Below are 112,389 nucleotides of genomic sequence, written 5' to 3'. Positions count from 1 at the left end.
TGTTTGGGTCCGCCCTCGATGGCGGTGGCCAGGTCGATGGCCTGCCCGCCCGCCCGTGCCGCCTCGGCGGCCAGGTTCTCGGCCCGCTGGAGGGTACGCAGTTGCCCTGCGCCGTCGAACGCCATGCCGATGATGGCGAGCACCCCGACGAGGGCGATGGCGAGGAAGATGCTCACCCGCCCGGCGTCGCCCCGGCCGGCGGTCATCCTCGACTCCGGTAGCGGTCCAGCGGCGAGGTGAAGGAGGCGGTGATCCGGCTGCCCGCCGGCATGTTCTTCAGCACGGGAAGCCTGATGTCCTGGTAGGACACCGTGCAGGCGAGTTCCACGGTGACCGAGGCGTCCTGCCCGACGCGGCTGCGGAACGCCGCGTTGAAGGTGGTGGAGCGGCCGCCGACCGTACCTCGGAAGGTGATCTGTGGGGCGCCGGTGCAGGCCACGCCGCGCCAGTCGAGCTGCTGCCGGGCCGCCTCCCGGGCCTCCTGGCGGGCGGTGGTGGCGTCCCGGGAGATCGAGGCCGCGCGGGCGGCGTCGTGGGCGGCGGCCTCCAGCGCCTCATTGGCCACCGCGGTACGACCGGCGACCCCGGCCAGCACCATCAGCGCCACGAAGGCCGGTGCCAGCACCGCCACCTCGATCGACACCGAGCCCCGGCTCATGGTGCGGTCCATCGTTCCACCGTTCCGTGTGCGGTCTGCCGCACCGAGAAGTTGACGCCCGGCACGACCGACAGGGCGCGACCGGTCACCGTGCAGGTCACATCGGTGTTCGCGGTGACACAGTCGGGCCCCGGCTTCTCCCAGTCGACCAGCCAGTCGCCCGCCTGCTTGAGGAACTTCGTCGCCCGCTCGGCGCCGGCGTTCGGGGCGGCCTCGTACAGCCGTTGGGCGTTGACGCCGCTCTGTGCGGCGTTGAGCGCGGTCGAGCGGGCCACGAATACCGCGGCGACCTGGATCGAGGCGAAGAGCATCAGCAGGATCGCCGGCAGCGTCACGGCCAACTCGACCGGGTTGCCGCCCCGTTCACCGTCGCCGGGTAGCCGGTGGTGCCGGTGCGTCACGGCCCACCGGCACCACCTCTCGAACCGGAAACGGCGCATCGTCAGTTGGCCGGTGGGCCGGGGATGGCGTCCATCCAGTTCTCGGCGGCGAGAAGGGCGGCGGCGGTAACCGCGAGGGCCACCGTCACCAGACCAAAGATGATCACGGCGGTGGGCACCGGGCTGTCACCACGATCACCGGCCAGTTCGGCCAGCCGCGCGCGTAGCGCGGCCTGCAGGTAGGTGAGGACGGACATCGAACTGCTCCTTTGCTGACGGGGGTTGGCCTAGAGGCGGGCCAGGAACGGGTAGATGGCGAAGCCGAGCAGGACGAAGACCAGCAGCGCGCCGGGGATGTCGAGCCGACTGGTCACCCCCTCGGCGCGGGCCAGGTTGTCGGTACGGATCTGGTCGCGTAGCGAGTCGGCGCGGCTGCGCAGCGTCTCGTGCACCTGGGCGCCCTCGCTGCCGGAGGACTGCATGATCGCGCCGACATCGCCCAGCTCGGGGATGCCGATCCGATCGGCGAGGTCACGCAACTCGTCCCACGGGGAGTGCATCTGCATCTGGGCCATCCGCAGCGCCTCGGAGATCCGCTCGAAGACCCAGCCCTCGCAGATCGCCGCCGCCCGCTCCAGCGACTGCACCGGCCCGTGCGCGGCGGAGAGCTGCAACGCCACCAGGTCCAGGTAGGTGCAGACCGCCTGGCGGAACTCCTCCCGGGCGGCTTCGGCGCGGGTCACCACCGCCCGATGCGCCACCAGGGCACAGAGCGCCGCCAGACCGAGGCTGCCCAGCACCGGTACGACGAGCGGCAGCGAGATGCCGACGGCGAACAGCGTGAAGCTGAGCAGGGCCGGCGCGGCGAGGCCGATCAGCGCCGAGAGCAGCAGGGAGAGCGTGTACTGCTCGGGGGTGCGGTCGAGCAGAGCGAGCTGTCGGTGTGGTGGGCGCAGCCAGCGGGCCAGACCGGTGAGCCACTCCAGCTGACGGTCGGCGGGACTGGGCCGGGCGACTCCGGCCGGCGGATGCAGTCGGCGCAACGCCGGGCCGAGCGCGGGGGTGGCCGGCACCAGTTCGCGTACCACCAGGAAGACGCCCAGCCCGACCGCTGCCCCGGCGACCACGGCGATGAAGAGATGCAGGTTCACGCCACCACCTCGTCGGGATCGGGGGCGGGCAGGAAGCGGGCCGGTCGCGGCGGTTGGCTCATCGAGCGCACCCAGGCCAGCAGGCCGACGAAGGCGGCACCGAGCAGCGCCATCACCAGCTGACCGAACGGCGTGCCGTACGGCTGCACGTACTCGGCGTTGAACAGCCCGTACGCGATGGTGGCCAGGGTCATCCCGGTGAGGAACCGGACCGCGAACCGGGGCTGGGTGCGTTTGGCCTCGATCTCCCGCCGGGTGGTGACCTCGGCCGCCGCCGCCGAGGCGATCGAGCCGAGCACGTCGCCGAGCCGCTCACCCCGGTCGGTCAGGTGCAGGATGAGCGCCGCCACCACCTGGTCGCAGACCGGGTCGCCGATCTCGTCGGCGAAGGCCAGCAGGGCGGAGCGGGCCAGCCAACCGGCCTGGAGTCGGGCGGCGAGCAGCCGTACCTCGTCCTGGATCTCCTCGGGTGCGGTGCCGACGGTGCCGATGATCGCCTGCTGGAGTCCCTGCCCGGTGGCGGAGACGTCCTTGAGTCGGCGGGTCCACTCGCCGACGGCCTCGATCCGGGCGATGGCCCGCTGTTCGGCCCGGCCGACCGAGAACAGCCACGGGGTGCCCGGTACCGCGACCGCGACCAGCAGGCCGACCACCGGCAGCCCGGTCAGCAGGAAGGCCAACGCGCCCGCGACCACCGCGCCGATCAGCAGCGCCTGGTGGGCCTGCTGTTCGCGGACGGTGGTGCCGGAGCCGCGCCACAGCCGGCTGACCCCGGGGCCGGCGCCCGGTGCCGGGCCGGGCGGGCGGCGGGTGCCGACCAGTGCGACGACCGTCAACACCAGTCCGGCCACGCAGGCCGCCCCGGAGACCACGGCGAGAAGTTCGATGTTGTCGAGCACCACTCACCGCCGACCGAGTCGGGTCTGCTTGGGGCGGCGCCAGGCACCCTGCCCGGCCTCGATCCAGCGACTCAACAGCCGGGCGTCGTAGCCCACCCGCAGTAACTGGTCCCGCACCCGTTCGGGCAGGTGTCGGGGCACCGCCCGGCCGTCCGGGCCGGGCGCGAACACCTTGGTGGTGGTGATCCGGTTGCTGTCACCGACACCGATCACCTCCTCGACGTGCGAGACGAACCGGTGCTTGCGCCCGCCGATGCCGGTCTCGTCCTCGACGGTGACGTAGACGATCAGGTCCAGGGCGTTGCCGGCCATCCGGCGGGCCTGGTCGACGGTCATCTCCCGGCCGTGGGCCAGCGCCAACTCGATGATCCGCTCGCTGACCCCGCCCGGGGTACGGGCGTGGATCGTGCACATCGAACCCCGGCTGGTGGTCATCGCCTGGAGCATCGGCACGATCTCCCGGGACCGCACCTCACCGACGATGATCCGCAGTACGCCCATCCGCAGCGACACCGGGATCAGGTCGGCGATGCTGACCTCACCGGCCGGTCGACCGTCGGGCCCGCGCTCACCGTGGCCTTCGCGGGCCTCGAAGCTCATCACCGCCCGGTGCCGGTCGGTCCGGCGGGCCGGCAGCAACTCCCGGCTCTCCTCCAGCAGCACGTACGGCTCGTCGGGCGGGATCTCGCTCATCAGCGCCCGGATGACTGTGGTCTTACCGGCCCCCGCCAGCCCGGCGACCATGATGTTCAGCCCGGCACGCATCGACGCGCGGAGGAAGTCGCGCAGCAGCGGGTCGATCATCTCGTCCAGGTCGCCACGGGTGCCGGCGAGGTCGTCGAGGGTCACGTCGAGGGTGTTGTGCTTACGGATCACCGCGTACGGGCGGTGGCTGACCAGGAACACCGCCGCCAACCGGCTGCCGTCGGGCAGTTGCAGATCCAGGGTCGGCTTCGAGGTGGACAGCGAGCGTTCGGTGGCGCCGGCCCGGCGGGCCGCCGCCTGGAGGATCTCCACCAACTCGTCGTCGCTGTCGGCGATCGGCTCGACCCAGTCGACGCCACCGCCGTGCCGGGTGATCCGCACCTGGTCGCAGCCGAGGATGTGGACCTCCTCGATGGTGTCGTCGACGAGCAGGGTCTGCAGTCGACCGAGGCCGGCCAGTTCGGCGGTGACCTGGTCGAGCAGCAGCCGTTCCTCACCGGCGGCCATCGGGGTGCCGGCCCGGCGCACCGAATCGGCGTACTCGGCGACGAGGAGCACCGCGAGCCGGGCCCGCTCGGTGTCCTCCTCGTCGACGCTGAACTCCCGACCCCGCTGCCACCGGGTGAGTTGCTCGCTCAACTGGCGGCGCAGTTCCCGTACCACCTGGAAGTCCACCCGTGGCCGGGGTGGCGGTTCGGCTGTCGCCGGCGCGGCCGACACCGGCACCGGCATGGAGGCGTAGTGCCGACCGTTGGCCACGGGCAGCGGCGGCGCGGTGGAGGTGGCGCCGGGCGGCTGCCGCCGGGGATCCGAGGAGACCGGCTCAAAGCGCATCGGGCACCCCCTGCGAGACCGGCCAGGCCAGGCGGGCTCGTCGCCGGTCCAGCAGGGCGCCGACCGGCACCTCCAGTTCGCGGGCCGCGCGCAGCAACGGCCGTCCGGCGCGCACCGTGCCGCCCAGGCTCAACACCCCGGCGGTACGCGGATCGTGCGGCAGCCGGGCGATCACCGGCAGCTGAAGGGCTTTGCTGATCTCGCCCTTGCCGTGGCCGTCGCCGACCAGCAGCAGCCGCAGCGTGCCGGGCTCCACCCGATGCTCGGCGAAGTCCCGTTCGAGCGTCTTGAGCATGGCGCGGGTGCCGGACAGGTCGGGCAGCTGCGCCCGGGTCACCACCAGCACCACCGACGCGGCCCGCAGCAGCGGCCACGGCGTGCCGACCACGTGCAGCCGTCCACAGTCGACGATCACGTCGTACGGCGGGTCGCCGCCTTCCAGCCCGGTGAAGAAGTCCGCGAACCGCTGCCACAGCGGGATGACACTGCCGGCCTGGGCCGGGTCGACGACACCGGGCAGCAGCAGGCGTTCCCGGCGCGGCGCGTCCAGGTCGACCAGCTGCGACCAGAACGCGCTGTCCAGGTTGCCGTCGCGCAGTTCCCCGACGGCCAGTTCCCCGAGGCCGCGTGGGCCGTCCAGCGCGCCGCCCAGGTAGCCGGCGAGGATCGAGCCGCCGGCCGGATCGCATTCGGCGAGGACCACCCGGCGGTGCCAGCTCAGCGCGCAGGCCAGCGCGGTGGTGGTCACCCCCGGCGAGCCCTTGGCCGAGACCAGCGCGATGATCGCCATCAGGCCGCCTTGGTGAGCACGACCGCGATCCGGTCCTGCGCGGCCATCGCCACCACTGCCGGCACGTCCCGTACGGCCAGGGCCAGGTAGACCACCACCTCGTCGCGGCCGTCCGTGCTGACCGCGTCGGTGACGGTCGCGGTGAACCGGGTCACTCCGGAGGACGAGCTGCTGCTGTCGTCGCGGGGGGTGCTGACCAGCAGAACCTGGTCGCCCGGGCGAAGCTTGGGTGCCGGCACCTGGGCCGTACGCAGTCCCAGGGCGATCTGCTGCTGCCCCGGGCCGAGCAGGGGTTCGTCGGTGAGCTGCGACATGGTCAGCAACGTGCCGGGGGCGAGCGAGACGGCGGCGCGCATGCCGACCACGTCGGCGAGCCGTCCGGCCGGCACCGGGTCGAGGCCCTGCCCGCCGGCCACCTGCACCGAGACCAGGTCACTGGCGCTGACCACGCTGCCCACCTCGACCGTCCGGGCGACCGCCAGGTAACTGCCGGTCGCCCGCACCGAGGTGACCGCGAACGCCGAGCCCAACCCACCGAGGGCGATCAGCAGTACGGCCAGCCCGAGCAGTCCGGGGCGGACCCGGCGTTGCCGGACCACCTTGGGTGGGGCGACCGGCGCGTCCACCGGAGAGGGTCCGTTACGGGTCGCCACGCTCATCGGGTCACCACCTGAAGCTCGTCGATCTGGATTCGCACCGGGCCGGTGGTGCGGGTGACGCCACCGATGCTCCCGGTCACGCCGCTGCTGCTGGTCCAGGTGACACTCCAGTGCGTCGTCGCCTGCACCAGGTACGTGTCGGCCGTGCTGTAGCCGTTGTGGTACCCGCAGTCGGGGGAGCGCTTCCCGGCGTGTTGACCCTGCCGGTCGTACGGCGTACCGGGACCGTCGCAGGTGACCCGGTCGCCGTTGCCCATGTCCCAGACGATCCGGTCGACCTCGGCCCGGATGGTGACGGTCAGGCCCCGTTCGGAGGCGGAGGCGCTCTGCGGGCCGAAGTAGGTGGGGCCCCGGCTGGCCCACATCCAGACCGGCAGCCCGACCAGACCGGGGCCGATGTCCTTGCGGGGTGCGACCGCCGCTCGGGGTGCCAGCAGGGTGATCGAGGCGAACGCCCGGCGGGCCAGTTCCTCCGGATCCGGCGGAGCACCGAAGCCCGGCGGTGGCTCCTCCAGCAGTCTGTTCTGCACGCTGCCCAGGGAGACCGCGTCACAGGTGACCGTGTACCACCGCCACCCCGGAGGTGCCTCCTCCTGTGGCTGCGCGAGTTGGTAGTAGCAGCCGTCCTGGCTGTTGAACCAGCCCATGCCCTCGCGGTAGCAGGGGACGGTCTGCCCCCGCCACTGGCAGACGCCGCTGCCGCCCCCGCCACCACCGTTGTCGCCACCGTTGTCACCGCCGTTGCCCCCACCACCGGGGGTGCCCGGGGCGTCGTCCCAGACGTTGCAGTTGGGCTGGGCCGGTGGGCACTCGGCACCGGGGTCGGCGGCACCGGCCGGTACCGCCGGACCGGTGACCAGCAGCAGCGCCAGCGCGGTGCCGAGCAGCAGCCGGCGGACGGCCGTCGGGTGGCGGCGCAGCAGGCGCGGATCGGCCGAGGCCCGGTCGAGGTGGTTCGCCGCCCGGGTCAGCACGGCTGGTCCCGGTGGGCCGAGCCACCGCTGATCAGCCAGCGACCGTCGGGGTAGCGGGTGGCGATGGCGGTGGCGAGGTGCCGCGTACCGCGGGTGCCCGGCACCACCTTCTTGTCGGCGACGTAGACCAGCCGGTAGCCGGTGGCGTCGAGGCAGTCCTGTATCTCCACGGTGGGTGGCTTGCCGTCCAGGTCGACGGAGATCACCGTGGGGTCGGAGCGCAGCGTGCCGGTGCTGACCGCGCCGTTGGCGCGGGCCTTTATCAAGCCCACCCGGACCCGGGTGAGCAGCGGGTCGGCGAGGAACCGGGTCAGCTCCGGGTGCTGCGGGTCGCTGTGCCGGCTCGCCGACCGGGAAGCGGTCAGATATCCGGCGTACGCCTTCAGGGCCGCCTCCTCGGCGGCCTTCTCCTCGGCGACCCGTTCGTTGCCGACCGGCCGGCTCCGGTCCGTCGAGGTGGTGCCGGCTGTCGTCGGCGGGTTGCCGCAGGCGGTGGTCGTGCCGACCGTGGCCACCGCGACCAGACCGGCCGTCCAGCGACTCAGCTGCCGTGCTCGCACCCTCGTGCCCTCCTCGGTACCGACCCGGCGACCGGCGTCGCCGCCGTTTTCGGGCGTGCGGCAGCGCGACCGGATGGTCCTTTGCGGGCCGGTCCAATACGCAGTCGCATTTGCCCTAACGGATCTTCTACAAATGCACTGTCCTGGGTGGTTATGGCCGTCGGACGTGGGTTGCGTCACATCCAAGGGGCGAGCATAAGCTGACGCCGGCCGATGCAACAGAGGCAATTCATGTGACTACTCTGAGTCATGAACGGTGGTGGTGCTCGATGGTTACCGGAGGGTTGCCGAGGCCTGCCGAGGTCGTGTCGACGCCGGATCGGTGCGGTCCGCGCCCCGATGGGATCGCCCGTCGGGCGGGTGGCGCCGAGGCGGGTGCCGGTGGGGTGGGAAATGGCTTGTTGCCCGATCCGTCCCCCGGTTTCGCCGCTCAAGGAGTTCGCCAATTGCGTTCCATGGGAATTCCATCTATGCGCGCCGCGTATTTCGGCCGAGTCTCCGCCGACCACCAGGGTTCCGTTTCGCAACGATCGGATCACCAGCGGATCCGAGCAGGCAGATTACGTACCGTATTCACCTTGCCGGGGAGGTCGGCGTGAGCCGGCCGGCCGCCACCGAGTCGGCACGGCCCGACGACCTCCCACCCCCCGCCCGCCGCCGGCTGCCGATGGCCGTGCTGGCGCTCACCCCGCTGCTGCGGTACGCCGTCGCCCGGCACGCCGTGCCGGCGGGGACCGACCACCGCAGCGGATGCGACGCCTGCGGCACCCCGATCGGCCTCGACCGGCCCTGGCCGGCGCTCGGCCCGACCGCCCGCTGCGGCACCTGCCGAGCTCGGATCGGCGCGCCGCCGTTCACCGTCGAACTGGTCACCGTCGCCGCCCTCGCCATGCTGCTGCTGGCCGGTCCGCCCGCAGGCGAACTGCTCGCCGCGGCCTGGTGGCTGATCTTCGCGGTGCCGCTGATCTTCGTCGACCTCGCCGTGCACCGGCTGCCCGACCGGCTCACCCTGCCGGCCGCCGCCGGCACCTGGCTGCTGCTCGGACTGACCGCCCTCGTCGACGCCGGGCCGGCACCCTGGCTGCGCGCCACCGCCGCCGCGCTCGGCCTGGCCGGCTTCTTCGCCGCCACCACGCTGCTGTTCGGCGCCCGAGGCTTCGGCATCGGCGACGCCAAACTCGCCCTGGGAGCGGGTGCGCTGCTCGGCTGGTACGGCTGGGCGACCCCGGTGCTGGGGCTGCTGCTCGCGGTGATGCTGTCGGGTCTGGTGGCCGTCGGACTGCTGGTCACCCGGCGGGCCCGCTGGTCGTCCCACCTGCCGTTCGGGCCGTACCTGGTGCTCGGCACCCTGGGGGCGCTGCTGCTGGTGTGGTGAGCGGGTCGGCGGGGAATTGTTGATGCTCCCCGTTCGAACCGCGTCAGGAGGCGTAGTTGCAGCGCACCCCCGAACGCTTGTCGGAAGCCGACGAGCGCTGGCGGATCCGGCGTACCCACGACGACCTGGACCGGCTCGGCGAGACCGAGTCGGTGTTCGCGTTGAGCAACGGCTGGCTGGGCTGGCGCGGCACCCTCGACGAGGGCCGGCCGTGCGACATGCCGGGCAGCTACCTCAACGGCCTCCACGAGCGGCGCAAGCTGAACTACCCCGAAGACGGTCACGGCTTCCCACAGCTGTCCGACACGGTGATCAGCGCACCGAACGCCACCCTCGTCCGGCTCTGGGTCGACGGCGAGCCACTGGACGTCCGCACCGGGACGCTGCACCACCACGAGCAGGTCCTCGACCTGCGCGTCGGGGTGCTGGAACGACTCACCGAGTGGACCTCGCCCGGCGGGCACACGGTGCGGGTCCGCAGCACCCGACTGGTGTCGCTGCCGCGCCGCCGGGTGGGTGCCGTCGAGTGGACTGTGGAAGCCCCGCACGGGCCGGTCGAGCTGAGGATCTGCGCCGACCTGCTGGCCAACGAGCGGGTGGAGGACCGCGCCGACGACCCACGAGCCGCCGCCGTCATCGACGATCCACTGGTCGGCGAGGTGCGGCACCTCGACGGCAGCGCCGGGGCGCTGGTGCACCGCACCGAGCACAGCGACCAGCGGGTCGCCGCCGCCGTCGCACACCACCCGACAGCCCCGGATCACTTCACCAGCAGCGCGGACGCGACCGAGGACCGGATCCGGTTCAGCCTCACCGGCGTCCTGCAGCCCGGTGAGCGGGTCACGCTTGCCAAGTTCGCGGCGTACGAGTGGCAGCCGGTCGACGGCGCCTCGCCGGACGACCTCGCCGAGGAGGTGATGACCGACGCGCTGGCGGCTCGCGCCGACGGCTTCGCCGCGCTGTGCGCCGAACAACGCGCGGCCCTGGACGCCGCCTGGCGTACCGCCGACGTGCTCCTCGACGGTGACGACAAGTTGCAGGTGGCGATCCGGTTCGCGATGTTCCACCTGATCCAGGCGGGCCGCCCCGACGGCGACCGGACCATCCCCGCCAAGGGGCTGACCGGCAACGGCTACGACGGCCACGTGCTCTGGGACACCGAAGGCTACGTCCTGCCGGTGCTCACCTACGTCGCGCCGGAGGTGGCCCGATCGGCGTTGCGCTGGCGGCACGCGCACCTGCCGCAGGCCCTCGACCGCGCGGCGGAGCTGCGGCTGACCGGCGCGATCTTCCCGTGGCGCACCATCGGGGGCGAGGAGTGCTCCGGCTACTGGCCCGCCGGTACAGCCGGATTGCACGTCAACGCCGACATCGCCGACGCGGTGCTGCGCTACGTCTCCGCCACCGGCGACGACGACTTCCTCGCCGGTCCCGGACTGGACCTGCTGGTGTCCACCGCCCGACTGTGGGCCGGGTACGGGCACTACACCGACGACGGCCGCTTCCACATCACCGGGGTCACCGGCCCGGACGAGTACTCGGCTCTGGTCGACGACAACCTGTTCACCAACCTGATGGCCCGGCGGAACCTGCGCGGTGCCGCCGACGCGGTGCGCCGCCACCCCGAGGCGGCGACCCGGTTGGGCGTCGACCCGGCGGAGGTGACCGCCTGGCGGGCCGCGGCCGACGCGATGACCGTGCCATACGACGCCAAACGCGGGGTGCACCAGCAGTCCGCCGGCTTCACCGAGCAGCCCGAGTGGGACTTCGCCGGCACCAGCGAGGACGACTACCCGCTCCTGCTGCACTTCCCCTACCTGGAGCTGTACCGACACCAGGTGGTCAAGCAGGCCGACCTGGTGCTGGCCATGCAGCGCTTCCCGAGCGAGTTCAGCGCCGAGGAGAAGGCCGCCAACTTCGCCTACTACCAGACCCGCACGGTCCGCGACTCGTCGCTGTCGGCCAGTCCGCAGGGGGTGCTCGCCGCCGAACTGGGTCACCTCGATCTGGCGTACGACCTGTTCACCGAGTCGGTGTTGCAGGATCTGGAGGATCTCGGCGACAAGACCGGCGACGGCCTGCATCTGGCGTCGCTGGGCGGCGCCTGGCTGGCCCTGGTGCAGGGCTTCGGCGGGATGCGCGACGACCGGGAGCTGCTCTCCTTCGACCCCCGACTGCCCGACCGGATCGAGCGGCTGGCGTTCAGCCTGTGCTGGCACGGCCAGCGGCTGCTGGTCACACTCACCGCCGACCAGGCCCGCTACGAACTGCCCGACGCCCCCACCGACACCAGCATCGAGCTGTGGCACCACGGCGAACGGCTACAGGTCACCGCCGACGAGCCGGTGACCCGCCCGATGCCCCCGGTGCCCGACTTCGGCCCCGAACCGCCCTCCCCGGACGGCCGCCGCCCCAAGGGTCAGTGAGGCTGTCGCTGCTCGCCGAGGGCTGAGTCGCCCGCCATCCGTTCCCGTACGGCGGTCAGTTCCTCGAAGGCGTACGCCCAGTTGTGGCACTTGAAGCTGCGCAGGCCCTCGATCGGGGTGCGGCAGTCGGCGCAGCGGACACCGGCGATGGCGTCGGGGAGCCCGGTGTTGACGTAGCGGCGCTCGCCGAGGATCACCGTCGCGATCATCATCGGGTCGTGCACGCCCTTCAGCGCTGAGGAGACGATGTCGTACCAGGTGATCCGGCGATCGCACTTCGGGCAGTCCGGCTGGTCGCCGCTGACCCACAGTGGAGCGCCGATGGTGCGCGGCGGCATGCCGAGCAGCTTCTCGATCCGGCGTACGTCCGTCTCGGGGGTGGTCCAGCGGTGTCGGCCCGGCAGCGACGCGGGCGAGTCGTAGACGGCCTGGAACAGGGCGGGTTCGACCTCGACGGTCTCGCGTTCGCTGGTCACGGCGTACCTCCCGGTTGGTCGACGCTCCCACCGTGGTCACCGGCGGGCAACGGGCACAACCGGATCAACGACACGGCGCCTCGGCCGGCGTCGGCAGCGCCGACCTGCGGACACCCAGGATGATCAGGTACCCGAGAATCCAGAACTCGCCGACGGTCGCCGGGACCACCAGCAGGTCCGCGAGCATCCCCGCGCCGGGGGCGAGGTACGTGACGAACGTGTTGAGCAGGTAGCCGACGCCCCCGACGACGAGAACCCAGCCGAGCGCGCGGGGCAGCCACCCGGACCGCAGCACACACCAGCCCATCGGTACGAGCCAGAGGCCGAAGAAGAGCCCACCCACGACCCACAGGTTCCCGCTGACCAGATACAGCAGTTGGACGGTGTCGGCGGCGTCGCCGAACGGCTGGGCAGCCACCTCGGTGGCGGTCGCGAGGAGCGCGGCGCTGCCGAGGACCGCGATGGCGTTGACCATGCCGAAGGCCGCGATACAGCCGGCGGCGGTGGCGTCGACGGTGCGGAACAGCCGGTAGAACCAGACGGCGGTGCCGGTCTGGGCGAGCACGACAAGGAGTTCGAGCGCGATCGCGACGCGGGCCAGGGACTCGTTCTGCACCAGGTGGGCGAGGGTCGCCTCGGGGTCACCGGCGGCGAAGATCCGGGGCCGGATGGTCAGGAAGCCCAGTGCGCCGGCGACGGCCAGGCCGAGGTAGAGCAACCCGGTCGTACGGGCGGTGCGGATCAGCGGAGGCATGGCGGCTCCTTCGGTGTGCGCTGTCGGGGTAGCGCGGCGAGACATCCGAGCCTTACGGTGTAAGGCAACCATACGATGTAAGGTCAAGGGAGGATGGGAGCTGGATTGGGTGCGAGGAGAATTCGAGAGCCGCTGAGTCGGGAGCGGGCCCTGTCCGCCGCGATCGCCCTGGTGGACGCCGAAGGGCTGGGCGCGTTGACCATGCGCCGCCTCGCTGCCGAGGTCGGTGTGGAGGCGATGTCCCTCTACCACCATCTGCCCGGCAAGGAAGGTCTGCTCGACGGGCTCGCCGAGGCGGTCGTCGCCGAGATCCAGGCAGCCGTCGACACCACACTGGACGACGGGCACTGGCGTGCTCGCCTGCGGCAACGGTTCCTGGCCGCCCGTACGGTGATGCTGCGTCATCCCTGGGCGCCCGCGCTACTCGGCTCCCGCCCCACCATCCCCGCCGGCCTGTACGGCTACTACGACGGCATCATCGCCACGCTGCGCGACGGCGGCTTCTCCTACCGGATCGCCCACCGGGCACTACACGCGTTCGGCAGCCTGGCGCTCGGCTTCGCCCAGGAGGTCTTCCGGCCCGCGTCGGCGGGCGGTGAGACCGACGTCGAGGCCGCCGAGGAGGAGTTGGCCGCGATGGCCGCCCAACTGCCCCACCTGACCGCGATGGTGGCCGCCGAGGCGCACGCCGCCGACGACCCGACGCTCGGCTGGTGCGACAGCCAGGTCGAGTTCGAGTTCACTCTCGACCTGCTCTTCGACGGCCTGGAGAAGGCCCGCGACTGAGTCCGGGTCAGGCGAAGTGGTGCCCGGAACGCCAGTCCTCGGCGTTCTGCCGCCACACCGACCGGGTACGCCAGAGCAGCACGCCGCCGCCGACCCCGAACAGCACCGTCACGGCGATGACGACCACGGACTCCAGGTGGCCGGCACCGATCCGTACGTCGCGGACGTTGCGTCGTGGATCTTCGGGGTCGTACCGCACGGTGGCGACGTCACCGACCTGCGGTTCCGGGCGCCACCTGTAGTCGGTGACCTCCGCGACGACCTGGCGGCCGTCGGCGGTGGTGAAGGCGAGCAGCACGTACGAGTTCCGGCCCTGCGCATGCACCTCGCGTACGGTCGCCTCGGTCTGCACGCCGTAGTTGTCCAGCCGATGGGTCCGGTGAATCGACCGAACCTCAAGCGGCACGATCACCGCCAGCAACGCGACAAGCAGCACGAGCGTGGTCAGCGGGTGGCGCAGCCAGTAGCCGGGCAGCCAGCGGCTGCGCAGCCTGCGCGGCTTCCGCCGCTCCCGCCAACCCACACTGCAATCCTGCCTGCCCTCGACAACCGGACGCGTCAGCCGTTCTGCCGTTCGACCGCGCGCCGCAGCACACCACGTACGCCGGGCAGGGTGATCGCGCGCATCGTGACGTCGTTCAGCCACACGTGGACACGGCTCGGTGGGGCGTACTGGTGCATGCCGCGACGGGCGAGTGCCTGTCGCTTGACGACCTCCGGTCGTAGCGACGCTTCCCAACCGGCGAGGGCGGCCGGGATGTCCTGGTCGGGCCGGTTCAGGGCGGTGCCGAGCCGGTCCGCGCCGGCCAGGGCGAGGGCAGCACCGTGCCCGGCGAAGAGGGTGACACACCAGGCCGCGTCGCCGAGCAACACCACCCGGCCGTCGCTCCACTTGGGCATGACCACCTGGCTGACCTGGTCGAAGTAGGCGCCGGTCGGATCTTCGGCCAGCTGCCGCAGCGCCTCGGGTATGCCCCCGCCGAGGTCGGCGAAGGCCGCCCTCAGGGCGTCGAGGGCACCCCGCGCCACCTCCCGCCCCGGGTCCTCGCAGCGGTAGGTGAAGAACGCCGAGGATCTGCCGGGCCCGAGGCTGATGACCGCGGCCGTACGGCCGGGTCCGATGAAGGTCGTCGCCGACGACTCGGGCACTTCCGCCACCGGCTCGGCGAGCGGAACCGCTGCCACCACGTACGGCAGGTCGACCCGGTACTGCGCGCCGAACACGGAGGCACGGGTGGCGGAGTGCACCCCGTCGGCACCGACGAGCAGGTCGGCCTCCTCGGTGCTGCCGTCGCTGAGCGTGACCCGTACCCGGTCGACGTCCTGGTCGATCGCGGTGACGGTGGTGCCGAAGCGGAACTCGGTGTGCTCGCGGGCCGCGTCGTACAGCGCGGCTTCCAGGTCGCCCCGGAACACCGTCATGGCGCGCGGGCCGAGGGTGGCCTCGGCGAGGGCCGCCGGCACGGTGAACTTCGGCCGGCCGTCCGCGTGAACCAGCACGGTGGAGAAGGAGCCCAGCGCGCGGTCGGAGAGTGCGGGGAGCAGGCCGAGTCGCTCGGCGGCGTCGTACCCCGACCCGAGCAGGTTCACCAGGTAGCCGCTGCTGCGCCGGCCCGGGGCCCGCTCCACCACGGTCGTGCGCCAGCCGTCGCGGCCGAGCCGCGTAGCCGCGGCCAGACCGGCGATGCCCGCGCCGACGATCACCGCTCGCTTCATGCGGTATCCCTTCCCAAGAATGAGCGTACGCTCAAATAGTATGAGCACTTGCTCATGCGAGGCAACTGAAGCCGCCCGGCCTGGGCCTAAGATCAGAGGTATGCCGCGCGGAGTCGCCACCCCCGAACCTCGGCAGCACCTCTTCGCCGCCGTGGAGCGCGTCATCGTCGGCGAAGGGCCGAGCCGGCTCACCAGCCGGGCCGTGACCCGCGAGGCCGGCGTCGCCACCGGGCTGCTGTTCAGCCACTTCACGAACTTCGACGAGTTCCTCGTCGGCTACGCCGTCGACCGCAGCTTCCAACTCGCAAGCGCAGTGGCCGGGCTCCCGACCCGCGCCGGCAGCGCGACGGTCACCGAGAACCTCAGCGAGATCGGCCAGGCGCTCCCGCTGGACACGCTGGTGACGATGACCCGGCTGATGGCGTACCGACCCGGCATCACCGCCGGCGTCGAGTCGGTGCTGGGCGACGGCAACGCCGGGCTGCAACCGGTCGAACGGGCGATCGCCCGCTACCTCACCACCGAGCAGCAGTTGGGCCGGCTGCCCGCGAGCGCCGACCCGGAGGCGCTGGCCCTGGTCGTGACCGGAGTGCTGCACCACCTGGCGTTGACCGACGGCACCAGCCCGGTGGCCGCCGGCCGACTCCACCGCGCCATCGCGGCGCTCACCGACGGGTTCCCCACCGTCGCTCAGTGACCACGGCGCGATGACGCTCAGGGTTTGACCGCTCGCACTAACTTCACCGTCATGCGCCCCCGCATCTATCCGGCAGTGCCCGTCGCGGGGTTGTTCGCCTCCCTGTGGATCCTGGCGGCCGGGATCTTCGCCGACCTGGGGCCGCCCTCGCCGACCGGGGAGTTGCGCCCGGCCACCGTGATCTCCATCGAACAGGACAGCATCGGTCGACCGTTCGTCGCCCTGGTCAGAGTCGACACCCCGGACGGGGCGGTCGTCTGCGGCCTCAGGAGTTCGCAGTTCGATGGCAGCCGGCTGCCCCGACTACACAGCGACCTGACGGTGGACTACTGGCCGACCGGCTGCGCCCCGGCACCGGTGTCGCGCGAGTTGCCCCGCGAGGGGATTCTCGCGATCGGCGTGGTTGGCACGGCACTTATGGCGTTCTGGCTTTGGGCAGGCCGCAGGGCTGGCCTCTGAGTGTGTGGTGGATCCGCCACGTCGAAATCCACCGGAGCGGGCACACATCCGCCTTGTCCGTACCGTCTGGCGTCTGTCAATATCACCCTGCCCGGGTGATCATCGCCCGGTCGGTACATGGGGGACGGATGCGCATCGGCTCGCGCTCAGCTCGACGGATCGTGGCACTGCTGACGGTGACGGCACTCGCCGGCTCCGGTGGTGCCGTAGCGGTGGTCACACCCGCCTCGGCAGCCGGGACCACACTGCAATCCGAGCAGGCCGTACGCCCACCGGCGGTGTCGTCGGACGAGTATCCGATGTATCCCAACTCGCCCAACCTCGACTACACCATCGGGGTGGCGGGCACCTTCCGTTTCCTGACGTACGGCACCGACACGGTGGCCTTCGCCTGGCGGCTCGGCGACGACGGCCCCTCCGGCACTGTCCCGGCCGTCGATCGCCTGGGCTACGTGTCGGTCGCCCCAACTCAGGCGGGTCTGCAGACGCTCTACGTCCGGGACGTGACCCCCGAGGCTCCGCAACCGAGCGAAACGGCCTACACGTTCAAGGTGGACGACGGCCCACGGCTGGTCGATCGCGGCGAGGACGGCGCGAAGGTGGTGGTCGGCGAGTCGCGGACGGTACGCCTGCGGCCGGGTCGACCGGACGTCGTCTCCTACACCTACAGCCTGCGCGACCGGGTGCACAAGACGTACAACACCGGCACGGTGGCCGCGCGCCCGGACGGGACCGCGGACCTCACCTGGACAGCCGTCCACCATGAGATCGACAACCTCCTGGTGCACAGTGTCAGCGCCGACGGCACCGTCTCCGCCAGCCGGTACGTCTCCTATTCCGTCGACGGTGCGGCGCCTACCGTGTCGCGCATCCCCGGTGTGGGCTGGGTGACACCGACCACCTTCATCGCCCGTACCCGCATGGCGAACCCCGTCGAGTACGTGGTCACCGTCAACTCCGACGAGAACAGCCGACAGATCCTGACGCCGGCGGCCGACGGCAGCGCCACGTTCCAACTCATGCCCACCGTCAGGGGCACCCACTACATCAACATCTTCGCCCGCGACGCCGCCGGGGTGCAGACGAACAGCGCCATCATCCTCTGGTCGGTCTCCAACCGTCCGGTGGTCACCTCGACCGACTTCCCGTCGAACGGTGTCGGCCGGGTATGGCCCGGCACCTTCACCTTCACCGCCGGCATGCCCGGCACGACGGAGTTCCGGTACCGGATCAACGGCGCACCGTCGATCGCCGTTCCCGCCGGCCCGGACGGAACGGCGACCGTGTCCTGGACGCCGCCGACGGACGGCGCCCACGAGGTGCTCCTCTGGAGTGTGACGGCCACCGGCAGCACCTCCGATGTCACCGAACACCGCTTCCAGCTCAAACGCCGCCTGATCGCCCTCGACCACGTCACCCCGGGTTCGGTGACCACCGGCGAGGTGCACCTGCTGGAGCTGACCGGCTACGGCATGCACAGGCAGGACCTCATCGAGGTCATCCCCTCCGACGGCAAGCCGGTACCCGCGCAGCTCTACCACCTGACCGGCGGCGGCTCGATGGTGCAGGTGTACGTCGACCTGACTGGCGTGGCGACCGGTCCGGCGACAGTCCGGCTCACCCCGCACGACGAACTCGGCCGCACGGTGAAGTGGGGCAGCAGATTCCAGATCGTCGCACCGCCCGCCCCGAAGGCCACGAAGCTGCCGACGATCACCGGCACGGTCGCCGTCGGCAGCACCGTGAAGGCCAGCACCGGGACCTGGACGCCCAGCGCCACCTCGTACAAGTACCAGTGGGCGGCGAACGGCACCGCGATCAAGGGCGCCACCGGCGCATCACTCAAGATTCCGGCCGCGCTGCTCGGCAAGAAGCTCACGGTCACCGTGACCGCCATCCGGACCGGTCACCCGAACGGCAAGGCCACCTCGAAGGCCACCGCCGCGGTCGCCAAGGGCAAGGCCCCCAAGGCGACGAAGAAGCCCAAGATCAGCGGTACGCCCAAGGTCGGCCGAAAGGTCAAGGCCTTGGTCGGCACCTGGTCGCCGAAGGTGGACTCCTACAAGTACGAGTGGCGGCTCAACGGAAAGCTGATCAAGGGAGCGACCGGCAAGACGCTGAAGCTGACCTCGAAGATGCGCGGCAAGAAGCTCACCGTCACGGTGATCGCCCGCAAGCCCGGCCACGCGAACGGCAAGGCCACCAGCGCAAAGGTCACCGTACGCCGCTGACGCGGCTCGTGTCGCCCATTGCTGTACTTCGCCGCTGTACTTCCGCAGGCTGTCTGGCCCAGCCGATGAACCGTCGGTGCAGCGCGCCAGCCGGTGCCCAGGGCATGTCCTCGGCGGCCTGCACGAGACAGACGCCGAGGTAGAGCGCCAGCGACACCGGAGCGCCCGCGTACTCCGCGCGTAGCTCTCGCCTCCGGGTGGGGCAGGGCCAGGGAAGGTCGCAGCCGCCGCAGCTCCAGATCGGCATTACCGGGCCGTGGGTGGTCACCGTACACCGCTCAGGAATCGGGCGACGCTCGCGCGGGCCTGCCGGCTGGTGGCCCAGTCCACCTGCCAGCACGGGTACGGGGCCAGCCGCGACCACCACGCCCGGCAGCCGACGCACATGCCGTCGAGCCCTCGGACGTGTACGGCCAGGATCACATGCTCCTGGTCGTCTTTCACTGCGCCTCCTCTCCCGGCCAGTGGCCACGGTTGATGGGGATGCGGTGCCGGGCGTGGCAGGGCAGATCGGCTCCGCAGCGGCAGATCCGCCGCCACTTCTGCCAGGACCAGACCGGCCGATGCCGCCGCGCGAACGTCAACGCCGTGGCGGAGAGGTACTCGTCGTACGAGACACGCTGGCCTCTGGGAGTTGACCGGCCGGCTGAACCGGCCACGTTTCTGCTCACGGAAGTTCCACCGACCCAGGCCCATGGTGTCGATCGGTCGGCATGTCCCATGTCGGCCTGGGGTTGCCGTGGGAGCGCAGGCGTGCGGCCTGGTCGAGCAGCCGTCGCTGAGCCGCCGCCTGCTCGGCGTCTTGGTACCGCTGTCCGGTCCCCGGCGGCGGTGGTGGCTCGGGCTGCCGCAGTAGCCACCGGATCAGCACGTACAGGTTCGGTCGGAGCGTCACGATCCCGCCTCCTCGCCCTGTGTCGGCAGGGCGGACCCGACGGAGGCTGCTGAGTCGCGGCGAGTGTCTGCCCACGCCAGCACCAGCGCGTTGTCGGCATCGAAGAACATGTCCGAGACGATTCCGCCGGACCAGGCGCGGCGGCCATGTCGGCTGGTCATGTCACGGTGACATGAGTGGCCTCGACCTGCCCGGACAACATCCCTAGGCTCCAGATCGAGCACCATGAGTAGTCGTCCGACGACGCTTGGAGCCGCTGTGCCGCTCGATCATTTACGGGTTCCCGAAGACCTCTGGTCGCGCCAGGACATACGCGCGGCTCTTGCTGCCCGCGACATCGGTGCCCTGTTCCGGCTGTTTACTCGGCATACGGGCGCGAGTCAGACCCGCATCGGGGCCGCCGTCGGCTTGGAGCAGGGCTACGTCAGTCGGATCATCGCCGGCCGGAAGGTGACCTCCATTGACGTGCTGGAACGCATCGCCGACGGCTGCGCCATGCCCGACGAGGCACGGATGACGCTCGGCCTCGCGCCTCGCCAGCGGTCATATCGCGCGGACATGGCCGACCACCGGAACACCCGACACAGTGATCTACCGGCCAACCGCTCCTGGCACGAGGACGTCCGCGCTGCCGCACAGTTATGGGAAGGCGACGTGAACCGTCGAGAACTGCTTCGCCAAACCGTATTCAGCTCCGCCGCGTACACCCTGCCCGCCCTGCGCTGGTTCACCGCAACCAGCACCCAACCCGTCACACAAGAAGGTCGCCGAAAGGTCGGTCAGCCCGACATCGACACCATCCGCGAGATGACCGCCACCTACCGGCGACTCGACAACCAGCACGGCGGCGGCCACGCCCGCGCCAACGTCACCCGCTACCTCCACCACGAGGTCACGCCCCTGATGACCGAAGGCCGATACGATCCAGCAACCGGCCGCAAGCTGCTCACCGCCGTCGCCGAGCTGACGCAACTCGCCGGCTGGCAGGCGTACGACATGGCCGAACACGGCCTCGCCCAGCGCTACCTCACCCATGCCCTCGACCTAGCCCGAAACGCCGACGACGCCGGCCTGGGTGCCGAGATCCTCGCCGCGATGAGCCACCAAGCCACCTACCTCGGCCACACCGCCACCGCCGTCGACCTCGCCCGCGCCGCCCGACAGACCGCACACCGCGCCGGAATCACCGTGCTGACCGCCGAAGCGCTGGTCATGGAAGCCCACGCCCACGCCGCCGCCCGCGACGAACAAGCCTGCGCCACCGCACTACACCAGGCGGAACACGCCCTCGACCGAGCCGACCGCAGCGGCGACCCGCAGTGGCTCGGCTACTTCGACGAGGCATACCTGTCCGCCAAGTTCGGCCACTGCTTCAACGCCCTCGGCCAACACCGCCAAGCCGAACGCTTCGCCGCCCGATCCCTGCACATGGACGAACGCTACGTACGCGGCAAAGCCTTCAACCTCGCACTCCTGGCCACCACCCAAGCCCGCCACGGCGAACCCGACCGCGCCAGCGTCATCGGCGGCCAAGCCCTCACCCTGACCACCCAACTGAAGTCCGCACGCGCCGTCCGCTACATACGCGACCTGCAAACGGACCTCATGCCACACCGCCGCCGACCAGCCGTACGACACTTCATCACCCGGATCGATGCGACCCTCGGCCAACGCCGCTGACTACAACTCACCCCGGGCCTCACGCGCGACCAGCTCCAACACCGCGATCACCGTACCGGCACCCACGATCTCGCCCTGGGAGACGAGCTGCCGTGCCTCCTCCAACGGAATCCAGGCAACCTGCTCAGCCTCGTTGACATCCACCGGAGTACCCATGTGCTCGGCACTTCTGGCTAGAAACAGCAGGTTCTCCGCGTCGGCGGTCGCCACCCACGGCTGGAACGCCAGCAGCGGCTCCACCGCACCCGGACGCCAACCGGTCTCCTCCTCAACCTCCCGGACCGCACACGCCGCCGGCTCTTCACCCTCATCCACGTAACCGCCCGGCAGCTCCCACACCCAGCGGTCGAATACGAACCGGTGCCGCCGCATCAGCAACAACCGCCCCTGACCGTCAAGCACCGCAACCATCGCCGACCGAGGCGCCCGAATCACGTACTGCTCGAACCGCACCCCATCCGGCAACTCGACATCTGCGATGCTCAACTGCGCCCGCCGACTACCATCCACCACCCGCTCACCGTGGATCGTCCATCGCGTCAACCCGACGATCTGCTCCTCCGCCATCCGGCCAGTATCCGACCAAGAGTCCCAGCGGCGGCAACCGCGCTCGATGCCTGCTCGCGAGGCGTCTCGATCTGCGGTCGTTGGTGGCGGGTTGACGGAGCTTCACAGCGTCTTATGACCCCTGTGTGCCCCACTCCGGGTACGACAGGCGGCCGAGAGAGCGGCCAACCGGCCTGCCGGATCATGCAGGACGCTATGGCCGTCACTGATGACCCGGTGGGTGCCGGGGTCGACCGGGTCGGTGTCTGCCCAGCTCATCGGGACAACGCCAATTTCGACCACAAATCCTGACCGACGCCGTACCCGAACTTCCCTGAGTGGCCCCCATTGCTGCAACCGGACGACTTCGCCATCGAGCAGGTATTTCCAGACGCTCGCCTCCGCGTAACGCGGGTTGTCAGTGAGGACGACGATGTCGATATCCGAGTCCATGCGCGCGGCCTGGCGCGCCCAGGAGCCGACGACCACCACTCCACCCACGTCCTCGCGCTCAGCCACCCACGCGGTGACCAGGTCGACCACTGAACGGGCTTGCTGCGACCGCTCCGCTGACACCACGCGGCCGAGTCTGACACGGGCACTGGCCGCCAACCTGCGGATCACGTTGGATACCTACGTCCATTGAATGCCGAAGAAGGCTCATCCCGTGGCCTGGTCGGCGGCCTTCTGTGGCAGGCAGGCAGCGAGTGGCGGGAAGCCTTCACCGGTCAAGATCGGATCTGAGTTGCGCCCTCGTTGTGCCCGACGATCTTCGCTTGTCCTTATCGCAGCTCATCGGCGGTGTGTGGTGGGCCGCCAGGGACTCGAACCCTGAACCTATGGATTAAAAGTCCACAGCTCTGCCATTGAGCTAGCGGCCCGCGGCCCACAGGCTACCTGACCCCCACGGCCCGGCGCGCGATGCTCAGGCCCCCAGGCGCGCACCCGACAGCTGCATCAGGTCGAACGGGAGCCACCCCCAGAAGGGCGACGCGACAGGCGATTCGCATCCGGCTGGCAGGATCGGGCCGGTCGGCACTGCGACACGGGGAGGGTGAGCATGCCGGAGTCGATCCGCATCGTCGTACTGGCTGGGGCGACGTTCAGTACCGGGCTTGTGGCGGGGCTGTTCTTCGCGTACGCCTGCTCGGTGATGCCGGGTCTGGGGGCGACCGACGATCGGACCTTGATCGGTGCCATGCAGTCGATCAACCGCAAGATCCTCAACGGCTGGTTCCTGTCGGTGTTCCTCGGTGGGCCGGTGTTGGTGGTGGTGGCTGTGCTCGGTCACCTCAGTGTCGGCGGCGCGGTGCTGGGTTGGTTGGTTGTGGCACTGGTCTGCCATTCGATCACCTTCGCTGTAACGATGCGGTCGAACGTGCCGCTCAACGATCAGTTGGACGCCGCCAGGTCGGTCGACGGGACCACCGACCTGGCGGCGATCCGACGTCGGTTCGAGAGACCCTGGGTGCGGTGGAACCTGATCCGGGCGGTCAGTTCGGTCGCCGCCTTCGTCTGCCTGATCGGTGCCCTGCTCGCCCGGTGAGGTGCCTCCGGAAGGCGCCGACACGTCGCGTGGTTGGAAAGCCACTTATCGGGTACGGACCGGGCATGCGCATCGTGGTGGTGGGGGCGAGCGGGAACATGGGTACGGCGCTGCTGCGCCGGTTGCGGCGCGAGCGCGACATCCAGGTGGTCGGGGTGGCACGGCGGCTGCCCCATGCGGGGGCCGGTGAGCCGTACGACGGGGTGCGGTGGCACTCGTGTGACATCGGTCTGCCGGGTGCAGCGGACGAGTTGACCGGCGTCTTCGCCGGGGCCGATGCGGTGGTGCACCTGGCCTGGCAGATCCAACCCAGCCACGACCAGCACGTGTTACGCCGGACCAACGTGGACGGCAGCCGGGCGGTGGTCGACGCGGTGTTGCGCGCCGGGGTGCCGGCGCTGGTGTACGCCTCGTCGGTCGGCGCGTACGCGCCGGGGCCGAAGAACGCGCCGGTGAGCGAGCGCTGGCCGGCGACCGGGGTGGTCGAGTCGTCGTACAGCCGGGACAAGGCGGCGGTCGAGGAGATGCTCGACGGGATCGAGCGGACCCATCCGGGGTTACGTGTGGTGCGGCTGCGGCCCGGGCTGATCTTTCAGCGGGAGGCGGGCACCGAGATCGCGCGGTACTTCCTCGGGCCGCTGGTGCCGGTGCGGCTGCTGCGGTACGGACGGCTGCCGCTGGTGCCGGCCAACCGGCGGCTGCGGATGCAGGCGGTGCACGCCGACGACGTGGCTGACGCGTACGCCCGGGCGATTCTGGGTGATGCGCGCGGTGCCTTCAACGTCGCCGCGGACCCGGTGCTGACCCCGGAGCTGGTGGCCCGGCACTTCCACGGCTGGACGGTGCCGGTGGCCGCCCCGGTGCTGCGTGCCGCCGCGGCGCTGACCTGGCGGGCCCGGCTGCAACCGATCGACGCCGGCTGGGTGGAGCTGGCGTTGAACGTACCCCTGATGTCCAGCCACCGGGCCGAGACCGAGCTGGGCTGGCGACCCCGGGTCAACGCGGTCGACGCCCTCAAGGAACTCGTCGCCGGCATGGCCGATCGTGCCCACACCGACAGCCCGCCGCTGTCCGCCACACCCACCCTGCCCGGTCGCCCGGCCGGGCTCGTCCGGGCCCGCCCGGCCGGCCACAGCAACCCCTACTAGCGCAGGGTGGAGCGGGTGAAGGTGGGCTTGCCGGAGCCCAGGTAGAAGATGCCCGGGTAGGTCTCGAAGCCGTGGCTGGGGTTGCGGCGCAGGGTCGAGTCCTCGATGCGGAGCGTGCCGGTGCGGTCGTTGCTGACGAAGAAGATCGCGCCGCCGCCCTCCTTGGCGTCGTTGTCCTCGATGGTGGTGCCGGCGATGCGTACCGAGAACTCGTTGCCGTCGCAGTAGATCGCGCCGCCGCTGCCGCCGCCCGGGGTGCCGGAACGGGCCGGGTTGGCTCCCTCGCCGACGGCCGCGTTGTCGCGCAGCGTGCTGTTGAGCACCACCCAGGAGACGCCGATGCTGCTCAGCGCGCCGCCGTTGGCGCAGGAGCCGCCGACGAAGGTGCTGCCGACCACGTACACCGGCTGGTTGTCGTGCTGGTCGAGGACCCGGATGGCGGCACCGCCGAGGTCCGGGCCGGTCCGGTCGCAGCGGTTGTCGACGAAGCGCGAGTTGACCACCTTGAACCGGCCGCCCCGGACGAAGATCGCCCCACCGCCGCCGCCGTCGGTGCGTTGGCCGGTGGCGTCGCCGTCGGCGAAGGTCAGGTTCTGCACGGTCAGCCGGGGATGGTCCTGGTTCTGGCAGTGCGAGGTGGTCCAGCCCTGCAACGCGTCGCAGGTGTTCATGTAGAGGATGCGGCGTTGGCCCTGACCGCTGAGGGTGACCTTGCCGCCGCCGTCGAGGACCACCTGCGGGCCGTTGGCGTTGCGCACCTTGGCCGTCGCCGTCATCTTGATGGTCACCGGGTCGGGGCCGCAGTCGAAGGTGATGATGCCGCCGGCCGCCACCGCCCGGACCACCGCCGCCGAGGTGCAGCTGGCCGGGGTGCCGGTGCCGACCGTACGGGTCGGTCGCGAGGTGTCCACCGCCTGTCCCGCCGCCGGCACGGCCACCGCACCGCCGGACGGTTTGCGGCCACCCCCGGTGGGGGTCGCCGAGGGCACCGCGCTGGCGCTGGCGGAAGGGCTGGCGCTGGCCGCCTGCGGCACGGCTTGCCCGCTCTGCTCGGCGGCGGCTGCGCTCGATGCGGGTGCCGCGTCGACCGCCGGTGGTTGGCCGCTGCGCGGATCGGCGCGGGGCACGGACGGCCCACAGGCGGACAGGACGGTGACTGTGACGCCGAGTACGACCACGGCGGGGGATCTCAGACGCACTTTGGTGATGTTAGGCGGTGAATGGCGACAAATCTGCCCCCGGACGTCGCTCAGGTAAGCGGTACGTGGTGCAGATGCCGGCGACGCCGCAGCCGGACGCCGAACACACCCGCCACCGTCACGATCAGCAGCGTGGTGACCACGACGGCGTGCAGCAGACCCCGGGTCAGGTAGCCGCCGTCGGTGTGGTCCACCGCCCAGGTGGCGATCTCCCGGCTGGACCAGAACGGGGTCAGCTTCGACCCGGGACTGGCCGGATCGAGCAGCATCTGCATGGCCACGACGGTGAGCAGCAGCAGGGTGCCTTCCAGCTCGCGGGGGAGCAGGGCACCGATCAGCATGCCGAACGGCGCCGCCACGGCCACGCAGCAGAGCATCGCCACCGCGATCCCGGCGTACCGCAGGTTGTTCGCGTCGACAACGGTGAGCAGGAAGAACGGTACCGAGACGGCCAACCCGAGCAGCCACAGGCCGAGCATCCGACCGAGGTAGAGGTGGTGCGGGCGGTAGCCGGCGAGCCGCAGCCGAGGTTCCAGCTCGCGGGCGGCGCTGGTGGCGAAGAGCGCCGCCGTGCTCACCGCCCAGCTGATCCCCAGCAGCAGCGCGCGGATCGACTGCCCGACGTAGGAGTCCCGCCGGATCAGCCAGAAGACGAACGGCATCAACAGCAGAAGCAGCAGTACGCCCCGACGCCGGGCCAGTTCCCGCAACGTCATCTCGGCCACGGTGAGCATCGGCTTCATCAGTGGCCTCCCGGGTTGCCAGTGGTCAGATCGAGTACGACGTCGACCCGGTCGAGTTGGTTGAGCAGGTGGGTCACCACCACGATGGCCCGTCCCTCGTCGCGCAACCGGATCAACTGATCCCAGAGGTTGACGTAACTGCCCTGGTCGAAGCCCTGGTACGGCTCGTCGAGCAGCAGCACGTCCGGGGCGGCGAGGGTGGACATGGTCAGGTTCAGCTTCTGGCGCGTACCGCCGGAGAGGTGCCGGGCGAGCACGTCGCCCTGGGCGTCCCAGCCGAGCTGTCGGGCCGCCGCCCGGCCGGCGCGTCGGGCCGGTCCCCGGGCCACCCCCTGACCGGCGCCGACCAGCACGAAGTGCTCGTCGGGGAGCAGGAAGTCGGCGGTGCCGCCCTGCTGGGGGCAGAAGCCGAGGCGACCGGAGACGGTCACCGCACCGGCGTCCGGCGAGACCAGCCCGGCACAGATCCGCAGGAAGGTGCTCTTGCCGCAGCCGTTGGCACCGACCACGGCGGCGATCTGACCGGCCCGTACGGTCAGCGCCACGTCCCGCAGCACGGTGTGCCGGCCGTACCGCTTGGTGATGCCCCGGGCGTCCAGCCGTACCGGGCCGGGGCGCGGGCGGGGCGCGGTGCCGATGCTCTCCACGATCGTGGCCGCGTACGCCTGCGGCGGGCCGAAGACCAGCCACGGGTCGCCGCCGCCCTCGCGCAGGTGCGTGGCGGCCTCGGCGACCACGTGCCGGGCGGCGTCGTCCGCCACCCGACGCTGGTGCAACTCGGCCGCGAAGACCCGCAGCCACTCGTCGGCATTCACCCGTCGACCCCCTTCGTGACGATACCGTTCACCGGTGCCACGAACGCCAGCCAGGCGTTGCCGCCGTGGCGCAGCGCGGCCAGCCCGTCGTCGGTGAGCTGGTAGTACTTGCGCGCCGGGCCCGACTCGCCGGCCCGCCACTGCGCGGTGACCAGGCCGGTGCGTTGCAGCCGGAGCAGCACCGGGTAGAGCGTGCCGCCCTGGATCGGCCCGACGCCCGCGGCGTCGAGCGCCTGGGCGAGTTCGTAACCGTAGGACTCACCGTCGCGCAGCAGGGCGAGCACGCAGAGGTCGAGCACTCCCCGCAGCCACTGCCCGCGACGGTCGGAATCCACCCGCCGAACCCTAGTGGCGCTACCTAGATGGCACAACTACCTAGTTGAGCCCGCCGGCCGGGCCATGGAACCCGGCCGGTGACTGCGGTCGGCCTCAGTCGTCGACCACGTCGGAGATCACGACTGTGACGTTGTCGGGCGCGCCGGCCTGGTGGGCGAGCTTGACCAGTTGCTCGCCGCACTGGTGGCGGTCGGCGTGCAGCCCCAGGGTGGCCGCGATCGCGTCGTCGGTCACATAGTCGGAGAGCCCGTCGCTGCACAGCAGCAGCCGATCGCCCGCAGCGATCGTCAACATCCCCATCGTCGGCGGTGCGTCCGCGCCCTGCACCGCTCGGGTCACCAGGGACCGCTGCGGATGATGCCGGGCCTGGTCCCGCGTCAGCGCCCCCTGGTCGACAAGCGCCTGCACGAACGTGTCGTCGCGGGTCAACTGGGTCAGCCGACCGTCGCGGAGCAGGTAACAGCGGGAGTCGCCGACCTGGGCCAGCACCAGCGTGTTCCCGGCGAGCAGGGCCGCGGTCAGGGTCGTACCCATGCCGTCGCGGGCCGGGTCGGCGACGATCGCGGCATGGATGCGTTGGTTGGCCGTGCTCACCACCGCGCGCAACGCGTCGGCGGCGGCATCCGGGGCGGTGGGCGGGATCAGCTCGTCCAGGATCCGGATGACGATCTCGCTGGCCACCTCACCGGCAGGAAGCCCACCCATGCCGTCGGCCACCGCCACGAGGCGCTCGCCGGCGAGCGCGGAGTCCTCGTTGTTGGTCCGAACCAGGCCGATGTCGTTGAGGATGGCCGAGCGGAGGATCAGCGTCATGGGTCAAGCTTGCCAAGAAGACCTGTCCCGCGTCTCTACGCACTACTGCGTAGGGTTGAGGAATGTTGCCGGTGTCCATGGTCGGGCGCGCCGGTGAGCTCGCTGAGCTGGGCCGAGCGTGGTCCACCGTGGTGGACGGTCACCGCCGGTCGCCGGCTGTCGCGGTCGTCACCGGCGGCGCGGGCGTGGGCAAGAGCCTGCTGGTCGCCGCCGCCCTGGACGGCTTCACGCCCCGGCCCGACGTGGTGCTCAGCGGCACCGCCCGGGTGCACAGTCCCGCCCCGTACGACTGGTTGGCCGCCGTACTGAGCGGACGCGACACCAGCCGACTCGATCTTCCGGCCGACGCGCTGGCCTGGCTCGCTCAGCAGCCCACCGCGCCGCGTGAACGCTACGCCCCCGGCACCCTGCTCCGGCTCGCCGTACGGACCGTCCGGACGCTGGTCGGCACCGGCCCGGCCGTGCTCGTGGTCGAGGACCTGCACGCACTGGACCCGGCGAGCCTCAACCTCGTCGGCGAACTCGCCACCGCCGACGGACTGCCGGCCCTGCTGATGGTCGCGACCAGGCCCGCGGCACACGCGGTCGCACCCGCCCTCACCGGCCGCACCCTGGCCCGCCTCTGCGGGGTACGCGGCGTCGTGCGCCAGCATCTCGGCCCGTTGCGCCCCGCCGAGGTCGCCGAGGTACTGCACCAGGTGTACGCCGACTCGGCCGCCGACGCCCGGCTGGTGCACCGGGTCTGGCAGCACACCGCCGGCAACCCGTACGCCCTCACCGAACTGCTCGCCGCCCACGCCGACCCCGACACGCTCCTCACCCCGCCCGCCTCCTCCGCTGCCGCTCCCGCCGCTGCCGGTCCGGCGACTCTCGGTCCGGCGGCGACTCTCGGTCCGGCGGGTGCTGTTTCGACCGCTGGTGGTCCGGCCGTTCCTGGTTCGGCCGCTGCAGTTCCTGGTCCTCGGGTCGCTGCGGCGGCCGAGTTGACCGGTCGGGAGGTCGAGGTGCTCGACTGCCTGGTCGCCGGGATGTCCAACAAGCAGGTGGCCCGCGCCCTCGGCATCTCGGTCCGGACGGTCACGGTGCACGTGTCGAACCTGCTGCGCAAGACCGGTGCGGCCTCCCGTACCGAGGCGGCGCTCTGGGCCGTTCGCCAGCGACTCACCGCCACCCCACCAACCGCCGGACTCACCCCACCGACCGCCGTCGTCGACGGCTGAGCGCTGATCGACTCCGTTTCGCCGATACGGGGGTATCCCGCTGCTCCGGATCCCGCCGTTTCGGCGATACGGTGCGCGGCTGCTGCCGGCGCTCACTTCGGCGAGCGCGCGACATCCTCCCGGCGCAGGCGACGAACCCGCGAACCTGGCGGTCGGGCTGTGGCTGCTACTTCCGGGGGTAGCGCAGGAGGAGGCTGGCTGTCACTTCCTCGTCGCCGACGGCGGCGTACACGTGTGGGACGTCGGAGGCCCAGCGGAGGTGCCCGCCGGCGGCGGCGGTCAGCGGGGCGTCCACCGGGCCGGCGCGCAGCACGCCGGTGAAGACCGTGACATGTTCGGTGACTCCGGCCTGGTGTGCGGGGGAGAGCTGGCCCGGGCCGGGTGCGACCCGCATGCGGTACAGCTCGTAGGTGACGTCGGAGTCTTCGAACACCTCCAGCAGGGTGGCGCTGACCGCCGCCCCGCGTACGGTCGCCCCGCTCGCCGGTGCGGAGAGGACGGCGGTCAGCGGTACGCCGAGTTGGGCGGTGATCGCGTACAGCGTCTCCAGGGTGGGGTTGCGGGTGCCGTTCTCCAGTCCGGAGAGGGTCGCCTTGCCCACCCCGGCCTGCCGGGCCAGCGCGGACAGTGAGATTCCGCGGGCCTCGCGCAGGGCGCGGACCCGGCGTCCGATCGCCGCGGGATCGTCGTCGGCCGCGGCGGGTTGACCAGGGGTGTTGGCCGTCAGGGGGCCTGATGCTGGTGAGTACGGCACCCCGCTATCGTGCTACACAGCGCTGTTCCGTAAACGGAACGATTGAGGGTAGGGTATGGCGGGTCGCATGCAACCGGTGTTGGCGGGCGGGGTGGCCGCGCTGGTCGGGTTCGCCAGTTCGTTCGCCGTGGTCCTGGCCGGTCTGCGGGCCGTCGGGGCCACCGAGAGTCAGGCTGCCTCGGGGCTGCTCGTACTCTGTCTGGCTTCTGGCCTGTGCGCCGCCTGGCTGGGCCTGCGCCACCGGCTGCCGATGAGCGTGGCCTGGTCCACGCCGGGTGCGGCGCTGCTGGTGGCCACCGGGCCGATGCCCGGCGGCTGGCCGGCGGCGGTCGGCGCGTTCCTCGTCTCGGGGCTGCTGATCGTGGCCGCCGGACACTTCCCGGTGTTGGGCCGGGCCGTCGCGGCGATTCCCAAACCGATCGCCGGGGCGATGCTCGCCGGAGTACTGCTGCCACTGTGCACCGCGCCGGTCCGCGCGCTCGTCGAGGTGCCCCTGCTGGCTGCCCCGGTGCTGGTGTGCTGGCTGGTGCTGCACCGCTTCGCCCGCCCCTGGGCGGTGCCGGGGGCGCTGGTGGTGGCGGCCGGTGCGATCGCACTGACCACGTCGGGCGGCGGTGGCGGGGGACTGCGGCCGGTGATCGAGGTGACCGTGCCGCAGTGGAGCCTGCCGGCCATGATCGGATTGGCGCTGCCGCTGTTCCTGGTGACCATGGCTGCGCAGAACGTGCCCGGCACGGCCGTACTGGTCGGCTACGGCTATCGGCCGCCACTCGGCTCGGCGCTGCGGGCCACCGGGTTGGCCAGCCTCGTCGCCGCGCCGGCCGGTGGACATGCGGTGAACCTGGCCGCGATCACCGCCGCCCTCGCCGCCGGGCCGGACGCGCACCCCGACCCGAATCGCCGGTGGATCGCCTCGGTGACCAACGGTGCCGGGCTGGCCCTGCTCGGGCTGGGGGCCGGTGCGGTCACCACCCTGGTCGGCTGGGCCCCGCCGGTGCTGATCGAGGCGGTCGCCGGGCTGGCCCTGCTCGGTGCGCTGGCCACCGCCCTGACCTCGGCGCTGGCCGACCCCGACGCCCGGGAGGCGGCCGTCGTCACCCTGGTGGTCACCGCCTCCGGCGTATCCCTGGCCGGCATCGGCGGCGCATTCTGGGGACTGATCGCCGGCTGCCTGATGCTCCTGATCTTCCGCCGTCGCTCCACCACCCCGCCCACTCCCGCACCACCCACGCCGTCCGAGCCACCCACGCCGTCCGCGCCTCCCGCCCCGCGCCAGGAAAGCGTTGATCACGCGATCGACCGCTAGGGCCTTCGTCGAACCCTTGGCCGTCGACCGTTAAGGGCTTCGTCCGAAGCCCTTGGCCGTCGACCGCTAGGGCGCGGGTGGGGGTCACTCCTCGGCGGGGAGGTCGGCGGTCAGGGCGTCGAGGAGAACCTCGTGGTCGGTGACGCTGGCGATCTGGTCGGCGAGCACGTAGACGGCGCCGGTCGGTACCAGGTCGGTGGAGACCTTGAGATAACCGGTACGCAGCAGCCGGGCGGCCAGGTCGGCGGGGACGTCCGGCTCCTCGGGGGTCGCGGACTCGATCAACTCGTCCAGACTGCCGCCCGGATCGGCGGTCGGCGTCTGCACCGTCACCGCGTTCGGATCACCACGCTGCACAAGATCGACGGTCCCCACGTCCCGCCCGGCAACATCCACCACCCGCATCCCCGTGGTCACCCGCGAGACAATCCCCCGCTGATCGATCCCCTGCTGCTCCATCCCCACCCCCTTCCCCCTCCCCCACCCCCCTAAACCCCACCCCCGACCATGTTGATCAAGAAGTTTGCGTCGGCGCTGGGCCCGATCGAGACGCAAACTTCTTGATCAACGCGGTGGGTGGGGGCGGGGGGAGAGTTCGCGCCAGGGGTCGGTGGGGTGGAGCAGGGCGCGGATGGTTTCCTCGGCGTCGTCGAGGGTGTCGTACTCGTAGAAGCGGGAGACTCCCTCGGCGCCGCCGGCTCGTTGTTCGACGTACCACCGGTCGGCATCCGTGCGGAGGAAGACGTCTCGTCGGGCCAGGCGCCCCCACTTCCCGTTCCACCAGTGCTTTCGCTGCTCCATGGCGCGGACTCTATCGAACATGTGTTCGACTCGGAGTGGCCCCTGGCAGGAATCCCGCCAGGGGTGATGTGCGGATGCCGGGTTCAGCGACCGGTGGGCGGTTCCTCCCGCGAACCGAGGACGTCGTCCAGGGCGCTGCGCTGCTGGGCCGGCGTGGTGCGGCCGGCGGCGACCAGGGCGTCGCGGATCTCGGTGAGCAGCTTGACCTCCTCGCTCGGCGCGGCGGGCGGCGGCTCCTCACCCCGCTTGCGGCGCTCGGCGAGCTTGTTCATCGGGAAGACGACCAGGAAGTACAGCGCCGCCGCGGTGAGCAGGAACGTGATCAGCGCGTTGACGAAGACTCCCCAGGTGACCGGGTTGTTTTCCCCTAGTTCGAACTGGGCGCCCTCGCTGGCCGGGCCCTTGCCGATCAGGTTGATGACCGGCTGGAGGAACGAACTGGTGAAGGCTGTGACCAGTCCGGTGAACGCGGCACCGATGACGACACCGACCGCGAGGTCGACGACGTTGCCGCGCATGATGAAGTCTTTGAAGCCCTTGAGCATCCGTACTCCCGAGAGGTCCCGTGTTCGTCAGGGGCCAACCTATGCCCCGGGGTCGGGCTCCAGAAAGGCGGCGGCCTCCCGGGCGGCGAGATCCGGGTCACCAGCCCGGATCGCGGCCACCAGGCGGGCGTGGTCGACATGCCGGTCCGGGGTCAGGGCACCGCCCATCGCCTGGGTGACGGTGCGGCGCATGACGGCGCCGATGGAGGCGTACAGCTCGGCGAGCATGCCGTTGTGCGCCGCCGCGACCACCGCCGTGTGCAGCGCCGCGTCGGCTTCGACGAACTCGGCGACCCGGCCGCCGCGCCAGGCCGCCTCGCGGGCGGCGAGCGCGTCGTCGAGGGCGGCCAGGTCCGCAGGGGTACGCCGACGAGCGGCCAACCGTGCCGCCTCCACCTCGAAGGCGCGGCGTACCTCGATCACCTCGGCCATCCGGTCGTCGGTCAGCCGACGGGCCACCACCGGCGCGAGTTCGTCGGTGGAGATGACGTACGTCCCGGAGCCCTGCCGGCATTCCAGCACCCCGGCGTGCGCGAGGGCCCGGACCGCCTCGCGCACCGTGTTGCGCCCGACGCCGAGCGCCTCGACCAGTTGTGGTTCGGTCGGGATCCGGCTGCCCACCGGCCACTCGCCGGCCAGGATGCACTGGCGCAGCTGGGTGATCGTCTCCTGGATCCGCTGCCCGCGGGGCGGTGCGGCGGGGATGCCCAGCTTCGCCAACTGCGGTGCCGGGGCGGAATCAACTGCCGGTGGCACTGGTTACAACCTCTCGCCCGAATTCATCCCATGATTGTAGGTTCGAGGTCATGCCCTCGTCGCCCGCTGGCACCCCCGCTGTCCCGACGTCCACCGCCGCCGGGTCGACGACCGCCGACGGGCCATCCACGGCAGACACTTCGATCACCCAGGGTGCCGAGGTCGTACCCGTGACAAGCGAACCGACCGCGCCTCGCGCCCACGGTGGCCTGCTGGTGCTGGTCGGGATGCTGCTGGTGGCGCTCAACCTGCGGGCCGCCGTCACCAGCCTCGGCGCCCTGCTCGACGAGGTACGCGTCGGCCTGGCGCTCTCCGGCACGATGGCCGGCTTCGTCACCACCCTGCCCACCATCGCGTTCGCCGGTCTCGGGGCGGCCACGCCGTGGCTGGTGCGCCGGCTGTCCACGGCCCGTCTGCTGGTGCTGGGGATGCTGGCACTCGCCGTCGGTCAGGTGCTGCGGGCGGTCACCGGGTCCGCCGTGGTGTTCCTGCTGACCAGCGCGCTCGCGCTGGCCGGGATCGCGGTGGCGAACATCATGATGCCGATGCTGGTCAAGCAGTACTTCCCGCACCGCACCGGGCTGGTCACCGGGGCGTACTCGATGGCGTTGGTCGCGGGCACGACGGTGGCTGCGGCGGCTGCGGTGCCGGTGGCGCACGCCTTCGGCTCCTGGCGGGCGGGGTTGGGCGTCTGGGCGGGGCTCGCGCTGGTCGCCGTACTCCCGTGGTTGCCGGCGGCGCTGCGCAGTCGCGGCACCGACGCGCGGCGGGCGACCCGCGACGGTGTGGCCCGCGTGATCATCCGGCCCGCTCGTACCCGGCTCGGCTGGGCGATGGCGGTCTACTTCGGCGCGCAGTCGCTCAGCGGGTACGCGATCATGGGCTGGTTGGCCCAACTCTTCCGGGACGCGGGTTTCCGTCCGCAGGACGCCGGGCTGCTGCTCGCCGCGGTGACCGCGCTCGGGGTGCCGATCGCGCTGCTGATGCCGACGCTGGCCGGTCGGCTGAAGAACCTGCGGCTGCTGGTGTTCGCGCTGACCGCCGCTTCGACGCTGGCCTACCTGGGCCTGGCCCTCGCACCCCGGGACGCGGCGGTGCTGTGGGTGCTGCTGCTGGCCCTGGGCCAGGGAGCCTTCCCTCTGATCCTGACCACCATCGGCCTGCGGGCCCGCACCGCCGACGGGACTGTCGCGTTGTCGGCCTTCGCGCAGAGCGCGGGATATGTGATCGCGGCGCTGGGACCGCTGCTGGTGGGGATCCTCTACGAGAGCACCGGAGGCTGGACGGCGCCGATCGGTTTCCTGCTGCTCGCCCTCGCGGTGCAGACGGGTGCGGGCATGGTGATCGCCCGCCCTCGCTACATCGAGGACGAGCGCTGAGGGGCTGGAATCAGGAGGAGGCCGGGGTGGGCTCGCCCGCCACCGCCTGGTCGACGGTGGGATAGGTGTGCAGCACCTCCACCAGGCCGCTCACTTCCAGGATGCGCAGCACCCCGCGTTGCGGTGCGGCCAGGCGCACCACTCCGCCGGCCTCGTCGCAGCTGTTCTTGGCGCGGACGAACACCGACAGGCCGGTGGAGTCGCAGAACGAAACCTCCGACAGGTCGAAGACGAGCCGGCTGCGGCCCTTGTCGAGCAGGTCGGTGATCTGGTCCTGCAACTGGGGCGCGGTGGCCATGTCCAGTTCGCCCGCGACCGCCACTACGACCACGTCACCGCGCTGTTCCGTGTGCACCGTCAAGGACATTCGCCAGACCTCCTGTTTATCGGTGGAACGTTATCCCACCGAAGCCCCGGTACGCAGAACGGGCACGAGATCGAGTGGCTGCCGCCATTCGCTTGCCGTGGGGCAAGTAACTTTCGGGTGCTCGGTGATAGAGTCCGGCCGGTCCAGGTCGAGGGGGTTATGTCATGGCGCTGAGCGCTGACGAAAGCAGCCGGCTGGCCGGTCTGCTGACCAGTCATGTCGATCAGGTCACGCAACGGTGGACCGAGGTCGTCGCCGGACAGTTGCGGGGCCGGCTCAGCCAGGCCGAGCTGCGCCAGCAGGTGCAGGAGCTGCACCGGGCCCTGGTCGACGCGCTCGGCAAGGGGCTCACCGACCTGGCTGCCGAGGAGGCGACCGAGCTGCGCGCAGTCCTAGCGGAGGTGTCCCGGGGGCAGGCCCGCCAGGGCTTCTCCGCCGCCGAGACCGCCACCGGTGTGTTCGCCCTCAAGGACGCCCTGCTGAGCGTGATGGAGGCCGACCAGAGCGCCGGGACGCTGCGCGACTACGTCGCCTTCGGCACGCTTGTCGACCAGATGGGCCTGTTCACCTTCGAGAGCTACGTGCGCACCCGGGAGAGCCTGATCGCCGACCAGGCCGAGCAGCTGCTGGAGCTGTCCACCCCGGTGGTCAAGCTCTGGGAGGGCGTGGTGGCGGTGCCGCTGGTCGGCACCCTGGACTCGGCCCGCGCCCAGGTGGTCATGGAGCGGCTGCTGCAGACCCTTGTCGACACCGGCTCGCCGTACGCGATCATCGACATCACCGGCGTGCCGGCGGTGGACACCCAGGTCGCCCAGCACATCCTGAAGACCGTGGTGGCGGCCCGGCTGATGGGTGCCGACTGCATCATCTCCGGCATCCGGCCGCAGATCGCCCAGACCATCGTCGCGCTCGGCATCGAGTTCGGTGACATCGCCACCAAGGCCAGCCTCGCCGACGCGCTGCGACACGTGCTGCGGCTCACCGGCGTCGAGACCGGCCGCCGCCAGCCGCGCCGGGAGGCCTGATGGAGCGGGTGCCGATTCTCAAGATCGGCGACATTCTGCTGGTCTCCATCCAGGTCGACATGTCCGACCAGACAGCCGTCGCGCTCCAGGAGGACCTGGCCGAGCGGATCGTCGCCACCGGCTGCCACGGTGTGATCATCGACATCACCGCCCTGGACATCGTCGACTCCTTCGTCGGGCGGATGCTGTCCACCATCGCCTCGATCTCCCGGGTGCTCGACGCGGAGACGGTGGTGGTCGGGATGCGTCCGGCGGTCGCCATCACACTGGTCGAGCTGGGGTTGTCGCTCAACGGCATCCGTACCGCGCTGAACGTCGAGCGGGGGATGGAACTCATCGCCGCCGACCGCGACCAGGAGTACGACGAGTTCGACCACAGCTCGGACGCTGAGCCGACGGCGTCGCCGTGACCAGCGGAGTCGACCTGAGCCGACCGCAGGCGCAGACGGTCGGCAGCGACGAAGACGTGGTACGCGTGCGCCAACTGGTGCGTACGGTGGCGGTGGCGGTCAAGCTGTCCCTGGTCGACCAGACCAAGGTGGTCACCGCGGCCAGCGAACTCGCCCGCAACACCCTGGTCTACGGCGGCGGGGGCACCGTCGAGGTGACCGCAGTGGACAATGGCCGCCGCCCCGGCATCACCATCGTCTTCGCCGACTCCGGGCCCGGCATCGCCGACCTGGAGCTGGCGCTGACCGACGGGTACACCACCGGCGGCGGCCTCGGCCTCGGCCTCAGCGGTGCCCGACGGTTGGTCGACGAGTTCGACATCCAGACCGCCCCCGGTCAGGGCACCCGGATCACGATCACCAAGTGGTCCCGTTGACGGCCGAGCCGGTCACCGACCGGGGCACCTGGTTCCGGGTGGAGACCGGCAGTCCCGGCAGCGCCCTGCGGCGGGCCGCCGAACGGTTGGGCGAGCAGCTGGGCCTGCCCGACAGCCGGATCGCCGACCTGGCCATCGTCGCGGCGGAGCTGACCAGCAACCTGATCAAGCACGCCGAGGACGGGTTGCTGCTGCTTCGACCCGTACGCCGCGAGTTGGACGCCGGTGTGGAACTGGTCGCGATCGACTCCGGGCCGGGCATGATCGATCTCGTCGACTCCGCCCGCGACGGCCACTCGACCACCGGCACGCTCGGCATCGGCCTGGGCGCGATCGTCCGGCAGGCCAGCTGGTTCGACGCGTACTCGCAGCCGGGTCGAGGAACGGTCATCGCCGTGCAGGTGTTCGCCGACGCGGAAACCGCACGACCCTGGGTGGGCGGAGTCATCCGGCCGCTGACCGGGGAGACGATCAGCGGGGACGGGTACGCCTGGCGGAGCATCGGCGAGCGCCGTCAGGTGCTGGTCACCGATGGCCTGGGGCACGGGCCGCTGGCCGCCGCCGCCACCGATGCCGCGCTCGCCGCCTTCCGGGCCGCCCCGGCGGCCGCCCCCGCCGAGGTGGTCAGCCACCTGCACCGGGCGTTGTCGCACACCCGAGGCGCGGCGCTCGCCGTGGCCGAGCCGGACCCGGCGGCCGGGTTGCTGCGGTACGCCGGGCTCGGCAACATCAGCGGCGTGGTGGCCACCGGGGATGGCCGGCGGCGAGGGCTGGTCTCGCTGCCCGGTATCGCCGGGCACCAACGCCCGACGATCCGGCAGTACGACTACCCGTTCGACGCCGACAGCCTGCTGATCATGCACAGTGACGGGGTGGTCGATCGCTGGCGGCTCGCCGACTATCCCGGCCTGACCGGGCGGTCGCCGCTGGTGGTGGCCGCCACGCTGTTACGTGACGCGGGCATCCGCCGCGACGACGCCGGCGTACTGGTGGCGAGGCCCTGGTGATGGAGCACGAACCGCTGTTGCAGATGGCGTTGCGGGTGGAGCAGGACATCTTCGTGGTCCGCCAGCGGGGCCGGGAGGTTGCCGCCGCGGTCGGCCTGGAACGTCAGGACCAGGTCCGGATCGCCACCGCCCTGAGCGAGGTGGCCCGGGATCTGCTGCGCGGCGTCGGCGGCGCCGACGTGCTGTTCGCCATCACCGCAGCTCCGGACGGCCGGCAACACCTGCGAGTCGACCTCGTTCCGGTCAGCCCGCTGCCCGACCGGCGGTACGAGCCGCAGTCCGGTGCGGTGGCACGCCTGGTGGACACGTTAAGCGTGGTGGCCGCAGCGGGGGATACGGTCGTGAGGATGTCGCGACGTATCCCGGTCACCGCGCAGGCGCTGACGCCACAGCGTGTCGAGCAACTGCGTGCCCAGCTCGGGCAGAGCGTGCCGGGCACCGCGGAGGAGGAACTCGCCACCCAGAACTCGCAACTGATCGCCGCCCTCGACGAGGTACGCAGCCAACGTGACGAACTGGCGCGGCTCAACGAGGAACTGGAGCAGACCAACCGAGGCGTGCTGGCGCTCTATCATCAGCTCACCGACGAGTTGGAGGAGACCAACCGGGGTGTGGTGGCGCTGTACGCCGAGTTGGACGAGAAGTCGGTGCAGCTGCGCTCGGCGAGCGAGTCGAAGAGCCGCTTCCTGGCCAACGTCAGCCACGAGTTGCGGGCACCGGTGACCGCGATCATCGGGTTGGCCCGGTTGCTCACCGACGCCGCGTCCGACCCGCTCACTCTTGAGCAGGAACGCCAGGTGGGCCTCATCCGATCCTCGGCCTCGGATCTGCTCTCGCTGGTCAACGAGTTGCTGGACCTGGCCAAGGCGGAGTCGGGCCGACTCGAACCGAACTGGGCCGAAGTGGACCTGCGTGCCCTCTTCGGTCAGCTGCGCGGCACCCTGCGGGCCCTGCACAGCGTCCCCGACGTGAGGCTGGTGGTGGAGGAACCGCCCTCGCCCGCCACCATCCGTACCGACGAGATGTTGCTCGCCCAGGTGTTGCGCAACCTGCTGCACAACGGTCTGAAGTTCACCACCCGGGGCGAGGTGCGGCTGCGCGCCGAGCGGTCCGGCGACAGCTGGAAGCTCGTCGTGACCGACACCGGCGCCGGCATCCCGGCCGAGTTCCACGAGCGGGTCTTCGAGGAGTTCTACCAGGTGCCGGGGCCGTCCCGGGCTGGTGGCACCGGCCTCGGACTGCCGTACGCCCGGCGGCTGGCCACTCTGCTCGGTGGCACGCTCGAACTGTCCAGTGAGCCGGGTCGGGGCAGCACCTTCACCGTCTCGCTGCCGGCGAACGGTACGTGACGTGGAAACCCCGCCGACCGTTCTGGTGGTCGACGACAGCCGGACCAAGCGCTACCTGCTGGTGAACTGGCTGACGCGGGCCGGGTTCACCGTGATCGAGGCCGAGAGCGGCAGCGAGGCCCTGCGTCAGGTCGAGGTGGATCCCGTCGACCTGGTCGTTCTCGACGTACGGCTGCCGGACCTGAGCGGGTTCGAGGTCTGCGAGCGGATCAAGTCGACCCATCCCGCGCTGCCGGTGATCCACGTGTCGGCACACGCCATCGACACGACCGACCGCGCACAGGGCCTGACCCGGGGCGCGGACGCGTACCTGGCGGAGCCGATCGATCCGGAGGAGCTGATCGCCACCGCCCACGCGGTGCTCCGCTACTACCAGGCGCGGCAACGTGCCGAGCTGCTCGCCGAACGCCTCACCGGGTTGGCGGACACCACAGTCGCGGTGCACGCCGCGCCGAACTTCGACCAACTGCTGGAACTGGCGGCGGCCGGGACCGCGGAGATCTTCAAGAGTCCCGCCGCGGTGATCGCCGAAACCTTCGACGGGGAATGCCTGGCCGGGGTCTGCGCCGGGCCGGGTGCCCCGAGCCGCGTCGTGCCGTGGGTCGTCGACGACAGCGACACCCCGATCGGCGCCACCGTCCGGGTGGAACAACCAGCCGCCTGGGCGTTGGTGGAGTGGCCACCGGACGACACGGTGACGGTGGCCGCCGGCCGGCTGCGGGACGACCGGGCGCCGCTCTACGTCGTGGTGCCCACCGCGACGCAGACCGCCCAGACACCGGTGCTGCGCCAGTTGGCGCAGGCGGTGGCGTCCGCGGTCGAGGCGCAACGCTCCTTCGACGAGGAGCATCGCATCGCGGTGACCCTGCAACGCAGCCTGCTCCCGCAACGCATCCCGCAGATCGCCGGGCTCGATCTGGCCGTCCGCTACGAGCCGGCCAGCGCCCGTACCGAGATCGGTGGCGACTTCTACGAGCTGGTGATGCTCAACGGTCACCTGCTGCTGGCGATCGGCGATGTGGCGGGCCACTCGCTGCACGCCGCGACGGTGATGGCCGAGCTGCGTCACGCGCTGCGGGCGTACGCGGTGGAGGGCCACCAGCCGGGAGAGATCCTGCACCGGGTCAACGAGCTGATGCGTACGCTGCTGCCCACCGAACTGGCCACCATCTGCGTACTGCTGCTCGACCCGGCCACCGGGCAGGTCCGGCTGGCCAGCGCCGGTCACCTGCCCCCGTTGATCAGCATGGACGGCAAGACCGAGTACGTGCAGCACTCCGCACCACTGCTCGGGGTACGGGCACCGCGCCCCGCCGACCTGGAGTTCGTGCTGCCACCCGGGGCGACGATCGTCTTCTACACCGACGGTCTCATCGAGCGGCGTGACGTCAACATCGACGAGGGACTGGGCGCGCTGGCGGCGAGCGCCGTGCGGGTCGATGCCGACCTCGACCGGTTCTGTCAGCGGCTGCTCGACGAACTCGCCCCCGACGAGATCCAGGACGACGTCGCCGTGGTGGCCCTGCGCCGGCACTGCTGAGCGGCGGGAACTGGCCGCGACGGCCAGGCGCGGGTAGCGTTGCGGCTGGTGTCCTAAACACCACGTCGAGGTCGGCACTGTCGTGCTTCAGCTCTGTCCTCCCCGGCCCCGGATTGACGGTGGCAACCTCTCCGGCTCTCTGAACGCCCTTCGCCAGGGCAGGGACCGAGTCTTCCCATGGACGAACTGCTGCGCTTCGAGCATTACGACGTACGGCCCGGCACCCGGTACGTGACTATGACAGGTGAGGCCGACCTGTCCACGATCACGCACCTTCAGCATGACCTCGGACGCCTGCTGGCGCCCCGATGGGTCACGCACCTGACGCTCAATCTGAAGGGTCTGCGGTTCCTCGACTGCGCCGCACTGGCCGTCCTGCTGAGGATCAGGCAGACGGCCATGGTGCGCGGACAGCGGATGACCGTCACCGCCGCCCAGGGCGGACCGGCGCGGGTCATCGCGCTCAGCGGTAGCGGGCACCTGCTCGACAGCCACTTCGGCACAGTCCAGATCCGCGGTGCCGGCCGACCTGCTGGCCGCGACCTCGTCGCCTTCGCCTGACCGTCGATCTCGTACGCCCTCGCTGATCTCCATCAGCTTCATCCAGCGGCGTCACCACGACCAACAACCCGAGCGAGAGTACGCCGGCCAGCGGCACACTGGTCAGCAGGTAGGCCAGGGCTCGCCACGGCCAACTGGTCAGCGGATATCGGCGATGGCGCAGAGCCTGGGCGAGGTGGGTCGCTGGTACCGATGTCATGCCGACGACGCTATTGAACGAACTGTCCCGACCCCAGCCGACTGAACCCACCTTCCGGGGTATGCCCAGCCCTACCTGCCTGCCGCGCCGGGAGTCCGATGGCGTGAACCGCTCGGCATGTCGGCCCGTTGGTGACGGCATGTGGACAAAGATGTCGGAGCTGCCCCCAGAAGCGTCCCCCGGATTGCGCGCCGCGCAACGCGCCCTGGACAGGGATCTCCGGCTCGCGCTGGAAAACGCCCGCGCGAACAACGGGTCTGAGCGTGGTCCGGCCGACAACACGCCGTCGCTGAGTGAGAAACAGATCAAGGATGCCCGTGACGTCGCTGCAAGCCTGGTCAACGGTCACCTGAAGGACGGCCCGTTAGGCTGGCCGCGCGTTGCCGTGCACCGGTTTCTGCGCATGTTGCGCTTGCTGCGAATGTTGCGCTACTTCGGGATCAGCGAGTCTGCGCCGAAACCCCGACCGGCCGCTGCCGCAGAGCACGCCGGCGCTGGGGAGCAAGCGGGTGCCGGGCAGCAAGCGGGTGCCGGGCAGCAGGACCGGCAGGCGTCGGGTGAACGTGCGCCGGGGTCCGATCCCAGTGAGCCGACGCGCGAATCTCAGCAAGCCGCGGCGAACCAACCAGGCGATGAAGCGCAGAGCTCCCAGCCATCCGGTGACGACGAGTCGCCGCCTGCGCCGAGTGAGTCAGCACCGGAACCCCGGGAACCCATCACCGAAGCGCAGGTTGAAAGCTGGAAAGCGACCCTCAACGAGGAAGGGGAGCACCTGCTCAAGCACGAGAAGGAGCGCCTGGAACGGGCCATCGCCGTCGCGTACCTCATCTCCAACGATCCTCACCTGCAGAAACTCTACGAGGACCCGGGGCAGATGCAGGATGTCGCGAACATGGTCGCGCTGGCCGACTGGGTCGCCGACCGGTACGACATGGGCCCGCGCGCCGACGAAGAACACAAGGCCACCCGCGGCGCGTCCGCGAGCGCACGAACGGCACCCGTCCATACGTACGGCGACGACCAACCCGTGGTGAGTTCGCCGACGATGCCTGCGCTGACGTATGCCGACGACGGTCTGGCGGTGAGCCCGCCGGGGACGCCTGCTCGGACGTCCGCTGCGGGACAGCACGTGGCGGCGCGAGACGCGCGGCCAGAGCGGGTGCCGCCCGGTAATCCCCGCGCCGCTAGCCTCACCAGCTTGCACAGCCCGAAGCGGCCAGCGGGAAGCCCGCCCCCGCGACCGGCGGCTCCCGACTCCTCCCGGCCGGACCACACGGCAGGTCAGGGCAGAGGTCGCAGGTGACCTTCGCCCACCCGCCAAGGTCACGCTCGATCCCGGATCGAGTGGTTGAGCGCGCGAGCGAGGCAACTCGATCCGGGATCGAGCGTGATCATGGACCGCTGAGCAGGCCATGCGGCGGTGCAGCCCCAGGAAGGTGGCGGCGCAGGCTCGGGAAGGGCTGGGCAGGCCCAGGAAGGTGGCGCCGCAGGCCCCGGGAGGGGGTGGTGGCGCAGGCCCGGGAGGGTGATGAGCAGGCCTGGGAGGGGGGCGGTGCGGCGCCGGCAGCGGGTGAGCAGCCGGCGCCGCGGAAGAGGGGACGACAGGGCCGGTCAGGCGCGGCCGAAGCGGTCCAGGATCCAGGCGTTGATGAAGGCTTCCTCGCGCCAGGAGTCGTACCGTCCACTGGGGCCGCCGTGGCCGGCCTCCATCTCGGTCTTGAGCAGGTAGTCGCCCTGTGGTGCGACGGCCCGCAGCCGGGCGATCCACTTGGCCGGCTCGTGGTAGAGCACCCGCGTGTCGTTGAGGCTGGTCATCGCGAGGATCGCCGGGTAGTCCAGCGGCGCGACGTTCTCGTACGGGGTGTACGACTTCATGTAGGCGTACACCTCGGGGTCTGCGAGGGGGTTGCCCCACTCCTCCCATTCGGTCACCGTCAGTGGCAGGGACGGGTCGAGGATGGTGTTGAGCGCGTCCACGAACGGCACCTGCGCGACGATGCCGGTGAAGGCGTCGGGGGCGAGGTTGGCGACCGCGCCCATCAGCAGGCCGCCGGCCGAGCCGCCGCGCGCGACCAGCCGGTCGGGGGCCGTCCAGCCGGCCTTGGCCAGGTGGCGGGCGCAGGCGACGAAGTCGGTGAAGGTGTTCTTCTTGGCCAGCATCTTGCCGTGGTCGTACCAGCGGCGGCCCAGTTCACCGCCGCCCCGGATGTGCGCCACCGCGAAGATCACCCCACGGTCCAACAGGGACAGTCGGCCGACGGAGAACCACGGGTCCATGCTGGCCTCGTACGACCCGTAGCCGTAGATGACGCAGGGGGCCGAGCCGTCGCGGGGCGTACCCCGGCGGTAGACCAGCGAGATCGGCACCCGGGTGCCGTCGTCGGCCAGCGCCCACTCCCGCTGCTGCTCGTAGTCCTCCGGCTGGTACGGCTGACCGTCCGGGCCGGGCAGCACGGGCCGGCGGCGCAGCAGCGTCAGTTCCTGGGTCGCCAGGTCGTAGTCGTACACCGAGTCGGGGATGATCAACGAGGTGTAGCGCAGCCGGAGCCGGTCCGTGCGGTACTCGGGATTGCCGTCTAGGCCGACGGTGTGCAGCGGCTCCGGGAACTCGATGTCGTGAGCGTCCCCGCCGTCGAGCGGCACCACCCGCAGGCCGGTCAGGCCGTTGCTGCGCAGCGTGACGACCAGGTGGTCGGCGAAGGCGTCCACCGCCTCCAGCCGGGTGCCGGGGGAGTGGTCGATCATCGGCACCCAGTCGCCCGGGGCGTCCGCCGAGGTGTACGCGAGGGCGAAGTCCTCGGCGCCGTCGTTGTGCAGGATCAGGAACCGGTGCCCGTGGTGCTCCACCGAGTACTCGACGCCCTGCCGGCGGGGTGCGATCACCGCGGGTTCGCCGGTCGGGTTGTCGGCGGGGATGACCCGTACCTCGCTGGTGAGCTTGCTGGCGATGTCGATCAGGATGAACCGCTCCGACCGGGTCAGCTCGACCCCGACCCAGAAGCGTTCGTCGTCCTCGGCGTGCACCACCACGTCGTCGGCGGCGGCGGTGCCGATCACGTGACGCCAGACCCGGTGCGGGCGCCACGCCTCGTCCACCGTCACGTAGAACAGCACGGAGGCGTCGGTCGACCAGGCCGTGCCGTAGAAGGTGCCCGGGATCTCGTCGGGCAGCAGCTCACCGCTGACCAGATCCTTGATCCGCAGGGTGAACCGTTCGTCGCCGGAGAAGTCCGTCGAGTAGGCGAGAAAACGCCCGTCGGGGCTGACGTCGAAGGCGCCCAGGGCGAAGAAGTCGTGCCCCTCGGCGAGCAGGTTGCCGTCGAGCAGGATCTCCTCGCCGTCCAGCGGAGCGCCGTCGGCGCTGATCGGGGGCGTGGTCTCGCCGTCGCGTACGGCCCGCCGACAGTGCACGCCGTACTGCCGGCCCTCGACCGTACGGGTGTAGTACCAGTACCCGCCCTTGCGGGTCGGTACCGACAGGTCGGACTCCTGGGTGCGTCGACGGATCTCCTCGAACAACTCGGTCCGCAGCCCGGACAGGTGGGCTGTGCGCCGTTCGGTCCAGGCGTTCTCGGCGTCGAGGTAGGCGATGGTCTCCGGATCGTCCTTCGCGGCCAGCCAGGCGTACTCGTCGACGACGATGTCGTCGTGGTGGACGCGTTCGGTGGGTACCCGCTTCGCCACGGGTGCGGGGGTCTCGGTGGTCACGGCGTCACGTTACCGGCACTGCTCGGCTCCCGTCGGTAGCAAGTACCTACCGAATCGTTCGAACACATGTACGATCGCGACATGGTGCCAGCACGTTCCACCGGCACGTCCGGTGCCCTCGACATCACCCGCCGACTGATCGAGATCTGTGGCCCGCGCTTCGCCCGGTTCGCCGGCCCCGCCGACGAGGTGGCCGGGCGGCCGGCCCGCTGGGTGGCGGTTCCCGGCGGTGCCGACGCGGCGGCCCGGGTGCTCCGGTTGGCCGCACGGCACGACCTGAGCGTGGTCCCGCGCGGGGCCGGCACGAAAATCGACTGGGGTGCCCCGCCCGAGCGGGTCGACATCATGCTCGACACCGGGCGACTGGCCGGCATCGGGCATCGGCCGCCCGGTCAGGGTGCCGCCGAGGTCGGCGCCGGCACGCCACTGCGGGCGGTGCAGGCCACCCTGGAACGCACCAGCCAGCGGCTCGCGGTGGACGCACCCTCGCCCGGCGCCACCATCGGTGGTGTGCTCGCCGCCGACGAGGCGGGTCCGCTGCGGCACCGGCACGGCACCGCCTGTGACCAGCTCGTCAGCCTGCGTTATCTGGCCGCCGACGGGGAGTTGACCGAGGCCGACGGCGGTGCCGCCGGGCTGGCCCAGGCCCGGCTGTTGTGCGGCTCGGAGGGGGCGCTCGGTGTGCTGGTCAGCGCCACCCTGCGCGTGCAGGCCATGCCGGCCTGCCGGGTCTGGGTGACCCGACCGGTCTGGACGCCGCTGGAGGTGCACGACCTGATCCGCGCGGTGCTCGCCGCCCGCCTCGACCCGGCCGCGATCGAACTGGACCTGCCGGTCGGCGGAAAGGACCGGATGCCGTGGGATGCGCGGGCGGCCGCGATGGCCCGTCATCCGTCCATGACCGGGCGGTCACCGGCCAGCCCGGCCGGTGCCGGTTCGCTCGTGGTGTTGTTGGAGGGCGGCCCTTCCGACGTGGCGGAGCGCAGCGACCGGCTGGTGTCGCTGCTCGGTGCCCGCGCGACGGTGGCCAGATCGGCGCCGCCCTGGTGGCGCAGTTATCCCTTCGCCCCCGGCGACACCGCGCTGAGGCTGGAGGTGCCGATCACCGACCTGCACGCGGCGGTGTACGCGCTGCGCGACGCGGCCGGGTCGCCGGTTCCGGTGCGTGGCTCAGCCGGCCTGGGCGTGGTGCACGCCGCCCTGCCCGGCTCGCTCGCGCCCGACCGGGTGGCGGCGATCCTGGCCGCCGTCCGCAGCGTGCTGCTGGCCCGGCAGGGCCGATGCGTGGTGCTCTCCGCGCCACCGGCCGTCCGGCGGGCCGTCGATCTCTGGGGTGAGCTGGTCGGCATGGCCCGCCTCCGCGCGGTCAAGCAGCACCTCGACCCGGGCCACCGACTCGCTCCCGGCCGACTCCCCGGCGGCCTCTGACAGCGGTCGGCCTGCGTCAGCCGCGGCGTCGGCGGCCGGGCAGGCTGTGTCAGCCGCGGCGTCTTGCGGCCGGACAGGCTGTGTCACCGGCGGCGTCTGACAACAGCGGGCGCGGCCGGTCAGCCGGCGGCGTCGTTGCGGAGGACGAGGATGGCGATGTCGTCGCGCGGCTCCTCCACCGAGAAGTTGATCGCGGTGGCGCGCAGCCGGGCCGCCACCACGTCGGCGGGGTAGCCGGCGAGCGGAGTGACGGCGTCGCGCAGCCGACCGATGCCGAACAGCTCCCGGCCACGGCGGCGCTCGGTCACCCCGTCGGTGTAGAAGACCAGGCAGTCACCAGGGCCGAGGGTGATCTCCGAGGACGGTGAGCTGATCGTTTCGAGCAGGCCGAGCGCGGTGCCGCCGCTGCCGACGAAGCTGGCCGGGCCACCACCGGAACGCAGCAGCAACGGTCGATCATGCCCGGCCAGGTGCAGCTCGACGTCGAGCCGATCGCCCTCGCTCGGCGCGACCACGGCCAACGCCAGCGTGCAGTACCGTCCGGCACCCCGCTCGACAAGCGTCTCGTTGAGCCGGGGCAGCAACTCGGGCAGCGGCTTGCCGTCGCCGGCCAGCACCCGGATCACGTCCCGGACCAGCCCGGTGACCGCCGCGGCCTGCACTCCCTTGCCCGAGACGTCGCCGATCACCACCAGCCAGCGCCCGTCCGGCAGCGGCACCACGTCGTAGAAGTCACCACCGACGTCGGCGTCGCCGCCGGTCGGGACGTACTCGGCGGCGAAACCGATGCCGTCGACCACCGGCAGCACCGGCGGCAGCAGCGACTGTTGCAGGGTCTGGGCGATGCGTCGCCGTTCCGCGTGGATCCGGGCGTTCTCGATCGCCAGGGCGGCGCGGCGGGCCACGTCCTCCAGCACCGCGATCTCGTCCGGGTCGTGTCGGTGCCGTTGGTGTCGCCCGACCGCCAGGGTGCCGAGGCGCTGACCTCGGGCGATCAACGGTACGGCGAAGCCCTCCATCGGCGCGCCCAGCGGCGTCTGGGTGCCGTTGCGGCTGGCCTCCCGCAGCCGGGCCTGGATCGAGTCGGGACCCGATTCCCGCAGCGTCGTGTGCAACTGCGGCAGCATCGCCTCGTCGGCGTGCGTGGCGGCGGCCAGACGCAGCCGTCCCCACTCGTCGGTGGTGTGCACCGCGCACCACTGACCGAGCCGGGGCACCACCAGCTGCGGGACGAGCGCCATGGTCAGTTCCACGTCCAACGACTGGGCGAGCAGTTCGCTGGCCTCGGCGAGGAAGGTGAGCCAGGCCTGTCGGCGTACGTCGGCGCGGCGCAGCCGGTCGTTCTCCAGGTGCAGCGAGAGCCGCTCGGCGGTCAGCACCGCCAGCGGGCGGGCGTACGCGGTGGGCGCGGCGTCCAGTTCCAGTTCCCCGGCGTACGGGCGATGCACCGCCAGCGGCACCCGGAGCAGGTCGTGACCGGGCCGGGGCTGCCGACCGTACCGGGCGAGCACCTGGGTGCCCTGCCCGTCGCCACGATCCAGTCGCACCACACCTCCGGCGGCACCGATCATCTCCGCCACCCGGGTGAGCAGGTTCGTGGCGAAGTCGGGCAGCGGATCCTCGGCGTACGGATCGGGCAGGGTCTGCATCAGCGTGCTCATCGCCCCGGCGCTGGGCGCGGTGCTCGCTGCGGTGCCGTCCGCCTCACCGGCCGACGTCGTCCGGGCGTCCCCCGATGGGCTGCGCCGGTCCAGCCGGAACCACACGCCCTTGCCGCTGGGCAGGTAGGTGGTGCCCCAGCGGCTGGCGAAGTGATCGACGAGCAGCAGTCCCCGGCCGCGTTCGGCGACCTCGGTGATCTCCGTCGCCGCGTTGCGTACCCCGACGGTGAGTTCGTCGACCGGGCCGGAGGCGAAGTCGGACACGGTCACGGTTAACCCGGCCGCGTCGGCACTTACCTCGACGTCCAGTTCGGTGCGGGCGTGCTCGACGGCGTTGGTGGACAGCTCGGTGGTGAGCAGAAGTGCCTCGTTGAGCAGTTCGTCCAGGTCAGCCTCGGCGAGTACGGACCGCACGACGGCCCGCGCCGCCGCCGGCGTACGACGATCCGCCGGAAGCCGGACACGTCGTACATGCTCGTGTGGGCCTCCGGTCGCCGCGGGCCCCGCCTCCGCTGCCACCCTCGTATCCTCCACCGCCACCCCTGGTGTGCCAAACCGATCGGGGTTCGCGTCCGTAACCCGGGCGGCGATGCGTCGTGGCGGTTTCGAGGTCACGGGGACAATGATGGGGTGACCCGGCGCGAGCCGGTGGACCCCGAGGTGAGCGAGGAATGATGACCACGGCGAAACAGTCGGCGACCGCGGAGATCAGCGTCGCCGACCACGAGGCGGTCCTCACCGAGCTGGCGGAGGCGCTGCGCCGGGTGCGCGGCGGTGACCTCAAGGTCAGGCTTCCGCGGCGTTCCGGCGCGGCCGGGGAGGTGGCGGACGCCTTCAACGACGTGGTGTCGCTCCAGGAGCGGCAGCATCTGGATCTACGGCGGATCAGCCGGATCGTCGGTCGGGACGGCCGGCTGACCGAGCGGCTGGACGAAGAGGGGTTGGACGGCTCGTGGGCGGAAGGTCAGCGGGCCGTCAACTCGTTGATCGACGATCTGGGTCGACCCACCACCGAGATCGCGCGGGTCATCGTCGCCGTCGCCGACGGTGACCTCTCCCAGCACATGGCGCTGGAGATCGACGGCCGCCCGCTGCGCGGTGAGTACCTGCGCATCGGCCGCACGGTCAACACCATGGTCGACCAGCTCTCGTCCTTCTCCAACGAGGTGACCCGGGTGGCCCGCGAGGTGGGCACCGAGGGCAAGCTCGGCGGCCAGGCCGACGTACGCGGCGTCGCCGGCACCTGGAAGGACCTCACCGACTCGGTGAACACCATGGCGTCGAACCTCACCGGGCAGGTGCGGTCGATCTCCCAGGTGGCGACGGCGGTGGCGAAGGGCGACCTGAGCCAGAAGATCACGGTGAGCGCCCGGGGCGAGGTCGCCGAACTGGCCGACACCATGAACTCGCTCACCGATACCCTGCGGCTCTTCGCCGAGCAGGTGACCCGGGTGGCCCGTGAGGTGGGCACCGAGGGCAAGCTGGGCGGCCAGGCCGAGGTGCCCAACGTCGCCGGCACCTGGAAGGACCTGACCGACAGCGTCAACTCGATGGCGTCCAACCTGACCGCCCAGGTGCGCAACATCGCCCAGGTGTCGACGGCGGTCGCCCGAGGTGACCTGTCGCAGAAGATCACCGTGGCGGCGCAGGGCGAGATCCTCGAACTCAAGGACACCGTCAACACGATGGTGGATCAGTTGTCGTCGTTCGCCGACGAGGTCACCCGGGTCGCTCGCGAGGTGGGTACCGAGGGCAAGCTCGGCGGTCAGGCCCAGGTACGCGGGGTCTCCGGCACCTGGCGGGACCTGACCGAGAACGTCAACCAGTTGGCCGGCAACCTGACCAGCCAGGTACGCAACATCTCCCAGGTGTCCACGGCGGTGGCCAAGGGTGACCTGTCGCAGAAGATCACCGTCGACGCCCGGGGCGAGATCCTGGAGCTCAAGGACACCGTCAACACGATGGTGGATCAGTTGTCGTCGTTCGCCGACGAGGTGACCCGGGTGGCCCGTGAGGTGGGTACCGAGGGCAAGCTGGGCGGTCAGGCCCAGGTGAAGGGGGTTTCGGGCACCTGGCGGGATCTGACGGACAACGTGAACTCGATGGCGTCGAACCTCACCAGCCAGGTACGGAACATCGCCTCGGTCACCACCGCGGTCGCCAAGGGTGACCTGTCCCAGAAGATCACCGTTGACGCGCGCGGCGAGATTCTGGAGTTGAAGAACACCGTCAACACGATGGTGGATCAGTTGTCGTCGTTCGCCGACGAGGTCACGCGGGTGGCCCGTGAGGTGGGCACCGAGGGCAAGCTCGGTGGTCAGGCCCAGGTACGCGGGGTGGCCGGCACCTGGCGTGACCTGACCGACAACGTGAACTCGATGGCGTCGAACCTGACCAGCCAGGTACGCAACATCGCCCAGGTCTCGACCGCAGTGGCCAAGGGTGATCTGTCGCAGAAGATCACCGTTGACGCGCAGGGCGAGATCCTGGAGTTGAAGAACACCGTCAACACGATGGTGGACCAGCTGTCGTCGTTCGCCGACGAGGTCACGCGGGTGGCCCGCGAGGTGGGCACCGAGGGCAAGCTCGGTGGTCAGGCCCAGGTGAAGGGCGTCTCCGGCACCTGGCGCGACCTGACCGACAACGTGAACTCGATGGCGTCGAACCTCACCAGCCAGGTACGGAACATCGCCTCGGTCACCACCGCCGTCGCCAACGGTGACCTGTCGCAGAAGATCACCGTCGACGCGCAGGGCGAGATTCTGGAGTTGAAGAACACCGTCAACACGATGGTGGATCAGTTGTCGTCGTTCGCCGACGAGGTCACCCGGGTGGCCCGCGAGGTCGGCATCGAAGGCAAGCTCGGTGGTCAGGCCCAGGTGAAGGGGGTCTCCGGCACCTGGCGGGACCTGACCGAGAACGTCAACCAGCTCGCCTCCACCCTGACCACCCAGCTGCGGGCGATCGCCCAGGTGTCGACCTCGGTGACCCGGGGCGACCTGACCCAGCGGATCGCGGTGAAGGCGCAGGGCGAGGTCGCCGAGCTCAAGGACAACATCAACCAGATGATCGTCACCCTGCGGGAGACCACCCACAAGAACGCCGAGCAGGGCTGGCTCGACTCCAACCTGGCCCGCATCGGTGGCCTGTTGCAGGGCCAGCGCGACCTCGGCGAGGTCTGCCGGATGATCATGATGGAGGTGACGCCGCTGGTCGACGCGCAACTCGGCGCGTTCTTCCTGGCGGACAACTCCGAGGGCGTGATGCGGCTGCGGCTGACCGCCTCGTACGGCTACGTGTCCCGCGGCCACGAGGTCACCTTCGGCCCCGGTGAAGGACTGGTCGGGCAGACCGCCCTCTCCCGCCGGACGATCCGGGTCGGCGCCGTACCGGACGGGCGGATCACGCTGCGCTCCGGGCTGGCCGACACCCCACCGGCCGACCTGGTCGTACTGCCCGTGCTCTTCGAGGGTGAACTGCTCGGGGTGATCGAGTTCGCCAGCGTCACGCCCTTCTCCGAGTTGCACCTGTCCTTCCTGGAGCGGCTGGTCGCCACCATCGGCATCGCGGTCAACACCATCCAGGCCAACCGGCGTACGGAGGAACTGCTCGCCCAGTCGCAGCGGCTGGCCCACGAGTTGCAGGAACAGTCGGCGGAGTTGCAGCGCACCAACGCCGAACTGGAGGAGAAGGCGACCCTGCTGTCGGAGCAGAAGGGCAACATCGAGACCAAGAACCGGGAGATCGAAATGGCCCGGCTCGGTCTGGAGGAGAAGGCGCAGCAGCTCACCCGTGCCTCGGCCTACAAGTCGGAGTTCCTGGCGAACATGAGCCACGAACTGCGTACGCCGTTGAACTCGCTGCTCCTGTTAGCGCGGCTGCTGGCGGAGAACTCGGAGCGCAACCTGACCCCTAAGCAGATCGAGTTCGCCCGGACGATCCACGGCTCCGGGTCGGATCTGCTGCGCCTGATCGACGACATCCTCGACCTGTCCAAGATCGAGGCGGGGCGGATGGACGTGGAGCCGACCGAGGTCCGCTTCGCCGAGATCCGCAGCTATGTCGAGCAGGCGTTCGCCCCGCAGGCCGAGGAGAAGGGCCTGGACTTCCAGGTACGGGTGGCCAAGGACCTGCCGCCCGCGGTGGTCACCGACGCCCAGCGACTCCAGCAGATCCTGCGCAACCTGCTGTCCAACGCGGTGAAGTTCACCGACAACGGCGCGGTGACGCTGCGCATCTCCCGGGCACCGGAGCACGTGGTCTTCGACGTACCGGCGTTGATCAACGCCCGTCAGGTGATCGCGTTCACGGTGATCGACACCGGCATCGGCATCTCCGACGACAAGCTGTCCCTGATCTTCGAGGCGTTCCAGCAGGCGGACGGCACCACCAGCCGCCGCTACGGCGGCACCGGCCTGGGCCTGTCCATCAGCCGCGACCTGGCCCGGCTGATCGGCGGCACGATCACCGTCAGCTCGGCACCCAACCAGGGCTCGACGTTCACCCTCTACCTGCCCGACGTGCTGGCGCCGGACGCCGTGGTCGCCCCGGCACCACCCTCCCCGCAGCGGGCCGGCCTGCCGTCGTCGCTGCTGATGCCGCCGGTGGAGTTGCTGCCACAGCAGCCCGAGGCACCGAAGACCCGCCAACTGGACGGCGCCACGGTGCTGATCGTCGACGACGATGTGCGCAACGTGTTCGCCCTGACCAGCGCGCTGGAACTACACGGCATGACGGTGCTCTACGCCGACAACGGCAACGACGGCGTACGCCTGCTCGCCGAGCACCCGGAGGTCGACATCGTGCTGATGGATGCCATGATGCCTGACCAGGACGGGTACGAGACCACCAGACAGATCCGGCGCAACCACCGGTTCGCCGATCTGCCGATCGTCTTCCTCACGGCCAAGGCGATGCCCGGCGACCGGGAGTCGGCGATCGCGGCGGGGGCAAGTGACTACATCACCAAACCGGTCGACCTGGACGAGCTGATCGAGTTGATGGGCTCCTGGATCAGTGGCAGCCGTACCGAGGAGGGCTCGTGACGCAGGTGGCAAAGGCGCTACTGGTCGATGACCGCCGGGAGAACCTGATGGCCCTGGAGGCGATCCTCCAGGGGTTGCCGGTGCAGTCGGTGGCGGTGGAGAGCGGGGAGGCGGCGCTCAAGCAACTGCTGGTCGACGACTTCGCGGTCATCCTGCTCGACGCCCAGATGCCGGACATGGACGGCTTCGAGACGGCCAGCCACATCAAGCGGCGGGAACGCACCCGACACGTACCGATCATCTTCCTGACCGCCGCCGACCGGGACGCCCAACTGGCGCTACGCGGCTACGCGGTCGGCGCGGTGGACTACCTGACCAAGCCCTTCGACCCGTGGGTGCTGCGGGCCAAGGTCTCCGTCTTCGTGGAACTCTGGACCAAGACCCGCCAGTTGGCCGCCCAGTCGGAGATGGTCCGCGAGCGCGACGCCCAGTGGCGCCTGCTCACCGACGCCGTCGACGAGGCCACCACCCTCCTACGCTCCGCCGACGACAACCCCGACGCCATCGCCCAAGCCCTGGCCACCCTCGAACAAGCCCGCTGGGGCCCCACCCCCGACTAACCCCACCCTCCCCACTCTCACCGCGCCGCCGCCCCCGCTCTCGCCACCATCCCCGCCACCCTCGCCCCCGCGCGCCGCCCTCGCCCTTGCGCGTCACGCCCTTCCCGCCGCGATCTTGCACTTTTCGTCGGGGTGTAACGGGGTAAAGGCGACATAGGGGTGACCGCAAGCGCAAGATCGCGGAGTCCGTCACGAGCGTGGGCGTGGTCGCGTCGCTGCTCTCCATGCCGCGATCTTGCACTTCTCGTCGGGGCGTAGCGGGGCAAAGACCGCATAAGGGCGACCGCAAGTGCAAGATCGCGGGTGCCGCGACGTGAGGGTCGTGGACGTGGTCGTGTCACCCGTCCTCCCTGCGGCGATCTTGCATCTTTCGTCGGGGCATAACGGGGCAAAGGCGGCGTGAGGGTGACCACAAGTGCAAGATCACGTGGGCGTACGTGGGCGTGGGCGTGGGGCGCGGCGCGGGAGTCGTGGCGGTCAGGGCGTGGCCACGACCCTGGGCGCCGGACTCGGTCATCCGCAGCGGGTGGGCGCGCGCGTGGGCTGTGGGCGTGGCCGTGGCCGTGGGCGCCGGACTCGGTCAGCGGTCATCCGCATCGGCGGGGCGCGCGAGGGCTGTGGCCCCTGGGGCCGTGAGCGGGGTGCCGGGGCGGGGTGGGGGGTGGTTAGGGGGTGGGGGCGTCGTTGCGGATCATCAGGGCGCTGCGGAGGCCGGTGATGTCCAGGACGCGGAGCAGGAACTCGCCGACGTTGGTCAGGATCAGCAGGCTCTGGGCGTGGCTGGCCTTGCGGCTGAGCACGACGAGGGTGCCGAGGCCCTGCGAGTCGCAGAAGGTGACTCCGCCCAGGTCGAGCACTATCCGGGGCGGCGGCTCGGCGAGGACCTCGTTGACGACGGTCGACAGCTGGGCGGCCGTGAGCATGTCGATCTCACCGGCAAGGCGGAGGACTGCTTCGTCGCCCGTTCGGTGTACGGTGATGGACAGTTCGGCACGATCCACCGGATCAGCCTATCGCGATCTCGCACGTCCGGCCTGTCGAGGCGAACCGGCCCGGGGTGGCCTTTCGCAGGTGAGCCTGGTAACCCCGTTCCGGGGTGCCTGCCGGTCCCCAGGTTGACGCTGACACAATGGCGGCATCGTGACCGAGGTGACTTCCGCCGGATCCGACCGCTACCCGGTCGACGCGCCGGCCTCAGCGGCCCTGTTCGACCGCGCTCGCGCCATCGTGCCGGGCGGGGTGAATTCTCCCGTGCGCGCCTTCCGCGCCGTCGGTGGGACGCCCCGCTTCATGGTTCGCGGTGAGGGCCCCTGGCTGTACGACGCCGACGACCGGCGCTACGTCGACCTGGTGTGCTCGTGGGGGCCGCTGATTCTCGGCCACGCCCACCCCGAGGTGGTCGCGGCGGTGCAGGCTGCCGCCGCCAACGGCACCAGCTTCGGTACGCCCACGCCCGGCGAGGTGGAGTTGGCCGCCGAGATCGTCGCGCGTACCCCGGTCGAGCAGGTTCGGCTGGTCAACTCGGGCACCGAGGCGACCATGTCGGCGATCCGGCTGGCTCGTGGCTACACCGGTCGCTCGAAGATCATCAAGTTCGCCGGCTGCTACCACGGGCACGTGGACGCGCTGCTCGCCGCTGCCGGCTCCGGCGTGGCCACCCTCGGCCTGCCCGATTCGCCCGGCGTCACCGGTGCGGCGGCCAGCGAGACGATCGTGCTGCCGTACAACGACATCGCTGCTGTCGAGGAGGCGTTCGCCGCCGAGGGTCAGCACATCGCCGCCGTGATCACCGAGGCTGCACCGGGCAACATGGGCGTGATCGCGCCCCGGGACGGCTTCAACGAGCAGTTGGCGCGGATCGCGCACGCCAACGGTGCGCTGCTCATCATCGACGAGGTGATGACCGGGTTCCGGGTCTCCCGCTCCGGGTGGCACGGCCTCGACCCGGTCGAGGCGGACCTGTGGACGTACGGCAAGGTCATGGGTGGTGGGCTGCCCGCCGCGGCGTTCGGCGGGCGCGCGGAGATCATGTCGCGGCTGGCCCCGGCCGGCCCGGTCTACCAGGCCGGCACGCTCTCCGGTAACCCGCTGGCCTGCGCCGCCGGGCTGACCACCCTGCGGCTGGCCGACGACGCGCTCTACCGCAAGCTGGACGACACCGCCGCCGTCGTGGGCAAGCTCGCCGGCGACGCGCTGACCGCCGCCGGTGTCCCGCACCGACTGTCGTACGCGGGCAGCATGTTTTCGATCTTCTTCACCGACGCCGACGTGGTCGACTACGACAGCGCCCGCACCCAGCAGGTGCCCGCGTTCAAGGCGTTCTTCCACGCGATGCTCGCCGCCGGGGTGTACCTCCCGCCGAGCGCGTTCGAATCCTGGTTCGTGTCGGCGGCGATCGACGACGCCGCCCTGGAGCAGATAGCCGCCGCCCTACCGGAGGCGGCCAACGCGGCGGCGGCAGCGGCAGGTACGGGGGGATAGCACGGTGAGTAAGACGGTGGTCCATGTGCTTCGGCATGGCGAGGTGCACAACCCGGACGGCATTCTCTACGGCCGACTGCCCGGGTTCCGCCTCAGCGAGCTGGGTGTCCAGATGGCCAAGGCCGCCGCGCAGGGGCTCGCCGACCGCGAGGTCGTGCACGTGGTGGCCAGCCCGCTGGAACGCGCCCAGCAGACCGCCGAACCGATCGCCGCGCAGTTCGGGTTGCCCGTCGGGGTGGACGAGCGGCTGATCGAGAGCGCCAACTGGTTCGAGGGCAAGCGGGTCTCGCCCGGCGACGGTTCGTTCCGCGACCCGCGTAACTGGTGGGTGCTGCGCGACCCGGTCACTCCGTCGTGGGGCGAGGCGTACCGGGCGATCGCCGAGCGGATGTTTGCCGCGCTGCACGCCGCCCGGGTCGCCGCCGAGGGTCGCGAGGCCGTCCTGGTCTCCCACCAACTGCCGATCTGGACGCTGCGCCGCTATGTCGAGCGCAAGCGGCTCTGGCACGACCCGCGCCGCCGCCAGTGCGGGCTGGCCTCGCTGACCACCTTCCACTTCGACGGCGCGAAGGTCGTCGGCATCGGCTACTCGGAACCGGCCGCGCACCTGGTCGCGATGTCGCCGGGTGCCCGGACGGCCAAGGGAGCCTGAGATGGTTGCCCCCAGGCTGGTCGTCGGGCTGCTCGCCGTCGCCTTGGCGGCGGTGCTGACCGGCTGCACCGGCGGCGGGCGTGAGTCGACCTGTGACAGCGCGAACGGCATCGTCGAGTGCGGTCCGGAGCAACGTTCGGACGCCCCCAAGATCACCGGTGAGCTGCTCACCGGTGGCTCCTACGACGTGGCCGACCAGCGTGGTCAGGTGGTCGTGGTCAACTTCTGGGGTTCCTGGTGCGCGCCCTGTCGGGCGGAGGCCGACGACCTGGAAGGCACCTACCAGGCGACCAAGGACTCCGGGGTCACCTTCCTCGGCATCAACGTGCAGGACAGCCGGGACAAGGCGATCGCCTTCGAGGAGGGCCGGGTCAGCTACCCGAGCATCTTCGACCCGGGCAGCCGGCTGGCCCTGGACATGGACATCCCGCCGAACACCATCCCGGCCACCGTCGTGCTCGACCGGGAGGGTCGGATCGCGGTGGTGATCCGGGCGGCCGTACGGCAGGAGGGCCTGCAACCCATCGTCGAGCGGATCGCCGCGGAGTCCCCCGCGCCGTCCGGCCAACGCTGATGGGCGAGACCTTCGGGCAACTCGCCGTCTCCGGCCCGTTGCTGCTCGCGGTGGGCGCGGCGGCGCTGGCCGGGCTGGTCAGCTTCCTGTCGCCCTGCGTGCTCCCGTTGATGCCCGGCTATCTGTCGTACGTCACCGGGCTGGCCGGCGCCGACCTGGAAGGCAGAGGTGCAAGGAAGGGCACCTTGTTAACGCCTGCGGTAGAGGAAGGGACCCCTGTTAACACCGCCACCTCCGCCGACGGCGCAGCAGCCGAGCGCAGCGGTGGCGTCGGCACGGTGGTACGCGCGGAACGGGTCCGGGCCGGGGTGAAGGGTCGGGTGCTCGCCGGGACGCTGCTGTTCGTCGTCGGCTTCACCGTCGTCTTCGTCTGCACCGCGATCCTGTTCAGCACCATCGGCCGGGTCTTCTTCGACTACAAGCGTCCACTGGAGATCGTCATCGGCGGTCTCGTGGTGCTGCTCGGGCTGGGCTACCTCGGGGTGCTGCCCGGCCTTCAGCGGGAACTGCGGATCAACCGGCTGCCCAGCGCCGGTCTGCTCGGCGCACCCGTACTCGGTGCGGTGTTCGCGTTGACCTGGGTGCCGTGCACCGGGCCGACCCTGGCCGCGGTGCTCGGCATGGCCGCCACCAGCGGGCAGACCGACCGGGCGGTGGTGCTGGCGGTGGCGTACTGCCTGGGGTTGGGGATTCCGTTCGTCGTCTTCGGGCTGGGCTTCAACCGGCTGCTCGGGGTGTTCCAGGCGATCCGGCGCAACAGCCGCTGGGTCACCCGGATCGGTGGCGTACTCCTGATCATGATCGGGTTGGCGCTGGTCACCGGCGGCTGGACCAACGTCGTGATCTGGTTGCAGACCACCATCGGTGTGGGCGATTTCCAGGTGAGCATCTGATGACCGCTGTGGACGACCGACCGGGCGCACCGGCGGAGGCGCCTCGCCGCCGTACCAACCCGCTGCTCGCCCTGGCGCGCAACTCGTGGCGGCAACTGACCAGCATGCGTACCGCGCTGGTGTTGCTCTTCCTGCTCGCGGTCGCCGCGATCCCCGGTTCGGTGCTGCCGCAGCGCGGTGTCAACCCGGAGGACGTCCGCGACTTCTTCACCGAGCACCCCGATCTGGCCCCGTGGCTGGATCGGATCGGCGCGTTCGAGGCGTTCAGCTCGGTCTGGTTCTCCGCGATCTACCTGTTGCTGTTCACCTCGCTGATCGGGTGCATCACGCCCCGGCTGGTCGACCACGTCCGGGCGCTGCGGGCCCGGCCTCCGGCCGTACCGAAGCGGCTCGGTCGGCTGCCGCAGCACACGGTGGTGCCCGCGCCCGACGGTGGCGTGGCGGCGGTCGCCGAGGCGCTGCGGCGTCGTCGGTGGCGGGTGGTGGTCCGCGGCGACGAGGTCTCCGCCGAGAAGGGCTACCTCAAGGAGACCGGCAACCTGATCTTCCACACCTCGATGGTGCTGGTGCTGCTCGGTGTCGCCCTCGGCTCCTGGTACGGCTGGCAGGGCAACCGGCTGCTCGTCGCCGGTGCCGACCACGTCTTCTGCAACACCCGCCAGCAGTACGCCGAGGTGAAGCTCGGCCCGCGGGTCGGCGACGACCTGCCCCGGTTCTGCCTGCAACTCGACGAGTTCGACGCCCGTTTCCTGCCGACCGGTCAGCCGTCGTTCTACAACGCGAAGGTGACCGTGGACGAGGACGGCGACCCGCCCCGGACGGCGGAGTTCTCGGTCAACTCGCCGCTGCGCCTCGACGGGGCGAACGTCTACCTGCTCGGGCACGGGTACGCCCCGGTGATCCGCTACACCGATCGGTTCGGTCGCAGCCAGACCAGCGCGGTGCCGTTCCTCAGCAACGGTGATCTCGGGCTGACCAGCGAAGGGCTGGCCGCCTTCCCGGACGCCAACGTCGATCCGGCGACCGGCGAGCGCAAGCCGGACCTGCAGATGGCCTTCGACGGGCTGTACCTGCCGACCGCTCCCCAGGAGCCCCCGTTCACCCGCTCGGAGCACCCGACCGAGGAGAACCCGCTGCTCGGCCTGGTGGCCTACCGGGGCAACCTGGGTCTGGACGGCGGCATCCCCGGCTCGGTGTACCAACTCGACCAGCGTCAGGTGCGCAACGGCCGGCTCACCGAGATCGGCGCGAAGGAGTTGCGGCTCGGGGAGAGCTGGACCCTTGACGACGGCACGACTGTCGAGTTCCTGGGCTCCGAGCCGTACATCGTGCTGTCCGTGCGGTACGACCCCGGTACGACGCTGCTGCTGATCAGCTCGGTCGGCCTGGTGCTGGGGCTGATGGGGTCGCTGTTCGTCAGGCGTCGACGGGTCTTCGTACGGCTCCTTTCGGCTGATGCGGCCGACCCCGCCGACGGATCTCCGACGCGCGGTAGTAGTTTGATCGAGGTGGGCGGCCTGCCGCGTACCGAGCATCCCGGGTTCGCCGACGAGTTCGCCCAACTGGTGGCGGCGATGCGCGGCGAACGGCCGGCCGACGAGGTCGACGGCGTACCGGACGCGCGAGAAGGGGCCAAGTGATGTCCGCACTCTCCGACCAGCTGGTGTCGATCACCACGATGGTGTACCTGCTGGCGATGATCGGTCACGCGGTCGAGTACGCCCTGGGCAACTCCCGGGCCGTGGCCGTGACCGCGCCCGCCCGCGAGCTGGTCGGTGCGGCGGTTGGCGCCGGTGGCGGCGTGGTGACCGAGCGGGGCACACCGGTCGCCGATCCCGCCGGTCCGGCCCAGCGCACGGCGTGGCGCGCCGTACTGGCCGGTCGGATCGCGGTCGGGCTGACCGCGCTGGGCGCGGCGTTGCACCTGGCCGGGCTGGTCACCCGTGGTATCGCCGCCGAGCGGATGCCCTGGGGCAACATGTACGAGTTCGTGCTCACGGTCTCGTTCATCGGCGTCGTCGCCTGGCTGGTGGTGCTGGTGAAGGTGCCGTCGCTGCGCCGACTCGGGCTGTTCCTGACCCTGGTCATGGTGCTGCTGGTGGCCACCGCCGAGCTGGTGCTCTATACGCCGATCGTGCCGCTGGTGCCGGCGCTCAACTCGTACTGGTTCATCGTGCACGTGTCGACAATCGTGTTCGCCTCGGGGCTGTTCCTGCTCGGCGCGGTGCCGGCGGTGGCGTACCTGATGCGGGCGGGCTACGAGCGGGGCAAGCGTAGCTTCCCGTACACCCTGGCCAAGCGGCTGCCGGCGGCGGCCAGCATGGAGCGGCTCACCTTCGTCCTGCACGCCTTCGCGTTCCCGATCTTCACCTTCGCGGTGATCGCCGGGGCGGTCTGGGCCGAGGCGGCGTGGGGCCGGCCCTGGGGCTGGGACCCGAAGGAGACCTGGTCCTTCATCTCCTGGGTGATCTACGCCGGCTACCTGCACGCACGGGCGACGCCGAGCGTGAAGCGCAACCTGGTCGCCTGGCTGGCCATCCTGGGCTTCGCGACGATGATGATGAACCTCTTCGGCGTGAACATCTTCTTCACCGGCCTGCACTCGTACGCCGACGTCTGATCCGCGTCGACGGGTCAGCTGTCGCCGGTTCGATGCCCGCTGGGCAGGGCGAGAGCGGCGTCGATCCCGTCGAGTACGTCCGGTTTGTCGGCACCGGCGCTGCGCAGCAGGTCGACGGCCACCATCCGGATGTGGCCGACGATCGTGCTGACCGGCAACGGCTGCTCGTACCGGACCAGCGGCGTCATCGCCCGGACCGTGTCGAGCGCCACCGCACCCGCCCGGTCGACGTGCCGGTCGGCCGTGTCGCGGTCGCCGGCGACGACGGCGGTGAGCACCGCGGCGGCGCAGCCGGCCAGCCGGCTCAGCCCGGCCAGCGCGGTGCCGAGCTGCGGCGGCGGCGGTTGCGGCAGCCGGGCCAGCACCACCGTCGAGCGAGCCAGCGTACGGGTGTTGCGGACCGCGTAGTCGACGTGGTCGGCGGCGGACCGGGCGGCATCGACGCGGGACCGGCTGCCCCGCTCCCAGACCGCGAGGCGCAGGTTCTCGTCGGCGACCGACACGGCCAGGCGTAGCGCGGCGGTGCGCGAGTCCAACTGCTGAGCCCGCCCGAAGGCGGACCGGGCCGCCTGGTCGTCGTGCCGCTGCACCGCCTGACGGATGTCGTCGAGCACCCCGGACAGCTCCGCGAACGTCCGTCGTCCCTCGGTGTCCAGCGGGCGCAGCGGCGACTGCGCGCCGACGACCTGGGTGATCAGCAACGCGATGAAGCCGCCGATCAGCGCGTCGTAGAGGCGGGTCGGTTCGAGTTCCTGGCCCGGCGGCACCAGCGCGGCGGCCGGGGCGTAGAACGCCGAGGGGTCACCGCTGCCGTGTGGGCCGCCGAGCAGCCGACTGGCGACGAACCAGGAGGCGGTGGTGGCCAGCGTCACCTCGACCACGAGCAGCCAACTGTCACGCAGCCGACCTCCGGCGGTACGGAACCAGTTCGTCACCCGGGACACGCCGTACAACGAGGTGACCGGGGTTCCGTCGCTGTCGCCCGGTTCTGGCACAGGCTGTGGTGCAACGCACACCATGCCGCCCACACCACCTGACCCGGGCGGCCGGATCGGCAGCACAGTGGGGGAGACTTGCTGACATGGCTGCTCGTGGGTTTCCCTACACCGATCTGAAGGATTTCCTGGCCGCGCTGGAGCGCGCCGGCGAACTGCGCCGGGTCGGCGTGCCGGTCGACCCGACACTGGAGATCAGTGAGGTGGTGACCCGTACGGTGCGGGCCGACGGGCCGGCGTTGCTGTTCGAGCGGCCGACCCGGGGCGAGATGCCGGTGGCGATCAACCTGTTCGGCACCGAGAAGCGGACCGCGATGGCGCTCGGCGTCGAGTCGCTGGACGAGATCGGCAACCGGATCGGCGAGATGCTCAAGCCGGAACTGCCTGTGGGTTTCTCCGGCATGATGGGCGGCCTGGGCAAGGTGATGCAGCTCAAGTCGATGCCGCCCAAGAAGGTGAAGACCGCCCCCTGCCAGCAGGTGATCTACCGGGGCGACGACGTCGACCTGAACCGGCTGCCCGGGCTTCAGGTGTGGCCGGGCGACGGCGGGATCTTCCACAACTTCGGGCTGACCCACACCAAGCACCCGGAGACCGGCAAGCGCAACCTCGGGTTGTACCGGCTCCAGCAGCACAGCCACAACACCCTCGGCATGCACTGGCAGATCCACAAGAACTCCACCGCGCACCACGCCGTCGCCGAGCGGCTCGGCCAGCGGCTGCCGGTCGCCATCGCGATCGGCTGCGACCCGGTGGTCAGCTACGCGTCGAGCGCGCCGCTCCCCGCCGACATCGACGAGTACCTGTTCGCCGGGTTCCTGCGCGGTGAGCGGGTGGAGATGGTCGACTGCCTGACCGTGCCGTTGCAGGTGCCGGCGCACGCCCAGGTGGTGCTGGAGGGCTACCTGGAGCCGGGCGAGCGGCTGCCGGAAGGCCCCTTCGGCGACCACACCGGCTTCTACACCCCGGTGGAGCCGTTCCCGGTGCTGCACGTCGAGGCGATGACCATGCAGCGCGACCCGGTGTACCACACGATCGTCACCTCGAAGCCGCCGCAGGAGGACCACGGCCTGGGCAAGGCCACCGAGCGGATCTTCGCCCCGCTGCTGCGTTTCCTCATCCCGGACATCGTCGACTACGACCTGCCGGCCGCCGGGGTCTTCCACAACTGCGCGATCGTGTCGATCCGCAAGCGCTACCCGAAGCACGCGCAGAAGGTGATGAACGCGATCTGGGGCGCGCACATGATGTCGCTGACCAAGCTCATCGTGATCGTCGACGAGGACTGCGACGTGCACGACTACAACGAGGTGGCGTTCCGCGCCTTCGGCAACGTCGACTACGCCCGTGACCTGCTGATCACCGAGGGCCCGGTGGACCACCTGGACCACTCCTCGTACCAGCAGTTCTGGGGTGGCAAGGCCGGCATCGACGCCACCCGCAAGCTCCCCAGCGAGGGCTACACCCGAGGCTGGCCCGAGGAAATGACCATGACCCCCGAAGTGGTCTCCCTGGTCGACAAGCGCTGGAAGGAATACGGCATCTGATGACAACCCCCGCCCCGCCCTCCCCGCGCGACCCCTCTTCTTCCCGCGATCTTGCGGTTTCGGTCGCTGATTCGTCTGCTTCGTCCAGCTCTGCCCCGACCGAAAGTGCAAGATCGCGGGGGCGGGTGAAGGCGTTCCTGCGGCTTGTGGCGATTGAGCACTCGGTGTTTGCGTTGCCGTTCGCTTACCTGTCGGCGTTGACGGCTATGGCGGTCGACGGGGGGCGGGTGCGGTGGGGGGATCTGGCGCTGATCACTGTGGCGATGGTGGGGGCGCGAACGTTTGCCATGGCGGCGAACCGGATTCTGGATCGGCGGATCGATGCGCGGAATCCGCGTACCGTCAACCGGGAACTGGTGACGGGGGCGGTGAGCCTGCGGACGGCCTGGACCGGGGCGGGCGTGGCGCTTGCCTTCTTCCTGGCCGCCGCAGCCCTGCTCAACCCGCTCTGCCTGGTGCTGGCGCCACTGGCGGTGGTGCCGCTGATCGTCTACCCGTACGGCAAGCGGTTCACCAACTGGCCGCACGCGATCCTCGGCATCGCCCAGATGGTCGGCCCGGTCGGCGCCTGGCTCGCGGTCACCGGCACGTTCGCCGGCTCCGGCCCGGCCTGGGTGCTCGGAGCCGCCGTCGGCCTGTGGATCGGTGGCTTCGACCTGATCTACGCCTGCCAGGACGCCGAGGTGGACCGGAAGATCGGGGTGCACAGCGTGCCCGCCCGGTACGGGCTGCGGTTCGCACTGCACGCCTCCACCGTCGCGCACGTGGTGACGTTCGCGCTGCTCCTCTGGTTCGGTGCGCTCGTCGGTCTCGGCTGGCTCTGGTGGATCGGGCTGGCGCTGACCGCGATCGCCTTCGGCTACCAGCACCTGGTCGTCAAGCCGGACGACCTGAGCAAGGTCAACCGGGCGTTCTTCACCGCCAACGGGTTCGTCAGCATCGCCCTGTTCGTCTTCGCCCTGCTCGACCTGGTGACCCGCCTGGACCTGCGCCCCTGACTCACCCGGCGTTGACGAGGCCTGTGTAACGGGTGCTTTCGAGGGTCCAGTCGATGGTGCCGCGGACGGCGTGGGAGACCCCGTCGAGATGGGTGGTGACGGCCGCGTCCAGCGCCGGTCCGAACGACGGCACCGCCGCGCGCCGGTCGACGAACCGTCGCATCGACTCGTGCCAGCGTCGCGTCACCACCTCGACCGCGTCATCCACCGACACCTGACGCTCGGTGGCCGTCGCCAGGACGAGGTTGTGCCCGCCCGAGGTGGCCGCGTCGGAGGCCAGCGAGGCGAGGTCGTTGTACCAGGAGAGCAGGTCGTTGCCGAGGTCGCGCACCTCGCGTAGCAACGGATGATGGTAGACGGCGTCGGGCAGCGGTCGACCGGTTACGAATTCGGCGAGCGGATAGGAGACGTCCGCCGCCGAGGTGGCCCGGCGGAGCGCGACGTACTCGCTGACGCCGGGCGCGTGACCGCGGGACTTGTTCGTCGCCTCCTGCCAGGTGCCGTCGAGGTGCCGGGCCACCGCGTCGGCGAAGCGCAACCGCCAACGGGTCGGCATCCGACGGTGCGGTTCCCGCCAGGCGTTGACCAGCAACCGGCGCAGCGGGCCGCGCAGCCCGGGATGTCGCGGCCGGGAACGACCTTGCAGCAGCAGTACGGCGCCGTCCCGCAACCCGCGGATCTCGGCCAGTTCGAGCCGGCCCGGCCCGTCGCAGGCGTCGTCTACCAGGAAGAACCAGGTGAACAACGCGGACAGTACGCGCAGGTCGGCCTCGGTGGCGTCCGGGTAGAGCCGCCCGGCGTAGTGGGCGAAGCGGGCGCCGGCCAGCCGTTGCCGCGTCGGCTCGTCGAGCGGCAGCCCGGTCTGCGGCAGCCAGCCCATCAGCCAGCGCTGCGCTTCATCGGCGTACGGGGACTGTCGGGATGGCACCGGACAGGCATCGCGTAACGCCGGCAGGATGTCGGTGGCGATCCGTACGGGCCGGTTCTCGTCAGCGTGTCGCGTCGGCAGGGTGTGATCAGCCATCCCGGATCCTCTCCCACGAGCCACGCCTGCGCGAGCCCACGCGTTCGGCCTCGGGCAGCATGCCAGGTGGTGGCCGGCCGTCGGTGCCCGGCCGGACATCGGGGTCGATACCAGCCTGTTCCCCGGGGTGGCTGCCCGGCGGCCGGCAGCGACCAGGCAGGCTGGAGGCATGCGTGAACCATGGGTGGTCGGGGTGTCCGGGGCGTCGGGGACGCCGTACGCGGCTGCGGTGGTACGCGGGCTACTCGACGCCGGGCAGCCGGTGGACCTGATCGTCTCCCGAGCCGCCCGGTTGACCATCCTCGACGAGACCGGACGTCCGTTCCGCGACGCACACTGGGCCGAGGATCTGTCCGCCTGGCTCGGCCGTGATCTGGACGGCGCGGATGTGCGGCACTGGCCCGCCGGTGACCTGGCGGCCGGACCCAGCAGCGGTTCGTACCCGGTGCGCGGCATGGCCGTGGTGCCCGCGAGCACGGCGGCCTGCGCCGGCATCGCGATCGGGCTGTCGAAAGACCTGCTGCAGCGGGCCGCCGAGGTCAACCTCAAGGAGCGCCGGCAGGTGGTCGTCGTGCCGCGCGAGACGCCGGTGACCCGCAGCCACCTGGAACACCTGATCGCGTTGCACGATGCCGGCGCGGTGGTGCTGCCGGCAAGTCCCGGCTTCTACGGTGCGGGCGCCGCCGCTTCCGCGGCGCAGCTGGTGGATTTCGTGGCGGGCAAGGTGCTCGACGCTCTCGGCGTGCCACACACCCTGTTCCACCGCTGGACCGGAACGTTGAACGCGGACCGGACCTGACGAGCCGGCCCGCGTTCGATCCGCACCACTTCAGTACATGCCGGCGTTGGCCGGGCCTGGCCCGGTCGTGGCGGCTGGGCCCGCATTGCGCGCTCTGCCCATCTCGTCCGCCTCTTCCAGCATGCCCTCCCCTTCAAGCAGGGCCCGCACCTCGGATTCCCGAAACCGGCGGTGCCCTCCTGGAGTCCGGATGCTGCCGATCCGGCCCGCTGCCGCCCAGCGCGTCACGGTTTTCGGGTCAACCCGAAACAGCGCGGCGACCTCACCCGGTGTCAGCAGGCGATCTCCAGTGTCCACAGCCCCCTCCTCGCGTCGACGAAGCCCCCGGCTGAACACACTGCCCCCGGCCGGTGCGAGCCCAGAGCCGTCATGAGGGACGTATGGCAATTACAGCACCAGCGACCAGGCGTGTCCGCCAAACGCGAAAAATGCACTGAGTGGGAAGTTAGTAATGGTACCGGCGTCCCGCCCTTCGGACCCTCGGTATGTGAACTGTCGCGCTCGGTAATGTGCAACGGGTGCCGGCGTCCTGCTGTCACGCGGTGCCGACTAGGGTCTACAGTCCGTGGACGCCATCGACCTCGCCCTCGTGGACCTGCTCCGCGGCAACGCCCGCCTCTCGTACGCCGAACTCGCCCGCCAGGTCGGCCTCTCCGCTCCCGCGGTGCACGAACGCGTCGGCAAGCTGGAAGCCGGCGGGGTGATCCGGGCCTACCGGGCCGAAGTCGAGCCGGAGACCATCGGCCTGGCCGTGACCGCCCTGATCAGCGTGGTCGAGGATTCCGGCGCAGACACCGACGACGTGCTGGAGGCGATCCGCGCCATGCCGGAGATCGAGTCCTGCTACTTCATGGCCGGCGTCGAGTCGTTCCTGCTCAAAGCCCGGGTGAGCACCATCGCCGAACTGGAGCAGTTGATCGTACGGCTGAACCGTACGCCCGGTGTGGCCTCGACCCGTACCAGCATCGCCCTGTCGACCAAGTGGGAGAACCGTCCGCAGCCGGTCGGCCCGTCCTCCTCCTGAATTCCCAGCTCCCAGGCTCGCTTGCTAGGTTCCGACGGTGACTCAACTCGATCGGTGTGACGAGGCGAGCCGGCGGTGGGTGACCGAGGCGATCGCCGCCGTCGAGGCCGACGCGAACCGGTCCGCCGACACCCACCTGCTGCCGTTCCCGCTGCCCCGGCGCTGGGGCATCGACCTCTACCTCAAGGACGAGTCGGTCCACCCGACCGGATCGCTGAAGCATCGGCTGGCGCGCTCGCTGTTCCTCTACGGGCTCTGCAACGGCTGGATCGGGCCGGACACCACAATCGTGGAGGCGTCGTCCGGCTCCACCGCCGTCTCCGAGGCGTACTTCGCCCGGATGCTGGACCTGCCCTTCATCGCGGTGATGCCCGCCTCCACCTCGCCGGAGAAGATCGCGCAGATCGAGTTCCAGGGCGGCCGGTGCCACCTGGTCGACGATCCGGCGAAGGTGGTGGTCGAGGCGCGCTGGCTCGCCGAGGATTCCGGTGGGCACTACATGGACCAGTTCACCTACGCCGAGCGCGCCACCGACTGGCGGGGCAACAACAACATCGCCGAGTCGATCTACGCGCAGCTGTCGCTGGAGCGCCATCCCGTACCGGCCTGGATCGTCGTCGGCGCCGGCACCGGCGGCACCAGCGCGACAATCGGAAGGTACGCCCGCTACCGGCGACTGCCCACCAAACTCTGCGTGGTCGACCCGGAGAACTCGGCGTTCTATCCCGCCTGGCAGGCGGCCGACTGGTCGGTTCGCACCGGACAGGGCTCCCGGATCGAAGGCATCGGCCGGCCCACCGTGGAGCCGTCGTTCCTGCCCTCGGTGGTGGACCGGATGATCCGGGTACCCGACGCCGCCTCGCTGGCCGCCATGCGCGCCGCTTCGGCGGTGCTGGGCCGACAGGTGGGCGGCTCGACCGGCACCAACCTGTGGGGCGCCTTCGGACTGATCGCCGAGCTGCTGGCCGCCGGTCGGACCGGCTCGGTGGTCACCCTGATCTGCGACGCGGGCGACAGGTACGCCGACACGTACTACTCCGACGAGTGGGTGAGCGCGCAGGGCCTCGACCTGGCCCCCCACCTGGCCACGATCGACCGTTTCCTGACCGACGGCAGCTGGCCGTCCTAGCTTTCGCTCGGGCTGGCTTTCGCTCGGGCTGGCTTTCGCTCGGGCTGGCTTTCGCTCGGCCTGGCGCGGGTCGAGCTTTCGCTCCGGCTGCTGCTCAGCGGTCGGGCGGCGGCGGGTTGTCAGCGGGTCGTGGAGAGCTGCGCCAGGCCTGGGTAGTGCCGGACGAAGCCGTCGGCGTCCATCTCGATGTCGGCGCTGAAGCCGCCGCTGGCGTACCGGAACCGGGTCGGGCCCAGCCCGGTGTAGACCTGCTCGGCCGGCAGCACCGTCAGGCTCGGCACCAGCACCCACACCACAGTGAGCGGATAGCTCGTGTCGGCGGCCTGGTCGGCCAGCCGGAGCCGGCGGACCGGCAACGTGTTGAACAGCGGCGAGCCGCCCAGATCCACGTCGAGAGCGTCGGCCAACCGGTCCGGATCCTCGACGCCGGGCAGCCCGGCCGGCGCGTGCCCGGCGGCAGCGAGGGCCGCGTCCAGGTCACCCTGCTCGGCGGCGGTCACCCGCCATCGATCAGCGGCCCGTTCCAGGCGTACGCTGCGCCGCCAGCCCGCCCCCTCGACCTCGACCTCGACCCGGACGCTCGCCCACTGAGGGTCGGTCAGCAGCTGGTAGCGGCAGGTGTAGGGGATCGGGTCGGCGGCCAGCTGAGTGCCGTGTGCCGCCAGGCCGTGACTGTCATCAGCGAGGGCATGTTCGGCACCGGCGGTGTCGATCCGGGTCCACAGCAACGACTTCGACATGGTCGGCATGAATCGGACGTTACGCCACCCGGCCCAGGCACGGCACCGCCTTTGCACCGAACACCAGTCCCCCGCGCCACCCCTGCCTGATCGGGTCGGTGGAGCTGCTTGATCGCGCTCGGGCTGCTGGATCGTGTACGAGGCTGGCTTGAGCGGGCGTCGGGCCGGCTTGATCATGCTCGATCCGGGATCGAGTGGCCTCGGGTTGACCGTGAGACCACTCGATCCCAGTTCGAGCGTGATGTTGCTGCCTAGATGCTGCGTCGGTCAGTAGGTACGCGCGCGGGAACGTCCACTCGGCCCGCGCCAGTCCTCCCGCAGCCGGTCCTGCGGGCCCCGGCCATCCGAGCGCGGCCGGTCGCCGTACCGACGCTCGCCACGGACCGGCTCGCCGAACCGGCGCTCGCCCCGCGCGGGACCGCCGTAGCTGCGCTCACTGCGGCTCGAATCGCCGTAGCTGCGCTCGCCCCGGCTGTCCGCACCGTAGCGACCCGCACCCCCCGAGTCCTCCCCGTAGCGACCCGCACCTCGGGAGTCGTCCCCGTTACGGCCCGTGCCCCGCGAGTCGTCCCCGTTACGGCCGGTGCCCCGGGAGTCATGCCCGTAGCGACCCGTACCCCGAGAGTCGTCGCCATAGCGACCCGTACCCCGAGAGTCGTCGCCGTAGCGGCGTTCACCGCGTCCGGCGTCGCCGTAGCGGCGGTCGTCACGGGGCTGGTCGCCGTAACGGCGGTCGCTGACCGGGCGGTCACGGTAGCGGCGCTCGGTGGTCGGGCCGTCGAAGCGGCGGGGACCGCCGGGCCGGCTGCTCCGGCGGGGAGCCTCCGGCTCGTCGCGTACGGGCACCCCGCTCGGCTCCCGTGCCCCGGTCAGTTCGGTCAACGCGGGGTCGCCGGCGCGTACCCGCGTCTCCGCCGGCTGCACCCCGGCCTTCTCCAGCATCGCCAGCGTGGTGCGTCGCTGCTTGGGCAGGACCAGCGTGGCCACCGCGCCGGTCTCCCCGGCGCGGGCGGTACGGCCCGCGCGGTGCAGGTAGTCCTTCGGGTCCTTCGGCGGGTCGACGTGCAGCACCAGGGTGACCCCGTCGACGTGGATGCCCCGGGCCGCCACGTCGGTGGCGACCAGGACATTGGTCCGTCCCTCGCGGAACTCGGCCAGGGTGCGGGTACGCATCCGCTGGGTCTTGCCGCCGTGCAGCCCACCGGCCCGCACACCGACCGCCGCGAGTTGGCTGACCAGCCGGTCCACCCCGAGTTGGGTACGGGCGAACACGATGGTCCGACCGGCGCGCGCCGCGATCGACGCGGTGACCGGGAACTTGTCGCTCGGCGGGATGAGCAGCAGGTGGTGATCCATGGTGGACACCGCCGCGGTCGGCGGGGCGGTGGAGTGGGTGACCGGGTCGGTCATGAAGCGCTGCACCAGCGCGTCCACATCGGCGTCCAGTGTGGCCGAGAAGAGCAGCCGCTGCGCGTGCGCGGGAGTCTTCGCCAGCAAGTCGGTGACCTCGGGCAGGAAGCCCATGTCGGCCATCTGGTCCGCCTCGTCGAGGACGGTGATCTCCACGTCGTCGAGCTTGCAGATGCCGCGTTCGATCAGGTCGGCGAGCCGGCCGGGCGTGGCCACCATGACCTCGACGCCGCGCCGCAGGGCATCGATCTGGCGGTCGTAGGGCACCCCACCCACGGCGGTCTTGAGGAACACGCCGATCGTGCGACCCAGCGGGGCCAGGGCGTCGTTGACCTGCATGGCCAACTCTCGGGTGGGCACCAGGATGAGGGCTCGCGGACGGGACGGCCGGGCCCGGTCGCCGTCGGCGATCCGGGCGAGCAGCGGCAGCCCGAAGGCGAGGGTCTTGCCGGAACCGGTCTGCCCCCGGCCGAGCACGTCCCGTCCGGCGAGGGCGTCGGGCACGGTGGCGCGCTGGATCTCGAACGGGGTGGTGATGCCCTGCCGGGCGAGTGCCCGAACGAGCGGCTCGGGCAGGCCCAGCGCCTCGAAGGTGATCGAGTCGTCGGAGGCGGCAGCGTCGGCCGACGGCGTGGCCGGGTCGATGTCGATGTCTGGGGCGGACAGCGGGGTGCTGGAGACAGCGGAGGTGGTCAACAAAAGCCTTTCGAGCGGGGCGCACATTTGCGATGTCCCGCCGCGGCACGACGCCGCCGGATCTTCAGCAAGAACGCCCAGAGGCGCGCACGATAGCGCGCCGGGTCAGTGATCAGCCCCAAGTGTACGGCGACCGGCGAGCTGTCACCCACGTCGGCGGGGGGTAGTGGGCGGTTTCACCCGTCGATCCACCGATCGTCGTTACTCCAGCAGACCGTTGAGCGCATTGTTCGCGACCAGTACGACCAGCACACTGATCGCCACGAGCATTACCAGGGCGACCGCCATCACGATCACTACCCGAGTGGTGCTGCTGGAGCGTTCGGTGCCGTTGTCCGCCCAGCCCTGAGCCAGAATGTGCCCGGTCAACGAGCCCGAATTGTCCGGCTCCCCGGCCGGGAAGGCCACCGTCGCGGAGCCCGAGCCACCGGCGTAGTAGGAGCTCAGATCGGCGTCGCCGGCCCGCGGCGCAGCGGGCGGACCCCCCGCTACCGAGGACCCCCCGACGGATCCGCCCGTAACCGGAGGTCCCCCGAGAGATCCGCCCGTCACCGAGGATCCCCCGACGGATCCGCCCGCAACCGCAGACCCCGCGACCGAGGCGCCCGCAGCTGACGACCCGCCGACGAAGCCGCCCGCAAACGAGGGCCCCGCGACGGAGCCGCCCGCAAACGGAGGTCCCGTGACGGAGCCGCCCGTCACCGGGGAGCCCGCGACGGATCCGTGCGTAGCCGGAGAGCCGGTGACTGATCGATCGGTAGCCGGGGGGCTCGCGACGGAACCGCCGGCACTCGCGGCTGCTCGCCAGGAGCCCGGCGCCGGGTGCGGCGCGGCTGCGGACGGGGACGTTGACGGGCGTGGACCGGTTCCGGCTGCCGGCTCGACGGCGGGGGCAGCGGCCGGCAGCAGACCCGGACGGGTCGACTGCCGGGGTGCCGCTCCCGGCGAACTCGGGGCAGGCTCGTCCCGGCGTCCGGTGGGAGTGACCGGTGGGGGCCAGACCGGCAGCGCAGGGGCCGGTACGACCGGTGCCGCGCCAGCGGAATCCGGGCCGGTGGTGCCGCAGGCTCGGTCCGACGCCCCCGGAGCAGTTCCGGTGATCCGCCCGGCTGGTAGCGAAACCGATCCCGACGACACGCTCGCGCTGGATGCGGGTGGGGGCGGGAACGGTGGCGCGGGCATCGGGCCCGGCGGAGGCGGTGGTGCCGGCATCGGCGGAGCCGGCGGTGGCGTCGGCGGCCCCGGCAGTGGCGGCGAGGGCCGGGGTGCGGGCGGCGGCGCAGGCACCGGCCCCGGCGGATACGGCACAGGCGGACCCGGTACCGGCGGCGGGGGTACGGGTGGACCCGGTACCGGCGGCGCGGGCGGGCCAGGTATCGGTGGCGCCGGAGACGGCGGCGCGGGCGGACCAGGTACCGGCGGGGTCGGAGACGGTGGTGAGGGTGGCCCCGGTACCGGCGGGGTCGGTGTCGGTGGAACCGGTGCTGGCGGACGTGGCGCGGGCTCCGGCTCGGGCGTCGGCGGAGTTGGCGGTTGGGCTGGTTCCGGCGGTTGGGCGGGCTCTGGTGGTTCGGGGCTGACCGGCGTCGACCGGTACACCCCGGAGCCCCTGCCGCCGGCACCGGCGGCCTGCGCCTCGTCGACGCTCACCCGACTCATTCCCGGCACCCGGACGCTGGCCCGCACCGGTCCACCCACCCCGCCGACGCCAGCAGGTGACACGACCGCGGCTGCGCCAGGAGGCGAAGCGACTCCGGTAGCGCCAGGCTGCGACGCGACTCCGGCTGCGCCAACAGGCGACGCAGGGCTGGTTGCGCCGGGAGGCGACGCGAGGCCGGTTGCCGCGGGAGGCGATGCGACTCCGGCAGCGCCAGCAGGCGACGTGGGGCCGGTGGGGCCGGCCGGCGACGTGGGCGCGGTCCCCGCTGGTGGGGCGGGCAGGGCGGGTTCCCTGCTGGCGGGTCGGGGGACACCCGCCCGTCCGACCGCAGGCTGGTTGGCCGAGGCCGGCGGCCCGGCTGCGGTGCTGGGCGCGACGCCCGGGGCCGGCTCGCCGGCGGAGGCGGCGGGAGCCGATGCGCCAGCGGCATCGGATGCCGGTGTGGCGGAGGCGGGGGGAGTCGATCCAGAGTCGGCTGTCGCCGGAACCTCGTGCTCGCTCATCCGTGCCTCCGCGCCACGCTCGCACCCGGATCCTCAACGCGACCGGGAGTGCCTGAGTGACACCGTGCCACATTCCGGCGGGATGGCACAGCCGGAGTGCGCACAGTGTTCCGAGTGAGGCCGTACGGTGCCGGCCAGATGTCGATCGGTGGGTCGGGAGTCAGCCGCGTCAGCGCCCGCCCGCCGCCGACGGGGTGGCCGAGACGCTCTCCTGCGGAGCGAGGCTGCTCACCGCCGTGGTCGGGCTGGTGTCGTCGGCGCCGCCGTCGCTGTCGCCGTTGTCGCCGGGCGTGCCCGACGACGTCGACGTCGGAGTCGGTGTGGTGGTGCCCGGTGGCGTGGCGGAGGGCGACGGGGTGTCCGACGGGGTGGGTGTGGGGTTCGGCGTCGTCGGGGTGGGCCGTGGCGTGGTCGGCGTCGGCTTCGGCGTGGTGGGCGTCGGCTTCGGCGTGGTCGGAGTGGGCTTCGGCGTGGGTGTGGGCTTGGGCGTCGGGGTGGGGGTGACCGACGGAGCCGGCACCGCACCGACCACCCGCGTCGCGGCGTAGAGCCGGGACCAGCGCACGGTCGAGATCTTCACCACGTCACCGCTGGTCGGCGCATGGATCATCTTGCCGTTGCCGACGTACATCCCCATGTGGTGGATGGTCCGCCAGCTGCTGCCGCTGGCGAAGAAGACCAGGTCGCCGGGGAGCAGTGCGGACCGCGACACGGTGCGCGACCTGGTCGCGTAGTACTGGTCGCGGGCGACCCGGGGCAACTTGTAGTAGCCCGCCGACCGGTACGCCGACCAGACCAGACCCGAGCAGTCGAACGAGTTGGGCCCGGTGGCCCCCCAGACGTACGGGTCGCCCAGTTGCCGGCGCGCGTACGCGAGGGCGGCCAGCGCGGTGGGATGCGCGACCAGCCCGTCCGCCGACTGGGTGGGGTAGTCGGCGCCCAGTTGCTGCTCGGCGCGTTCCTGCTGGCGGGCCAGCTCGACCAGCTGGGTGGCGTTCTGCTCGCGCAGCTTGACCAGCTTGGCCTCTTCGTCGCGCAGCGCCTTCTGGGTCGCGGTGTGCTGCTCCTGGACGCCGCGCAGCCGGGACTCGGCCGCCGTGTGCGCCTGCGTGGCGACCTGTGCGTCGGACTGCGCGCGGGCCAGCTCACCGGCGGCCGGTGCGGTGTCGTGTTCGGCCCGTTCGCCGCGGTTGACCCGGCGGAGCAGGTCCAGTTCGAGCAGGTCGGCAGCGAAGCCGGCGGTGGGCAGGGCGGCGTCGACCTTGATCGCCTGGGCGGCGGCCTGGTCGGCCCGCTGCTGTGCCTGTTGCAGCGCGGCCTGGGCGAACTCCAGGTCGCGCGCAGCGGTCGCCTGCTGGGTCTCGGCCTCGGTGAGCTGCTGCTTGAGGTCGAGTAGTTGGGTGCCCAGCTCGCCGATCCGCGCCTCGGCGGCGTTGATCTGCTGTTCGAGGGCGCTGGCGCCGGGCGTCGAGGTCGTGGGAATCACACCGGGGGTGACGGTCGCCGGGGTGCCGCCGGGCAGTTGCAGCGGGCCGGTGACCACCGGGCGGGAACCGGTGTCGGGCACCGTGACGGGCACGCCCGGCTCGGCGTACGCCGGTGCGGCGAGGACGGTGGTGGCAACGGCGCTGAGCAGCGCAGACCAGAGCATCGGCCGGAGCACCGGTGAGATCACCGGAGGTCGTCGCCGCTGCCGTCGCCCATGCCCGCTGTCGACCATTGCGCTCCTCGTCCGGTGGTGCTGCAACCGCGTCGTGGTGAGGACGCGGCGGATCGGGGACGGTACCAGGGTGTGTCGTCCCCCACCCTGTCTTACCTCACCGGTACGACGGTGTCGATGTCTGAGCGGGTCACAGAAGCCTGAGAGTCCGATTAGCGGCGTGCTGTCCGGCAGAGGGCGCTGTGAGCTGCCCGGGTGCCCAACGTAGGCTCTGGATTGCGACCGGGGTCCGGTCGTGACCGCACTGGGAGGGGACGGGGCTTTCGATGGACGCCGGACTCAAGCGTGAGCTCGAAGCGAAGGTGTACGCGGGCGAGCGACTGACCCGGGAGGACGGCATCGCCCTCTACGCCAGTGACGATCTGACCTGGCTGGGGCGGCTGGCCCACCACAAGCGCACCGAGCTCAACGGTGACCGGGTCATGTTCAACGTCAACCGGCACCTCAACCTGACGAACGTGTGCAGCGCGAGCTGCGCGTACTGCTCGTTCCAGCGCAAGCCGGGCGAGAAGGACGCGTACACGATGCGCATCGACGAGGCGGTCCGCAAGGCCAAGGAGATGGAGGACGAGCAGCTCACCGAGTTGCACATCGTCAACGGCCTGCACCCGACCCTGCCCTGGCGTTACTACCCCAAGGTGCTGCGTGAGCTGAAGGCCGCGCTGCCGAAGGTCAACCTCAAGGCGTTCACCGCCACCGAGGTGCAGTGGTTCGAGAAGATCAGCGGGCTGAGCGCCGACGAGATCCTGGACGAGCTGATGGACGCCGGTCTGGAGTCGTTGACCGGCGGTGGCGCGGAGATCTTCGACTGGGAGATCCGGCAGCACATCGTCGACCACGCCTGCCACTGGGAGGACTGGTCGCGGATCCACCGGCTGGCCCACAGCAAGGGCATGAAGACGCCGTCCACGATGCTCTACGGCCACATCGAGGAGCCCCGGCACCGGGTCGACCACGTGCTGCGGCTGCGCGAGTTGCAGGACGAGACCGGCGGTTTCCAGGTCTTCATCCCGCTGCGCTACCAGCACGACTTCGTGGACTCGGCGGACGGCAAGATCCGTAACCGGATCCAGGCCCGCACCACGATGGCCTCGCCGGCCGAGTCGCTGAAGACCTTCGCGGTCTCCCGGCTGCTGTTCGACAACGTCCCGCACGTCAAGTGCTTCTGGGTGATGCACGGGCTCTCGGTGGCTCAGTTGTCGCTCAACTTCGGGGTGGACGACCTGGACGGCTCCGTCGTGGAATACAAGATCACCCACGACGCCGACTCGTACGGCACGCCGAACACCATGCACCGCGACGACCTGCTGCACATGATCTGGGACGCCGGTTTCCGCCCGGTCGAGCGCAACACCCGCTACGAGGTGGTCCGCGAGTACGACGCCGCGCCGACCCTGGCGCAGCGTCGGGCCGAGCCGCAGCAGGTCTGGGCCTGACCTCTCGACGCGTCGGCCGGTGCCCTCGCGCTGGCCAGCGCGAGGGCGTCGACCCGGCTCGCGTACCCTCGTCTGCGAGATGAGCGAGCAGCAGAGCACCTTTCCCCGGCGGGACGCCGAGGGGCGCATCCAACACCTGGGTGACCTGATCGGCGTGGCGCTGGCCGGTGCGGTCATCGGGATGCTGGTGCTGGTGCTCTTCGACGGGGCCTTCGCCTGGTTCGGTGCCGGTGATTTCGGCCAGGCCAACGGCTGGCTGGCGGTGATCCTGCCCGCCTGGCTCTTCTGGGAGGACTTCCGGTCCTGGGAGTTCGGTGCCCCCCGGGTGGTGGCCGCGTTGGTGGCCGTCGCGGTGGCGGTGGTGTCCGGGCTGCTGGTGGCCGGGCTCGCGACCGGGCTGCCGCCGCTGGCGTCCGGCGGGTTGGCCGCGGTGACCTTTACCGTGGTCTACGCGCTGGTCTGGTTCCCCGGCGTGCGCTGGTTGGTCAACCGGACGAGCTGATCCGGATCGGGTGACCGCCCGGGGTGGGCTGGTCGGAACGCACATGGCGACGTGAACGAGCGGAGTGGATGAACGTGAGTGCGGCGGTCAAGTACACACTCGGCCGGGTCGGGTTGTTCGCGGTCGTGGTGGCGGCCCTCTGGCCGGTCGACATCGACATCTTCCTGAAGCTGATCGTGGCGCTGCTGTTCTCCGCCGCTCTGTCGTTCTTCCTGCTCAAGGGCTGGCGTGACGAGATGGCCGAGGAGATGGCCGCCGCCGCCGAACGACGCCGTGCCGAGAAGGAGCAACTGCGCTCCGCCCTGGCCGGCGACGACCAGGCCGCCACCGGTGACGCCGGCACCTCGACCGACCGGGCCACCGGTGACGCCGGTTCCTCGACCGAGCAGCCGGGCGGCTCCGATTCCGGGCGCGGTCCGTCGGCCTGAGCAGGCGCTCGGCGTCGTCGAGCATCCGTCGGCGGAACCATGTTGCCGACGTGAGGATCAGGTTGGGATGGGCGAAACAGCGATCGATGTTGATATGACCATGTGACCGGTGGTGGGCTGGCCGCTACCGAGCGGGAAAACCCGCGCCTCCAGGAGGTTGTCCATGGCCTTCCGATCCATCCCTGTCCGCCGGACGCTGGCGATGATCGTCGCCGCCGGTCTCGGCCTGCTCGCACTCTCCGCACCACCGGTCTCCGCCCGACCCGCACCGGACCGGGATGAACAGCCGGCTGCCGCGCCCTACCGGGTGCTCGGTCCGCGTACGCTTGCCGACCGCACCGCGGTCGCCCGCACCGGCGCCGCGATCGACTACTCCGAGCACGGGGTGCTGCACATCTCGGCCACCCGTGCCGAGGCTGCCGCGATCACCCGGCTCGGTTTCACGTTGGAGCCGATCGCCGCGCCGCCGACCGACCGTGGGCATGACCACGGGGACGTCGGCGCCCTGGCCTTCCCGCCGGCCGACGCGAACTACCACGACTACGCCGAGATGGTCGCCGTGGTCAACAAGGTCGTCGCGGACCACCCGGCGATCGCCCGCAAGATCAGCATCGGCACCTCGTACGAGGGTCGGGACCTGGTCGCGATCAAGATCTCCGACAACGTCGCCACTGACGAGAACGAGCCGGAGATCCTGTTCAACTCGCAGCAGCACGCCCGTGAGCACCTGACCGTCGAGATGGCCATCTACCTGATGAACCTCTTCACCGACAGCTACGGCTCGGACTCCCGGATCACCAACCTGGTCAACAACCGGGAGATCTGGATCGTGCCGTCGGTCAACCCGGACGGCAGCGAGTACGACATCGCCACCGGCTCCTACCGGTCCTGGCGCAAGAACCGCCAACCCAACAGCGGATCGTCGTACGTCGGCACGGACCTCAACCGCAACTGGAGCTACAACTGGGGCTGCTGCGGCGGTTCGTCCAGCTCGACCTCGTCGGACACCTACCGGGGTCCGTCGGCCTTCTCCGCCCCGGAGACCCAGGCGCTGCGCAACTTCGTCAACAGCCGGGTCGTCGGCGGAGTGCAGCAGATCAAGGCCAACATCGACTTCCACACCTACTCCGAGCTGGTGCTCTGGCCGTACGGCTACACCTACAACGACACCGCCACCGGGATGAACGCCGACCAGTACAACACCTTCGCCACCATCGGTCGGCAGATGGCCGCGACCAACAACTTCACCCCGCAGCAGTCCAGTGACCTGTACATCACCGACGGCAGCAGCATCGACTGGATGTGGGCGGTGCACGGCATCTGGGCGTACACCTTCGAGCTGTACCCGCGCTCGGCCTCCGGCGGCGGCTTCTACCCGCCCGACGAGGTGATCCCGCAGCAGACCTCGCGTAACCGTGAGGCGGTGCTCCTGCTCGCCGAGTACGCCGACTGCCCGTACCGGGCGATCAACAAGCAGGCCCAGTACTGCGGCGGTGGCAGCGGCGGTACGACTGTCTGGTCGGACACCTTCGAGACCAACACCGGCTGGACGATCAACCCCAACGGCACCGACACCGCGACGTCGGGCCAGTTCGAGCGGGGCGCCGCCCAGGCCACCAACTCCAGCGGGGCCAAGCAGCTCACCCCGTACGCCGGCAGCAACGACCTGGTCACCGGCCGGCTCGCCGGCTCGGCAGCCGGTGACTACGACGTGGACGGCGGCGTGACCAGCGCCCGCTCCCCGGCGATCACCCTGCCGTCGAGCGGCACGTTGACGCTCTCCCTGGCCTGGTACCTGGCCCACGGCTCGAACTCGTCGTCGGCCGACTACCTCCGGGTCAGCGTGGTGCACAACGGCGGCACCACGACCCTGCTCAGCCAGGCCGGTGCGGCCAGCAACCGCAACGGCGCCTGGACCACCTCGAACCTCAACCTCACCCCGTACGCGGGACAGTCGATCAGGATCCTGGTGGAGGCTGCGGACGCCTCGACGGCCAGCCTGGTCGAGGCGGCTGTGGACAACGTCACCATCACCGCCTCCTGAACCGACGGGGCCCCGCCACAACCCCCTCGCGCGGGGCCCCGTCCTCAGCAGTTGACTCGGGTACCAGATGCGTGGGTCGGCTCGACGTCGAGCCGACCCACGTGGCCGCTCCCCACGGCTCGGCGGGGCGGCCACCGGGCGTGCGCTACGGTTCTACCGACCCGCCACAGCGAAGTCGGTGTGAAACCGGCGCTGTCCCGCAACTGTGATGCCCCCCGAGTGGGGGACGAGCCAGGTCGCCTGTGGCGCGGTCGCGACACGCGCTCTCGAGGAAGGGCGCCTCGCCCACGGGTGCCGGTGGCTCCCTGTCGGCGAAGCACCACACTCCTCGACCGACAGGAGGACCGATGTTCAGACGTACCCCCCGGATTCTCGCCGCCACCCTCGCGGTGGCCGCGCTGGCGCTCGGTGCCTGCGCCGAGAAGACCACCGAGACCCCCACGGCCAGCGGCAGCCCGGCCGGCGGCGCCTTTCCCGTCACCGTCGGGTCGCTGACCCTGGAACAGCGTCCCGACAAGATCGTCTCGCTGGCGCCGACCGCCACCGAGATGCTCTTCGCGGTCGGCGCCGGCCCGCAGGTCGTCGCGGTCGACGACCAGTCCAACCACCCGGCCGACGCGCCGAAGACGGACCTGTCCGGCTACCAGCCCAACGCCGAGGCGATCGCCGCCAAGAACCCTGACCTGGTGGTGATCAGCGACGACCGGAACAAGATCGTCGACCAGCTGGCGGCGCTGAAGATCCCGGTCTACCTGACCCCCGCGGCGCAGACGCTCGACGACACGTACCAGCAGATCACCGACCTGGGCGTGCTCACCGGCAACGCCACCGCCGGCGCCGACGTCGTGCAGCGGATGAAGGACGACATCGCGAAGATCGTCGCCGAGGTGCCGCAGCGGGTTCAGGCACCCACCTACTTCCACGAGCTGGGCCCGGAGCTGTACACCGTCACCAGCAAGACCTTCATCGGCTCGATCTACTCCCTCGCCGGCCTGGAGAACATCGCCGACGCGGCCGACGCGGACGGCAAGAGCGGCGGCTACCCGCAGCTCTCCCAGGAGATGATCGTCGCGGCCAACCCGGACTTCGTCTTCCTCTCCGACGTCAAGTGCTGCCAGCAGAACGCCGCGACCGTCTCGGCGCGCAGCGGCTGGGCGGGCATCAACGCCGTACGCGAGGGCCAGATCGTGGAACTCGACGACGACATCGCCTCCCGCTGGGGCCCGCGCGTGGTGGACCTGCTGCGCGCCATCGTGGACGCCACCACCAAGGCCGAGAAGTGACGAACGGCAGGCGTTGACAGGGACCCTCCCCATGCGCCAGGCGTTGAAAAGGGGACCGTCCGTCTCGCCCGCGACCCGGCCGGCGGGCCTGCGGAAACGTTGGCTCGCCGCCGGTGTCGTCGCCGTACTCGTCGCGGTCGTCGCCGGTGTCTCACTCGGCCCGGTCAGCCTGCCCCCCGGCAGTGTCGCGCTCGAACTGCTCAACCTGCTGCCCGGGGTGCACCTCGACAGTGGACTGACCGAGCGGGAAGTCGCCATCGTCACCGAGCTGCGGTTGCCCCGGGTGGTGCTCGGACTGCTGGTCGGTGGGCTGCTCGCCCTGGCCGGCGGCGCCTACCAGGGGGTGTTCCGCAACCCGCTGGCCGACCCGTACCTGCTCGGGGTGGCCGCGGGAGCGGGGCTGGCGGTCACCGTCGTGCTGACCATCGGTGGCGTCGGGGCGGGCGGCGCGCTGACCGGCCTGCCGCCCACCATTCCGCTTGCCGCCTTCGTCGGCTCGCTCGGTGCGGTGATCATGACTTACCTGCTCGGTGCGGCCGGTGGACGCAGTCGCTCGCCCGCCGCGCTGATCCTGGCCGGGGTGGCCGTCTCGGCGTTCCTCTCCGCCGGGCAGACGTACCTGCTGCAACGCAACGCGGACAGCATCCAGGCCGTCTACTCCTGGCTGCTCGGGCGGCTGGCCACCGCCGGCTGGCAGGACGTCCGACTGGTCCTGCCGTACTTCCTGATCACCACGGTGATCGTGCTGCTGCACCGGCGGGAGTTGGACGTGCTCTCGGTCGGTGACGACGAGGCGGCCAGCCTCGGCCTGCACCCGCAACGGTCGCGGTACCTGCTGATCGCCGCCGCCTCGCTGGGCACCGCCGCCGCGGTCTCCGCCTCCGGCCTGATCGGCTTCGTCGGCATCATCGTGCCGCACACCGTACGGATGCTGGCCGGGTCGAGCTACCGGGTGATCCTTCCGCTGTCCCTGCTGTTCGGCGGGGCATTCCTGGCCCTGACCGACGTGGTGGCCCGGACCGCCGCCGCGCCGCAGGAGATCCCGATCGGGGTGGTCACCGCGCTGCTCGGCGGGCCGTTCTTCGTCCTCGTGCTGCGTACCGCTCGAAGGGTGCTGACATGACCCCGCCCGACCCGCCTGCCGTCGAGGTGCGTGGTCTGCAGGTCAAACTCGACGGGGTGCCGATCCTCGCCGGCATCGACCTGACCGTGCGCTCCGGCGAGTGGGTCACCGTGATCGGTCCGAACGGCGCCGGCAAATCGACCCTGCTGCGCGCCGTCGGCGGCCTGCTGCCCGCACCGGACGCGGTCCACCTCTTCGGTACGCCCCTGCGCGACCTGCGACGTCGGGAACGGGCCCGGGTGGTGGCCACGGTGGCCCAGTCCCCGGTCGTACCGCCCGGGATGGCGGTGCTCGACTACGTACTGCTCGGCCGTAACCCGTACATCCCGCCGCTGGGTCGGGAGTCCGCCACCGACCTGGCCGTCGTGCACGAACTGCTGGACCGGCTGGACCTCGACGGGTTCCACGGCCGTGAACTGGCCACCCTCTCCGGCGGGGAACGCCAGCGGGTCTTCCTCGCTCGGGCGTTGGCCCAGGGCGCCACCCTGCTGCTGCTCGACGAGCCCACAAGCGCGCTGGACATCGGCCACCAGCAGGAGGTGCTGGAACTGGTCGACCAGTTGCGCCGTACCGAGGGCCTGACCGTGCTGGCCACCATGCACGACCTCTCCATCGCCGGCGAGTACGCCGACCGCATGGTGCTGCTCGCGAACGGCCGCATCGCCGCCACCGGCACCCCCGACCAGGTCTTGACCGAAGACCTCCTCTCCCACCACTACCGCGCCCACGTCACCGTCATCCCCGGCCCCCACGGCCCCCTCGTCCTCCCCACCCGCCCCTCCCACCCCTGACCCACCCCCGCGCGCCCCACCCCCGCGCGCCCCGGGCCCGCGCGCCCCGGGCCCCGCGATCTTGCAGTTTTGGTCGGGGCATAAGGGATATGAGGGGCAGATCGGGGACCAAAAGAGCAAGATCGACGGGCTGGTGGGCGGCGGGGCAAGATCGCGTGGCGTGGCGTGGCGTGGCGCGGGTTGGGGTCGCGTGGCGGGGGGTGGGTCAGGGGGTTAGGGCGATCAGGGAGAAGAGGGCGCCGTCGGGGTCGCGGAGGGCGGTGACGCGGCCGGCGGGGATGTCGCGGGGTGGGACGAGGATGGTGCCGCCGAGTTCAGCGGCGCGGGCGGCCGTGGCGTCGGCGTCGGCGACCGAGAAGTAGAGCGTCCAGTAGGCGGGGGAGTCGGCGGCGAACGCCTCCTCGCGCGGGGGCATCATGCCGGCCACCATCCGGTCGCCGAGCCGCCAACCGGTGTACGAAGTCTGCCCCATCGGCTCCTCCTCGGGCTGCCACCCGAAGACCAGCTCGTAGAAGATCCGCGCGCCGTCCGGATCGGGGGTGACCAGTTCGGTCCAGCACATCGCGCCGGGTACGTCGAAGACCTCGGCGCCGGAGAACGCCATCGGCTGCCAGACGCTGAACGCGGCACCGGCCGGGTCGCTGAAGACCGCCATCCGACCTCGGTCGAAGACCTCGAACGGCGGTACGACCACCTGCCCACCGGCTCGCTCCACCCGCCCGGTGACCAGGTCGGCGTCGTCGGTGGCGACGTACGTCGACCAGATCGGCACCTGGTCCGGTACGGCCGGCGGCCCCACCCCGGCGACGGCCCGGCCGTCGAGCTGGAAGGTCGTGTAGCCGCCCGCCTCGGGTTCGGGGTCCACCCGCCCGGTCCAGCCGAACAGTTCCGGGTAGAACCGCCGGGCCCGGTCGAGCCCTGGCGTGGCCAGGTCGGCCCAGCACGGCGTGCCCGACGGGACGCTGGCCACTGCTACCCCCCTCGACCCCGGTGGTGGCCGTCGCCCGACCACCCCTCACCGGCATCGTGGCACCGCCGGAGCATGATCCGGGCCGGAAACCGGGGGAACGTCAGCTGAACCGGCGACCCTCGTCCCGGCGGTACGCCCAGGCGGCCAGGGCGGCCAGCACCACCACCCAGACACCGAGCATGACCAGGGAGAGCAGGTTGACCGAGTAGTCGCCGACCGCCGCCCACATCAGCTCCACCGCACCCCGGGTGGGCAGGTACGGCGCGATCGCCTCGATGAAACCGGGTGCCTGATCCGGGGCGGAGAGCAGGCCACCACCGAAGGCGAGCGGGAAGAAGACGAGCTGCGCCACCACGATCGCCGCCTTGCTGGGCAGCGAGTACCCGATGGTCAGCCCCATCAGGGTGAACGGCACGGAGATGACGGTGACGGTGACCAGGGCCAGCAGGAACGACGCCGGGTCGATCCGGGCCTCGGTCAGGGTCGCGGCGATCACCACCACGGGGACCAGCGAGAGGTAGGTGAGGACCAGCCCGGCCATGACCCGGCCGGCGAAGCGCGGGGCCGACCCGGCCGGCAACGTCCGGGTGTACGGGTTCCAGGGCTGGTCACGGTCCTCGGCGACACCGACGCCGTACTGGAAGATGTTGGCGCTCATCACCGAGAAGGTGACCATCGCGGCGGTGGCGTAGGTGGCACCGACCGGGTCCTTGCCGGCGAAGGGCACCACGAAGAAGAGCATCGCTGCGGCCGGGAAGAAGGTGCTGCCGAAGATCGCGACCGGGATGCGGACGGTCTCCAGCAGTTGGTAACGCGCGTGTACCAGGGCGAGTTGCACGTCGAGATCCCCTCAGGCGGCGGCGGGCGCGGCGTCGGTGGCGGTGATGGCCAGGAACGCCTCCTCCAGCGAGGTCGGGCGCACCTCCAGGTCGCGGAACTCGACCCCGCTGGTGACCAGGTCCCGCACCAGTTGGTCGGCGTCGGCGGTGAGCAGGTGGGTACGGCCGTCGACGTGCTCGGTGCGTACCACCCCTGGCAGCGGTGGGAGCGTGTCGGCGGTCAGGCTCACCCGGCGTACGCCGACCACGGCCCGGACCGCGTCCACGGTGTCGTCGGCGAGCACCCGCCCCTGGCCGATGACCACCACCCGACGGGCCAGCGCCTCCACCTCTTCCAGGTAGTGGCTGCTCAGCAGCACAGTGCCGCCGTCGGCGTGGAACGTCCGGATGGCTTCCCACAGGGTGTGGCGGGCCTCCACGTCCAGCCCGGTGGTGGGCTCGTCGAGCACCACCAACCGGGGGCGACCGACGAAGGCCAGCGCCACCGCGAGCCGACGCTTCTGCCCACCGGAGAGCCCGCCGCACTGCCGCCGGACCAGCTCCGCCAGGCCGAACCGGTCGAGCAACTCGCCCCGGGGCACCGGGTTCGGGTAGTGGGCCGAGACGAAGTCGACCACCTCGCCGACCCGCAGCGTGCCGGGCAGCCCGGTCTCCTGCGGGGTGACGCCGATCTGCCGCCGACTCGCCGGGTCACGCGGGTCACCGCCGTTGAGTTCCACCCGGCCGGAGGTGGGCCTACGCAGCCCGACCAGCAGACTGATCAGGGTGCTCTTGCCGGCACCGTTGGGCCCCAGCAGGCCGACCAGCTCACCCGCCCGTACCTCAAGGTCGACCTGGTCCAGGGCGAGGACGTCGCCGTACCGGCGGCTGACCCGCTCGGCACGGGCGAGGATGTCTCTTTCCACAAGCTTGATCATTCTCGGTTCCCCAGGTGGTGGCAATACCGTCGGTCAGCCCAACGGTGCGGGCAGTGCCGCGCTGTGCAGCACCGACATCCGGGAAACCGCCCGGGTGAGCACCACGTAGAGCCGGTGCAGCCCGCGCGGCTCGGCCGCCACGATGTCGGCCGGTTCGACCACGATGACGTGGTCGTACTCCAGGCCCTTGACCGCGGTGGCGGGGACGACCGTGACGCGCGGGCCGCCGCCCGCATCGGCGGCGGTCGCGGTCTCGATCCCGGCCGCCGCCAGCGCCGCACCCAACCGGTCCACCGCGTCGTCGGCGGCGATCACCGCGATCGACCCCTCGTGGGCGAGCGCCGCACCCACCTCGGCCACCGTCGCCCCGAAAAGATCGGTCACGGTACGCACCGTGAGCACCCCGTCGCGGCGCAACGACTCGGCCGGCGGTACGTCCACAGCGAGCGACGGCAGCAACCGGTTGGCGAAGGCGAGCACGTCCGCCGGTACCCGGAAACCGACGGTCAACGGCACCACAGTCGCGTCCGGCTTACCGAGGTGACGCAGGGTCACCCGCCAGTCGGTGGCCGCCCACGGCGCGGTCGCCTGCGCCAGGTCGCCGAGCAGGGTCAGCGAACCGTGCTCGCTGCGCCGGGCGATCACCCGGCACTGCATGGCCGAAAGGTCCTGCGCCTCGTCCACCACCACATGCCCGTAGCTGCCCGGCCGCTCGATCAGCCCGGCCGCCTCGTCGATCAACACCGCGTCGGCGGCGCTCCACCGGGTGGCCTTCGGCGTACGCCCCAGCTTCGTCCCGGACCGGGGCCTGCTGCTTCCTGGCGTGGTGCCCCCTGGTGTGCCGAAGGGGGCGTCGGTGGTCGTCAGGGTGGTGTCCTGGCCGGTCAGCAGGGCCTGCTCGGCGGGGGTGAGCAGGCCGTCGGCCGCTGCGGCGAGTCGGGCGGGATCGGCGAGCAGCGCGTGCACCAACCCGTCCGGGGTCAACGCCGGCCAGACCGTGTCCAGGAAGGTCGTCACCGGCTTCGACCGGCCCATCCGGCGCAGCCACGCCTCGCTCGGCGACTCCGCCCGCCGGGCCTCCGCCTGCCGTTGCAGCAGCCCGACCACCCGGGCTCGCACCCGCTCCCGACCGAGGGCGTACGGCAACTGCTCGGCCCGGGTCTCCTGGACCAGCCGGTGCAGCGGCTCCAGCCCGATCCGCCAACGGAACGAGCCGTCGGAGACGACGATCGGCTCGGTCGGCTCACCGACGTACGCGTCGACCGCCCGGCGCAGCACCTCGGCCATCCGGGCATCGTGCTTGATCACCGCCACGGCGGGCGGGTCCACCGCCCGCACCACCACCCGGTCGACCAGGTCCTCGACGGTCGCCTGCTCGACCTCCACCTCACCGAGGGCCGGCAGCACCGCCGCGATGTACGCCAGGAAGGCCCGGTTCGGCCCCACGACCAGCACCTTCGACCGGCGCAACCGCTCCCGGTGCAGATAGAGCAGGTACGCGGCCCGGTGCAACCCGACCGCGGTCTTCCCGGTGCCCGGCGCACCCTGCACACAGATCGACTGGGCCAGGTCGGCGCGGACCAACTCGTCCTGCTCGGGCTGAATGGTGGCGACGATGTCCCGCATCGGCCCCACCCGAGGCCGCTCGATCTCGGCGGTGAGGATCCGGCTGGCGGTGCCGAGTTCCTCACCCCGGTCCAGGTGCTCGTCCTCGAAGCTGGTCAGCCTCCCGTTGTCGAACCCGAACCGACGCCGTACCGCCAGCCCTTGCGGATCGCGGGCGCTGGCCTGATAGAACGATCGGGACACCGGTGCCCGCCAGTCCAGCACCAGCGGTTCGCCCTGCTCGTCGGTGACGTGCCGACGACCCACGTGGTAGCGCCGCCCGGCGTGGTCGGCGTCGGCGCCGCCGAAGTCGAGTCGGCCGAAGAAGAGCGGGGTACGCGGATCGTCGGCCAGTTCGGCCACCCGCCGGGCGAGGTGCCGGCCGAGCTGTTCTGCGGTGTACGCGTCACCGGCGACCTTGTCGCCGGTGACGAAGAGCGCCTCGGCGCGTTCCCGCATCCGGCGTAACGCCGTGCGGGAGATGTCCAAGTGTTCGCGTTCGGCCTTGAGGTCGGCGTCGAGGTCGGATGCAGGCACGATGCGATTCCTCACGGCGTTTTCCGATTGTTCGCTCGCGTGTCCGGGGGCGGATGGCCGGTGCCCGGCGCGGGACGTCCGCTGCGGTGCGTGCTCACCGCGGCCGTCAGGCGAACGGAAAGCCTACTCCGGCCAGCAGCGCCGGCAACCGAATTCTTATCCTGGTCGGGGATCATGAGGGCATGACGGAGGCCCACCCCGAGCTGCCCCGGGTGACGATCAGCGACCCGCAGACGTTGCGTGCGCTCGCCCACCCGGCCCGGCTTGCGATCATGGAACACCTCGCGGCGACCGAGGGCGCGGTGACCGCCACCGAGTGTGCCGAGGTGGCGGGGCTTTCCCCGAGCGCGACCAGCTACCACCTCCGGGCGCTGGCCCGGTTCGGTCTGGTGGAGGCGGCGCCGAGCCGGGGAGACGCCCGAGAACGGTTGTGGCGCAGCACGGTCCAGTCCTGGACGATCGACGTCGGCCGAGCTGCCGATCCGTCTACCCGCGAGGCCGAGCAGAGTCTTGTCGAGGCCTTCCTGGCTCGGGATCTGGAGCGCAGCCGAGACTGGCTGCGCCGGGTGCCCGACGAGCCGGAGGAGTGGTATCGAAACTCGATGCTCAGCGAGTCGTTGCTACTGCTCACGGCCGAGGAGTTGGCCGAGGTGAACCGCGCGGTGGTGGAGGCGCTGCGGCCGTACCGCAAGCGGACCCGGACCGATCCGCCAGCCGGTGCCCGTCGGGTGGCGATCCAGTACAAGGCGCTGCCGCTGGATTGAGGGGCTCTCCGCCTTGCGTACGCCAGATGTGAAGCATTACTTTCGAAGTATGTCTTTCACATCTGGTGGCTCCCGCTGGCCGGACGTGGGCCTCGCCACCGCCGCGCGGGGGATCGCCACCTGCGGTGACTTCCTCGCCGCCACGACGCTGACGCTGACCCTCCAGTCGACCGGGGCCGGCGGCGCGGCCGTGGCCGGAGTGCTGCTGGCGGCCACCTTGCCGCTGGTGCTGCTCGCCCCGTTGACCGGGCGGCTCGCCGACCGGGTGGACAGCCGGGCCCTGCTGATCGGCGCCGGCCTGGCGCAGTCGCTGATCTGCCTCAACCTGGCGTACGCCCGGCACCCGCTGTTGGTCGTCTGCCTGATCGCACTGCTCGCCACCGGTCTGGCGGTCACCCAGCCGGTGCTCTCCGCCCTGATCCCCGCGATGGTGCGCCCAGCCGACCTGCCCCGGGCGACCGCGCTCAACCAGACCGCCGGCACCCTGGGCGTACTCGCCGGTCCGGCGCTGGCCGGCTTCCTGGTCGGGTGGTTCGGCAGTCGGGTGCCGCTGCTGGTGGGCGCGGCGAGCTACCTCGCGCTCGTCGTTGCCGGGCTGCTCATCCACACCCGTCGAGGCGGCGCCCGGCGGTCGATGCCGTCGACTGCCGATGCCGCCGGGACGCCGGACGGTGCCGCGGTGGGCTGGCGCCTGCACCGGGATCCGTTGCTGGTGGCGATGGTGGCGACCCTGGCCGGAGTGATCGCGGCGGTCGGGTCGATCAACGTGATCGAGATCTTCTACGTACGGGAAACCCTGGGGGCCTCCGCCGCCACCTATGGTCTGGTGACCGGGGCGTGGACCCTCGGCGTGCTCTGCGGTGCCTGGATCTTCGCCCGGCTGGCCCGGCGGTTCACCGACGACGCCGCTCTGGTCCAGGCCGGCCTGTTCCTGCTCGGCGGCTGCTGCCTCATGGTGCTGGTCTCGGTGATGGTGCCGGTGGCGCTGCTGCTGGTGCCGATCTGGCTGATCGGCGGCGTGTGCAACGGCGGCAACAGCGTGTTCAACAACCTGGTGCTGGCTCGGCGGGTACCGGAGGCCGCCCGTGGGCGGGCCTTCGCTGCCATGGGTGCAGCGGTGCAGGGCGCGGCGATGGTCGGCTACCTCATCGGCGGACTGTTGCTGGAGGTGAGCCAACCCCGGCCACTGATCGTCGGCTGCGGGGTGGCCGGGTTGCTGGTGCTGCTCGGCTTCGTCCGCCCGGTCCGGCGCGCGACCCGGACCGACCGGTCCCGCGTCGCTGCGATTGCGGGTTTGGCGGGTGCGGGGCCGGCGGGTGCGGGGTTGGCCACTTCGGTGCCGGTCCGCTGAGCCGGCCAGCGGCGACGGGGATACGGTCGGGGCATGGTCGAGCGCGTCGCCCGCCCCCGGGTCGGGCACATCCAGTTCCTCAACTGCCTACCGATCTACTGGGGCCTGATGCGCTCCGGTGCCCTGCTCGACGTCGACCTGTACAAGGACACGCCGGACCGGCTCAACGCCGCGCTCGTCGGCGGTGACCTGGACATCGGGCCGATCTCCCTGGTCGAGTACCTGCGTCACGCGGACGAACTGCTGCTCCTGCCCGACCTGGCGGTCGGCAGCGACGGCCCGGTGCTGTCGGTCAACCTGGTCAGCACCCGCCCGCTGACCGAACTCGACGGGGCCCGGGTGGCCCTCGGCTCCACCTCGCGGACCGGAGTCCTGCTCGCGCAACTCCTGCTGCGCGAGCGGTACGGGGTGCAGCCCGAATACTTCCGCTGCCCGCCCGATCTGACCCAGATGCTGCTGGAGGCGGACGCGGCGGTGCTGATCGGCGACGTGGCCCTGCGCGCCCTCTACGAGGCACCCAGCCGTGGCCTGACGGTCACCGACCTGGGTCAGGCCTGGCGGGAATGGACCGGACTGCCGATGGTCTTCGCCGTCTGGGCCGCCCGTCGCGACTTCGCCGCCGCCCACCCCGGCCTGGTCAAGGGGGTGCACGACGCCTTCCTGCGCTCGCGTGACCTCTGCCTGGCCGAACTCGACCAGGTCGTCGAGTCGGCGGCCCGTTGGGAGCCCTTCGACGCGGCCACCCTGGCCTCCTACTACCAGGCGCTGGACTTCTCCCTGGGCGACCGCCAGGTAGCCGGCCTACGCGAGTTCGCCCGCCACGCCACCACCCTGGGCCAAACCCCCGCCCTCCCACCCCAAGGCCCCACCTTCTTCACCCCTTAACCCCACCCCCGCGCGCCTTCACGCCGCGCGCCCTCACGCCCTCCCCCCAAGCCCTCACGCTCCAAGCCCTCCGCGATCTTGCACTTTTGGTCGCCACTTTTCGGGCATAAGCCGCGTTTCGGCGACCAAAAGTGCAAGATCGACGGGGGAAGGGGGACGGCGCAGGGGGCGACGGCGTGAAGGAACGGCGGGGCGAGGGGGTGGGTGGGTCAGGGGGTGGGGGTTTGGAGGGCTCTGGTGATTTTTTGGCAGGTGGTCATGCCGTAGTCGTAGCCCTTGTTGATGGGGTAGCGGAGCATGACGCCCATCGTCCAGGTGTCGCCGATGGCCAGGCAGTTGACGTGGATCTCCTGCTCCTGCTCCCGGTCGACCCAGCCGTTCTTGATGGCAATCTTCTTGGCCTCCGCGGCCGGGAACGCCTTGCGGATGCCGAAGTCGCCGACACCGCGTACGAGTCGCATCTCGTTCAGCAGCCACTTGGTCCAGGTGGGGCCGGCCGCTCGGCCGTCGGCGATGCAGTTGCCGAGTCGGGCCACGTCCCGTGGGGACAATTCGGTGCGGCTCCACCCGAGGTCGCTGGAGACCTTGCTGTCGGTCAGGTCGCAGGTGGACAGCAGGCGCTTGATCGAGGCGGATTCGCCGATCTGCTTGTACAGCGTCTGGGTGCGTTCGTTGTCGCTGTCCCTGATGATTTTCGTCAGGTCGTCCAGCTTCGTGTCGGTCGGGGTCTGCCCGGCGTCGTCACTGCGCCGCAGGAAGTCGGCGACGATCCAGGACTTGATCAGGGAAGCCGTGGTGCTGGTCTCGTCCATGTTGTCCGAGCCGATGATCTCGCCCGACCGGCGGTCCAGCACGCTCCAGGCGTACCAGCCGTCGATGTCGAGGTCGAGTTCTTTCGCCTCGAACGGCAGCGGATCGGGCTGCGGTGTCGGGCTGGTGGAGGGCGGCGGGGGTCGGGTGCTGCGATCGGTCAGGTCGCTGCCGCGGCTGTCCGATGATCCTGCCTGCCCCCATTCGGCGGCGGCGGTGGATTCGAACGGCGAGCCGGGCAGCAGTCGTAAGGAGATCAGGATCAGACCGACCAGGACGGAGGTGATGGCGACGAGCCGTAATCGCGATGCCGTACGCGCACGGCGGCGGTTGCGGCCGGCCATCAGAGCTTGCCGATCGGCTGCTGGGGCACCTTGACGGCGGCACCGGGCTGCGGGGTCACGAGCTGCGCCGCCACGCTCGCGCAGACGTCAGCGCCATAGTCGAGCCCTTGAGTGTGTGGATAGCGAAGCATCACCGCAAGACTCCACCTCTCGGTCACTGCGAGGCAGTTGACGTGCCAGTTGCTGTCGTAGCCGAGCACTGTCCAGCCGTTCTTCATGCTGACCGGGCCCTGGCTGGTGATCGACTCGGGCAGGCCGTCGATGATGCCCCACCGACCGCCGCCCGAGCGGTCCTGTTGATCCTTGGCGGCGGTGCTGCCGCGTACCTTGCTCATCTCGCTGAGCACCCACTTGGTCCACTTGGGGCCGGCGGCCTTGCCGTCGGCGATGCAGTCGCCGAGGCGGACGGCGTCGCGCGGGGACATCTGGGTGAAGCTCCACCAGCCCTCGTAGCCGGGGACGCTGCCCCGCTTGGTGTCGGTGAGGCCGCAGATCTTGATTGCTCGTTTGACCACCGGCCCGGGCTGACCACCGGCCGGCACCGCGTACGAGCCGCCGGCGGCACGGTAGACGGCGTTCGTCGCATCGTCGTCGCTGTCCCGGATGGCCAGGCTGGAGGCCTTCTTCAGGGCTGCCGTCGGCTCCTTGTCGCCCAGTTGGCGTAGGTAGTCGGCGACGATCCAGGCCTTGAGCATGGACTCGGTGGAGCTGGTCGCGGCCATGTTCTTCGAGCCGGAGACCTTGCCCGTCTCACGATCCATGAGCGCCCAGGAGAAGTACTCCCCCTTGAAGTTCACCGAGACCTTGGCCGGCGCCAGGGTCGGTGGTGGCGGGGGCTGCGGGGTGGGTGCGGCGACGCTGGCCACCGCGCCGTCGCCCGTCCCGGCAGAGAGCCGGGCGTACGCGGCGGGCACCAACATGACGCCGCCGAGCAACAGTGCTGTGACGGCGAACACCATGGCCACGCGGGATCGCATGAGCGGGTGAGCTCCAGATGTCAGGCCGGGGGGCCGGCTTGTTGCCAGGACTGACCGGTCCGGGTCGCCTGCGGGCCGGGGGACTCTGGCCCTCTTCTGGTCGGCGATCGCCGCTAGCCGATCGGTGTGACGTGCGAAGTCTACGTGCGGATCGCCGGGTTGCCAGGTTTCGACACCGCCCAACCGGGCGCGAAGGCGGGTTAACGAACGGTTGTGAGCCAGTTGCGCTCATTTATGGGGAAAATTGTGAGCCAAGTCATAGCTGCTGAGCGTCACCTTTCATGCCCGCTGCGTAGCCCGATGCCGCTTCGCATTTCTGTGACACCCTCTGGTTTCTTGAGCTGCCAGCTGTAACACTTAGGGCATGTATGGCAATGACTTCTCGGGCGAGGACGCGCCCGGCGGCCTGCTCGGCGAGGTCGAAGCGGCGGAGGCGGCGCTGCGCGCTGCCGCGGAACGAGACCGGGGCGCCCCGGGTCAGGATGTCGATCTGGCCGCGTACTTCGCGGAGGTCATCGACGCCGACCAGAAGATCGAACCGCGCGACTGGATGCCCGAGGCGTACCGGCGGACGTTGATCCGCCAGATCGCCCAGCACGCGCATTCCGAGATCATCGGGATGCAGCCGGAAGGCAACTGGATCAGCCGCGCCCCGTCGCTCAAGCGCAAGGCGATCCTGCTGGCCAAGGTCCAGGACGAGGCCGGCCACGGTCTGTACCTCTACGCCGCGGCGGAAACCCTCGGCATCAGCCGGGACGAGTTGGTCGACCTGCTGCTCGAAGGCCGACAGAAGTACAGCTCGATCTTCAACTACCCCACCCTCACCTGGGCCGACGTCGGCGCCATCGGATGGCTGGTGGACGGCGCGGCGATCGTCAACCAGGTCCCGCTCTGCCGCTGCTCCTACGGCCCGTACGCGCGAGCGATGATCCGGGTCTGCAAGGAGGAGTCGTTCCACCAGCGGCAGGGCTACGAGATCCTGCACACCCTGGCGCACGGCACCCCGGCCCAGAAGGCGATGGCCCAGGACGCGCTGGACCGCTGGTGGTACCCGTCGCTGGCGATGTTCGGCCCGCCGGACAGCGACTCCACCCACTCCGCCCAGTCGATGGCCTGGAAGATCAAGCGCTTCTCCAACGACGAGCTGCGGCAGCGTTTCGTGGACATGTGCGTCGGCCAGGCCGAGGTGCTCGGGCTGACCATCCCCGACCCCGACCTGCGTTGGAACGACGAACGCCAGGCGTACGACTTCACCCAGCCCGACTACGACGAGCTGATGCGGGTCATCACCGGCGACGGGCCGTGCAACCGGCAGCGGATGGAGCACCGTCGTCGCGCCCACGCCGAAGGCGCCTGGGTACGCGAGGCCGCCGCGGCGTACGCGGCCAAGCAGGTAAGCAAGGAGAAGGTCGCGGCATGAGCCAGCACACCACCCCCCTCTGGGAGGTCTTCGTCCGGGCCCGGCGCGGGTTGGCGCACACGCACGTGGGCAGCCTGCACGCGCCCGACGCCGAGATGGCTCTGCGCAACGCCCGTGATCTCTACACCCGCCGCCAGGAGGGCGTGTCGATCTGGGTGGTGCCGGCGAGCGCGATCACCGCGTCCAGCCCGGACGAGAAGGACGCCTTCTTCGACCCGGCCGCCGACAAGATCTACCGCCACCCGACCTTCTACGAGGTCCCAGAAGGGGTGGCCCACCTGTGAGCGCGAGGAGTGAGCCGGGTTTGCGAGCCCCGCAGTCGCGAACGGAGACGTACCTGTGAACGGTCCGTTTGATTTCACACTTGCTCTCGGGGACGACGCGCTGATCGCGGCGCAGCGGCTGGCCGAGTGGACCACCCGGGCGCCGGAGATGGAAGAGGACATCGCGCTGGCCAACATCGCTCTGGACCAGCTCGGCGCGGCGCGGCTGCTGCTGTCGTACGCGGGCGAGTTGGAGGGCGCGGGCCGCGACGAGGACGCGCTGGCGTACCTGCGTGACGACCGGGAGTTCCGCAACTGCCTGCTGGTCGAGCTGCCCAACGGCGACTTCGCGGTGACCATGGCGAAGCTGCTCGTCCTGTCGGCCTACCAGCTGCCGCTCTACACCGCGCTGGCCGGGTGTGCCGACGAGCGGTTGGCCGCGATCGGCGGCAAGGCGCGCAAGGAGTCCGCGTACCACCTGGACCACGCCTCGCTCTGGGTGCGCCGGCTGGGCGACGGCACCGAGGAGTCGCACCGGCGGATGCAGGCCGGCCTCGACCAGGTCTGGCCGTACGTCCCGGAGCTGTTCGCCGCGCAGCCGCAGGCCCCGGTCGACCCGGCCACCCTGCGGGCCGACTTCGACGCGACGGTCTCGGCGGTGCTCGCCGAGGCGACACTCACCGTGCCCGCGCCCAGCTGGGCACCGGCCGGTGGGCGGGACGGTCTGCACACCGAGCACCTGTCGTTCCTGCTCGCCGAGATGCAGGTGCTGCATCGTGCCCACCCCGGTGCCCGCTGGTGAGTAGTGGCCAGGTGGCGACGGTGAACGCGGCCCACGAGGCCGTGGCGGCGGTGGTGGACCCGGAGATCCGGGTGATCACCATCGCCGACCTCGGCATCCTGCGCTCGGTCGAGGTGGAACCGGTGACCGGCCGGGTGGTGGTGACGATCACTCCCACGTACACCGGCTGTCCGGCGATGGACGTCATCCGCGCCGACATCCGCCGGGCCCTGGCCGTGGCCGGTCACCCCGACGCCGAGGTACGCACGGTGCACAGTCCCGCCTGGAGCACCGACTGGATCACCGACGCCGGGCGGGCCAAGCTGGCCGCCGCCGGCATCGCCCCACCCGCCCCGGTCCGCCGCGACGGGGTCGTCCCGTTGACCCTGGCCGTACGCTGCCCGCGTTGCGGGTCGCCGGAGACCGAGCAGCTCAGCCGCTTCGGCTCCACCGCCTGCAAGGCACTCTGGCGCTGCCGCGCCTGCTCCGAACCGTTCGACCATGTGAAGGCGCTGTGACTGTCACCATCACCCGCCCGGTCCGTCGCCGGCCGGTGTTCCATCCGCTGCCCGTCGTCGCAGTGGACCGGCTCACCGCCGACGCCGTCGCGGTCACCTTCGCGGTGCCCGAGGAGCTGCGCGCGGCCTTCGCGTTCCGCGCCGGCCAGCACCTGACGGTACGCCGCCCGCCCGCCGATGCCGCCGCGCTGCCCGATGGCGAGGACGTGCGCCGCTCGTACTCGATCTGCTCCACGCCCGAGGACCTGGCCCGGCACGGGCGGCTGCGCATCGGCGTGCGGGAGATCCCCGGCGGGGCCTTCTCGTCGTACGCCTGCGGGGCCCTGCGCAGCGGCGACACCGTCGAGGTGCTGCCACCGCTGGGTCACTTCACCACGGCGTTCGCACCGGACCGGGCGCGTCGCTACGGCGCGGTGGTCGCCGGTTCCGGCATCACCCCGGTGCTGTCGCTTGTCGCCACGGCCCTGGCCGTCGAGCCGGCCAGCACCTTCACCCTGGTGTACGGCAACCGTACGGCCAACAGCGTGATGTTCGCCGAGGAGTTGGCGGACCTGAAGGACCGCTATCCGACCCGGCTGCACCTGGTGCACATGCTCTCCCGCGAGCAGGGCGAGTCGCCGCTGCTGTCCGGACGCATCGACGCCGAGCGGCTGGGCCGCCTGCTGGACACCATCGTCCCCGGCGACGTGATCGAGGAGTGGTTCCTCTGCGGCCCGTACGGCCTGGTGGTGGACGCTCGTGAGGTGCTGGCCGGGCGGGGCGTGCCGGAGTCGGCGGTGCGCACCGAGCTGTTCCACGTCGACGCCGCACCCGAGCCGGTCCGCCGGCCGGACGAGTCGGCCGGCGGCACGGAGGTGACGATCGTGCTCGACGGCCGTTCGTCGAGCTTCACCATGCGCCGCGACGAGCGGGTGCTGGACGCCGCGCTCAAGGTCCGCGGTGAGCTGCCGTACGCCTGCAAGGGTGGGGTCTGCTCGACCTGCCGGGCGAAGGTGGTCTCCGGCGAGGTCGAGATGGCCCGCAACTATGCCCTGGAGCCCGACGAGGTGGCCGCCGGTTACGTGCTGACCTGCCAGTCCAGCCCGCGCACCGACACCCTCACCGTCGACTACGACGCCTAGCCGGGCAGGACCGCCCGCGTGAGCAGGTGGGACGGCTGGCCGCGGTGATCAACGCCGTTTCGGCGAAACGGTGGTTTCCGACCCTGGCGCATGCCGCCGTTTCGGCGAAACGGCGCGCGCAGCGTGGCGCGCAGGATCGACGAGGGGATTGCGTCACAGGTGGGGTGCGCCCCCGGGCCGTGCCGGGGTGCGCGGCGTAGGCTCGGGAGCGTGACGGAGAGCCGGGAGATCGACGACATCCTGCAGCGTGGCGCGGACGGCGGGCGGATCACGCCCGAGGAGGCCCTGCTGCTCTACACCGATGCGCCCTTCCACGCCCTCGGTGAGGCGGCGGACGCGGTGCGTCGGCGGCGCTACCCGGACAACATCGTCACGTACCTGATCGACCGCAACATCAACTACACGAACGTCTGCGTGACGGCGTGCAAGTTCTGTGCCTTCTACCGGGCGCCGAAGCACAAGGAAGGGTGGACCCACCCGACCGAGGAGATCCTGCGGCGCTGCGGCGAGGCCGTCGAGTTGGGCGCCACTCAGGTCATGCTCCAGGGCGGCCACCACCCCGACTACGGCGTGGAGTACTACGAGGAGTTGTTCTCCTCGGTCAAGAAGGCGTACCCGCAGCTCGCCATCCACTCGATCGGGCCGAGCGAGATCCTGCACATGGCCAAGGTGTCCGGGGTGAGCCTGGACGAGGCCATCGCCCGGATCAAGGCAGCCGGGCTGGACTCCATCGCCGGCGCCGGCGCCGAGATGCTGCCCGAGCGGCCCCGCAAGGCGATCGCGCCGCTGAAGGAGTCGGGCGAGCGCTGGCTGGAGGTCATGGAGCTGGCCCACCGGCAGGGCGTCGAGTCGACCGCGACGATGATGATGGGCACCGGCGAGACCGCCGCCGAGCGGATCGAGCACCTGCGGATGATCCGCGACGTGCAGGACCGTACCCAGGGCTTCCGGGCCTTCATCCCGTGGACGTACCAGCCGGAGAACAACCACCTCAAGGGGCGTACCCAGGCCACCACCCTGGAGTACCTGCGCCTGGTGGCGGTGGCCCGGCTCTTCTTCGAGACCGTGCCGCACCTGCAGGCGTCCTGGCTGACCACCGGCAAGGACGTCGGCCAGCTCGCGCTGCACATGGGGGTCGACGACCTCGGCTCGATCATGCTGGAGGAGAACGTGATCTCCTCGGCCGGCGCACGACACCGGTCGAACCTGCACGAGCTGATCGGGATGATCCGCTCCGCCGACCGGATTCCGGCCCAGCGGGACACGCTCTACAACCGGCTGGCCGTGCACCGTACGCCTGCCGACGATCCGACCGACGAGCGCGTGGTGTCCCACTTCTCCTCGATCGCGTTGCCGGGCGGCGGTGCGGGTCGTTCGCTGCCGTTGGTCGAGGCGAACTGAGCCTCCGCAGTTGACGGTCGGCGGTGGTGTCGTGACGGTGGGTCGCGTGGTGTGCGGCCCATCTCATCGGCCGAATGGACCATCGGGCCCATCTGTCCGGCCGGGTGTGCGAGGCCGTTAAGAATCGGCTGCTGATACGGCCGGGCGGTAACGGTCATCGATTCGGCCGATCCTTAAATAAAGATTAGCTGACCAGTTCCTCCGTGGTGGTGTTGCGGGGTGGCGCGGTTGATCGATGACCGATAACGTCCCCGCCCGTACATTTCTCACACCCCACGGGGGAGACCATTTCATGATCTTCCGTACCCACCGCGCCGCGAGCCTCGCCGCAGCCGCGTTGCTCGCCTCGGCCGGTGTCACCGCTCTCGGCGCACCGGCCCACGCCGCCGGCACCGAGACGGACCTGGCGATCACCGCCGCCGGCACCCGGATGACCGACGGCGTCGAAGGCAAGGTCGCCTGGATCAAGATTGCGAACCAGGGTGAGGGCACGCCGCGCAAGGTGCTCGTCAACGTCGACGTCTCCAAGATGGACGACGAGAAGATGCTGTTGGTGCCGATCACCTCGGGTGAGTGCGAGGCCAGCGGCGATTTGAAGCTCGAACTGTTCACCTGCGAGCTGGACAAGGACGAGATCCCCGCACCGGGTGGGACCACCGAGGTGCCGATCGTCCTGCTCAAGATGGACCCGGAGGTCACCGGACCGCTGACCGCGCCGGTGACCATCAGCATCGAGTCCGACGACGACACCGACGACAGCAACAACAGCATCGAGGTCGATGTTGAGCTGACCCCGGAGAGCGGCGTCGACCTCGGTGTGATCGTGCCGGACGTGAAGACCCGTCTGGACCTCGACACCGGCGAGGAGAAGGGTCCGCTGCGCCCGGGCGACAGCACCGGGGTGTACAGCGAGGTCATCAACCAGGGCGACCAGGTCGCCAAGGGCCTCAAGCTGACCTACCAGCTGCCCGAGGGCGTGACGTTCGGGCGGATCGACGGCTGCGAGGTCGACTCCGACGGACGCACCGCGACCTGTGAGGACAAGGACTTCCTGCTCGAGCCCGACACGATCCTGTGGCTCGCGCTGCCGATCACGGTGGACGAGGACCTCGAGGCACCGATCACCCTGAAGGGCGGCTCGCTGGAGGCCACCGCGTTCGGTGCCCTGCCGGTCGACGCGCCGGCCATCCACAAGGGTGCGGCCAAGCCGGCCTTTGCGAAGGCCCAGGTGCGTAAGGTCGAGGAGTCGGACTTCGCCGACCTCGACCCGTCCGACAACACCGACGATTTCGCGGTGATTCTTCCGGCTCCGGCCGGTGGCGGCGGCGGTGGCGGCGGCCTGCCGGTCACCGGTGTGCAGGCCGGTCTGATCGGTGGCGTCGGTGCGGCCGTGGTGGTCGCCGGTGCCGTGCTGTTCCTGCTGTCCCGCCGTCGCCGGGTGGTCCTGGTGACCCCGGGTGACGAGAAGACCAACGCCTGAGGCTCGTCCTCTATCGGCCCGCAGGGGCCGTTCACATAACGCAAGGCAGTCAGGGCGAGATGGGTGACCATCTCGCCCCAACTGTGTGCGGAGCGTGTCGCCGGGTGGTGAAGATCGCCGACATCAGGCGACCCTGGCGGTGATCCGGCACCGGCCGGGCTGGCAGAGTGGAGGGGTGAGCCGTTCCCCGCAGGGCCAGCGCGCCAGCCTGGACAAGCAGCCGCACGAGGTCGCCGCGATGTTCGACGGCGTGGCGGCCCGCTATGACCTGACCAACACCGTCCTCTCCTTCGGCCAGGACCGGTTCTGGCGGCGGGCCACCCGGTCCGCGCTCGAACTGCGCCCCGGTGACCGGGTGCTCGACGTCGGCGCGGGCACCGGTGTCTCCACGGAGGAACTGGCCCACTCCGGGGCGTACGCGGTCGGTGCCGACCTGTCGCTCGGCATGCTCTACGCCGGCAAGCGCACCCGGCCGCAGGTGCCGCTGCTGGCCGGGGACGCGCTGCGGTTGCCGTTCGCCGACGCCAGCTTCGACGCGGTGACGATCTCCTTCGCCCTGCGAAACGTCAACGACACCGACGCCGCGCTCCGCGAACTGGCGCGGGTGACCCGTCCGGGCGGCCGGCTGGTGGTCTGCGAGTTCAGTACGCCGGTCAACCCGGCCTTCCGTACGGTCTACCTGTCGTACCTGATGCGGTCGCTGCCCGCGGTGGCGCGGTCTGTCTCCAGCAACCCCGACGCGTACGTCTACCTCGCCGAGTCGATCCGGGCCTGGCCCGATCAGGCGGCCCTGGCCGCCCGGGTGCAGGCGGCCGGCTGGGGTCGGGTGGCCTGGCGCAACCTGACCGGCGGCGTGGTGGCCCTGCATCGCGGCATTCGGCAATGATTGGCGATATTTAGGGGAAAATCGGTCATTCGGCCTGATTTGCGGCTTACGCTGGCCGGCATGACGGATCCGAGGGATGTGGCCGACGGCGACGCCGCCGAGTTGGTGGAGCAGTTGCGGGATCTGGCCGGCGCGGATCCGGCGGAGGTGCGGCAGGTGGTGTCCGAGGTGCTGGCGGCCCTGGACCGGGCGGCGGGAGGTGCCCTGCGCGAGCACCTGCCGGAGACGATCCGGGCTGGTCTCGACGCGGCCAGCCCGGTCCCGCGAGGTTAGGTAGCCCTAACAAACCGAGCGTACGGCCACAGTCATAGACTCGTCCCGGCTGGCTTGTGAAGCATTTCACGAGCGCGCGGGGAGGAGGCGCAAATGACCGCGGTGGAGAACGACGCCGACGTGATCGTCGTGGGCGCCGGTCCCGGTGGTTCGGCGACCGCTTACCACCTGGCTCGGCACGGCGTACGCGTGCTGCTGCTGGAGAAGACCGAGTTCCCTCGGGAGAAGGTCTGCGGTGACGGGCTGACCCCCCGCGCGGTGCGCCAACTGATCCGGATGGGCGTGGACACCTCGACCGAGGCCGGCTGGTTGCACAACCGGGGCCTGCGGGTCATCGGTGGTGGCGTCCGGCTGGAACTCGACTGGCCGGATCTGGCCAGCTTCCCGAACTACGGCCTGGTGCGGACCCGCCTCGACTTCGACGACCTGCTCGCCCAGCGGGCGGTCTCCGCCGGTGCCGACCTGCGCACCAGCGTCAACGTCATCGGCCCGGTACTCGACGGCAACGGCCGGGTGATCGGCGTCGAGGCCGAGACCGGCCCGGACAAGGCCCCCGCCACCTTCCACGCGCCGCTGGTGGTCGCCGCCGACGGCGTCTCCGGTCGGTTCCCCCTCGCACTGGGACTGGCCAAGCGCGAGGACCGTCCGATCGGCGTGGCGGTGCGCCGCTACTACCGCTCCGAGGTCCGGCACGACGACGACTACCTGGAGTCGTGGCTGGAACTGCGGGCCAAGGGCACCGGCGAACTGCTGCCCGGGTACGGCTGGATCTTCGGCCTCGGTGACGGCCGGGTCAACGTCGGGCTCGGCATCCTGAACTCCTCCTCTGCCTTCGGCAAGACCAACTACCGACGGCTGCTCACCGACTGGTTGGCCAACACCCCACCGGAGTGGGGCATGACCGACGAGGCGAACGCCGAAGGGCCGACCCTCGGCGCGGCGCTGCCGATGGGCTTCAACCGGGTGCCGCACTACACCCGTGGCGTCATGCTGGTCGGCGACTCCGGCGGCATGGTCAACCCCTTCAACGGCGAAGGCATCGCGTACGCGATGGAGTCCGGCGAACTGGCCGCGGAGGTCGCGGCGCAGGCGCTGGCCCGACCGGCCGGTGCCGAGCGGGAGCGGGCGCTGATGGCCTACCCGCAGGAGCTCAAGACGCGCTTCGGCGGCTACTACCGGCTCGGCGGGATCTTCGTGAAGCTGATCGGCCGACCGGAGGTCATGCGGGTGGCGACGAAGCACGGCATGCCGCACCCGACGCTGATGCGCTTCGTGCTCAAGCTGCTGGCCAACCTCACCGACCCCCGGGGCGGTGACGCGATGGACCGGGTGATCAATGCGATGACCCGGGTCGCGCCAGCGGTCTAGGACGCAAGGCCACCCCGCCGAAGGTCGTCGGGTGGGATGTGAATAGTGTGAATTTCGCCAACGAACGAGGGCAGGGAAGGACGAGCAGGAGAAGAATATGTCGCTCTCGCCTTACGTACCCATCATCGGGCTGTTCGCCCTTGCCGCGGCCTTCGCGCTGTTCTCGACGGTCGCCACCCGGTTCACCGGGCCTCGGCGCTACAACCGAGCAAAGCTCGAAGCCTACGAGTGTGGAATCGAGCCTAGCCCGCAGCCGATCGGCGGCAGTCGCTTTCCGGTCAAGTTCTACCTGACGGCGATGCTGTTCATCGTCTTCGATGTGGAAATGATCTTCCTTTACCCGTGGGCCGTCTCTTTCGACGCCCTGCCGGTGTTCGGGCTCGTGGCCATGTTCGTGTTCATCGGTGCGGTCTTCGTCGCGTACGCCTACGAGTGGCGTCGCGGCGGCCTGGACTGGGACTGAGGGAGGAACCCAGATGGGTATCGAGGAAAAACTTCCCGCCGGTGTCCTGCTCACCTCGGTGGAGAAGCTGGTCAACTGGTCGCGCAAGTCCTCGGTCTGGGGCGCCACGTTCGGCCTGGCCTGCTGCGCGATCGAGATGATGGCCGCCGGTGGGCCGCACTACGACATGGGCCGCTGGGGCATGGAGGTCTTCCGGGCCTCGCCCCGCCAGGCCGACCTGATGATCGTCGCGGGCCGGGTCAGCCAGAAGATGGCCCCGGTGCTGCGCCAGATCTACGACCAGATGGCCGAGCCCCGCTGGGTGCTCTCCATGGGCGTCTGCGCCAGCAGCGGCGGCATGTTCAACAACTACGCCATCGTGCAGGGCGTCGACCACGTCGTACCGGTCGACATGTACCTGCCCGGCTGCCCGCCGCGGCCGGAGATGCTCATCGACGCGATCCTCAAGCTGCGCGAGAAGATCGGCCACGAGCCGCTCGGAGCGAACGGTCGCAAGATGCTGGCCGCCCGCGAGGCACGCGGTGACGTGCCGGTGGTGCCGTACGGCTCGATGCCGTCGTCGTACCGCAGCGACAAGGCCCGGCGGGCCGAGTGGACGAAGGCCGTCCGCGAGGGCCGCGAGGAGCAGCTGCGGATCGAGAACTGGATGAAGGCCCAGAACCACCTCCAGCCGTACCGGGGGATCAAGTGACTGACTCCAAGCCGAGCACCGGCGGCGTACCGGTTCCGGTGACGCCGGCCGGGGCGACCAGTGGCGCTCCCGCCGAGCTTCCTCCGTCGGCACCGGCCGGCCGGGGCATGTTCGGCAACCAGGGCAGCGGTGACGTCTCCGGTTTCGGTGGCCTGGTCCGGCCGCAGCGCACCATCGAGGACTCGCCCCGACCGTACGGTGGCTACTTCGACGAGGTCCGCGACGCGCTGGAGGAGGCGTACCCGGCCTTCGGCGAGGCGATCGAGCACGTGGTGGTCGACCGCGGCGAGCTGACCCTGCACATCCGGCCGGAGCGCATCGCCGAGGTCTGCCAGGTGATGCGGGACGACCCGGCGCTGCGTTTCGAGCTCTGCTCCTCGGTCTCCGGGGTGGACTACCTCGGCGCCGACGCCCGCCGGCTGCACGTGGTCTACCAGCTGACCTCGATGACCTACCGGCGGCGGGTCCGGTTGGAGGTCGCCGTCTCCGTCGAGGAGCCGCACCTGCCGAGTGTCACCGCCGTCTACCCGACGGCCGACTGGCAGGAGCGGGAGGCGTACGACATGTTCGGCGTCATCTTCGACGGCCACCCGGCGCTGACCCGGATCCTCATGCCGGACGACTGGGAGGGTCACCCGCAGCGTAAGGACTACCCCCTCGGCGGTGTGCCCGTGGAGTACAAGGGCGCCGAGATCCCGCCGCCCGACAAGCGGAGGTCTTACCAATGACGTCCAACTACGCCACCGAACGCGAGACCACCGAGGGTCGCGTCTTCAACGTCACCGGCGGGGACTGGGACGACGTGGTGTCGGGGGTCGACCCGATCAACGAGGGTCGCATCGTCGTCAACATGGGTCCGCAGCACCCGTCCACGCACGGCGTGCTCCGGCTGGTCTTGGAGCTGGAGGGCGAGACGGTCCGCGAGGCCCGCTCGGTCGTCGGCTACCTGCACACCGGCATCGAGAAGAACCTCGAGTACCGCAACTGGGTCCAGGGTTCGACCTTCGTGACCCGGATGGACTACCTCTCGCCGATCTTCAACGAGACGGCGTACGCGCTCGCGGTGGAGAAGCTGCTCGGCATCACCGACGAGGTGACCGAGCGGGCCAACACCATCCGGGTGCTCATGATGGAGCTGAACCGGATCTCCTCGCACCTGGTCTGGGTGGCCACCACGGCCATGGAGCTCGGCGCGATCAACATGATGCTCTACGGCTTCCGGGAGCGCGAGTACATCCTGGAGATCTTCGAGCTGATCACCGGGCTGCGGATGAACCACGCGTACGTCCGGCCGGGCGGTGTCGCCCAGGACGTGCCGGACGAGGCGATCGTCAAGATCCGCGACTTCCTCAAGCTCCTGCCGAAGCGGCTCAAGGAGTACGAGGACCTGCTCTCCGGTCAGCCGATCTGGCTGGAGCGGACGCGCGAGGTCGCGGTGCTCGACGTGACCGGCTGTGTGGCGCTGGGCGTCACCGGCCCGGTGCTGCGCTCCGCGGGCCTGGCCTGGGACCTGCGCAAGACGATGCCGTACTGCGGCTACGAGACGTACGAGTTCGACGTGCCGACGCACGCCGACGGTGACGTCTGGGGCCGCTACCTGGTCCGGATGGCCGAGATGCGGGAGTCGCTCAAGATCATTGAGCAGGCGGTCGACCGGCTCAAGCCCGGCCCGGTGATGGTGGCCGACAAGAAGATCGCCTGGCCGGCGCAGCTGGCCATCGGCGTCGACGGCATGGGCAACTCGCTGGAGCATGTTGCCAAGATCATGGGGCAGTCGATGGAGTCCCTGATCCACCACTTCAAGCTGGTGACGGAGGGCTTCCGGGTGCCGCCGGGCCAGGTCTACGTGGCGGTCGAGTCGCCCCGTGGCGAGCTGGGCGTGCACGCGGTCTCCGACGGTGGTACCCGGCCGTACCGGGTGCACTACCGGGAGCCGAGTTTCGTCAACCTCCAGGCCCTGCCGGCGATGGCCGAGGGCGGCCTGATCGCCGACGTGATCGCCGGCGGCGCTTCGCTGGACCCCGTGATGGGAGGTTGTGACCGGTGACTACGGTCTTCACCGACGAGACCCGGGCCCGGGCGCGGGAGATCATCGCCCGCTACCCGGCCGACCGGTCGCGCTCGGCCCTGCTGCCCCTGCTGCACCTGGTGCAGTCCGAGGAGGGCTATGTCTCCCCGGCCGGCGTGGCGTTCTGCGCCGAGGTCCTCGGCCTGAACAAGGCCCAGGTCGGCGCGGTCGCCAGCTTCTACACCATGTACAAGCGCCGGCCCACCGGCGACTACCTGGTCAGCGTCTGCACGAACACCATGTGCAACGTGCTCGGTGGCCAGGAGGTCTACGACACCCTCGCCGAGCACCTGGGCGTCGGGCATGACGAGACCACCGAGGACGGCAAGATCACGCTGGAGCACGCCGAGTGCCTGGCGGCCTGTGACTACGGCCCGGTGATGACCGTCAACTACGACTTCTTCGACGGAGTCGACCCGCAGGGCGCGGTGGGCCTGGTCGACGAGCTACGGGCCGGCAACCGGCCCACGCCGAGCCGGGGCGCCCGCCTCTGCACCCTCAAGGAGATGTCGGTCCAGCTCGCCGGGTTCGCCGACGAGCGCGAGGGCGCGGTCGCCGACGGCGTGCCGGGCGAGCCTTCGCTGCGCGGCCTGCGGCTGGCGCAGCAGCACGGCGTCTCGGCACCGGGCTTCGACCCGAACACCCCGATCCGCAGCAGCAAGGCCGGTGACAAGCCGGCCCCGGCCACCCCGCCGAAGGCGGCACCGACCGGGACCACCGCGCCCGACGTCGCGGCTCCCGACCGCAAGTCGCCGCAGCTGCGTACGGCCGAGACCCGCCAGCCGGACGCGAAGACCGCCGTGCCGGACGCTCCCGGCACGAAGGTCCCGACCGACGGTGCGGCACCCGGGCCGCGGGACGCCCAGGCGGCGGAGGCGGCCGGTGTGGCGGCCAACAAGCCGGCCAGCGACGCCAAGCCCGCCGGCGACGACGCCGAGGCGCAGGAGCGCAACCTCAGTGAAGCGGAGTCCACCGGCCGTGGCTCCGCGAACGACAAGGGGGGTCAGAAGTGACCACGCCTCGGCCGGAGACCCTGGCCAAGCTGACGCCGGTGCTGACCAAGCGCTGGCTGTCGCCCGACGCCTGGCAGATCGGCACCTACGAGAAGCTCGACGGCTACGCGGCGCTGCGCAAGGCGCTCAAGGCCCACCCGGACGACCTGATCCAGCTGGTCAAGGACTCCGGTCTGCGCGGCCGTGGCGGCGCGGGCTTCCCGACCGGCCTCAAGTGGGGCTTCATCCCGCAAGGTGACGGCAAGCCGCACTACCTCGTGGTGAACGCCGACGAGGGCGAGCCGGGCACCTGCAAGGACCTGCCGCTGATGACGCACGACCCGCACTCGCTGGTCGAGGGCGTGATCATCGCGTCGTACGCGATCCGGGCCAACCGGGCCTACATCTACATCCGGGGCGAGGCGGTGCACGCCGCACGTCGACTGCGCAACGCCGTCGAAGAGGCGAAGGCCAAGGGCTACCTGGGGAAGAACATCCTGGGCAGCGGCTTCGACCTGGAACTGGTGGTGCACTCCGGCGCCGGGGCGTACATCTGCGGCGAGGAGACGGCGCTGCTGGACTCGCTGGAGGGCTTCCGCGGCCAGCCTCGGCTGCGTCCGCCGTTCCCGGCCACCCACGGCCTGTACGCCAGCCCCACCGTGGTCAACAACGTCGGCACCATCGCCAGCGTGCCGTACATCGTGCTCGGTGGCGCGGACTGGTGGAAGTCGATGGGCACGGAGAAGTCCGCCGGCCCGATGATCTACTCGCTCTCCGGGCGGATCGCCAACCCCGGCCAGTACGAGTGCGGCCTCGGCATCACCCTGCGCGAGCTGATCGAGCTGGCCGGCGGGATGCAGCCGGGGCACAACCTGCGGTTCTGGACCCCGGGTGGCTCGTCGACCCCGCTGCTCACCGCCGAGCACCTGGACGTGCCGCTGGACTTCGAGGGTGTCGCGGCGGCCGGGTCGATCCTCGGCACCACGGCCACCCAGATCTTCTCCGACCAGGACTGCCCGGTCTACGCGACCTACCGGTGGCTGGAGTTCTACCACCACGAGTCGTGCGGCAAGTGCACCCCGTGCCGGGAGGGCAACTACTGGATGGTGCGGGTCTACCGCCGCATCCTGGCCGGTCAGGGCACCCACGACGACCTGGACACCCTGCTCGACACCTGCGACAACATCCTCGGTCGCTCGTTCTGTGGCCTGGGTGACGGTGCCACCAGCTCGGTGACCTCCTCCCTGAAGTACTTCAAGCAGGACTACCTCGACTACATCGAGGGCCGGACTGCGCCGAAGTTGTCCGACAAGCAGTTGGTGGGAGCCCACTAATGACGGACGTAGCGAAGTCGACCGAGACGGTCACCCTCACCATCGACGGTGTCGAGGTCACCGCCCCCAAGGGTGCGCTGCTGATCCGGGTGGCCGAGCAGATCGGCACCGAGATCCCCCGGTTCTGCGACCACCCGCTGCTGGCCCCGGCCGGCGCCTGCCGGCAGTGCCTGGTGGAGGTGGAGGGGCAGCGCAAGCCCGTCGCCTCCTGCACCCAGACGGTGGCCGAGGGCATGGTGGTTCGTACCCAGCTCACCTCCCCGGTCGCCAAGAAGGCGCAGGAGGGGGTCATGGAGCTGCTGCTGCTCAACCACCCGCTCGACTGCCCGATGTGCGACAAGGGTGGCGAGTGCCCGCTGCAGAACCAGGCCATGTCGACCGGGCGCACCGACTCCCGGTTCCACGAGCACAAGCGGGAGTACCCGAAGCCGCTGCCGATCAGCACCCAGGTGCTGCTCGACCGTGAGCGGTGCGTGCTCTGCCAGCGCTGCACCCGGTTCTCCGAGGAGATCGCCGGCGACAAGTTCATCGACCTGATGAACCGCTCGTCCGCCGAGGAGATCAACATCTACCGGGACGAGGCGTACGGTGAGGAGGGCGACGAGGGGGACGTCCCGTTCAACTCGTACTTCTCCGGCAACACCGTGCAGATCTGCCCGGTCGGTGCGCTGACCGGCACCCAGTACCGGTTCCGCGCCCGCCCGTTCGACCTGGTCTCCACGCCCAGCGTCTGCGAGCACTGCTCGGCCGGCTGCGCCCAGCGCACCGACTGGCGGCGGGGCAAGGTGCTGCGCCGGCTGGCCGGCGACGACCCGCAGGTCAACGAGGAGTGGAACTGCGACAAGGGCCGCTGGGGCTTCCAGTACGCCCGGGCCACCGACCGGCTCACCACCCCGCTGGTCCGCGACCAGAGCACCGGTGAGCTGCGGGAGGCTTCCTGGAGCGAGGCGCTGCGCGTCGCCGCCGAGGGTCTGCGGGCCGCCCGTGACGGAGGCCAGGGTTCGGCGGTGCTCACCGGCGGCCGGCTGACCGTCGAGGACGCCTACGCGTACGCGAAGTTCGCCCGGGTCGCACTGAACACCAACGACATCGACTTCCGGGCCCGGCCGGTCTCCCGCGAGGAGGCCGACTTCCTGGCCAGCACGGTCGCCGGCAGCACCGACGTCACCTACGCCGACGTCGAGAAGGCCCCGGCCGTGGTGCTGGTCGGCTTGGAGCCGGAGGAGGAGTGCCCGATCCTCTTCCTGCGCCTGCGCAAGGCGTACCTGAAGAACAAGCTCAAGGTGTACGCGATCGCCCCGTTCGCGACCCGCGGCCTGGAGAAGCTCGGCGCCAAGCTGGCCCGGGTGGTGCCGGGCGAGGAGGCCGGGGTGCTCGCCGAGCACGCGACGGTCGCCGAGGCGCTCAGCGCCGAGGGCGCGATCCTGATCGTCGGCGAGCGACTGGCCAGCGTGCCGGGCGGGCTCTCCGCCGCCGCCGAGGTGGCCGCGCGTACCGGCGCGAAGCTGGCCTGGGTGCCGCGGCGCGCGGGTGACCGTGGCGCGGTGGACACCGGCTGCCTGCCCAACCTGCTGCCCGGCGGGCGTCTGGTCACCGAGCCGGCCGCCCGTGCCGAGCTGGGTGAGGCCTGGGACATCCCGGCCGGGGTGATCCCGAGCCAGGCCGGTCGGGACACCGACGGCATCCTCGCCGCCGCCGCGGCGGGTCAGCTCGGTGCCCTGGTGGTGGCCGGCGTCGACCCGGCCGACCTGGCCGACCCGCGGCTGGCCGAGCAGGCCCTGGACGCGGTGCCGTTCCTGGTCAGCCTGGAGCTGCGGGCCACTGCGGTGACCCGCCGGGCGGACGTCGTCCTGCCGGTCGCGCCGGTGGTCGAGAAGGCCGGCAGCTTCCTGGACTGGGAGGGCCGGCTGCGTCCGTTCGACGCGGTGCTGACCACCGCCGCGATGACCGACGGTCGGGTGCTCGACGCGCTCGCCGCGCAGCTGGACGTGCGGTTGGGCACCGGGGACGTGCTGAGCGTCCGCCGCGAGCTTGGTGGACTGCCGCAGACCAGGACGACCCGGCCGAGCGCCCCGTCGGTCACGCCGACCGCGGTGCCGCAGCCGGGTGCCGGCGAGGCGGTCCTGTCGACCTGGCACCAGCTGATCGACCTGGGCAGCCTCACCGACGGTGACGAGCACCTGGGTGGTACCGCCCGTCCGCCGGTGGTCCGGCTGGGCAAGGGCACCGCCGAAGCGCTCGGTGTCGCCGACGGCGACCCGGTGACGGTGGGCACCGACCGGGGGGCGTTGACCCTCCCGGCGGCGATCACCGAGATGCCGGACGGGGTGGTCTGGCTGCCCACCAACTCGCCCGGTGCGACCGTGCGGCGCAGCCTGGGCGCGACCTCCGGCGCAGTGGTGCGGATCTCCGCGCCCGGCACGACCGAGTCGGTCGCCGCCGACGCGGCCGGCCGTCCGGGCCCGCTCCTCAACTCCTCCGGGGGTGTCGCATGATCCCGCTCGCTCAGCCACCGTCGCTGACCGACTTCGGCCACGACCCGTGGTGGCTGATCCTCGGCAAGGTCGTCTTTGCCTTCGTCGTCGCGCTGCTCGGCACGCTGCTCGGTGTCTGGTTCGAGCGACGGGTCGTGGGGCGGATGGCGGTGCGGCCCGGCCCGAACCAGCTGGGCCCCTTCGGTCTGCTCCAGACCCTCGCCGACGGCCTGAAGATGGCCTTCAAGGAGGACATCCTCCCGAAGGCCGCCGACAAGGTCATCTACTTCATCGCCCCGGCCATCTCGATGATCTGCGCGGTCACCATGCTGTCGGTGATCCCGTTCGGCCCGATGGTGAGCATCTTCGGCCACCAGACGCCGTTGCAGGTCACCGATGTGTCGGTGTCGGTGCTGGTGGTGCTGGCCCTGTCGTCGATGGCGGTGTACGGCATCGTGCTCGCCGGTTGGGCCTCCGGTTCGACCTACCCGCTGCTCGGTGGTCTGCGCTCCACCGCCCAGCTGATCTCGTACGAGGTGTCGCTGGGCCTGTCCATCGTGGCGGTCTTCATGCTCGCCGGCACGATGTCCACCAGCGAGATCGTGGCCGCACAGGGGCAGGGCGTCACGCTCAACCTGTTCGGCGCCGAGCTTCCCGGCCCGGGCTGGTTCGCGCTGCTGCTCTTCCCGAGCTTCGTGGTCTTCCTCATCTCCATCGTCGGTGAGACCAACCGGCCGCCCTTCGACATGCCCGAGGCGGAGTCGGAGCTGGTGGCGGGCTTCATGACCGAGTACAGCTCGCTGAAGTTCGCGCTGATCATGCTCAGCGAGTACGTCGCGATGGTGGCCATGTCGGCGTTCACCGTGACGCTCTTCCTCGGCGGCTGGTACGCGCCGTGGCCGATCAGCATCTGGTCGGGTGCCAACTCCGGTTGGTGGCCGCTGCTCTGGTTCTTCGCCAAGGTCATCCTGCTGGTCTTCGTCTTCGTCTGGCTGCGTGGCACGCTGCCTCGGCTGCGCTACGACCAGCTCATGCGCCTCGGCTGGAAGGTCCTCATCCCGGTCAGCCTGGTCTGGATCGTCTTCCTGGCCACCTGGCTCAAGGTGCAGGACTGGGAGCGCAACGACCGGCTGGTGGTGTTCGGCATCCTCGGCGGTATCGCACTGATCGCCGCGCTGTTCTGGCCGAACCGCAAGCCGGAGCAGAAGCCGACCGTCGCCGAGCAGGTCGAGAACCGGCCGCAGGGCAGCTTCCCGCTGCCTCCGCTGGATCTTCAGGTACCACCGAGCCCGCGCACCCGGCGCATGGTCGCCGAGCGGGAGCCGGCCAACGCCCCCGCCGGCCAGGACTCTGAGGAGGTGTGACGTGGGCGCGATCACCGGAACGTTCAAGGGCTTCGGGGTCACCTTCTCGCACATGTTCAAGAAGGTTGTCACCACCGACTACCCGTTCACCCCGCCCACGCCGGCGCCCCGCTACCACGGGCGGCACATCCTC

The 112,389-nt window shown here is 70.8% G+C and carries 109 protein-coding genes, 1 tRNA gene, 1 pseudogene and 1 riboswitch (2 of these 112 running past the window's edge); of the genes and pseudogenes, 64 read left to right on the top strand and 47 right to left on the bottom strand.

Going from position 1 to position 112,389, the window contains the following annotated elements; all coding sequences use genetic code 11:
* The 11 genes in view from JMF97_RS11995 to JMF97_RS11945 are tightly spaced (at most 30 nt apart) and all read right to left on the bottom strand, a layout consistent with a single transcriptional unit that may run on beyond the window.
* Positions 1–206: the 5' portion of a pilus assembly protein TadG-related protein gene (locus JMF97_RS11995; protein WP_203221655.1), read on the bottom strand. It extends 220 nt beyond the left edge of the window; only the first 206 of its 426 coding nucleotides appear in the window; it begins with the start codon at positions 204–206; the stop codon falls past the left edge of the window.
* A complete protein-coding gene (locus JMF97_RS11990) occupies positions 203–670 on the bottom strand; it encodes a TadE/TadG family type IV pilus assembly protein (protein WP_203221654.1) in 468 nt (155 codons plus the stop codon). Before JMF97_RS11990 ends, JMF97_RS11995 begins: the two co-directional genes overlap by 4 nt.
* The gene (locus JMF97_RS11985) at positions 655–1,098 is read right to left on the bottom strand and encodes a TadE/TadG family type IV pilus assembly protein (RefSeq protein ID WP_238359241.1); all 444 of its coding nucleotides are present in this window, start codon (positions 1,096–1,098) and stop codon (positions 655–657) included. Before JMF97_RS11985 ends, JMF97_RS11990 begins: the two co-directional genes overlap by 16 nt.
* 2 nt (positions 1,099–1,100) lie before the next feature.
* Entirely contained in the window at positions 1,101–1,295 is a 195-nt protein-coding gene (locus tag JMF97_RS11980; RefSeq protein ID WP_203221652.1) for a hypothetical protein, read from the bottom strand.
* A gap of 30 nt (positions 1,296–1,325) precedes the next feature.
* Positions 1,326–2,189: a type II secretion system F family protein gene (locus JMF97_RS11975; RefSeq protein WP_203221651.1), complete on the bottom strand. Its 864-nt coding sequence runs from the start codon at positions 2,187–2,189 to the stop codon at positions 1,326–1,328.
* Positions 2,186–3,091 (bottom strand): type II secretion system F family protein, encoded by a 906-nt coding sequence (locus JMF97_RS11970; RefSeq protein ID WP_438803751.1) that lies wholly within the window; start codon positions 3,089–3,091, stop codon positions 2,186–2,188. Before JMF97_RS11970 ends, JMF97_RS11975 begins: the two co-directional genes overlap by 4 nt.
* Positions 3,092–4,627 (bottom strand): TadA family conjugal transfer-associated ATPase, encoded by a 1,536-nt coding sequence (locus JMF97_RS11965; RefSeq protein ID WP_203221649.1) that lies wholly within the window; start codon positions 4,625–4,627, stop codon positions 3,092–3,094.
* Entirely contained in the window at positions 4,617–5,417 is an 801-nt protein-coding gene (locus JMF97_RS11960; RefSeq protein ID WP_203221648.1) for a CpaE/TadZ family protein, read from the bottom strand. Before JMF97_RS11960 ends, JMF97_RS11965 begins: the two co-directional genes overlap by 11 nt.
* A complete protein-coding gene (locus JMF97_RS11955) occupies positions 5,417–6,076 on the bottom strand; it encodes an SAF domain-containing protein (RefSeq protein WP_203221647.1) in 660 nt (219 codons plus the stop codon). Before JMF97_RS11955 ends, JMF97_RS11960 begins: the two co-directional genes overlap by 1 nt.
* Positions 6,073–7,050, bottom strand: coding sequence for a hypothetical protein (locus JMF97_RS11950; protein WP_203221646.1), 978 nt, complete (start codon positions 7,048–7,050; stop codon positions 6,073–6,075). Before JMF97_RS11950 ends, JMF97_RS11955 begins: the two co-directional genes overlap by 4 nt.
* Positions 7,044–7,610, bottom strand: coding sequence for a hypothetical protein (locus tag JMF97_RS11945; RefSeq protein ID WP_203221645.1), 567 nt, complete (start codon positions 7,608–7,610; stop codon positions 7,044–7,046). Before JMF97_RS11945 ends, JMF97_RS11950 begins: the two co-directional genes overlap by 7 nt.
* 667 nt (positions 7,611–8,277) lie before the next feature.
* On the opposite strand from JMF97_RS11945, the gene JMF97_RS11940 reads away from it, so the two are divergent.
* Positions 8,278–8,985, top strand: a complete 708-nt coding sequence (locus JMF97_RS11940; RefSeq protein WP_203221971.1) for a prepilin peptidase — start codon at positions 8,278–8,280, stop codon at positions 8,983–8,985.
* A gap of 56 nt (positions 8,986–9,041) precedes the next feature.
* Positions 9,042–11,411 (top strand): glycoside hydrolase family 65 protein, encoded by a 2,370-nt coding sequence (locus JMF97_RS11935; RefSeq protein WP_238359240.1) that lies wholly within the window; start codon positions 9,042–9,044, stop codon positions 11,409–11,411.
* Here the strand turns inward: JMF97_RS11935 and JMF97_RS11930 are convergent.
* Positions 11,405–11,887, bottom strand: coding sequence for a DUF8243 domain-containing protein (locus tag JMF97_RS11930; protein WP_203221644.1), 483 nt, complete (start codon positions 11,885–11,887; stop codon positions 11,405–11,407). The genes JMF97_RS11935 and JMF97_RS11930 overlap by 7 nt on opposite strands.
* A gap of 64 nt (positions 11,888–11,951) precedes the next feature.
* Positions 11,952–12,641 carry a DUF4386 domain-containing protein gene (locus JMF97_RS11925; RefSeq protein ID WP_203221643.1) on the bottom strand — a complete coding sequence of 230 codons (690 nt, stop codon included), beginning with the start codon at positions 12,639–12,641 and terminating at the stop codon, positions 11,952–11,954.
* Positions 12,642–12,734: 93 nt separating this feature from the next.
* Between JMF97_RS11925 and JMF97_RS11920 the strand changes: the two genes are divergently transcribed.
* Positions 12,735–13,427, top strand: a complete 693-nt coding sequence (locus JMF97_RS11920; protein WP_203221642.1) for a TetR/AcrR family transcriptional regulator — start codon at positions 12,735–12,737, stop codon at positions 13,425–13,427.
* A 7-nt stretch (positions 13,428–13,434) separates the two neighbouring features.
* Here the strand turns inward: JMF97_RS11920 and JMF97_RS11915 are convergent, their stop codons facing one another.
* Both JMF97_RS11915 and JMF97_RS11910 read right to left on the bottom strand, forming a co-directional pair.
* Complete coding sequence (locus tag JMF97_RS11915) at positions 13,435–13,950, bottom strand: DUF3592 domain-containing protein (protein WP_203221641.1); 516 nt, start codon at positions 13,948–13,950, stop codon at positions 13,435–13,437.
* A gap of 35 nt (positions 13,951–13,985) precedes the next feature.
* Positions 13,986–15,143, bottom strand: a complete 1,158-nt coding sequence (locus tag JMF97_RS11910) for an FAD-dependent oxidoreductase (RefSeq protein WP_238359239.1) — start codon at positions 15,141–15,143, stop codon at positions 13,986–13,988.
* Between the two features lie 100 nt (positions 15,144–15,243).
* Between JMF97_RS11910 and JMF97_RS11905 the strand changes: the two genes are divergently transcribed.
* The 3 genes from JMF97_RS11905 (at position 15,244) to JMF97_RS11895 (ending at position 18,530) form a co-directional block, all read left to right on the top strand.
* Positions 15,244–15,840 carry a TetR/AcrR family transcriptional regulator gene (locus tag JMF97_RS11905; RefSeq protein WP_203221640.1) on the top strand — a complete coding sequence of 199 codons (597 nt, stop codon included), beginning with the start codon at positions 15,244–15,246 and terminating at the stop codon, positions 15,838–15,840.
* A gap of 24 nt (positions 15,841–15,864) precedes the next feature.
* A complete protein-coding gene (locus tag JMF97_RS11900) occupies positions 15,865–16,299 on the top strand; it encodes a hypothetical protein (RefSeq protein WP_203221639.1) in 435 nt (144 codons plus the stop codon).
* Between the two features lie 161 nt (positions 16,300–16,460).
* Positions 16,461–18,530 carry a hypothetical protein gene (locus tag JMF97_RS11895; protein ID WP_203221638.1) on the top strand — a complete coding sequence of 690 codons (2,070 nt, stop codon included), beginning with the start codon at positions 16,461–16,463 and terminating at the stop codon, positions 18,528–18,530.
* A 264-nt stretch (positions 18,531–18,794) separates the two neighbouring features.
* Here the strand turns inward: JMF97_RS11895 and JMF97_RS31990 are convergent.
* Positions 18,795–19,142, bottom strand: a pseudogene (locus JMF97_RS31990) (hypothetical protein); the annotation flags it as partial.
* Positions 19,143–19,421: 279 nt separating this feature from the next.
* Positions 19,422–19,586, bottom strand: a complete 165-nt coding sequence (locus JMF97_RS11880) for a hypothetical protein (protein WP_203221637.1) — start codon at positions 19,584–19,586, stop codon at positions 19,422–19,424.
* A gap of 97 nt (positions 19,587–19,683) precedes the next feature.
* Between JMF97_RS11880 and JMF97_RS11875 the strand changes: the two genes are divergently transcribed.
* Entirely contained in the window at positions 19,684–21,105 is a 1,422-nt protein-coding gene (locus JMF97_RS11875; RefSeq protein ID WP_203221636.1) for a helix-turn-helix domain-containing protein, read from the top strand.
* Here JMF97_RS11875 and JMF97_RS11870 read toward each other — a convergent pair whose 3' ends face one another.
* From JMF97_RS11870 to JMF97_RS11860, 3 genes are all read right to left on the bottom strand, one after another.
* Positions 21,106–21,672, bottom strand: coding sequence for an NUDIX hydrolase (locus JMF97_RS11870; protein ID WP_203221635.1), 567 nt, complete (start codon positions 21,670–21,672; stop codon positions 21,106–21,108).
* A gap of 102 nt (positions 21,673–21,774) precedes the next feature.
* Positions 21,775–22,230 carry a nucleotidyltransferase domain-containing protein gene (locus JMF97_RS11865; RefSeq protein WP_203221634.1) on the bottom strand — a complete coding sequence of 152 codons (456 nt, stop codon included), beginning with the start codon at positions 22,228–22,230 and terminating at the stop codon, positions 21,775–21,777.
* A gap of 227 nt (positions 22,231–22,457) precedes the next feature.
* Positions 22,458–22,532 (bottom strand) — tRNA-Lys (locus JMF97_RS11860).
* Positions 22,533–22,711: 179 nt separating this feature from the next.
* Between JMF97_RS11860 and JMF97_RS11855 the strand changes: the two genes are divergently transcribed.
* Both JMF97_RS11855 and JMF97_RS11850 read left to right on the top strand, forming a co-directional pair.
* Positions 22,712–23,197, top strand: coding sequence for an anthrone oxygenase family protein (locus JMF97_RS11855; protein ID WP_203221633.1), 486 nt, complete (start codon positions 22,712–22,714; stop codon positions 23,195–23,197).
* Positions 23,198–23,262: 65 nt separating this feature from the next.
* On the top strand, positions 23,263–24,345 hold the full coding sequence (locus tag JMF97_RS11850; protein WP_203221632.1) for an NAD-dependent epimerase/dehydratase family protein: 1,083 nt from the start codon (positions 23,263–23,265) through the stop codon (positions 24,343–24,345).
* Here the strand turns inward: JMF97_RS11850 and JMF97_RS11845 are convergent.
* The 5 genes from JMF97_RS11845 to JMF97_RS11825 all read right to left on the bottom strand — a co-directional run bounded on the left by JMF97_RS11845 (position 24,342) and on the right by JMF97_RS11825 (position 28,251).
* Positions 24,342–25,544, bottom strand: coding sequence for a hypothetical protein (locus JMF97_RS11845; protein WP_412101277.1), 1,203 nt, complete (start codon positions 25,542–25,544; stop codon positions 24,342–24,344). The two genes, JMF97_RS11850 and JMF97_RS11845, sit on opposite strands and share 4 nt — an antisense overlap.
* Before the next feature lie 50 nt (positions 25,545–25,594).
* The gene (locus tag JMF97_RS11840) at positions 25,595–26,287 is read right to left on the bottom strand and encodes an ABC transporter permease (RefSeq protein WP_203221631.1); all 693 of its coding nucleotides are present in this window, start codon (positions 26,285–26,287) and stop codon (positions 25,595–25,597) included.
* Positions 26,287–27,102, bottom strand: a complete 816-nt coding sequence (locus tag JMF97_RS11835; protein ID WP_203221630.1) for an ATP-binding cassette domain-containing protein — start codon at positions 27,100–27,102, stop codon at positions 26,287–26,289. Before JMF97_RS11835 ends, JMF97_RS11840 begins: the two co-directional genes overlap by 1 nt.
* A complete protein-coding gene (locus JMF97_RS11830; RefSeq protein ID WP_126712662.1) occupies positions 27,099–27,437 on the bottom strand; it encodes a PadR family transcriptional regulator in 339 nt (112 codons plus the stop codon). Before JMF97_RS11830 ends, JMF97_RS11835 begins: the two co-directional genes overlap by 4 nt.
* Positions 27,438–27,531: 94 nt before the next feature.
* Complete coding sequence (locus JMF97_RS11825) at positions 27,532–28,251, bottom strand: PP2C family protein-serine/threonine phosphatase (protein ID WP_013730948.1); 720 nt, start codon at positions 28,249–28,251, stop codon at positions 27,532–27,534.
* 62 nt (positions 28,252–28,313) lie between these two features.
* On the opposite strand from JMF97_RS11825, the gene JMF97_RS11820 reads away from it, so the two are divergent.
* Positions 28,314–29,471, top strand: a complete 1,158-nt coding sequence (locus JMF97_RS11820; protein WP_203221629.1) for a helix-turn-helix domain-containing protein — start codon at positions 28,314–28,316, stop codon at positions 29,469–29,471.
* A 166-nt stretch (positions 29,472–29,637) separates the two neighbouring features.
* On the opposite strand, the gene JMF97_RS11815 is transcribed toward JMF97_RS11820, so the two are convergent.
* Positions 29,638–30,225 (bottom strand): helix-turn-helix domain-containing protein, encoded by a 588-nt coding sequence (locus JMF97_RS11815; RefSeq protein ID WP_307816881.1) that lies wholly within the window; start codon positions 30,223–30,225, stop codon positions 29,638–29,640.
* Between the two features lie 67 nt (positions 30,226–30,292).
* Here JMF97_RS11815 and JMF97_RS11810 point away from each other — a divergent pair, with 67 nt between their 5' ends.
* Positions 30,293–31,531, top strand: a complete 1,239-nt coding sequence (locus JMF97_RS11810; RefSeq protein ID WP_238359235.1) for a benzoate/H(+) symporter BenE family transporter — start codon at positions 30,293–30,295, stop codon at positions 31,529–31,531.
* 84 nt (positions 31,532–31,615) lie between these two features.
* Here JMF97_RS11810 and JMF97_RS11805 read toward each other — a convergent pair whose 3' ends face one another.
* The 4 genes from JMF97_RS11805 to JMF97_RS11790 form a co-directional block, all read right to left on the bottom strand.
* Entirely contained in the window at positions 31,616–31,990 is a 375-nt protein-coding gene (locus JMF97_RS11805; protein ID WP_013730952.1) for a hypothetical protein, read from the bottom strand.
* A 105-nt stretch (positions 31,991–32,095) separates the two neighbouring features.
* Positions 32,096–32,332 carry a hypothetical protein gene (locus tag JMF97_RS11800; protein ID WP_203221627.1) on the bottom strand — a complete coding sequence of 79 codons (237 nt, stop codon included), beginning with the start codon at positions 32,330–32,332 and terminating at the stop codon, positions 32,096–32,098.
* 83 nt (positions 32,333–32,415) lie between these two features.
* Positions 32,416–32,877 carry a large conductance mechanosensitive channel protein MscL gene (gene mscL, locus JMF97_RS11795; protein ID WP_203221626.1) on the bottom strand — a complete coding sequence of 154 codons (462 nt, stop codon included), beginning with the start codon at positions 32,875–32,877 and terminating at the stop codon, positions 32,416–32,418.
* Between the two features lie 39 nt (positions 32,878–32,916).
* Entirely contained in the window at positions 32,917–33,633 is a 717-nt protein-coding gene (locus JMF97_RS11790; RefSeq protein ID WP_412101278.1) for a FadR/GntR family transcriptional regulator, read from the bottom strand.
* A 50-nt stretch (positions 33,634–33,683) separates the two neighbouring features.
* Here JMF97_RS11790 and JMF97_RS11785 point away from each other — a divergent pair, with 50 nt between their 5' ends.
* Positions 33,684–35,012: an MFS transporter gene (locus tag JMF97_RS11785; protein ID WP_238359234.1), complete on the top strand. Its 1,329-nt coding sequence runs from the start codon at positions 33,684–33,686 to the stop codon at positions 35,010–35,012.
* 10 nt (positions 35,013–35,022) lie between these two features.
* On the opposite strand, the gene JMF97_RS11780 is transcribed toward JMF97_RS11785, so the two are convergent.
* Entirely contained in the window at positions 35,023–35,379 is a 357-nt protein-coding gene (locus tag JMF97_RS11780; protein ID WP_203221624.1) for an STAS domain-containing protein, read from the bottom strand.
* A 164-nt stretch (positions 35,380–35,543) separates the two neighbouring features.
* On the opposite strand from JMF97_RS11780, the gene JMF97_RS11775 reads away from it, so the two are divergent.
* From JMF97_RS11775 to JMF97_RS11740, 8 genes are all read left to right on the top strand, one after another.
* The gene (locus tag JMF97_RS11775) at positions 35,544–36,404 is read left to right on the top strand and encodes an STAS domain-containing protein (protein ID WP_203221623.1); all 861 of its coding nucleotides are present in this window, start codon (positions 35,544–35,546) and stop codon (positions 36,402–36,404) included.
* Positions 36,404–36,814, top strand: a complete 411-nt coding sequence (locus tag JMF97_RS11770) for an STAS domain-containing protein (RefSeq protein ID WP_203221622.1) — start codon at positions 36,404–36,406, stop codon at positions 36,812–36,814. Before JMF97_RS11775 ends, JMF97_RS11770 begins: the two co-directional genes overlap by 1 nt.
* Complete coding sequence (locus JMF97_RS11765; protein ID WP_203221621.1) at positions 36,811–37,230, top strand: ATP-binding protein; 420 nt, start codon at positions 36,811–36,813, stop codon at positions 37,228–37,230. The genes JMF97_RS11770 and JMF97_RS11765 overlap by 4 nt, the downstream gene beginning before the upstream one ends.
* On the top strand, positions 37,218–38,237 hold the full coding sequence (locus tag JMF97_RS11760; RefSeq protein ID WP_203221620.1) for a SpoIIE family protein phosphatase: 1,020 nt from the start codon (positions 37,218–37,220) through the stop codon (positions 38,235–38,237). Before JMF97_RS11765 ends, JMF97_RS11760 begins: the two co-directional genes overlap by 13 nt.
* Positions 38,237–39,586: a sensor histidine kinase gene (locus tag JMF97_RS11755; protein WP_238359307.1), complete on the top strand. Its 1,350-nt coding sequence runs from the start codon at positions 38,237–38,239 to the stop codon at positions 39,584–39,586. Before JMF97_RS11760 ends, JMF97_RS11755 begins: the two co-directional genes overlap by 1 nt.
* A 1-nt stretch (position 39,587) precedes the next feature.
* The gene (locus tag JMF97_RS11750; RefSeq protein WP_203221619.1) at positions 39,588–41,126 is read left to right on the top strand and encodes a SpoIIE family protein phosphatase; all 1,539 of its coding nucleotides are present in this window, start codon (positions 39,588–39,590) and stop codon (positions 41,124–41,126) included.
* A gap of 177 nt (positions 41,127–41,303) precedes the next feature.
* Positions 41,304–41,687 (top strand): STAS domain-containing protein, encoded by a 384-nt coding sequence (locus JMF97_RS11745; RefSeq protein ID WP_203221618.1) that lies wholly within the window; start codon positions 41,304–41,306, stop codon positions 41,685–41,687.
* Between the two features lie 350 nt (positions 41,688–42,037).
* On the top strand, positions 42,038–43,189 hold the full coding sequence (locus JMF97_RS11740; protein WP_203221617.1) for a hypothetical protein: 1,152 nt from the start codon (positions 42,038–42,040) through the stop codon (positions 43,187–43,189).
* A 308-nt stretch (positions 43,190–43,497) separates the two neighbouring features.
* Here the strand turns inward: JMF97_RS11740 and JMF97_RS11735 are convergent, their stop codons facing one another.
* Positions 43,498–45,594, bottom strand: a complete 2,097-nt coding sequence (locus JMF97_RS11735) for a S9 family peptidase (RefSeq protein ID WP_203221616.1) — start codon at positions 45,592–45,594, stop codon at positions 43,498–43,500.
* An 81-nt stretch (positions 45,595–45,675) separates the two neighbouring features.
* Between JMF97_RS11735 and JMF97_RS11730 the strand changes: the two genes are divergently transcribed.
* Positions 45,676–47,022, top strand: coding sequence for an FAD-binding oxidoreductase (locus JMF97_RS11730; RefSeq protein ID WP_238359233.1), 1,347 nt, complete (start codon positions 45,676–45,678; stop codon positions 47,020–47,022).
* A 119-nt stretch (positions 47,023–47,141) separates the two neighbouring features.
* On the opposite strand, the gene JMF97_RS11725 is transcribed toward JMF97_RS11730, so the two are convergent.
* Positions 47,142–49,202, bottom strand: coding sequence for a SpoIIE family protein phosphatase (locus JMF97_RS11725; protein ID WP_203221614.1), 2,061 nt, complete (start codon positions 49,200–49,202; stop codon positions 47,142–47,144).
* Between the two features lie 155 nt (positions 49,203–49,357).
* Here JMF97_RS11725 and JMF97_RS11720 point away from each other — a divergent pair, with 155 nt between their 5' ends.
* Together JMF97_RS11720 and JMF97_RS11715 are read left to right on the top strand one after the other, a co-directional pair.
* A complete protein-coding gene (locus JMF97_RS11720; RefSeq protein ID WP_203221613.1) occupies positions 49,358–53,728 on the top strand; it encodes a hybrid sensor histidine kinase/response regulator in 4,371 nt (1,456 codons plus the stop codon).
* Positions 53,725–54,288 (top strand): response regulator, encoded by a 564-nt coding sequence (locus tag JMF97_RS11715; protein WP_203221612.1) that lies wholly within the window; start codon positions 53,725–53,727, stop codon positions 54,286–54,288. The genes JMF97_RS11720 and JMF97_RS11715 overlap by 4 nt, the downstream gene beginning before the upstream one ends.
* 665 nt (positions 54,289–54,953) lie before the next feature.
* Here the strand turns inward: JMF97_RS11715 and JMF97_RS11710 are convergent.
* The gene (locus JMF97_RS11710; protein ID WP_013730973.1) at positions 54,954–55,289 is read right to left on the bottom strand and encodes an STAS domain-containing protein; all 336 of its coding nucleotides are present in this window, start codon (positions 55,287–55,289) and stop codon (positions 54,954–54,956) included.
* 139 nt (positions 55,290–55,428) lie between these two features.
* On the opposite strand from JMF97_RS11710, the gene hemL reads away from it, so the two are divergent.
* The 6 genes from hemL to ccsB are packed head-to-tail and all read left to right on the top strand — an operon-like array spanning position 55,429 to position 61,508.
* Entirely contained in the window at positions 55,429–56,769 is a 1,341-nt protein-coding gene (gene hemL, locus JMF97_RS11705) for a glutamate-1-semialdehyde 2,1-aminomutase (protein WP_203221611.1), read from the top strand.
* A gap of 4 nt (positions 56,770–56,773) precedes the next feature.
* Positions 56,774–57,421, top strand: coding sequence for a histidine phosphatase family protein (locus JMF97_RS11700; RefSeq protein ID WP_013730975.1), 648 nt, complete (start codon positions 56,774–56,776; stop codon positions 57,419–57,421).
* Position 57,422: 1 nt separating this feature from the next.
* Complete coding sequence (locus JMF97_RS11695; RefSeq protein ID WP_203221610.1) at positions 57,423–57,995, top strand: TlpA family protein disulfide reductase; 573 nt, start codon at positions 57,423–57,425, stop codon at positions 57,993–57,995.
* A complete protein-coding gene (locus JMF97_RS11690) occupies positions 57,995–58,888 on the top strand; it encodes a cytochrome c biogenesis CcdA family protein (protein WP_203221609.1) in 894 nt (297 codons plus the stop codon). Before JMF97_RS11695 ends, JMF97_RS11690 begins: the two co-directional genes overlap by 1 nt.
* The gene (locus JMF97_RS11685; RefSeq protein ID WP_013730978.1) at positions 58,888–60,528 is read left to right on the top strand and encodes a cytochrome c biogenesis protein ResB; all 1,641 of its coding nucleotides are present in this window, start codon (positions 58,888–58,890) and stop codon (positions 60,526–60,528) included. Before JMF97_RS11690 ends, JMF97_RS11685 begins: the two co-directional genes overlap by 1 nt.
* Entirely contained in the window at positions 60,528–61,508 is a 981-nt protein-coding gene (gene ccsB, locus JMF97_RS11680) for a c-type cytochrome biogenesis protein CcsB (RefSeq protein ID WP_203221608.1), read from the top strand. The genes JMF97_RS11685 and ccsB overlap by 1 nt, the downstream gene beginning before the upstream one ends.
* A gap of 14 nt (positions 61,509–61,522) precedes the next feature.
* Here the strand turns inward: ccsB and JMF97_RS11675 are convergent, their stop codons facing one another.
* On the bottom strand, positions 61,523–62,443 hold the full coding sequence (locus JMF97_RS11675) for an aromatic acid exporter family protein (RefSeq protein WP_203221607.1): 921 nt from the start codon (positions 62,441–62,443) through the stop codon (positions 61,523–61,525).
* A 146-nt stretch (positions 62,444–62,589) separates the two neighbouring features.
* On the opposite strand from JMF97_RS11675, the gene JMF97_RS11670 reads away from it, so the two are divergent.
* Together JMF97_RS11670 and mqnP are read left to right on the top strand one after the other, a co-directional pair.
* Positions 62,590–64,050, top strand: coding sequence for a menaquinone biosynthesis decarboxylase (locus JMF97_RS11670; RefSeq protein ID WP_203221606.1), 1,461 nt, complete (start codon positions 62,590–62,592; stop codon positions 64,048–64,050).
* Positions 64,050–65,048, top strand: a complete 999-nt coding sequence (gene mqnP, locus JMF97_RS11665) for a menaquinone biosynthesis prenyltransferase MqnP (RefSeq protein WP_203221605.1) — start codon at positions 64,050–64,052, stop codon at positions 65,046–65,048. The genes JMF97_RS11670 and mqnP overlap by 1 nt, the downstream gene beginning before the upstream one ends.
* 1 nt (position 65,049) lies before the next feature.
* Here mqnP and JMF97_RS11660 read toward each other — a convergent pair whose 3' ends face one another.
* Positions 65,050–66,072, bottom strand: a complete 1,023-nt coding sequence (locus JMF97_RS11660; protein ID WP_238359232.1) for a terpene synthase family protein — start codon at positions 66,070–66,072, stop codon at positions 65,050–65,052.
* A gap of 169 nt (positions 66,073–66,241) precedes the next feature.
* On the opposite strand from JMF97_RS11660, the gene JMF97_RS11655 reads away from it, so the two are divergent.
* Positions 66,242–66,871 (top strand): UbiX family flavin prenyltransferase, encoded by a 630-nt coding sequence (locus JMF97_RS11655; protein ID WP_013730984.1) that lies wholly within the window; start codon positions 66,242–66,244, stop codon positions 66,869–66,871.
* A 30-nt stretch (positions 66,872–66,901) separates the two neighbouring features.
* Here the strand turns inward: JMF97_RS11655 and JMF97_RS11650 are convergent, their stop codons facing one another.
* Positions 66,902–67,168: a BldC family transcriptional regulator gene (locus JMF97_RS11650; protein ID WP_203221604.1), complete on the bottom strand. Its 267-nt coding sequence runs from the start codon at positions 67,166–67,168 to the stop codon at positions 66,902–66,904.
* A gap of 268 nt (positions 67,169–67,436) precedes the next feature.
* Between JMF97_RS11650 and JMF97_RS11645 the strand changes: the two genes are divergently transcribed.
* Together JMF97_RS11645 and cds1 are read left to right on the top strand one after the other, a co-directional pair.
* On the top strand, positions 67,437–67,895 hold the full coding sequence (locus tag JMF97_RS11645; protein WP_013730986.1) for an Lrp/AsnC family transcriptional regulator: 459 nt from the start codon (positions 67,437–67,439) through the stop codon (positions 67,893–67,895).
* Between the two features lie 37 nt (positions 67,896–67,932).
* Positions 67,933–69,024 (top strand): L-cysteine desulfhydrase Cds1, encoded by a 1,092-nt coding sequence (gene cds1, locus JMF97_RS11640; protein ID WP_203221603.1) that lies wholly within the window; start codon positions 67,933–67,935, stop codon positions 69,022–69,024.
* A gap of 119 nt (positions 69,025–69,143) precedes the next feature.
* On the opposite strand, the gene JMF97_RS11635 is transcribed toward cds1, so the two are convergent.
* The 3 genes from JMF97_RS11635 to JMF97_RS11625 all read right to left on the bottom strand — a co-directional run bounded on the left by JMF97_RS11635 (position 69,144) and on the right by JMF97_RS11625 (position 72,239).
* Entirely contained in the window at positions 69,144–69,773 is a 630-nt protein-coding gene (locus JMF97_RS11635; RefSeq protein WP_203221602.1) for a putative glycolipid-binding domain-containing protein, read from the bottom strand.
* A 258-nt stretch (positions 69,774–70,031) separates the two neighbouring features.
* Complete coding sequence (locus tag JMF97_RS11630; RefSeq protein WP_238359231.1) at positions 70,032–71,870, bottom strand: DEAD/DEAH box helicase; 1,839 nt, start codon at positions 71,868–71,870, stop codon at positions 70,032–70,034.
* Positions 71,871–72,071: 201 nt separating this feature from the next.
* Positions 72,072–72,239: a hypothetical protein gene (locus tag JMF97_RS11625; protein ID WP_238359299.1), complete on the bottom strand. Its 168-nt coding sequence runs from the start codon at positions 72,237–72,239 to the stop codon at positions 72,072–72,074.
* Positions 72,240–73,018: 779 nt separating this feature from the next.
* On the opposite strand from JMF97_RS11625, the gene JMF97_RS11620 reads away from it, so the two are divergent.
* Positions 73,019–73,450, top strand: a complete 432-nt coding sequence (locus JMF97_RS11620) for a hypothetical protein (RefSeq protein WP_203221600.1) — start codon at positions 73,019–73,021, stop codon at positions 73,448–73,450.
* A gap of 752 nt (positions 73,451–74,202) precedes the next feature.
* On the opposite strand, the gene JMF97_RS11615 is transcribed toward JMF97_RS11620, so the two are convergent.
* On the bottom strand, positions 74,203–75,753 hold the full coding sequence (locus JMF97_RS11615) for a C40 family peptidase (RefSeq protein ID WP_203221599.1): 1,551 nt from the start codon (positions 75,751–75,753) through the stop codon (positions 74,203–74,205).
* A gap of 266 nt (positions 75,754–76,019) precedes the next feature.
* Here JMF97_RS11615 and mqnE point away from each other — a divergent pair, with 266 nt between their 5' ends.
* The 7 genes from mqnE (at position 76,020) to JMF97_RS11580 (ending at position 83,360) form a co-directional block, all read left to right on the top strand.
* Positions 76,020–77,189 (top strand): aminofutalosine synthase MqnE, encoded by a 1,170-nt coding sequence (gene mqnE, locus JMF97_RS11610; RefSeq protein WP_013730993.1) that lies wholly within the window; start codon positions 76,020–76,022, stop codon positions 77,187–77,189.
* A gap of 79 nt (positions 77,190–77,268) precedes the next feature.
* Positions 77,269–77,691 (top strand): hypothetical protein, encoded by a 423-nt coding sequence (locus JMF97_RS11605; RefSeq protein WP_013730994.1) that lies wholly within the window; start codon positions 77,269–77,271, stop codon positions 77,689–77,691.
* Positions 77,692–77,765: 74 nt separating this feature from the next.
* A complete protein-coding gene (locus JMF97_RS11600) occupies positions 77,766–78,119 on the top strand; it encodes a DUF4229 domain-containing protein (protein WP_203221960.1) in 354 nt (117 codons plus the stop codon).
* A 163-nt stretch (positions 78,120–78,282) separates the two neighbouring features.
* Positions 78,283–80,163 (top strand): M14 family metallopeptidase, encoded by a 1,881-nt coding sequence (locus JMF97_RS11595; protein WP_203221598.1) that lies wholly within the window; start codon positions 78,283–78,285, stop codon positions 80,161–80,163.
* Positions 80,164–80,291: 128 nt separating this feature from the next.
* A riboswitch (cobalamin riboswitch) is annotated at positions 80,292–80,425 on the top strand.
* Between the two features lie 85 nt (positions 80,426–80,510).
* Positions 80,511–81,446, top strand: a complete 936-nt coding sequence (locus JMF97_RS11590) for an ABC transporter substrate-binding protein (protein ID WP_203221597.1) — start codon at positions 80,511–80,513, stop codon at positions 81,444–81,446.
* Between the two features lie 31 nt (positions 81,447–81,477).
* Positions 81,478–82,569 carry a FecCD family ABC transporter permease gene (locus JMF97_RS11585; protein ID WP_203221596.1) on the top strand — a complete coding sequence of 364 codons (1,092 nt, stop codon included), beginning with the start codon at positions 81,478–81,480 and terminating at the stop codon, positions 82,567–82,569.
* Positions 82,566–83,360 (top strand): ABC transporter ATP-binding protein, encoded by a 795-nt coding sequence (locus JMF97_RS11580; protein WP_203221595.1) that lies wholly within the window; start codon positions 82,566–82,568, stop codon positions 83,358–83,360. The genes JMF97_RS11585 and JMF97_RS11580 overlap by 4 nt, the downstream gene beginning before the upstream one ends.
* 205 nt (positions 83,361–83,565) lie before the next feature.
* Here JMF97_RS11580 and JMF97_RS11575 read toward each other — a convergent pair whose 3' ends face one another.
* From JMF97_RS11575 to JMF97_RS11560, 4 genes are all read right to left on the bottom strand, one after another.
* A complete protein-coding gene (locus JMF97_RS11575) occupies positions 83,566–84,330 on the bottom strand; it encodes a VOC family protein (RefSeq protein ID WP_126712686.1) in 765 nt (254 codons plus the stop codon).
* 100 nt (positions 84,331–84,430) lie between these two features.
* Positions 84,431–85,168, bottom strand: a complete 738-nt coding sequence (locus JMF97_RS11570; protein ID WP_203221594.1) for an ABC transporter permease — start codon at positions 85,166–85,168, stop codon at positions 84,431–84,433.
* A 12-nt stretch (positions 85,169–85,180) separates the two neighbouring features.
* Positions 85,181–86,086: an ABC transporter ATP-binding protein gene (locus JMF97_RS11565; RefSeq protein WP_203221593.1), complete on the bottom strand. Its 906-nt coding sequence runs from the start codon at positions 86,084–86,086 to the stop codon at positions 85,181–85,183.
* Positions 86,087–86,119: 33 nt separating this feature from the next.
* Positions 86,120–88,228 (bottom strand): HelD family protein, encoded by a 2,109-nt coding sequence (locus JMF97_RS11560; RefSeq protein WP_203221592.1) that lies wholly within the window; start codon positions 88,226–88,228, stop codon positions 86,120–86,122.
* 182 nt (positions 88,229–88,410) lie between these two features.
* Between JMF97_RS11560 and JMF97_RS11555 the strand changes: the two genes are divergently transcribed.
* The 3 genes from JMF97_RS11555 to JMF97_RS11545 are packed head-to-tail and all read left to right on the top strand — an operon-like array spanning position 88,411 to position 91,228.
* Complete coding sequence (locus JMF97_RS11555; RefSeq protein ID WP_203221591.1) at positions 88,411–88,992, top strand: ArsR/SmtB family transcription factor; 582 nt, start codon at positions 88,411–88,413, stop codon at positions 88,990–88,992.
* A gap of 49 nt (positions 88,993–89,041) precedes the next feature.
* Entirely contained in the window at positions 89,042–90,343 is a 1,302-nt protein-coding gene (locus tag JMF97_RS11550; protein WP_203221590.1) for an MFS transporter, read from the top strand.
* A 33-nt stretch (positions 90,344–90,376) separates the two neighbouring features.
* Positions 90,377–91,228: a menaquinone biosynthetic enzyme MqnA/MqnD family protein gene (locus tag JMF97_RS11545; protein ID WP_203221589.1), complete on the top strand. Its 852-nt coding sequence runs from the start codon at positions 90,377–90,379 to the stop codon at positions 91,226–91,228.
* A gap of 209 nt (positions 91,229–91,437) precedes the next feature.
* Here the strand turns inward: JMF97_RS11545 and JMF97_RS11540 are convergent, their stop codons facing one another.
* The gene (locus JMF97_RS11540; protein ID WP_203221588.1) at positions 91,438–92,382 is read right to left on the bottom strand and encodes a serine hydrolase; all 945 of its coding nucleotides are present in this window, start codon (positions 92,380–92,382) and stop codon (positions 91,438–91,440) included.
* Positions 92,382–93,359: a hypothetical protein gene (locus JMF97_RS11535; protein WP_203221587.1), complete on the bottom strand. Its 978-nt coding sequence runs from the start codon at positions 93,357–93,359 to the stop codon at positions 92,382–92,384. The genes JMF97_RS11540 and JMF97_RS11535 overlap by 1 nt, the downstream gene beginning before the upstream one ends.
* 364 nt (positions 93,360–93,723) lie before the next feature.
* Here JMF97_RS11535 and paaA point away from each other — a divergent pair, with 364 nt between their 5' ends.
* The 19 genes from paaA to nuoI form a co-directional block, all read left to right on the top strand.
* Positions 93,724–94,779, top strand: coding sequence for a 1,2-phenylacetyl-CoA epoxidase subunit PaaA (paaA, locus tag JMF97_RS11530; RefSeq protein ID WP_203221586.1), 1,056 nt, complete (start codon positions 93,724–93,726; stop codon positions 94,777–94,779).
* Positions 94,776–95,063: a 1,2-phenylacetyl-CoA epoxidase subunit PaaB gene (gene paaB, locus JMF97_RS11525; protein ID WP_203221585.1), complete on the top strand. Its 288-nt coding sequence runs from the start codon at positions 94,776–94,778 to the stop codon at positions 95,061–95,063. The genes paaA and paaB overlap by 4 nt, the downstream gene beginning before the upstream one ends.
* Before the next feature lie 55 nt (positions 95,064–95,118).
* Positions 95,119–95,844: a 1,2-phenylacetyl-CoA epoxidase subunit PaaC gene (gene paaC / locus JMF97_RS11520; protein ID WP_013731010.1), complete on the top strand. Its 726-nt coding sequence runs from the start codon at positions 95,119–95,121 to the stop codon at positions 95,842–95,844.
* A gap of 20 nt (positions 95,845–95,864) precedes the next feature.
* Entirely contained in the window at positions 95,865–96,341 is a 477-nt protein-coding gene (paaD, locus tag JMF97_RS11515) for a 1,2-phenylacetyl-CoA epoxidase subunit PaaD (RefSeq protein ID WP_203221959.1), read from the top strand.
* Entirely contained in the window at positions 96,338–97,462 is a 1,125-nt protein-coding gene (paaE, locus tag JMF97_RS11510; RefSeq protein ID WP_203221584.1) for a 1,2-phenylacetyl-CoA epoxidase subunit PaaE, read from the top strand. The genes paaD and paaE overlap by 4 nt, the downstream gene beginning before the upstream one ends.
* A gap of 210 nt (positions 97,463–97,672) precedes the next feature.
* Positions 97,673–98,863: a cyclic dehypoxanthinyl futalosine synthase gene (mqnC, locus tag JMF97_RS11505; protein WP_203221583.1), complete on the top strand. Its 1,191-nt coding sequence runs from the start codon at positions 97,673–97,675 to the stop codon at positions 98,861–98,863.
* 292 nt (positions 98,864–99,155) lie between these two features.
* The gene (locus JMF97_RS11500; RefSeq protein WP_203221582.1) at positions 99,156–100,343 is read left to right on the top strand and encodes a hypothetical protein; all 1,188 of its coding nucleotides are present in this window, start codon (positions 99,156–99,158) and stop codon (positions 100,341–100,343) included.
* Positions 100,344–100,518: 175 nt separating this feature from the next.
* Positions 100,519–101,229 (top strand): demethylmenaquinone methyltransferase, encoded by a 711-nt coding sequence (locus tag JMF97_RS11495; RefSeq protein WP_013731015.1) that lies wholly within the window; start codon positions 100,519–100,521, stop codon positions 101,227–101,229.
* A gap of 60 nt (positions 101,230–101,289) precedes the next feature.
* Complete coding sequence (locus JMF97_RS11490; RefSeq protein ID WP_203221581.1) at positions 101,290–101,502, top strand: hypothetical protein; 213 nt, start codon at positions 101,290–101,292, stop codon at positions 101,500–101,502.
* Between the two features lie 93 nt (positions 101,503–101,595).
* Positions 101,596–102,870 (top strand): geranylgeranyl reductase family protein, encoded by a 1,275-nt coding sequence (locus JMF97_RS11485; protein WP_203221580.1) that lies wholly within the window; start codon positions 101,596–101,598, stop codon positions 102,868–102,870.
* A gap of 97 nt (positions 102,871–102,967) precedes the next feature.
* The gene (locus JMF97_RS11480) at positions 102,968–103,333 is read left to right on the top strand and encodes an NADH-quinone oxidoreductase subunit A (RefSeq protein WP_013731018.1); all 366 of its coding nucleotides are present in this window, start codon (positions 102,968–102,970) and stop codon (positions 103,331–103,333) included.
* Between the two features lie 13 nt (positions 103,334–103,346).
* Positions 103,347–104,024 (top strand): NuoB/complex I 20 kDa subunit family protein, encoded by a 678-nt coding sequence (locus JMF97_RS11475; protein ID WP_013731019.1) that lies wholly within the window; start codon positions 103,347–103,349, stop codon positions 104,022–104,024.
* Positions 104,021–104,752 carry an NADH-quinone oxidoreductase subunit C gene (locus JMF97_RS11470; protein ID WP_013731020.1) on the top strand — a complete coding sequence of 244 codons (732 nt, stop codon included), beginning with the start codon at positions 104,021–104,023 and terminating at the stop codon, positions 104,750–104,752. Before JMF97_RS11475 ends, JMF97_RS11470 begins: the two co-directional genes overlap by 4 nt.
* Positions 104,749–106,071 (top strand): NADH-quinone oxidoreductase subunit D, encoded by a 1,323-nt coding sequence (locus JMF97_RS11465; RefSeq protein ID WP_203221579.1) that lies wholly within the window; start codon positions 104,749–104,751, stop codon positions 106,069–106,071. Before JMF97_RS11470 ends, JMF97_RS11465 begins: the two co-directional genes overlap by 4 nt.
* Positions 106,068–107,105 carry an NADH-quinone oxidoreductase subunit NuoE gene (nuoE, locus tag JMF97_RS11460; protein WP_013731022.1) on the top strand — a complete coding sequence of 346 codons (1,038 nt, stop codon included), beginning with the start codon at positions 106,068–106,070 and terminating at the stop codon, positions 107,103–107,105. The genes JMF97_RS11465 and nuoE overlap by 4 nt, the downstream gene beginning before the upstream one ends.
* Positions 107,102–108,418, top strand: coding sequence for an NADH-quinone oxidoreductase subunit NuoF (gene nuoF / locus JMF97_RS11455; RefSeq protein WP_013731023.1), 1,317 nt, complete (start codon positions 107,102–107,104; stop codon positions 108,416–108,418). The genes nuoE and nuoF overlap by 4 nt, the downstream gene beginning before the upstream one ends.
* Positions 108,418–110,913, top strand: coding sequence for an NADH-quinone oxidoreductase subunit G (locus JMF97_RS11450; protein ID WP_203221578.1), 2,496 nt, complete (start codon positions 108,418–108,420; stop codon positions 110,911–110,913). Before nuoF ends, JMF97_RS11450 begins: the two co-directional genes overlap by 1 nt.
* Positions 110,910–112,256 (top strand): NADH-quinone oxidoreductase subunit NuoH, encoded by a 1,347-nt coding sequence (gene nuoH, locus JMF97_RS11445; RefSeq protein ID WP_203221577.1) that lies wholly within the window; start codon positions 110,910–110,912, stop codon positions 112,254–112,256. Before JMF97_RS11450 ends, nuoH begins: the two co-directional genes overlap by 4 nt.
* Before the next feature lies 1 nt (position 112,257).
* Positions 112,258–112,389 carry the start of an NADH-quinone oxidoreductase subunit NuoI gene (nuoI, locus tag JMF97_RS11440; protein WP_102657960.1) on the top strand. The gene runs 510 nt beyond the window's last position, so 132 of the gene's 642 nt are visible here — the first part of the coding sequence; the start codon lies at positions 112,258–112,260; its stop codon lies off the right edge, out of view.

Origin of the sequence: Micromonospora fiedleri, assembly GCF_016774385.1 — a bacterium.
Lineage (GTDB): Bacteria > Actinomycetota > Actinomycetes > Mycobacteriales > Micromonosporaceae > Micromonospora > Micromonospora gifhornensis.
The sequence above is the reverse complement of the archived record's forward strand: the minus strand, read 5'-3'. Positions and strand labels throughout refer to the sequence as shown.

Excerpts from the sequence above, each read along its gene's own strand:
- JMF97_RS11690 (WP_203221609.1), top strand. The coding sequence starts at position 57,995 with ATGGGCGAGACCTTCGGGCAACTCGCCGTCTCCGGCCCGTTGCTGCTC.
- JMF97_RS11800 (WP_203221627.1), bottom strand. The coding sequence starts at position 32,332 with ATGGAGCAGCGAAAGCACTGGTGGAACGGGAAGTGGGGGCGCCTGGCC.
- JMF97_RS11785 (WP_238359234.1), top strand. The coding sequence starts at position 33,684 with ATGCCCTCGTCGCCCGCTGGCACCCCCGCTGTCCCGACGTCCACCGCC.
- JMF97_RS11740 (WP_203221617.1), top strand. The coding sequence starts at position 42,038 with ATGTCGGAGCTGCCCCCAGAAGCGTCCCCCGGATTGCGCGCCGCGCAA.
- JMF97_RS11985 (WP_238359241.1), bottom strand. The coding sequence starts at position 1,098 with ATGCGCCGTTTCCGGTTCGAGAGGTGGTGCCGGTGGGCCGTGACGCAC.
- JMF97_RS11555 (WP_203221591.1), top strand. The coding sequence starts at position 88,411 with ATGACGGAGGCCCACCCCGAGCTGCCCCGGGTGACGATCAGCGACCCG.
- JMF97_RS11810 (WP_238359235.1), top strand. The coding sequence starts at position 30,293 with ATGCAACCGGTGTTGGCGGGCGGGGTGGCCGCGCTGGTCGGGTTCGCC.
- JMF97_RS11660 (WP_238359232.1), bottom strand. The coding sequence starts at position 66,072 with ATGGCTGATCACACCCTGCCGACGCGACACGCTGACGAGAACCGGCCC.
- JMF97_RS11695 (WP_203221610.1), top strand. The coding sequence starts at position 57,423 with ATGGTTGCCCCCAGGCTGGTCGTCGGGCTGCTCGCCGTCGCCTTGGCG.
- JMF97_RS11475 (WP_013731019.1), top strand. The coding sequence starts at position 103,347 with ATGGGTATCGAGGAAAAACTTCCCGCCGGTGTCCTGCTCACCTCGGTG.
- nuoH (WP_203221577.1), top strand. The coding sequence starts at position 110,910 with ATGATCCCGCTCGCTCAGCCACCGTCGCTGACCGACTTCGGCCACGAC.
- JMF97_RS11745 (WP_203221618.1), top strand. The coding sequence starts at position 41,304 with ATGGACGAACTGCTGCGCTTCGAGCATTACGACGTACGGCCCGGCACC.
- JMF97_RS11910 (WP_238359239.1), bottom strand. The coding sequence starts at position 15,143 with ATGAAGCGAGCGGTGATCGTCGGCGCGGGCATCGCCGGTCTGGCCGCG.
- JMF97_RS11980 (WP_203221652.1), bottom strand. The coding sequence starts at position 1,295 with ATGTCCGTCCTCACCTACCTGCAGGCCGCGCTACGCGCGCGGCTGGCC.
- JMF97_RS11780 (WP_203221624.1), bottom strand. The coding sequence starts at position 35,379 with ATGTCCTTGACGGTGCACACGGAACAGCGCGGTGACGTGGTCGTAGTG.
- JMF97_RS11605 (WP_013730994.1), top strand. The coding sequence starts at position 77,269 with ATGAGCGAGCAGCAGAGCACCTTTCCCCGGCGGGACGCCGAGGGGCGC.
- mqnP (WP_203221605.1), top strand. The coding sequence starts at position 64,050 with ATGACAACCCCCGCCCCGCCCTCCCCGCGCGACCCCTCTTCTTCCCGC.
- JMF97_RS11775 (WP_203221623.1), top strand. The coding sequence starts at position 35,544 with ATGGCGCTGAGCGCTGACGAAAGCAGCCGGCTGGCCGGTCTGCTGACC.
- JMF97_RS11450 (WP_203221578.1), top strand. The coding sequence starts at position 108,418 with ATGACGGACGTAGCGAAGTCGACCGAGACGGTCACCCTCACCATCGAC.
- JMF97_RS11500 (WP_203221582.1), top strand. The coding sequence starts at position 99,156 with ATGATCTTCCGTACCCACCGCGCCGCGAGCCTCGCCGCAGCCGCGTTG.
- JMF97_RS11535 (WP_203221587.1), bottom strand. The coding sequence starts at position 93,359 with ATGCGATCCCGCGTGGCCATGGTGTTCGCCGTCACAGCACTGTTGCTC.
- JMF97_RS11465 (WP_203221579.1), top strand. The coding sequence starts at position 104,749 with ATGACGTCCAACTACGCCACCGAACGCGAGACCACCGAGGGTCGCGTC.
- JMF97_RS11755 (WP_238359307.1), top strand. The coding sequence starts at position 38,237 with ATGGAGCACGAACCGCTGTTGCAGATGGCGTTGCGGGTGGAGCAGGAC.
- JMF97_RS11590 (WP_203221597.1), top strand. The coding sequence starts at position 80,511 with ATGTTCAGACGTACCCCCCGGATTCTCGCCGCCACCCTCGCGGTGGCC.
- JMF97_RS11490 (WP_203221581.1), top strand. The coding sequence starts at position 101,290 with ATGACGGATCCGAGGGATGTGGCCGACGGCGACGCCGCCGAGTTGGTG.
- ccsB (WP_203221608.1), top strand. The coding sequence starts at position 60,528 with ATGTCCGCACTCTCCGACCAGCTGGTGTCGATCACCACGATGGTGTAC.
- JMF97_RS11820 (WP_203221629.1), top strand. The coding sequence starts at position 28,314 with ATGTTGCCGGTGTCCATGGTCGGGCGCGCCGGTGAGCTCGCTGAGCTG.
- JMF97_RS11655 (WP_013730984.1), top strand. The coding sequence starts at position 66,242 with ATGCGTGAACCATGGGTGGTCGGGGTGTCCGGGGCGTCGGGGACGCCG.
- JMF97_RS11805 (WP_013730952.1), bottom strand. The coding sequence starts at position 31,990 with ATGGAGCAGCAGGGGATCGATCAGCGGGGGATTGTCTCGCGGGTGACC.
- JMF97_RS11720 (WP_203221613.1), top strand. The coding sequence starts at position 49,358 with ATGACCACGGCGAAACAGTCGGCGACCGCGGAGATCAGCGTCGCCGAC.
- JMF97_RS11730 (WP_238359233.1), top strand. The coding sequence starts at position 45,676 with ATGGTGCCAGCACGTTCCACCGGCACGTCCGGTGCCCTCGACATCACC.
- JMF97_RS11960 (WP_203221648.1), bottom strand. The coding sequence starts at position 5,417 with ATGGCGATCATCGCGCTGGTCTCGGCCAAGGGCTCGCCGGGGGTGACC.
- JMF97_RS11855 (WP_203221633.1), top strand. The coding sequence starts at position 22,712 with ATGCCGGAGTCGATCCGCATCGTCGTACTGGCTGGGGCGACGTTCAGT.
- JMF97_RS11920 (WP_203221642.1), top strand. The coding sequence starts at position 12,735 with ATGGGAGCTGGATTGGGTGCGAGGAGAATTCGAGAGCCGCTGAGTCGG.
- JMF97_RS11770 (WP_203221622.1), top strand. The coding sequence starts at position 36,404 with ATGGAGCGGGTGCCGATTCTCAAGATCGGCGACATTCTGCTGGTCTCC.
- JMF97_RS11880 (WP_203221637.1), bottom strand. The coding sequence starts at position 19,586 with ATGACCAGCCGACATGGCCGCCGCGCCTGGTCCGGCGGAATCGTCTCG.
- JMF97_RS11585 (WP_203221596.1), top strand. The coding sequence starts at position 81,478 with ATGCGCCAGGCGTTGAAAAGGGGACCGTCCGTCTCGCCCGCGACCCGG.
- JMF97_RS11485 (WP_203221580.1), top strand. The coding sequence starts at position 101,596 with ATGACCGCGGTGGAGAACGACGCCGACGTGATCGTCGTGGGCGCCGGT.
- JMF97_RS11550 (WP_203221590.1), top strand. The coding sequence starts at position 89,042 with ATGTCTTTCACATCTGGTGGCTCCCGCTGGCCGGACGTGGGCCTCGCC.
- JMF97_RS11870 (WP_203221635.1), bottom strand. The coding sequence starts at position 21,672 with ATGGCGGAGGAGCAGATCGTCGGGTTGACGCGATGGACGATCCACGGT.
- JMF97_RS11620 (WP_203221600.1), top strand. The coding sequence starts at position 73,019 with ATGCGGGTGGGGGCGGGAACGGTGGCGCGGGCATCGGGCCCGGCGGAG.
- paaB (WP_203221585.1), top strand. The coding sequence starts at position 94,776 with ATGAGCCAGCACACCACCCCCCTCTGGGAGGTCTTCGTCCGGGCCCGG.
- mqnE (WP_013730993.1), top strand. The coding sequence starts at position 76,020 with ATGGACGCCGGACTCAAGCGTGAGCTCGAAGCGAAGGTGTACGCGGGC.
- paaA (WP_203221586.1), top strand. The coding sequence starts at position 93,724 with ATGTATGGCAATGACTTCTCGGGCGAGGACGCGCCCGGCGGCCTGCTC.
- JMF97_RS11670 (WP_203221606.1), top strand. The coding sequence starts at position 62,590 with ATGGCTGCTCGTGGGTTTCCCTACACCGATCTGAAGGATTTCCTGGCC.
- JMF97_RS11685 (WP_013730978.1), top strand. The coding sequence starts at position 58,888 with ATGACCGCTGTGGACGACCGACCGGGCGCACCGGCGGAGGCGCCTCGC.
- JMF97_RS11540 (WP_203221588.1), bottom strand. The coding sequence starts at position 92,382 with ATGGCCGGCCGCAACCGCCGCCGTGCGCGTACGGCATCGCGATTACGG.
- mscL (WP_203221626.1), bottom strand. The coding sequence starts at position 32,877 with ATGCTCAAGGGCTTCAAAGACTTCATCATGCGCGGCAACGTCGTCGAC.
- JMF97_RS11595 (WP_203221598.1), top strand. The coding sequence starts at position 78,283 with ATGGCCTTCCGATCCATCCCTGTCCGCCGGACGCTGGCGATGATCGTC.
- JMF97_RS11545 (WP_203221589.1), top strand. The coding sequence starts at position 90,377 with ATGGTCGAGCGCGTCGCCCGCCCCCGGGTCGGGCACATCCAGTTCCTC.
- JMF97_RS11955 (WP_203221647.1), bottom strand. The coding sequence starts at position 6,076 with ATGAGCGTGGCGACCCGTAACGGACCCTCTCCGGTGGACGCGCCGGTC.
- JMF97_RS11905 (WP_203221640.1), top strand. The coding sequence starts at position 15,244 with ATGCCGCGCGGAGTCGCCACCCCCGAACCTCGGCAGCACCTCTTCGCC.
- JMF97_RS11965 (WP_203221649.1), bottom strand. The coding sequence starts at position 4,627 with ATGCGCTTTGAGCCGGTCTCCTCGGATCCCCGGCGGCAGCCGCCCGGC.
- JMF97_RS11825 (WP_013730948.1), bottom strand. The coding sequence starts at position 28,251 with ATGACGCTGATCCTCCGCTCGGCCATCCTCAACGACATCGGCCTGGTT.
- JMF97_RS11840 (WP_203221631.1), bottom strand. The coding sequence starts at position 26,287 with ATGAAGCCGATGCTCACCGTGGCCGAGATGACGTTGCGGGAACTGGCC.
- JMF97_RS11580 (WP_203221595.1), top strand. The coding sequence starts at position 82,566 with ATGACCCCGCCCGACCCGCCTGCCGTCGAGGTGCGTGGTCTGCAGGTC.
- JMF97_RS11925 (WP_203221643.1), bottom strand. The coding sequence starts at position 12,641 with ATGCCTCCGCTGATCCGCACCGCCCGTACGACCGGGTTGCTCTACCTC.
- JMF97_RS11990 (WP_203221654.1), bottom strand. The coding sequence starts at position 670 with ATGGACCGCACCATGAGCCGGGGCTCGGTGTCGATCGAGGTGGCGGTG.
- JMF97_RS11480 (WP_013731018.1), top strand. The coding sequence starts at position 102,968 with ATGTCGCTCTCGCCTTACGTACCCATCATCGGGCTGTTCGCCCTTGCC.
- JMF97_RS11615 (WP_203221599.1), bottom strand. The coding sequence starts at position 75,753 with ATGGTCGACAGCGGGCATGGGCGACGGCAGCGGCGACGACCTCCGGTG.
- JMF97_RS11565 (WP_203221593.1), bottom strand. The coding sequence starts at position 86,086 with ATGATCAAGCTTGTGGAAAGAGACATCCTCGCCCGTGCCGAGCGGGTC.
- JMF97_RS11850 (WP_203221632.1), top strand. The coding sequence starts at position 23,263 with ATGCGCATCGTGGTGGTGGGGGCGAGCGGGAACATGGGTACGGCGCTG.
- JMF97_RS11635 (WP_203221602.1), bottom strand. The coding sequence starts at position 69,773 with ATGCCGACCATGTCGAAGTCGTTGCTGTGGACCCGGATCGACACCGCC.
- JMF97_RS11940 (WP_203221971.1), top strand. The coding sequence starts at position 8,278 with ATGGCCGTGCTGGCGCTCACCCCGCTGCTGCGGTACGCCGTCGCCCGG.